This is a genomic window from Streptomyces sp. 2323.1, assembly GCF_900221035.1.
Lineage (GTDB): Bacteria > Actinomycetota > Actinomycetes > Streptomycetales > Streptomycetaceae > Streptomyces > Streptomyces sioyaensis.
The window spans coordinates 1-115,343 of record NZ_LT907981.1 but is presented as its reverse complement, the minus strand read 5'-3'; the positions used below and the strand labels follow the sequence as shown (position 1 = coordinate 115,343).

Here is a 115,343-nt window from a genome sequence, read left to right as displayed (position 1 = left end):
AACGGTAGATCGCCTCAAAGCTGGATGCGACGTGGCACAGCCGAATCAGCCGGTCGCCGGCTTCGGGAGCGAGGACCAGCGGCTGACCGTCGGGGCTTTCATACTGGCGCAGTTCCTCCAGCATGACCGCCCCTGCCGCCTGAACTGTGCGGATGATCTCGGTGCTGGGCCATCCATTGTCGTGGACGAAGGCCCGCAGCAGACCGTCCTTGATTGGCTGGCCTGTGGGCGCTCCCAGACTGATGCGAAGCCGATGGTCGATGGTCCGGCCCAGCGTCCGCCAATCCGGGGACACGCCTGCACTGGTGCGTGGCTCAATCGGCGCAGGGAAACGAGCCAACCGCTTTCGGAAGTCGTCCAACACGTCATCAGCAAAGGGGAGTTGCTCCGTGAGAAAGCAGGAGATCGCAGAGGTGGACTTCTGGAGTAACGAGGTGAGACTCATACGTGCATCGTTACGCACGGGTCTGGCAGAAAGCGCATTCCGTGCTGCCCGTTGACCCTCGTACTGACTGGTAGCGGGAAAAACGCGCCATCGGCTCCTTCGCCACACAATCGCACTCAAGTGCTACAGCGGGCTCATTGTCAGACCCTGCAGCTACAGTGCCTCGCCGCACCTGCCGCGAGGCGTCGTCGTGCACGCGCTACGCGGTGGCCCAAACTGCCCTGACCTGTGGGAAGGCAGGTCAGTAGCCGGCTCGGGCAGCCCAGCGCCCACAAGAGCAGCAACTAAAACTCACAAAACGGCGGCACCTGCTACGCGCGTCACCACGCGAGATGGCAGGGGAGCAGATATGACCGGAATGATCTTCCCGTTCTTCTGTGCGTCATAGGTTCGAGGTGTGTTCGACGCATACCCGCGTTCTGCACTTCTTTCACCTCGCACTCAAATGCTTTGCCCACCTGGGCGGTTGGGGCTAGGGCCAACGCGTGACCCGCGCTCAAAACGGCCTCTGCGCCGGGCGGCGGTCCTTCGCGGCTGGCTTCAGCACGCTGCAACGGTCCCGCCGGTCGTATCCGGCCCACCACACGACATCACGATCCTTCGGGAGAAGACCGCAAATGGGATTCGGACGGCTCGGAGCCCAGGGCGTCCCCGGAGCAGTGGCCCTCACCACCACGCTCGATGAAATCGCCCAGGTCACGGACCCTTACAAGACGCCGGAAGACTGCGTCAGGCGCAACCTGCTGTACCTGACACGATCCCGCGCCGGGTACGCCTACATGCAGGACTGCGGAATCCGCCTGGAACGACGCAAGATCACCGCTTGGCTCGTCGAGGACCGCACCCCAAGAGCTGAGCAACAGCTGCGCCTGGAAGCCGCCTTCCGGCTGCTGCGCCGCCGCAACATGGCGGCGAGCCTCACCCGCCGGCTCAACGCCGACGGCGGGACCCGCGTGGAGATTCATCCCGTCGACCAAAGCGGGGTGGATCCGAAACATCAACGCGTGGCCCGGTGGAGACGCAAGAACATCTACCGCTGGGACGGCATCGTCGACGCATGGTCCCGCAGTGACCTGCAAGACCTCACACACCGATGGCAGGACGTCATCAGTGACCTGGATTCCGACTGGCGCCACTACGAGTACGTCACCCACCTCGGTTTCTGGGCCTGATCCAGCACCTTCCCCTCAAGTGCCCACCTCTGCCTGCAGAAAGGAACAGTTCCCTGTGGCGCCCCCCAATCTCGATGAACCCTCTGACCCCGCATACACAGCCCGCGAACGGCGCGGACACGACGAGCTCCTGGCCCCCGCCGTCCGAGCCCTGCTACAGCTTGCCGAGCGGGGTGAGCTGACCACCGCCCACGTCCACCTATCTGCCCACACGCTCGGCGTCCATATCCGCACCGTGTGGCGCAACCTCGCCCGCGCCCGGCTCAATCAGCCCCTGCGCCGTACCCGGGACCGGTTCGAAGTCACCGACCACATTCGCGTCCTGCTGGCCTACTACCGCGGCAACATCAAACGCGTCCACGAAGAACTCGTGAAAGACGCCGAGAAGGCAGGCTGCGAGCCGGTGAGCCTGTCCACGCTGCACCGGGCCGTCAAGCGCGATCTGACGCCCGGGGACCTGGCCGGCCTGCGGGCCGGACTGCCGGCCTCCCGCGGCCACGACCCGCACCTGCGCCGCCCTCCCTCAAGCCGCAACGAGGAATGGGAGGGTGACCACAAGCAAGCACCCGTTTTGGTCTGGGCGGACGGGCGGCTGGTCAAGCCATGGGTGACCTGGTTCTGCGACTGCCACACCGGCATGATCATGGGCTGGGCCGTCACTGCGCATTACCCGCACCGCGGCTCCATCCTGGCCGCCCTGCGCTCCTGCATCCTGCACGAGGGCACCTGTGGTCCCGCTGGCGGTCTGCCGAACCTGGTCCGCATCGACCGCGGCAAGGACTTTCTCTCCCGTGCCGTCCAGGAAGCCCTTGGCGTTTTCGCCGTCCAGGTCGACGTCCTCCCGCCTTACACCCCGCACCTCAAAGGCAGCATCGAAAACCTCAACCGCGCCGCCACCAGCATGTTCTTCTCCACCCTTCCCCGCTACGTCCACGCCCAGAAACTCGACGCCCGCCGCCGAGTAGGGGAGAAGGACCCAGCGCTGACCTTCGAGGGCTTTGTCGAACAGTTCTCCCGCTGGGTCCAGGAACGCAACGCCCAGCACAAGGCGGCCGCCCACGATGATTCGACCGCTTTGGAACGCTGGAACAACGACCCCACCCCGATCCGCGATGTGCCTGCCAAAGATCTGCACGCCTTCCTGCTGGAAGGCGGCCGCTCCACCCGGATCATCCACGGCCACGGCATCCGATGGGAGGGACGCGACTACATGGCCGGCTGGATGACCGGCCGTTCCGGCACACGCGTCCACATCCGCTTCCAGCCCCACCACCCACAAGAGATCGAAATCTTCGACGCCGACAACATCCGACACCTGGGTACCGCCTACCTCGCCGACCAGGCCAGCCAGGAACAAGTCGAGGAGGTCTACCAGGCCCGGACCGAACGCGCCCGCCGCCTACGCCGAGACCTGCGCAAGGCCGAAGCCCTACGTCGACGCCGCTTCAAACCGGTGACAACCGCTGGCCCGGCCGTGCCCGAAGGCGCCATGACCCGCAAACAGGCCGCAAAGGAACTGCACAGCCTGCGCTCCCGCCGCCACGACGACGAGCTGCCCGCCAACTACATGCCCCGCCGGATCAACCCCTCCCGCAGCTGGGTCCTCCCCGACACCACCGCCCCCCTGCCCAAGGACACCATGTGACCACCGTGACCACAGCCTCCGCACCACCTCCACGCGGAACTACTTGGGTCATCCGAAGCCAGGCCATGTACTGGTGCGGCCGCCCCTACACCGCCACCTGGATGACTGCCCACGCCAACCGCACCGTCCGCATCGGCCCCTGCGGCCGGGACACCGTCGAGGTGTGCGACGCCTCAACCGGACAACTCCTGGGCACCGCGGATGCCCAGCAACCCCTTCACCCCAGCCCATCGGCACAACCGCAACCCCAAACCCCCGACCACGCACCCCAGCCCGAGAAGGACACCAACATGACCGACACCACCGCGGCATCGCCCAATCCGGAGGACGAGGAGACCGTCGGCGAGCCCGACTTCTACCTCAACCTCGCCGACGCCCGCATCGTCGCCACCGAAGCCCTCCTCGAAGCCAGCGAAAACATCGCCGACACCATCGAAGCCCGTGCGATGTCCTGCATCTACGGCGACGCCGGCCTCGGCAAAACCTTCTCCGTCCTGGCAGCCTTGAAGGAAGTAGCCGCCGACCGCGTCCTACTGCTGCAGTTCCGCTCCCGCCCCACCCCCCGAGACATCCGCCAAGAACTGTTCAACGAACTTCACCTCGAAGGCGAACCGCCTTCCCACCCCAGCGAGTTCGACCGCCTCCTCAAGCGGACCCTCACCCGCAAGTCCTACGTCTTGGTCTGCGACGAAGCCCAGCAATTCAGCCGCGAATGCTTTGAGTTCGTGCGCCACCTGTGGGACACCGGCAAGGGTAAGAACCGTCCCGCCGTCCTCTTCGTCGGAGGAGAGGAGGCCTACAAGACCCTCTTCAGCGAACCTGCCCTCGCCTCCCGGATCTACATCTGGCAGGAATTCGCTCCCATGGAGGCCGACGAGGTCCAGCGCACCATCCCCCACTTCCACCCCGTGTGGGCCAACGCCGACCCCGCACTTATCGACTACGTCTACGACGAAGGCGCCGGCGGCACCTTCCGCATGTGGTCCAAGCTCACCTACCACATCCTCGAAGGCATGAAGCGCCGCGGCCTGACCGAAGTCGACGAAACCGTCGCCCGCTGGGCCATCCGCCGCGCCCTGCCCCACCGCCGAAAGACCCGCCGCCCCGACCAGGACGCCGGATGACCCAGCCCCACGGCAGCGACTCCCTCGCAGGCCACTACCTCAACCTTCCCGGCGCCGGCACCGTGACCACCCTCGCGGTGCGGGCCGCCGCCCGCGCCCTCGACCAGACGCTAAGTATCCAGAGCATGATGTGCCTGACCGCCGACCCCGGCGTCGGCAAGACCTTCACCCTCCACACCCTGTGCGACCAGCGCCCCGCCCTGCCAGCGCTGAGGCTGCTGCCACGTCCCCAGGCTCGACCCGACGACCTACGCCACAGCCTCTACCGCGCCCTCAGCCTCCCCGACAACCCGCCCACCGACCCCGGCATCTGCGATGACTACCTCCGCCATGCCCTGGCGCAGCCCCACCTGCTCGCCATCGATGAAGCCCACCAGCTGTCGGCCTCCTGCATCGAATACCTGCGCTACCTCCACGACGACCCCATCCCGCAGGTCACCGTCGTACTCCTCGCCAGCCGACCCCGCCTCAAGGCCCTGCGCTCCCAGCCGGCACTGCTCAGCCGAATCACCACCTGGCACCACATGGAACCGCTCGATGCGGACGAAGTTCTCGACGTCCTGCCCGCCTTCCACTCGCTATGGCAAGACATCCCCCCTGCCACCCTCACCCACCTGGACAGCCTGTGGGCCCACGGCAACTTCCGCCGCTGGGCCGCCCTGACACACCAGCTCAACGCAACCCTGCGCCGACACCCCAACCGCCCGCCCGACCCAGCCACCCTCCTGAGCCGCCTCCAAACCAGACCGGTCCACAGCCCATGACCCCACACACCGAACCCGCGGACGCCATCCACAGGTGGACACCCCAGTGGTCACCCGACCACACCGACCCCCACCTGCCGCCGATCACCGTCATTACCGACCCACACGACCAACCCGTCTACACCACCAGAGCCCTTGCCGCCCACCAGCCCGCACAGGGCCGGATCGCCGTCCACCCCACCCCGCTGGGCACCACGCCCGCCTTCCTCGCCCACGACCTCATCCGTGCACTGGGCAAGCACCTGCCGCCGCCCAACACCGATCCACCATGGTGGATCGGAAACGCCGACGAATCCTGGCGGATAACAGCAGCCTGGACCCAGGCCCTCCACATCGACCACTACATCATCTGCCGCGCCCACCGCATCACCGGCCGCCACCTCGAGTACCTCATGGCCCTGCGCGAACACGCCCGCATCCACCTCACCCTCATCGTCAGCGGCCCACCACCCAAGGTCCTCAACCACGTCCTCAACGCAGTCGCCCACCACAGCCTTGACACCCCAGAAGCCGCCTACCAGCACCTCCACACCCCCCTCCCCGGTACGCCCTCAGCCCGCTACCCCTGGTGGCAGCCCGCCCTCTTCCCTGGTGCCGACGACGAGTCCTGGTATCAGCTGCCTCCACGCCCCCGGCACCCACGGGGGGAGCCAGAGGAGACCACGACCAGCTGCCGCGGTGTCCCCACCCGCCTCCCCTCGCACGACAACCCGCCCCCTGCCGTCACCCTCACCACTGCCCACCACGACGTCGTATCCCAGCGCATCCACGCCCGCATCGCCCACCCGCTCTACGCCGCAGCCGTCGCCGTCCGCGCGCTGACCGGCTACGGCACCGATCAACTGCCCCACCTGCTGCTTTCCACCCCTGCAGAGCCCTGCGCCGACCTGCCCGCCCAACTCCCTGCATGGGCAGCCCTCCTCCAGGAATCCGCCCGCATCTACGCCGACCTGCAGGGCTACATCCGCCCCGGTCTTCCCGCTCACCTATCCGGCGCCAACAGGCCCTTCCGGCTAACGAGCTGGGAACGCAACGACGTCGCCCACGCCACGGAAACCTGCCGCCTCATCGCGGCCCCCACCCCAGTAGCGCGCCCCAACTCGCCCAGAAAGTCCAAACGATGAACAGCTTCCTGGCCATCGACGCTCTCTTAGCCGCATACACCCCCCTACCACCACCCGCCGAACGCAGCCGGCTGCGGCGCCACCTCGGCCTGCCCGCCGACCGGGTCGCCCACGTGCTCGGCGTGGATACTGCCACTCTGCACACATGGGAGACTGGCCAGAGTGAGCCGGAAGGACAGTTCCACGCCGCTTACAGCTATTTCCTCACTAGTGTCCGCACTACGACCGAGGTCCACACCCAGCCCTCCGCGCAAGCCGCTTCCGACAGCGAGCCGCTCACCCAGCCCGCCCCCTGCTTCCTGTGCGGGAAGCCGGCCACCCATCAAGTCCTGGGATACGCACAGCACCTGAGCGCCTCCGACTGCGCGGCAGCAGCCCCCGCGCCGTCGCCCGAGCCGGTCTCACACCCCGTGAGTCGCGACGCGGCGACAGAGCGTCGCATCCCCACTCCCCGCTACGCCGCAGCGCGACACTCCGATTCCCTCCAGGACCCGATCCGCGACACCGTCGCCGCAGCGTTAGATGCTCATGACGGCGATCCCCACGCAGCCACGGCCGCGCTCACCGCCCGGGCGATCCCCGATGCCATGCGTCTGCTCAACGCAAGCCGAGTAGGCGGCCGGTACGACATCGTCTACTACCCTGCGCTTCCCGAGGCGCTCCGCAAGCCGTCCCCCCGAACGGCTGACCGCATTTGGGAAGCCCGCCTCAATTGGCAACGCCCACAAGCGCCAGGAGAGACCGATCCTGTGGCCGTACTCGACATCAACGGCGCATACTTGTCCGCCCTCAAGACCCACCTGCCCCTCGGTCACCTCCAACTCACCAATCCCCAACCTCACGACCGACGCCGCGCCGGCATTCACCTCGTCACACCCCCAGCCTGGGAACGCGACGCCTACCTGCCCAACCCCCTGGGTGCCCGAGACGAACCCGGCCCCGTATGGATCACCGAGGCCACCCTGCGGCTACTACTGCGCCTGTCAGGACGCAACTACGAACTGTGCGACCCGCCTCTCATCCACGAGTCCTACACGTCTGGATCCACCGAGAGCCTGCTTGAAAAGTTCCGGACCACGCTGCGGGACGCCAGGGCCCGTGCCATCGAGGAGGGCGACCCTGTAACTGTGGAGTACGTGAAAGCCCTGTACGCCAAGTTCATCTCGACTATGGGGGAATCGTCCTACAACAGGGAACTGCGCCGCCCCGACTGGATGCACATCATCCACTCACAGGCATTCGCCAACCTATGGTCCAAGGCATACCAGGCCCATACTAAGGGGCTCACCTTGGTGCGGGTGTGTGGCACCGATGAACTCCACGTGCGAGGAGACTGGCGGCGAGTGTTCCGGGAGGGCCGAGACCTTAGCCACGTGAAGCTGAAAAACATGTATGAAGCTGATGCGGTGAGCCGCGAGCCACACGTGGTGTGCAGCGATCCGAATATCGAAAAGCGGCGATATGAGTATGCGGGCGGGCGCTACGTAGGCTGCCGCACCTGTGGGGGAGATCTATGCACCAGGTGCTACACGGTCCACCTCACTCCGTCCGATCTTCTTCCCGAGCGCCACGACGACAATCTGTGCCCTGCATGCCAGTAGGCAGACGATCAGGATGACGACACTGGCCTCCAGAACGCGAAGCAAGAGGGCGGCCTCGACGTACAGGCCCGCCCTATCTCGGCTGGCGCGGCCGTGGCTCCCTGGCCATGGCTGCCTACAGCCGCCGAGACCTTGAGTGCGGGTGAATTGTGAGGGCTCAGGCGCAGCGCCGCGGCGCACTCGTCGCCAGCTGCCGGTTGCGTGCCCTTTGACCTGGACCGCTCACGCGACTAGTGTCATAGCCGAATCAGATATCTGAGTCTGCTTGTAGGGGTGCTGTGTGCTGCTGACAACAGGGCAGGCTGCGGAAGAACTCGGCTGCGCCGTCACCACGTTCCGTCGACTCGTGCGCGCCGGACTGCTTCCCGGCTTGTCGCACCGCGGTGTACGTGTCATGGCCCCCCTGGAGGTTGTTCAAGCCGTCGGTGCTCGGAACAGGGCTCCGCTGGAGCAGCTGGACGTCCGAGAGGTCGCTGTGCTGCGGGTGGATGCCGCTCAGCGAGTACAGGAGCCGGACCGTGACTGGATCGGATTCGCCGCCTCTCTCACCCCTGAAGAGCTTCTCAAGGCGCTGCGAGGCTGGTGGCGTTGCGACGCGGCGGGTGTCGCAGCTGGGGGAGTGCTGCCGGTGACCCTGGCCGGGTATGTTGTCGCGGTCCTAACAGGACTTTCCCGGTGGGAGAAGAACGAGTATGGCCGACATGCTTTTCCTGACGCTGTCCTGGCCGGCTACGTCACCGACCTCACCCGTCCCACGAAACACCTGACTGCTCCCGCAGCACGGGACCGCGCCGTCGCAGACTTGCTGCTGGGCACCCGCCTTGCCTCGCACTCTGGCGGGGCGATCGCCTACGTCCCCACAGGCAGCGCCGCCAACTAACCCACACCCAAGAGGGATTGCGATGGACAGCAAGGCCTACACCGCCGCTCTCGCCGAACTGCGCACCCTGCGTGACGAGATCAAGAAGAAGCAGGCTGAGGTGGCGAAGCTTGAGACGGAGCGGGCCCGCCGCGTCACCGCGCTGGCCGGGTATGAGAAAGCCAAGGCCGAGCGGATCGCGCCAGCGGCCGGCATGAGCCTCGCGGAAGTCGTCGCGATCGCCCCCATCCTGGCGCCGGACAGCCTCACCGCTCCCGAGCAGCCTGCGCCGGCTCCTCCCGCCCCTGACGTTCACGCGCAATCTGTTGAGGAGCCTCCCGCCGCGCAGACGCCTGAGCCGGCTCCGGGAGCAGCTGCTCCGTCCATGGCCCGCGGCCCCCGGACACCTGCGCCGGCCGACGCAGCACCATCCACGCCGGCCCGGGTCGAGGCCTCTCCTGCCACGGCCCACGCCGCCCCGGCCGCGAGTGCGCCCGCGGCCGCCCCACCGACACAAACTCCTCCGGCAAGCACGCCGTCCTCGCTGGCTGCTGCTGGCGTGCCGCGGTCCTTGCCGTCCTTGCCGGAGGGGCCTGAGGGTGACCGGTGGGTCGGCCACACCGCTAATCTGGCCTCCACCCGGCCGAACTTCACCCAGCAGGCTCGCTCCACCGCTTTCCTCGACACTGCTACCGGCATGCTGGTCTACCGAGACCAGACCGTCCGCCTCGATCTGGCCTCCGCTTCCGCTGGCGACATCCTGCAGGCCGTCTTCCACACAGTCCCCGAGGGCGTGGAGCGGATCTACATCACCGCTGGCGATCCCTGGCACCGTGAGGCCGGGCGTTACCCGTTCCTGCGTGATGCCGTCGCCGCCTGGCTCAATGCCCCGATCACGGACTGGCGCACCGACACCGGCCGCGGCAAGGACCGCATGGCCGGGCACTTCGTCCACGCCCGCCACCCCGTCGCCCGCTACCAGCGCGAAGGCGCAGACCAGCACGTCGAAATCCGGTCGGTGGGGGAGTGGTTCGACCCCGAAGGAGCCGACGCCACCACGATCCGCGACGCCTTCGTCCTGCTGTGGAAGGCCCTGCGCGCCCACTGGCCCGACGCCGTCATCATGGGCTCCCCCTCCCAGACCGGCCGCGACCTGTGGACCCGCACCATCCCCGCCCGAGGCCAGTTCTCCGAGGGCTACCCGGTCCTGTCCGAGGAACTGCGCGGCCTTCTGCACGCCACCGCGGGCCAGGGCCGCACCGAGCTCCTGACCCCACCCGCTGTCCCCGACCAGCTCCCAGCTCTCGTCGAGTACGACCGCACCTTCGCCTACGCCAAGCACACCTGGAAATCCCCCGTCGGCACCCCCCGCCGCATCACCGCCGCCACCTTCGCCTCCTGGAGCGAGAAAGAGCAGACCAAGGCCCTCTTCGGCTGCGGCCACTGGCAGGTGCGCGTGACTGTCCCCGACGGCTGGGACCACGTCGGCATCCTGCCCGCCCCCGCCCCCGGCGAACGCGCCTGGCACTACCCCCGAACCCCCGGCACCACCTTCACCACCTGGGCCGGCGGCCCCGAGGTCTACACCGCCCTGTCCAACCCCCTTGCGCCCTGGAAGGTCGAAATCCTCGACGGCCTGCTGTGGGAGGACGGCAAGCCCCTGGACGACTGGTCCAAGAAACTCAAGGAAGCCTGGGCCTCCCTCTCAGCCCAAGCCGACCTCCACGGCGACCCCACCCACCGCCAAGCCGCCCACCTCGCCTCCCGAGCCGTACGCTCCCTGCTCCTGTACGGCATCGGCTCTTTCGCCCAACGCCCCCGCACCGTCACCGGCACCACCCCCCGCACCGCCGAACGCGACATCCCCGCCGACGCCGAAATCATCGGCTTCGACGACGACCACGTCACCTGGCAACGCCCCACCGGCTTCTCCCGCGACCCCAACGCCCACCCCGAATGGGCCGCCACCATCTGGTCCGGCGCCCGCGCCGCCCTGCTGTCCATGCGCATGCGCGACGACAACACCCACGTCGGCGCCCTCCACGCACCCCCCGGCACCGTCGTCGCCTTCCGCACCGACGCCGTCTACCTCACCGCGCCCCAGAACTGGCCCTACCACGGCCAGCCCGGCGAATACCTCCACAAAGGCCACCTGACCGGACCCGTCCCCGCCCCCACCACCGAGGACGAACTGCTCGCCCTGCGCGATGCCGGACGCACCGCCCTCCACCGCACCCGCACCGGCGGTGACGCCTGATGCCACCCCAACACCGCAACACCGCAGCTGAGTTGAACGAAGCAGCCCAGCTCTCCGACCAACTCCGCGCCGCCGGCTACACCAAACGGGACATCGCCCACATCATCAACCGCGACGCCTCCCTCGTCTCCCAGTTCTACACACGCCACAAAGGCGCCGCCTTCGTCCCCGCACTCCGCCACGTCATCACCGCCGTCCACGCCGGCATCACCGACCCCACCGAACTCGCTTCTCTGGCAGCCCCCCACATCACCCGCCGCACCACCGCCGCCGGCACTCGCGCCCGTGTGCGCACCAAAGCCGTCCTCATCACCCCCACCGGCACTGGCACCGGCCGCGCCGGAGCCCAAGCCATCGCCTCCGGTGCTGCTCGCCTACGCCCCCTGATCGCCGAAGCAGCCCGCCAAAGGCTGCGCCTCGCGTTTACGGTGCGTATGCCGAAGAGCGGGTTCACCCTGGCCTCCGGCAGCCGCGCGGACTCACCCGGCATCCGCCGCGACGTCGTCCAACGTGCCGACCACACCGAAGAACGCTCCTACGGATCCGCCACCACCGGAGGCTTCGACGCCGCCGACTTCGCCCAGCGTGTAGATGCAGCAGGCGGAGATGTCACCGCTGCCGTCAGGCAATGGCTTGTGGAGACCGGCCGCATCCACCCTGAGGCTCACATCACCCACCTTGAGATCCGCACCTGGAGACCCCGCTAACACCCGCGCAAGCGCATGAGCACCTGGCGCCCGTACCGGTTGTCCGGTTCGGCCCTGCCAGCCGTGCGTTTTGGCTACGGTGCCAACCACGGCCTCGGAGAAGGCATCTGCGGCTGGAACAGGGGAGGCTCATGCTGAGTGAGACGGACATCCTGCAAGCGGTGCGACAGCACATCGTCGAGCGCGGGGAAGCACCCAAGATGGGCCTGCCGGTTTCAGGAGAGATCACCTGGCACTCGCTCCTCGAGGGAACGGTCGTGCGGTGTATTGAGGCCCGTACCGAGGACGAGCGGATTCACCGCGGCCGACTCGACCTCTCGGGCCGCCCGCAGTACGACAGGCTGGGGCGGCACCCCCTTGCCCCGCCGCAGGATCCCTCCGTCGCGACGACACTGAAGCTGGTGCAACGAGGATCGGTGAAAGAGGAGCCCTGCCCTTGCGGCAACGGGAGAGTAGCCTGCTCGCGCTGCCAGGGCCGAGGGGACCTGTCCTGTGCGGCGACCACTACCTGCAGCGTCTGCCGCGGCATCGACGCCTGCTTACGCTGCGACGGCACGGGCCATCGCACCCGGAAGGCTCCCGAAGAACACCGGCAGGCAGCGGACGAGCGCGTCACTTGCAAAAAGTGCGGGGCGTTCGAGGCTGCATGCGCACGTGCCGGGGCCAGGGACACGTCACCTGCTCGACCTGCCTGGGCATGGGAACACGCGAGTGCCCCAACTGTGATGGCGCGGGAACCGAGGCTCACGAGCGATGTGCAGGCACCGGCCACACCGTGACGTGGACCGAAGGCATCATCAGCCGGCAGCCACGGACCGAGGAAATCAAGTGGCCTGAGTCGGGCCTGCCGTACATGGCGCGGCAGCATGCACGCGAGTACGGCAACCGGCGCAACGCTTTCCTCACCCACAACGACTCCATGCCCGAAGACCTTGAGGGTGAGTTCAAAGCTCTCCTGAAGCCGCGGCTCAAGCCGCGTGACGGTGAGATCGCACGAGAGGCCAACCTGTGGTACCTGCCGCTGGCCCGGGTGGTCGTGCCCGAACACCGGCACCGGGTCTACTACGTCTACCCAGGCCAGACCTCACTCCAGGTCTTCATCCTGCCCTCGTCGCAAAGGACTTGGCAGATTGCCGTAACAGTCCTGGGGGCCTTGGCAGTGCTCTACCTGCTGTCGCGACTTCTGTCATAGAGCCACGCTCATGAAGCAACACACGCGGCCGCACCTGCGGGGCACCACACTCTGCCCTGGCTGCTCGGGTGTGTACTGCTGGCCTGAGCAGATTCGAACGCGGTTCTCTTTTCGCCATTTGATTCCCGTCCGCTCCACGACGGATGAGGCCCTGTTCTTGCAGCGGGATCAATGATGGCTGGCGCAATCCTGTCCTGATTCATCGCGGCATCGCAGAGCCGGTGGCGAGGCCTTGCACTGCACGCCTGAGGTGGCGGAATTCGAACAGAGGGGCCGGCCTCGGCGCTTGGTGGCTGGATCGGGGTTAGCCCACGCCGTATTCCTTGATCATCCGGCGGTCTTTGTCAGTGCCCGCTGCTACACCAATTCACAGGGGCATGACCGCAGTTGGCGGTCGCCTTAATGGGAGGGGAACGTATGCCGCCGGAGGGGTACCACGTCGTTAGCCGCCACATCCGACGCAACCCGCGTCCGCGGGGGAAGAAGATGAGCGGCTGGACGATCGCCGGCCTGATCGCAGGGGTCTGGCTGTGGGGGCAGGTCTTCGGCTTCGGAGGTGAGGAAGCAGCCGACCATCCGGTCTCGCCGCGGCCTGCGGCATCTACGCCGGCCACGCGGTGATGGCCAGGCGCCGACCGCGGCTGCGGAAGCCGCGCGGCACTGGCGAGCACATTGCGGCTGCCGTCATTGCCGTGGCGGCAGTGACCCTGGTGGCGCAGATGGCTTTCGCCGCGCGTCATGCAGTGGTCCGCGGATGGCCCCTATGGGCCGCCCTCACAGCTGGTGGCCTCGGGTATGGGCTATGGCGGACGCTGCGCTCCGCACGCACACAACGAATCCGCACCGCCATGCTTGCCCTGCTACGGATCACGCTCGCCGAAGTCGACGCCATGAACGACCAGGACTTCGAAATCGCGTTGCGCGATCTGCTCATCCGCGACGGCTGGTCGGCACGCAAGGTCGGCCGACAGGGAGACCAGGCCGCCGACGTCATCGGTCAGGACCGGCAGCGCGGTCGCATCGTGCTGCAGGCCAAACACACCAAGGTAGGCGGCAAAGTCGGATCAGGGGTGATGTACCAGGTGAAGGGCACCGCCGGCCCCGTCCACGGCGCCGACATCTCCGTCGTGGTGACCAACGGATCCTTCACCCGAGACGCCAAGGCATGGGGCGAACGCCATCAGATCCACTGGGTCGACCGGGACCGGCTGCGCACCTGGGCCGAGCACGGCACCCCACTCCACGACCTGCTGCGCCTGCCGCCCAGGCCCGCGCGGCGAGCTGTTCTTCGGCGCGCATCCCGAACCACCCCGATCGCAAACTAACCGGCGCACCAGGAAAGGAGGGTCGATGTACGACGACGGCTCATTCGAGCGGTGGTTGAAGTTCGTTCTCGGCGGCCTGTTCGCCGTGGCTGCCGCCAAAATGTTCTGGCACTGGCTCACACAGGACGTCTGGCACTGGATCACAGTGGGCGTATGGGGGTGGATCACCGAACATCCCTGGTGGTCAGCGCTCATCGCAGCACCCGTGGCACTGTTCGTTCTCGCATTCCTGGTTGGCCTGTTTCTCCCGGACGACGGTGTTGGCGTCTATGGGGGAGCGGAAGCGGAGGAGGAGCCGCTCGGTCTCACCTACAGCCTCGACCAGCTGGCTGCCATGAGCCCTGCCGGCTTTGAACAGGCATGCGCCGACCTCCTAGCCCGCGATGGCTTCCTGCGAGCCCGGCGCGTCGGCGGAGCCGGCGACCTCGGCGCTGACGTCGTAGCCTGGGATCCGTCCGGCAACAAGATTGTTCTGCAGTGCAAGCAGTATGCGCGACCAGTCGGATCCACAGAAACGCAGACGTTCAACGGCACAGCTCGGCCGGAACACGGAGCCGACACAGCAGTCATCGTCGGCCTCAACGGATTCACCACACCCGCGTCCCACTTCGCAGCCCGGCACGACATCACCCTCATCGGCCGTGAAGACCTGGAAAGCTGGGCCCAAGGCGAGCATCTGTACCTGGTGATCGCAGAGGAACACTCCGCCGCCTGACGACCAGGCGCCTGTCGGCTGGCCTGACACACTGGCCCAAAAGAACAACTGACCACCGGGCGGGGCCTTCTGGGTGTCAGTTGTCGATACCCCTCGGCCTGTGGATCCCCGACCTCACGGGCCCCAACGCACCGCGATCCTGGCCCGCCTGAAGGAGATCGCCGGCCAGCAGCAAGAGGGAAGCATCGATCAGCTCCGGCAACGACACATCGGCGACGCCCGCCAGTTGGTGGCCGTCCTGCAGCTCTGTATCGAAGAGAACGTCGGCCTCCACTTCAGCTGACCGCTGGCCGACGCTACCGGCCCCCGGTGGCCGGCAGTGACGGGACAGCCCTCAGGCGTGCACTGCGGTGATTGGTGCGCTGCCGGCGGTGTTGTCTGGTGGCGGGCAGGCGCGCCCACACGGTCTTGCCCGTGGTGCCTTGAGCCGTGTATCCCCAGCTGTCGCTGAGTGTGGTGACGATGAGCAGCCCGCGCCCGCTGGAGGCGAGGTGGTCTGCAGGAAGTGGGATGGGCGCATCTGGGGTCGGGTCCTGGACAGCGCATGTCACAGTGCCTGCTGCATACATCAGCCCCAGCCACCCGAAACCACAGGACGGATGCCGGGAAAGGCTGTGGCGGAGAGCGTTGGCCACAAGCTCGTTGACGATCGCAGTGGCGTCGCTGGCGCACGGAGACAGCTCCCACTGTTCCAGGGTCTGGCGGGTGTAGCGGCGGGCTCTTTGAAGTGCGGCCGGACAGGCGGTGAAGCGGCGTGTGGTGAAGCGAGGTACTCCCAGTCCCATCGCCAGTCCCCAGTCCATCAGCACGGGGGAGGGCGTGGGGTGCGAAGGAAGCTCGCTTTCAGTCAACTTCTCATCCTTTCCTTGACTCGGCTGAACTATTCCTCAGGCCAGCCCATTTGAGGGGTGATTCTCCTCAAAGGAACACCCTCCCGGGGGAGTTCGTCCGCATCATGACGAGGCTAATATCTTCAGCAGTCCGTCGCCCATGCAATTGCATATGAGATTGCATGCGGGGGAGAGGGGAGCGGCTGCTGTGCTTTGGGGTGGCCGGATTCTCATGCTCACGACAGGCGGATATTCGAACAGCACAGCGAAAAGAGGGCACGATGGAGCGCTTCGACAACGGAGTCCCGGCGAACTCGATCAGCAGCGCGCGCTGGGTGAAAAGCAGTATGAGCACCGCCCAGGGCAACTGTGTGGAAGTGGCTCAACTCCCGGGAGGGGACGTCGCGGTACGCAACTCCCGACACCCCGACGGGCCGGCGCTGGTCTACACCCAGGATGAAATGACAGCGTTCGTGACGGGCGCCAAGAGCGGCGAGTTCGATCACATCACAGCCTGAAATTAGCGCAAGCCAAACCTAGCTGCGGCGGACATGCGGACATCACCCTGCGATACTGGCCCGTGCGCTACCAGCATCGAAACAGGAGTTCGCATGTCCGCTGACCTCACGGCTCGGGTGTCATCGGTGTCTACTGCGGAGTCCCGTCCCTTGGACGAAGAGGACGACTATAAGCCATTCGTCGCCGGCAAAGTCCTCGGCGCACAGTTGCGGTACCTCCGGCGGAGCAAGGGGCTGTCGATCAAGGACGTGGCCCCGCAGATCCGTGCCTCCGTCTCCAAGATCAGCCGGATGGAGAGGGGGGAAAGCCCCCCGAGGGAACAGGACGTCCTGGACCTCGTCCGCCACTACGGAGTCGAGGCTCCCGAGCAGCTCGAGGAGATCCTTGAGCTCATCCAGCGAGCCAAGGCCCGGTCCTGGCTGCACCAGTACAGCGACATCACCCCGGGCTGGCTCAGACGGCTCATCGGCCTGGAAGACTCGGCTACCGAAATCCGTACCTACGAGACGCAACTGGTGCCTGGGCTCCTCCAGGTCCCGGACTACACACGGGCGATCATCAAGGCCGCGATGCCCAACGTCACCGAAGACGAAATGCAGCGCCGCGTTGAGCTGCGCAGGCTCAGGCAGCAGCTTCTCGACCGAGAAGGCAGGCCGCAGATGGTGGCCCTGCTTGACGAAGCAATCCTCCGGCGCCCTACCGGAGGGCCGAGGGTGATGTGCCAACAGCTTCGGCATCTGCGGCGCGCGGCCTCACTCGACGGGATCAACATCCGCATCGTCACCTTCGAAAAGGGTGCCAGCATCGGTCCGGGAGTGCCCGTCACTCACCTGGCCTTCGCGGCCAACGGCCCCTCAGAGATCATCTACCTTGAGCAGCTCAACAGCGCTCTCTACCTGAGCAAACGAGCAGACGTGGAGTCGTACCGGCTCGTACTCGACGAGCTGGCCTACGCAGCCGAAAGCAGGCGAGTCAGCATGAAGCTGCTCGACGAGGCCATCAAGAAGTACGCCTCCGTGGATACCTTCTGATCGGTCGGCTGCAGCACCGCCCCGTGATCTACCGGGTGCGGCCGACCCCGCCGTACTCGATCCACTCGGACGAGCGCTGACGTGGAGCGAGATCGGAGTCGGGCAGCCACTCCGAGACTTCCACCAGTCCTGGCTGGACCACGTCCATGTCGCGGAAAAAGGCGTCAACTTCGTGACGCTCTCTGACCCTTCCCCACCTACCGGTGATTTCCTGCATAAACGCTGTCGCCTCAGTCCTGAACTCGGCGTCGTCGCTGATGAGTTGGCAGATCACCAGGAAGCTGCCTGGCGCCAGACGCTGAGCGACGCGGCTAACGACGCCGGCCGGGTCTTCCTTGTCCGTCAGGCAGTGAAGTACGGAAACGAACAGAGCGGCCACCGGTTGGCCGAAGTCGATAAGCCTCCCAACGTCCTCATTCTCAAAGATTCGGTCGGTATCGGTCATGTCTGCCTGAATGACCGCCGTTCCGTCGTTCTCGTCTAAGAGGGTGCGGCCGTGAGCGAGAACCATGGGGTCGTTGTCGATGTAGACGACCCGCGCATTACGGCTCACGCGCTGCGCGACCTGGTGGACGTTGTCCTGAGTTGGCAAACCAGAGCCGTGATCAAGGAACTGCCTCACGCCGTACCGCTCCGCCAAGACCCGCACCACCCGCTTCAGAAAAAGCCTGTTCGTGAGAGCCAGATCCCGAGTGCTGGGTGCGAGCTTGAGCAACTGAGCGCACGCCCGTCGGTCGGAGGCGTAATTGTCCTTGCCGCCCAGGAGCCAGTCGTACATACGAGCCACACTGGGCTTGGTGACATCAATGGCGTGAGAAATGGGGTTTCTCTCCCTGGTCCGCCCGCCCCTCGCAGCCGCCGGGACGCTTCAGCCGATGGAACGCCCCATGCTAGAGAGCAGGTTGGACCAGGGCCAGTCCCCGAAGGAGGGACGGCAGCACTCCGGAGTGAATCAGCCGAACCGGGGAGAGAATCAGCGCACCGGCGCAGCAACTGCCTCCTCGGCTGCGCCGGAGCACATGGTCACCCTCCCGGGGACATTCCCAAGACGCTCGCGATGTGAGGCGGCACTTTGCGCTCGGCTATCCGCAAGAGAGCCGCCAAGGCAGAGACATGGATCCCCATGAGGTCTGCTGCCTCCCTTGGAGACATGCCCATACGGTGGTGGAGCAGCACAGCATCTGCCTGTTCCGCGGGCAGCACATCGTGCAGAACGACTGCGTCACCACCTGGTCCGGACGCAGCAGCCCGGCTGGCGGAGACGGCATGCTCCAGGACCCGCCAGGCCATCGCTGCCGGACACGAACTGCGCAGCACCTCACCCCAGATGGCCGACAACGCCCCCAACGCTGCCAACACCGCGCTCAAGCCGCATTGTCGGTCACCGAGGCGGATCTCTGCATACTCCAGATACCTGTCCTCATACAGAAGCCGAAACGCGGTATACCCCAGCGACGCGATAGCAGCCGCCTCGCCCCTGCCCTCGCCCCACGACAGCGCATCGCCTGCGCTCCCGCGCGGAGGGCGGATCATCGCTCTCCACCCGCTGACAGCACGGCCCACCGAATCACCCTGCCGATCACAGCGCCCCCGAACCGTCGCCGGACTCGGGCTCAGGCAGACCGGAGCGGGGCAGCCCACCACAGGGGAAAACGTCGTGCGAGGTCAGAAAGGCGTAGTGAACGTCCTCCCACAGAGGCCGAATATCGGCAGGGTGCCCACCGAGCCATGTGATGAGCGCACTGGTCGTAGGCCAATCGGGCACGACCTCCCCGCGCAAAGCTTCACCCGCTGCCTGCGCGGTCAGCCCCCGGCACCCCGCGCGTGCTAGTTCGGGGCACGAAGCCGCGAGATAGAGCCCCCGCAACGCATCCTGCAAGCGCTGCGCCGCGCTGTGCACATCCTGGCGGGCGGGGTAGGACATACCCTGAGCGCTCTCCCACAAGACGCGCAGTTCCGGCGCCCTCCCACCGAAAATCGTTGCCAGCATGTGCACCACCGGCCAGCTGGGCACCCGATCCCCGGCCAGGATTCGTGAGACGTACGACGGAGACAGGTCGGCCTGCTGCGCCGCGTCATGAATGGTCATCCCACTGTCGCGCTGCAAATGCGACAGCGCCGACGCCAGCTTCCCCGAGGCACGCCCACTCGATGCGCAACCCTCGTCCACGCCGGCAGGCGAAGAATCCGCGGCCTCGGCAGGGCGCAGTGCGCTGGTGCGCCCGGACAGGCACAGGCACTGCTGTCGGGCACGGCGGGCAAGAAGGCGCTTGACCCTGCGCTCCCCCCACCAGCCCCGGGCCGTCGCCACGCTGACCCCCGCGGCCGCGGCCACAGCTTCCCACCCGCTGCCAGCCACGCGGGCGTCGTGCACTGCCGCTGCCGTGTAGTAGCCAGCCTCTTTCGTGAGGTTGTCAGCATGCTCCAACAGCACCGGCAGGGGAGCCTGCTGATGCTCGGCTTCCACGAGCCGGGCAGCCAGAATATGGATGTCTTCCGAAATCGGCCGACCCCACGGACACCCACCTGCCGGCTGAGGCGTGGCCTGGCCGTCTCGCTCACGCTGCGCACGTCGACGGCACGCCTTATCGCAGTAATCCTTCCGCCGTCCCGGCCCTGTCCGCTGCAGGAACCGCCGACCGCAGTACACACAGCGGCTGTAGCCCGTCGGAACCTTCACCCTCTGTTTCTCCCTCCCCATCCGGCGTTCTCTGCACCGGCGCGGAGCACAAACGACAGACAGCGCGCCGCGCCGGTTCACTAGTTGGCCGGCTCTCGGCCCTGGGCCGCTTGCGCCCAGGCCCGAGAGCGCGACACCTCAGTTGAGGCGAATCCGCAGGTAACGGAGGGTAGTTCGCCCTGTCATGCCAACCAGCGGAAGCAGGAGCGCCCCATCCACGGGGCGCGGCACGGTATGGGTGGCGACCATCCACACCGAGATGACTGCCGCTACGACGGCACTCAGGCGCACCGTGACATCCCAGGCACGCAGCACCCGTGTTTGGGCATGCGGAAACAACGGAATGCTAGATTCACGCGTCATCGGGGGCGCGGGAAAAGCCCCTCGATGAAATCGGTCGATCATTGAACCCTCAGTGTCGATCGTAATGAGCCCCGGGAGTGGTAGCCGCCACCCCGGGGTTTCCCAATTCGGGATGCCAGGACGCTACATCTCCCTGTGGTCGTACGCCATGTCTGCGGATCTCCGTGCAACAAAGTTACTGGCGGGTAGAATAGGTTCTGACGGACTCCCGTGCCCCTCGGAGGTGAAGGGTTTCGAAGGGAATCGGTCGTGAATTGTCGCAACTTCCCGCGCGCCCGCTCAAGAGGCTGAAAAATTCAGAAGATTGCACGCATCTGGTTGCTGCGCAACCGCCGTTCTGATTAACGCTGCAATCGTCAAGAGAATGCATCCCGATTCACTCTTGAGGGGGACGTGAAATGGCCTCGGGTCCCGAGAGTGCACGTGCAGATGCAATTAATCTCGCGTCCGCCTGTCTAGTGGGGCGCCCAGCAAGGGGGTGCCCGGGTGTGCGTGTTGCGCCCTTCGCCCCGTATGCGCCTTGGTAATTGGATGCCGTTGTCTTTGGTGGGTTGTGCGTGACAGCTGTCCGGCCGGGGTGCCGTCAAGCCTCGTCATCTGCGCGGTGGCTGGGGTGTTCGCAGGGCGCCGAACCTGCCAGGGCCGTGCTGGCGCGTATCAGCCATGTGACGGGCCTCACGCTTGACGGTGAAACTTGGGGCGGGGTTAACTCGCGCAGCTGTGAAGTTTCTGTGAATGACATGAACTCAGGGTGGGGACTGTGAGTTTGGGGTGGGGGCACCGGATTCACGGTGCACGAAGAAGCACGACCCGACGCGGCATAGCCGGCGTCACAACCATGGCGCTACTGACAGCGCTCCCGGTGCTCACTCTCGCGCCACCGCAAGCCACCGCGGCCGGCAAGATCCCGGCTATGCCGCGTTCCGCACTGCAGCGAGCCGCGGCGACCGGCGAGTCAGTAGAGGTGACGTCAGAGCGCACCGCCTACTCGCAGACGGTCGCCAACCCTGACGGCACGTTCACGCTGACGCAGTCCACGACACCCCAGCGCGCCAAGGCACCTGACGGTTCGTGGCAGGAAATCGACACCACACTGGAGCGTCGCACCGACGGCACTGTAGGACCGAAGAGCGCCGTGGTGAACCTGGACTTCTCCGGCGGCGGCCCCGGGGCGGGCATGCTGCAGTTAGGCAAGGACGAGCAGTCCATGAAGTTCGGCTGGCCGGGCACGCTGCCCACCCCAGCGCTGAACGGAGCAACCGCCACGTATGCCAACGTCCTCAAGGGCGTCGACCTACAGCTCACGGCAACCGCCGAGGGATACCGCGAGGTTCTCGTCGTCAAGACAGCCGAAGCAGCGCACAGCCCCGAGCTGGAAAACATCAAACTCACCGCCTCCGCCCAGGGCCTGAGCGTCATCCCCGGAGCCGGCGGCGGGCTGCGCGCCGTCGATGCCGACGGCAACGCGGTCTTCACCGGACCAGCTGGCCAGATGTGGGACTCCGCAGGCGACACACTGCCTCCCGCATTCACGTCCAAAGCTGCCAAACAGCGAGGCACGAAAGCCTCACAGCCAACGGCCGCCGAGCAGCCAGGGAACGAAGGGGGCGACCCCACGCACCCGGGGGATGGGGCCGCCAGCGCCGAGCTGCCCGTCACCGTCACCGGGGGCGCTGTCTCCGTCGCACCGGATCTGGACCTGCTGCGTGGCAAGGACACCGTCTACCCCGTCTACATCGACCCGCCTGTCGGCCTCGGGGTGTCCGAGCGCACCAAGCTCTCCTCCGACGGCGACAAGTTCTGGCAGTTCGACAAGCCCATGGGCGTCGGCAGGTGCGGCAACGCCGACGGCTACTACTGCGGCTCCGGCTACACCGACCGCATGTACTTCGAGTTTGCCCCGACCAAGCTCAGCGGCAAGTACGTCATCGACGCCACCTTCCGGGCCCACGAGACCTGGTCGTTCAACTGCACCCCGTACTGGGTCGACCTCAAGCGCACCGACAACATCTCCGAAGGCACTCGCTGGCCCGGGCCCAAGACGCTCGACCACATGGGTGACCGCTACATCTCCGCCGGACGCGACAAGAACTGCTCGCCTGCGCAGCCGGACACCTGGGTGGAGTTCAACGACAATCCCCAGGAGAGCGACGAGAACCTCGCCTCCACGGTCCGCTCTTTCGCCGACGGCAAGATCCACCGCCTGACGCTGATGCTGCGCGCAACGGACGAGAGCGAACCGCGGGCGTGGAAGCGCTTCGACGACAACGCCGAGCTCAAGGTCAACTACGTGCCCCGGCCGGGCCTGCCGACCTCCGTCGGCGTCATCCCCGGAACGGGCACCACCGCCTACTGTCGCACCTCCTCCTCCGACCCGCTGACCGTCACCACCGCCGCCCCCACCGTCCAGGCACGCGTCCAAACGAAGGTGCAGCCCAAGGGCGGCGAAGAGAAGGGCTCGCTGCAGGCCGAGTTCTGGATGGAACGCAAGAACGGCAGCTCATGGGACAAGGTCTGGAGCGACTACAAGCCCGATAAGGGCTGGGACCCTGACGGCACCCTGGAAAAGGCCGTCACCGGACAGCGCGCTGACGGCGGCCTCTACCGCTTCAAGTCCCGTACCCAGTCCCACTGGTACTACGGATCCAAGTCCGGTGACCTGTTCTCCGCCTACTCCTCCTGGTGCTACCTGAAGATCGACACCAGCGCCCCCAAGGCGCCACAGATCACCAGCACCGGCCCGTATACCGAATGCACCACCAACCTGTGCGAACCCAAGGGCGGCCCCGGCATCGCCGGCGCCTTCACCTTCAAGCCCCACAGTGGCGAATCCGGCATCAAGGGCTACCGCTACCGCCTGCTGACCACGTCGAAGAAGGGCGCAAAGACCGTCAGCGGAGCCACCTCCGCCGTCAAGGATGTCACCCCGTCGCTGCCCGGCACCCAGGTCCTTTCCGTCGAAGCCACCGACCTCGATGCCGACGGCCGCGTCCGTTACGGACCGCCCAGCGAATACGTCTTCAAGGCCTCGCCCGCCGAAGGCAACACCGGCCGCTGGCACTTCGACGACGCCCATCCCGGCTCGACCACCACCACCGCAGCCGACAGAGCCACCGTAGGGGCCCGCCACCACGCGACCCTCTACACCACCGGTACCGGTTGGTCCACGCTCGCTCGACGAGGCGCCCACGACTACTCCCTGTGGATGGACAGCGCCGACCCGAACAAGCAACACGGCTACGCTGCCACCAGCACACCAGCCCTCAACACCGGCGACTCTTTCACCGTCTCCGCCTGGGTCTACCTCACCGACACCACAGCGAACCACGTGGCGCTCACCGAACCGGGCGAACACGCCTCGGCCTTCACGCTCTACTACTCCGCCACGACCCGCAAGTGGGTGTTCAACCGCACCGACCAGGACAGCAAGACCGCCTCCTACATCCGCTCCCTGGCCGACAGTCCCAACCCAACACCGCGAGTCTGGACCCACCTGGCCGGCGTCTTCGACACCCAGCACGACGCCGATCCGAAGAACGACACCATCCAGCTCTTCGTCAACGGACGGCCCCAGGGCCAGCCCATCACCGCAAGTACCGTCAGCACCTACAAGCCATGGACGGCCTCCGAAGGACTGCAGTTCGGCCGCAGCAAGGTCGCCGACACCTACGGAGAGAACTGGCGCGGCCGCATCGACGAAGTTGCCCTGTGGCAGCGCCCGCTGAATGCCGACGAACTGCACCAGGAAGCTGCCCTCGAGCAGGACGGCGTACCCGCCAATGAACTCGTTGGGCACTGGGACGCCGCCATCTCCCAGGGCACAAGCCTCCGCGAAAGCCCCGAAGACCCTGATGACCCCAGTAGCACCGGCTTCCCCTACAGCCGTGGCCCGCTGAAGCTCTCCGCAACGGGCGCATCCCTCAAGGACGAGGACGGTCAGGACCAGTCCCTGGTTCTCAATGGCTCTACCGGCTACGCATCCGCCACAGGGCCCGTCGTTGACGAGACAGGGTCCTTCACAGTCTCTACCCGCGTCCGCCTGGACTCAGCCGGCCTTGCCAAACAGCCCGTCGGCTACCGCGCCGCGGTCTTCTCCCAAGCCACACCGGCAGGCAAGGAATCCTCCTGGGCTCTGTGGGTGGAGAAGCCAGCAGCCGACACCTATCTGTGGAAGTTCGGCCGCACCGCCGTCGACGCCACCGGCAAGGTAACCGACACCGGCCTGGTCACCGCACAAGAGCCCATCAGCCCCAAGGAACTCAACAGCTGGGTGGACCTCACCGGAGTCTTCGACGCCGCCGAGACTTTCACCGACGACGACGGCCAACAGCAGCTGGGCATGACCCATCTGTACATCGGCCAGTTCCAACAGCAGCCCGAAGGCGAAGCGGGCTTTGCTACCCCCCAACAAGGCAGCGGAGACCTCACCGCAGGCAACGCCCCCCTGGCCGGGACCACCAGTCACTACCTCCCCGGGGCCTTGGCCGAACTGCGCGTATGGACTGGCGCAATGACCGCAGATCAGGTCCGCTCCCAGGTGCTGGCAGCCCCCGACGACGCCTGAGCGGAGCAACAGCAGTCGGTGGCGGCAGCCGCGCAGCCGTCACTGAGTGCCGCCGCAACACGCAGCTCTCTCCAACTACCTCACGCTGCCCCGGTTTGTACCACCGGGCTGATGACTGGCGCCCGCAACAGCGGGTGCAAGGAGAACCCACATGTACACCACCGACCTGCCACGTTCCGCGCCCTCCAGAGGTCGCCGCTGGACGCAGCGCATCGCCGTCACACTGAGCTTCACCCTCCTGCCAGGCCTGATCTCGCCCGTCGCCTTCGCCGCAGACCCTGACCCACTGGGCCGCCCCAAACTCACCGCACCACGCGCAGCCGACGTCAAACGCCTCACCACCAAAGCTGATCCCCGCACCGCCGCCCAGTTACGCAAGGCAGAGGCCGCCGACATCGCCGACCGACAGCGCGCTCACACCGACCAACAACGCACCACTACCTGGCCAACCACTGGAACGGCCCGCCTCACCACCACGGCCGCTCACGCCAAAGCCAAGCCCGGTGACCTTCCCATCACCCTGACCAAACCCACCGGACGCACCACCCGCGGCGCCACCACGATCGAGGTCGCAGTCCTGGGGCAGGACACCTCACGCACCCTGGGCCTCAAGGGCGTGGTTCTCACCGCCACGGGGCCAGCCCGCGGGGGAAGCACCGAGATCAACATCAACTACGCGGCCTTCGCCTCCGCCTACGGCGGTGACTACGCCGGCCGACTGCGCCTGATGAGCCTGCCGACCTGTGCACTGACCACGCCAGATAAGGCAGCATGCCGCCATCTGAGCCCGCAGCGCTTCACTAACCAGCGCGCCCGCCAGCAGATCACCGCCCCCCTGACATTCAAGCCAGGCACCGGCGGCCAGGAGATGGTGCTCGCTCTGGCCGCCGGTACCAAATCCGGGGCGGGCGACTACAAAGCCACCCCGCTCGCAGCCTCCTCCACCTGGGAAGCCGGCGGTTCCTCCGGCTCCTTCACCTGGTCCTATCCCCTGCGCACTCCACCGGCCGCAGCCGGACCAACTCCGGACCTGAACATTTCCTACGACTCCGGCAGTGTCGACGGCCGCACTGCCAGCACGAACAACCAGGGCACCACGATCGGGGAAGGCTTCGACCTCACTTCCTCCTACGTCGAGCGCAAATACGGCTCCTGCGACGACGACGGCCAGGACGAAAAGTTCGACCAGTGCTGGAAGTACGACAACGCCTCCCTCGTGTTGAACGGCAAGGCCACCGAACTCGTCAAAGACGACAGCACCGGCCACTGGCACCTGAAGAACGATGACGCCTCCCTCGTCACCCACCACACAGGCGCCGACAACGGTGACGACAACGGCGAATACTGGACAGTCACCACAGGAGACGGCACCACCTACACCTTCGGTCTGAACAAGCTCCCAGGAGCCGGAGCTGACGACCGCACCGACTCGGTATGGACCGCCCCCGTCTTCGGCGACGACAAGGACGAGCCCGGCTACGACAACGGCACCACGTTCGCCAAACGCGACAAGAAACAGGCCTGGCGCTGGAACCTGGACCTCGTCCAGGACACCCACAGCAACGCCATGACCTACTGGTACCAGGCCGAAACCAACAACTACGACAAGCTCGGCGACGACAACACCGGCACCCCCTACACCCGCGGCGGCTACCTTAAAGAAATCCGCTACGGCCAGCGCGCTGGCTCCCTGTTCTCCGCCACCCCCGCCGCCTCCAACAAGGTCATCCTTAACTACACCGAGCGCTGCACCGCCGCGGGAGACGGCTGTGACTCCCTGACCAAGGACACCCGCGACAACTGGCCCGACGTACCCTTCGACGCCGTCTGCAAAGACGACGACAAATGCACCGGCAACGTCGCCCCCACCTTCTTCACCCGCAAGCGCCTCACCAGCCTCACCACTTATGCCTGGGACACCACCGCCACCACGCCCGCCTACGCGCCGATCGACGCCTGGAACCTCAAACAGCAATACCTCGATCCCGGCGACACCGGCGACTCCTCCGATCAGTCCCTATGGCTGGACGAGATCAAGCACACTGGCAAGCGCGGCACCGACATCGCCCTCGCCCCAGTCCGGTTCGACCACGAATTCAGGCCCAACCGCGTTGACGGCGCCAGCGACAACATCCTCTCCCTCGAAAAGCCGCGCCTGAAAACCGTCACGTCCGAAGCCGGCGCACAGACCATCGTCAGCTACGCCGAAGCCGACTGCGTCGCCGGCCAGACCATGCCCAAGGTCGACCAGAACACCCGACGCTGCTACCCCGTCTACTGGAAACCCAACGGAGGCTCCGCCGACCCTCAACTGGACTGGTTCCAGAAGTACCCCGTCACCGCCGTCTCCACCACCGACCCCCATGGCGGGTCCGTCGCCGTCCAGCACACCTACACCTACTCAGGCGGCGGTGCCTGGCACTACAACGACGACCCCCTCACCCCCGCCAAAGAACGCACCTGGTCCCTCTGGCGCGGCTACGAAAAGGTCACCCACCTCACCGGCGACCCCTCCGGCACCCAGTCCAAGACCACCACCGTCTACATGCGTGGCATGAACGGCGACCGCCTCCTTGCCACCGACGGCAAGACCCTCGACCCCGACAAGCGCCGCACCGCTACCGTCACCGGCATCAAAGCCACCGACATCACCGACAGTGAGCAATACGCTGGCTTCACCCGTGAAACAGCGACTTACAACAACGCCGCCTACACATCCGGCACCGTCAACGACCCCTGGTCCAAGCGCACCGCCACCCAACACAAGTCCTACGCCGACACCGAGGCCTACTTCACCCGCACTGGCGCCACCCACGCCCGCACCGCGATCACCAGTGGCATCACCCCCACCGACCGGATCCGCACCACCATCACCACCTACGACGACCTGGGCATGCCCCAGACCGTCGAAGACCGCGGCGACGACGCCGAAAACGGTGACGAAACCTGTACCCGCACCTGGTACGCGCGCAACGATGACGGCCTAACCTCCCTGGTCTCCCGCACGCGCACCACCTCTAAGCCCTGCACCACACCAGACACAGACCTCGACCTGCCCGCAGACAGCAGCAGACCAGGCGACGTCATATCCGACACCGCCACCGCCTACGACACCACCACCTGGTCCGCCAACCAGAAACCCACCAAGGGTGACGCCCAGTGGACCGGCCGCGCCAAGGGCTACGACACCGCCAACGTCCCCACCTGGCAGAAGACCGCCACCACGGACCACGACGCCCTCGGCCGCCCTACCCTCGTCAAGGACGCCCGGGACCACACCAAGACCACCACGACCTACACACCAGCGACCAACGGACCTCTACTGTCCCAAGTCACCGGCGATGCCAAGGGATACGAGACCACCACCACGCTTGACCCGGCCACTGGCTCTCCACTCAAAGCGACCGATCCCAACGGCCGGATCACCGAAACCGAATACGACTCTCTCGGCCGTGTCACCAAGGTCTGGCTCCCCAACCGCTCCCGCCTCGCGCAGAAGACCCCCAACTACGTCTACGTCTACCACCTCGCCAGCAACGACCTGCCCTGGGTCTCCACCGGAACTCTGCGTGGCGACGGAAACGGCTACAACACCACCTACGAGATCTACGACTCCCTCCTGCGCATCCGCCAAGTCCAAACCCCGTCACCGACCGGCGGACGTCTCATCGCACTCACCCTGTACGACTCCCGCGGATTCGCCTCCAGCTCACAGTCGGACATCTGGGACGAGAAGAATGACCCGTCTGGAACCGCGGTCCAGACCGAGGGCAGCCAGGCACCCACCCAGACCGACACCACGTACGACGGCGCCGAACGCCCGATCAAGGCCGTCACCCGCAACTTCGGCACAGCCCGCTGGACCACGCAAACCAACTACACCGGCGACACCACCTCGACCACTGCGCCCACCGGCGGCCAAGCCGTCACCACCGTCACTGACGCCCGCGGGCAGACCACCCAACGCCTGGACTACGGCGGGCCCACGCCCACCGGCACCGACTACGTCGCTACCAACTACACCTACACCCTGGGCGGACAGCCCAGAACAGTCACCGGCCCCATCGCAGAGACCGACACCGCTAAGCCGACCTGGTCTCACACCTACGACCTGTTTGGTCGTCAAACCACCACATCCGACCCGGACAAGGGCACGACCAGCACGACATACGACGACCTTGACCAGGTGACCACCGTTACCGACGCCGAGAATAGAACCCTGGTCCACGCCTACGACGAACTCGGCCGAAAGACCGGCACATGGCAAGGCTCCAAGACCGACGCCAATAAGCTCACCGCTTGGACGTTCGACACCCTCGCCAAGGGCCAGCCTGACGCGTCCATCCGCTACGAGGGCGGCGCTGGCGGGAAGGCGTACACCCAAAAAGTCACCCACTATGACAGCCTCTACCAACCCACCGAGCAACAGCTCTCCCTACCGGAGGGCGATCCACTCGTAAAGGCAGGACTCCCCAAGAACCTGTCCACCACCACCGGTTACCGCCTCGACGGAACAATCAGCCAGGCATCCCAGCCTGCAATAGCTGGCCTGCCTGCCGAAACCGTCTCCTACACCTACAACGCCACAGGTCAGCAACTCACAGCCAAGGGCACCACCGGCTACCTGCAAGGTGCAGACTATGCACCCGCAGGCGACCTACGTCGCCTCACCCTGGGCACCAACGCCGGCACCTCAGCCAAGAACGCCTACATCGGCTACGACTATGAACCGGGCACCCGCCGACTGATCCGCTCCTACGTCACCGACGACACACACCCATACAGGCTCCAGGACCTGGCTTTCCGCCAGGACGACGCCGGCAACGTCACGTCCATCTCCGACGCCACAAACCTCGGAGGCACGGGGAAGAACGACAACCAGTGCTTCGCCTACGACGGATACCGCCGCCTCAGCGAGGCCTGGACCCCGAAAGCCGACGACTGCAGCGCTGGCGGACGCACGAGCACCAACCTCACTGGTGCCGCACCGTACTGGACCAGCTACACCTACAACTCCGCAGGTCAACGTAAGCAACAGGTGCAGCACACCACGTCAGGAGACACCACCACCACCTACACATACGGCACACCCAACAAGCAGCCCCACCCCCTGGCAAGCACCGAAACCAACGGCAAAACCCAGACGTACGCGTACGACAAAACTGGTAACACCATCCAGCGCCCCGGCACCAAGGCCAATCAAACCCTTCAGTGGAACAGCGAAGGCAAGCTCTCAACCACAACGGAACCTGCCGCCACAGGCACCCCCTCCACCACCGACTACCTATACGACGCCAACGGAGAACTCCTCATCCGCCGAGCCGCCACAGACGGCGTGAGCATCCTCTACTTCGGTGACACCGAAATACGTCTTACAACCAGGGGCACGCTCTCAGGCCTCCGCTACTACACCGCAGCTGGCCGGAACATCGCGGTGCGCACTGCCTCCAGTGGAGCGAGCACAAAGCTGACTTTCCTTGCCGCTGATCACCACGGCACTTCAATCCTGGCCATCGACGCCGGCACCTACAGCTACACCAAGCGCTACACCACCCCGTTTGGAGCACCCCGCGGGACCGCACCCACGGCCTGGCCCGATGACAAGAGTTTCCTCGGGGCGCCTTCCGACGCCAGTACAGGCCTCACCCACATCGGAGCCCGTGAGTACGACCCCGACACCGGTGCCTTCCTCAGCGTTGACCCCCTACTTGAGGCCGAAAAGCCTCAAACCCTCAACGGATACAGCTACAGTTCGAACAATCCGACCACTAACTCCGACCCAACGGGACTCGGTAACGCAGACTGCATGACCGGTGTCATGCAGCACTGCACTAACGGAGTTCCGGGTAGCGGATCTGTTTATCATCCCGAGCGGGAAAGGCACTCCGGCTGCTCTGTCGGGTGCTATAGCGGAGGCTCATCCGGTACGGCATACACCAGTAGCAGTGGACGTGTCACCAGCGGGCACTGGGGTTCCGCTTGCAATCGGTTCAGCTGCAACAAGAGATGGATCTCTGGCCCCCGTGGGGATGACAAGGACTGGTTGGGCGGAATCCTCACCGGAATCGTCGACACGGCCACAGTCGGCTGTCAAGTATTTCAGATCTTTGGCTCTGTCGACTGTGCGGGCGATGCCATGCGCCAGGAAATGGAAGAAAGCGGTGTCGGTCTTGACACGTCAGCCTTCTCCGACGGCGTAGGGCTGGGGGCCACGTTTACGCCGGTGCCCGGTGCTGGTTTCTTCAGGACTGGTGAGCTTGCTGTTGGCGGGATGCTGGCCAGGAGGGGGAAGAACATTGGGCCGTTTCAAGAACTGCCGATACCCATGCAAAAGCGCGCGGTTAAGAAAGTCGCACAGCAAGCAGGTGTTGGCCTTGACGGGGTGAAGGTTAAAATCAACCGTGACGCGGAGCTTGTAGGAAAGATGCTCTACGGGCACACTGCACCGAATCGAACCATCACTCTTTACCCAGACGCCTTCTCGTCAGCCGAGAACCTCACCAAGACGATTGGGCACGAGCGGCAGCACGTCATGCAAATCGACACCTATGGGCCTGCCACGTCACTTGCGCAGGAGGCCGCCTGGGAGAGAGCAGCTTACGCTTCAGAGGGGCAGTTCTGGAACTACTACAACGGGAGGCTCGGGTAGTGCAGAAAAGAGACAATTGGATTTCTCTCATCCCCAGCGTTACCGCCGCCGAGTGGGAACCTGTTCCATGTCCCCACTGCAGCAAGGTGCAACTGGATTATAGGTACATCATCGACCCAAAGACGCGTCTCGGATACTTTCTGCTCTGGTGCAACGCATGCCTGCACGGCATCACCGTGTCGCGAGTAAAGGCCCCGTCCGGCGTCAAGGCGAGATCCATGGATGATCCGAGAGCGCTGACGGATGTACCCGAATTCACCCGCTGTACGTAAATTAGGTCCCCCACGCACGGTGTGTGGAGTCGGCGGGCGCGTGGAGTGATCCATGATGCGGCACGTTCGCAGAGTCGATGAGGCTCTTGCGCCCTGCGCGTTCTACGGTCTGGGCAGGGTATTCCGATGAGGTGCAGGACCTCACAGACTGGAGTGCATCTCTGCCTTGAGATCCGTATCAGGCAGAGCCGAAAAGTGGGTAGAAGTAAGCGCCAGTGCTCATGGGCTCGGCTATGAAGAGTGGGATTTCGCCAGCGCAATCCCGGCTGGTCATTCTGACCGGCTATCCGTCCATACCCGTCGCGTGTGCCAGTGAGTGCTCTCCAGCGCCTAGCGCTGGAGACGAGTGGGTGCAGCTTGCCTTGGTAATCCTGTCGGCCAGGGCAAGGCGTAGCGTCCAGGTGATGTCTTCAGTGCGCATATCGTACGACCAGGACGTCGCTGCTCCCGTAGTGACCAGGCGGTCGAGCGTGCTGGCCAGGAAGCTGGGGGGCAGCGCGCATACGCGCCCCAGCCGGTCCGCCTCGATGACCCCATTGGTGCTGCCGGGGGCGAGGTTCACGACCAACGCCAACGCTGCCAATTGCCCAGGGGGCGGTAGGCCGCGAAGCGCCTGGTGGGACGTCACGCGCATAGCCCCGTCGGCGGCTTGGGCACGATCAAGCCGTCCGGGAGCCTGTGCAAGGACAGCAGCGTCGAGGAGTTGCGCCAAGACGCCGCAGCGCATCGCCGATGGTGAGTCCACAGGCAGGCGAATGAGCCAGCCGACCTGTTCCAACTCCTCCCACGGGTGTGGATTCTGATTTATGCGCATGCCTCGCAGGAGGCCTGCCGGTATCCAGAGTCGACCTGAGGCAGTGGAACGCAGTGCGCACTGGGTGGCTAGCAGCCGGGCAGCAGCGTCGACTTCTTGTGGAAGGGCAGCTGCGAGGTAGCTGAGCATCTCACGGACCCGGACTGGCGCCTCCGTGCCCATGGCCCGCCGCCTCGGCTGCCGACGGGAGAGCTTGGGGGGTGTCGCGACCGTGTTCTCGGGCACGGTGGCGCTGTGTGCGGTGGCCCGCGCGCATGCCGTGCAGGTATCAGCAAGCCGCCAAAGACGGCCGCCGCGCTCGCAGGTCAGTACCAGTGCGATCGGGCCCGAGCAGCCGCGGTGGCGCGGATGCCACTGGCAGCCGCGCTCGTGGCACTGACAGGTGCGCAGATGCGCCGGCAGGGTGTCGTGGAGGGCATGGCTGGCCAGATGGCTCACCACGGCGGGCCGCACCCCCGCTGTTCCCAGCGGCCGTGGCCTGCTGGCCGGAGGGCAGTGTGGGCAGACCAGCACAGGGCCACCGTGTTGCGGGCGTAGCTCGACTGTCCAGGTGCGCTGCACTGGCCGTCCGGTTGCGCACAGCTTCATGGTCGTAAGCCTTTCTTCCTCTCCGCGTCGAGGTCCTTGGTTATGCGCCGTGGTGGGGGAGAGGCGGGCGGAACGGTAGTGCAGACCTCTGCCCTCCCTCGGGTGGCCGCCACCTGCAGAAATAGGGCAGAGGTCTGCACTGACAGGGCAGGGGTCTGCCCCTTCGGATGGGAAAGTGACGATCTTCCCGCCCGACCCGAACCTCACCGCCCTGCGCCTGGAGCTGGGACGGCTACGGGGCGAGCGCGGATGGACCTACGACGAACTCGCCAGCCGCAGTGGCCTGGCCAGACGCACCCTCATCGAGATCGAGCAGGGCCGCACCATCGGCACCCTCAAGACGTGGCACGCCCTCGCCCACGCCCTCGGCGTCCCCGTCGACCACCTCTTCAGCACTCTCTGCGAGGGGCACCAGCCCCCGGCCGGCGCCGCCGAATAACCTGCCGCGGCCGCCCTCCGGCAGATCACCCGATCCGGCCACCGAATGCGTACGTGCTTACGCAAACCGAACGGTCATTCTCAGCGATTGGCCCAGATGCGGGACAGTGACGGCACGGACGCCGAGCTCCCGGCGCGTCACCTGTCACCTTCACGGCCATGTGCTCCACCACTGCCTCATCCGGCCGCCGATGGGACGGCACCCCTGCCCGCCCGCACCACCGTCCGCGCGCTCTGCGCGTGGCCGCGGACAGCCCCAGCCGACTCCTTCGCACCGCTCAGCCCAGCCGTTGCCGTGATTGCGGCAACCGCATCGACTGGTACACCCGCACCACCCAGCACCCCATCAGCCTCCATCCGCACGAGGTGACCACAGCAGCAGTCCCCACCTCGTCCCGCTGGCACGTCAGCTCCGGCATCGCCCACCCCGCACACGACGGCACACCCTGGTGCCGCATCCCCCACACCACCCTCTGCCCCGCACACCCCACCAACGAGCCCGCCACCCCGCAGCTCGCTGAACTGCGCCGCCACCTCGCCCTCCGCACTCGACGCCTGCTCGACACCGGCGCCTTCACCCCACAACCCACCGACCCGGCACCTACCCAACCCCCTGCCTTGTGCCGACCCGCTCGACCTGTGGTGCAACTTCTGTACTGCCGCTATCTCGCGCAGCGCCCCCTCGACGAGATCCGCTGCGTCGCACAGACCCGCCTACGCCACCGCTGTACCCACCCTCTCCTCACCCCGGACACGCCAGCGGGTACCTGGACACTCATGTCCACCACGCCCCGCTACGGACAACTCGCTCTACCGGCATCCGAGATGGCCGTCTACGACCTCAACCAACTGTCCTATGCAGAGCAGCTGCGCTGGCGCGCTCAGCGCTGCCCCCTTCACGCGGCCGCCCCGCACGTCGCCGACCTGGCGCTGGCCGAGTGGGAGGTCTTCGACCCACTGCTCCACCCCTCCCACATGTATCCCCGTCTGCCCACCGCCATTCGGCACCGGGGACGCCACATGTGACGTGCGGAGGAGCAGCCCGCATCGACGTTCCGGGCCCTGCACCTTCCTCGTGCCCCGCGCCGTGCTCGGCTACCTGATCGCGCCGCACCGGATCAGCAGCAGCCATGCTCACGCCCATCCCCGACCCGTACACAGGGAACCCAGGTGCTGAACCCCACCGACGAACAAACCGCCGCCGCAGACCACTTCCACGCCGGCGACCACCTCGCCCTCCAAGCCGGCGCCGGCACCGGCAAGACCACCACCCTCGCCCTGCTCGCCCACGGCACCAAACGCAGAGGCCGCTACATCGCCTACAACCGCGCCATCGCCCGCGACGCCGCCACCCGCTTCCCTGCCACCGTCACCTGCAAGACCGCCCACGCCCTCGCATACGCCGCCATCGGTCACCGCTACACCCGCCGCCTCAACGCCCCGCGCCGCCCTGCCTGGCAGACCGCACAACACCTGGGCCTCACCAAACCCGTACGCATCGGCGAACGCGAGGTCTCGCAACCCACTCTGGCCAACACCGTCCTGCGCACCGTCACTCGCTTCTGCCACTCCGCCGACCCCACAATCACCCACCACCACGTCCCCCACCTCCGCGGCCTGGAAGACCAGACCCTGCACCGACAACTCACTGAACTCGTCACGCCCTTCGCCCACAAAGCCTGGAGTGACCTTCAGCGCCTCGATGACGGCAAGGTCCGCTTCGACCACGACCACTACCTCAAGATCTGGTCCCTCTCGGGCCCGAAAATCGACGCGGACTTCCTCCTCCTCGACGAAGCACAGGACACCAACCCCGTCGTCGAGCAGATCTTCAATAACCAGCGCAACCACGCCCAGCTGGTAATGGTCGGCGACTCCGCCCAGGCCATCTACCAATGGCGCGGCGCCAAAGACGTCATGACCGGCTTCAACGGCACCGCCCTGGCCCTGTCGAAATCCTTCCGCTTCGGGCCCCGCCTCGCCCAGGAAGCCAACCGCTGGCTCGCAATCGCCGACGCACCCATCCGCCTGCAAGGCAACGAAGCCGTCCCCACCGAACTCGGCCTCGTCGACCGACCGGACGCCGTACTGTGCCGCACCAACGTCGGAGCCATCACCGAACTCCTCCAACTCCTGGCCACCGGATACCGCGTCGCCCTCGTCGGCGGGGGCGAAAGCCTGCGCACCCTCGCCCTGGCCGCCCGCGACCTCAAAGAAGGCCGACGAACCAGCCACCCCGAACTCGTGCTGTTCACCTCCTGGGGCGAACTGCAGGACTACACCAGCCACGACCCGGCAGGGCGCGACCTGCAGCCACTGGTCGATCTCGTCGACCAGCACGGCACAGACGCCATCCTCACCGCAGTCAACCAGCTCACCGACGAACGCCAGGCCCAGGTAATCGTCTCGACCGCGCACAGAGCCAAAGGCCGCGAATGGCCAAGTGTGAGGATCGCCGGGGACTTTCCTCCACCTCGCGACAGCGACGAGGTGGACGACGCCGGCCGTCCCATTCCTCGCCCCATCGATGACGCCGAAGCCCGCCTCGCCTACGTCGCTGTGACCCGAACCCGGACCCGCCTCGACATAAGAGGCCTCGCCTGGGTCGACCAACATCCTGATGGAAACTCCCGCCCCAGCCCACCCTCCACAGGTCCGTGACGCCTAGCTCTACACCGTCGGCAAGCCGCCCTCAAGGGGGTTCTGTGTCCCGTCATGTCTCACGTATCGCTGTTGCCGTCGGCGGTGCTGCGGCGCTCGCCGCCACTGTGGCGCTGCCCGCCGTTGCGGCCGGCCACGGCCGTCACGCTCCGGCCCCGCCCCACACCAGTCGCTTCGCCGTGGTCCTGGGGGCGATCCAGTACGACAGCCCTGGGCGGATAACCGTTCCCACCGGAGCCTGAACGCGGAGTGGGTCACGGTGAAGAACACCGGCCGTCTCCCTGTCAACATCAAGGGCTGGACCCTGTCCGACAAGTCCGGCCACAGCTACCGCTTCGGCAACCTCCGCCTCAACGGCCATAGCCAGATCCGCGTCCACACCGGCATCGGCCACGACAACCGCCGCGACGTCTACCAGGGCCGCCGCGCCTACGTTTGGGACAACACCGCCACCCTGCGCAACGACCACCGCCGCGTCGTTGATGCCGAAAGCTGGGGGCGCCACGGTCACTGACCGGCTCGGTGCCGGCCGGTGAGCTGTGCCGCTCACCGGCCACCACGGTCCGTCGCGGGCCCGTGCCTGCGGCGTACCGCTACGTCCCCTTGAGGGGAAGCATCACGAACGCGTCCTCTGTCCATGCTGCTGGTTTCTTGATTCCGCTTCGGGGCCACAGGCACCGGGATGAATCCCCAGCAGGGCATGTTGGCTACGCCCGCTCGAACTCCACGTCAGTCTCCTCGCAGTCGACGGCGAGCTGCAGAAGCGTGTTGCGCTCGACGCGATCGGTGGTGCGAGACCAGCGGAGCTTGGTGCTCACCAGTCGGCGAGCACTACACCCCCACACCCCCGCAGCCGTGTGTGATGTCGCCCGGCACCAGGTGCTGGTCGACGGCTACGCAGGAACGCCTACCCGAGGCCGAAGGCCTCGCTCGCAAGCTGCGCGGAGCAGGAGTCGATGCGTTCAGCGCCCTTCCCTGATGAAGCTGTTGACGAAGGGCAGTTCAGTAGATGGTGGGGTCGGGAGTTCGCCGTAGGCATGGAAGCCCCCCGGTCGTGGGAGAGCGAGCCCCACGGAGCTGTTCGACTGGGAGCAGGCTGGTACCCGTCTTGAGGAACCGTCAGAGTGAATGAGAGCCTCTCTTGTTGACGAAGTTGATCAACGGGGGGCGTGGTTCGCATGGGTGTAGTGCTGCCGGGGTGGGCGGATGAGATCCTCGACATCATCGGTATCTCGTGGCCGAACGTGGACGAAGATGACTACCGCGACATGGCTGACGCCATGCGGGAGTTCGCAGACGACTTCGATGGCGGAGCGAACGAAGCACATCAGGCCATCCAGGGCTTGGTGGCCTCAGCGGGCGGCTCCTTGGCCGTCGAGGCGCTGAACGCGCACTGGGGCAAGATCAACGGAACCCACCTGAAAAACCTGGGGGAGTGCGGCCGGCTGGCAGCATCGGCCCTGGACGGTGTTGCCATTCTCATCGAGGGCGCCAAGATCGGCGCGATCGTCCAGCTCGGCATCCTCGCGGCAGAAGTGATCGCCGCCCAGGCGGCGGCCCCCTTTACGTTCGGCCTGTCCGAGCTGGGCGCGCTGGCCGGGACCCAGGCGACTCGCCTAGCGGTGCGTCGGATCTTCAAGGAGGTCTGCCAGCAGGTAGCCGAACAGGTCATCAGCATTGCACTGACCCCCATTGAGGAAGCCCTGGGAGCAATGGTCGGCGACCTGGTCGTCCAGCTCGGAGCCAACGCCCTCGGCGTCCAGGACGGCATCGACGTCGGTCACGCCGCCCAGGCGGGCAAGGAAGGCTTCAGCCAGGGCGTGCAGGGTGCCAAGGACTCCGCAAAGTCAGCCGCCGCCAACCCGATGCAGCTCCTCAGTGCCGGTGGCAGCAGTGGGGGAGCAGGCGGCGGAGCCGGTGGCAGTGGCGGGTTCAAGTTCGACGAAGGTGAGCACGACCGGGTGGTGACCGGCCTGGACAGCGCCGCTGGCACGTTCCGCAACAAGGCCGGCAGCAAGATAGGCCGAGCCAAGAGCCATCATGGCCGCACCCGAGGCAAGGACGCCATCGCCGACGCGGCGAACGCGATGCTCGACAAGGTCATCGACGGCATCGAGGAAGGCGTCAAGAAAACCGCCAAGCACCTCGGTGACAATATGACCCGCGGCGTCAAGCAGATGGCCAAGAACCACCGAGACAACGACAACGGGCTGGCCGACCACTTCAAGGGCCTTGGCAAGAACGGCAACAAGGACCCCAAAGCTCCACACACGAACGGCTTGAGCAGCCCTTGGAGGGGCAACGATCGCGGGGCGGATAGCAAGGCTCGGCAGCAGCTCGACAAGGAGCACCCGAACAACAACTCACGGGTGGACCTCACCAAGAAGGGCTGCGGTGACCCGGTCGACGTGGCCACTGGACGGGTCTACCTGCGCGAGGTAGACATCGCGCTTCCCGGCAGCATGCCCCTGATCTTCAGCCGCAAATTTGAATCCTCCTGCAGCGTCGGCCGGACTATTGGGCCTTCCTGGACGTCGACGGTCGACCAGCGCCTGGAGTTCGACGAACAAGGCGTCATCTTCGTGACCGAAGACGGGATGCTTCTTCCCTACTCGCTTCCCAGCGCCGGCCAGCAGGTGCTCCCACTTCGCGGCCCGCGGTGGCCGCTGGCGGTGACCGAGCAGGGCGACTGGTCCATCCATGACCCTGGCAGCGGCTACACCCGCTATTTCACACCGGTTTCGCACACGAGCGGCCTAGCCCTTCTCGACGAGATCACAGACCGCAACGGCAACCACATCACCTTCGACTACGACAACGAGACCGGTGCACCGCTGGCCATCCGCCACTCAGCTGGATACCACCTCAAGTTCACCACTGACGAACGCGGTCTGCTCACCACACTGCAACTGGCCGCGGCAGGCGAGGACAGCACCGACCTCGTCCTAACGGCCTACGAACACGACGAGTCTGGCAACCTCACCGCAGTCTCCAACTCCAGCGGCCTGCCCAACGGCTACGAATACGACGACCAACACCGCATGACCGCCTGGATCGATACCAACGGCAGTCGCTACGAGTACACCTACGACCCACACGGGCGCTGCGTGGCACAGGGAGGCAGCGAAGGACACCTGCGCTACCGCTACGCCTACGAACCCGTCGATCCGGAAACCGGCCACCGTGTCGTCGCGGTGACCGACTCGATGGACCACGTCACGCGCTACAAGATCAACGAGCGCCTCCAAGTCGTGGCTGAGACCAACCCGCTGGGCCACACGACCTCAACCCGCTACGACAACTACGACCGGGTACTCAGTGTGACCGACGCACTCGGCCACACCACTCGATACGAAAGGGACCAACACGGCCACCTTACGACCGCGCATCTCCCGGACGGGACACAGACCCACGCCACCTACAACGATCTCGGGCTGCCGACCCAGATCACCGAAGCCGACGGCCAGACATGGCGCTACACCTACGACGAACGCGGCAACCGGCTCACGCAAACTGACCCCACCGGCGCAACCATTCACTGCACCTACAACTCTGCCGGCCACCTGATAGCCGTCACCGACCCCCGCGGGGAAGCCACCCGCCTCGTCAGCAATGCCGCCGGCCTCGTCATCGCGGTCACCGATCCAAGCGGCACCAACACCTCCTGCGTCCGAGACGAATTCGGCCGCATCGTGCAGGCCACCGACGCTGCCGGCGCCGTGGTGCACCAAGGCTGGAACATCGAAGGACAGCCCACCTGGCGCCAGCTGGCCGACGGTACACACGAGAGCTGGGAGTGGGACGCAGAAGGAAATCTCACCAGCTACACCGACCGGATCGGACGCACCACTACCTTCGCCGTTGATGCCTTCGACCAGCTCTCATCCACAGCCGCCCCGGGTAACAGCCAATACCACTTCGGCCACGACGCTGAACTGCGCCTGACCACGATCACCGGCCCCGACGGCCGCAGCTGGCAGTACCACTACGACCCCGCCGGACGTCTGGCAGCAGAAACCGACTTCGACGGCCACGTCATGACCTACCAGCACGACGCAGCCGGACGCATCACCGCGCAGACCAACCGCGCCGGCCAAACCCTGCACTACGAGCGAGACGTTCTCGGCCGTGTCGTACGCCTCACCAGCGATGACGGCACGACGGACTCACTCTTCCAATACGGTCCCTCGGGGGTGATGACCCAAGCCAGCAACGCTGACGCACAGATCACCGTGACGCACAGCCCGGCTGGCCAACCCGTACAGGAAACCGTCAACGGCCAGCGCTTGACACGCGAGTTCGACGCCATGGGGCGGCTCACCGGACGTCACACGCCGCTAGGCTCAGTAAGCCGCTGGGCCTTTGACACAGCCGACGACGTCTCCTCCTACCAGGTCGCCGACCACCACCTGCGCTTCACACACGACCTTTTCGGCTGCGAGATCCGCCGAATCCTCGACGACGTACTCAGCGTTGATCACGCCTGGGATGTCAACGGCCACGTCACTCACCAGGTAGTGCGCACTCCGGGCGCAACGCACGAGCGCCGCTACAGCTACGGCCGTGACGGAAGCCCCCTCTCGCTGCGTGACCACGTGACGGGCCAGCGGGCCATCAGCCGCGACGGCGCCGGCCGCATCGTCGCGGTTCAAGCCGACCGTGGTGGCGAGCGGTACGAATACACCGCGACCGGCGACCAGTCCTCAGCGACTTGGCCGTCCTACTTGCCAGGACAAGCCGCTGTAGGCGAACGGGTGTACCGCGGCTCCCTCATCAGCCGCGCAGGGAGGACCCACTACCAGCACGACGAGCAAGGCCGACTACTCACCCGACAGCGCACCAGCCTCAGCGGCAAGACAAATACCTGGCGCTACACCTGGAATGCCGAAGACCGGCTGACTGCTGTCACTACACCGAAGGGGCTTACCTGGCGGTACCGCTATGACCCGCTGGGCCGCCGCATAGCCAAGCAGTGCTACGACAGCCACGGCCGCATGACCGAGGAAACGGCCTTCACCTGGGACGGCCACCTCCTAGTCGAGGAGACCCTCCGCCGCCCGGACAACCCCACGCTTCAGGTCACCACCTGGGACTATCTCGGCGACCGACCCATCGCCCAGACAGAGCGCACGGTCGACGCACGCGACGGACGCGAAACCGCCCGCCGGTTCTTCCTCGTCATCACCAGCCCGAACGGCACCCCGACCGAACTGATCGATGAAAGCGGCGGCATAGCCTGGAAGGCCGACAGCACACTGTGGGGTCTCACCGCATGGGACCGAAGCAGCACTGCATACACGCCTCTTCGATTTCCCGGCCAGTACTTCGACCGCGAGACCGGCCTGCACTACAACTTCAACCGGTACTACGACCCGGAGACCGGCCGATACCTCTCACCCGACCCCCTTGGGCTGGTCCCGGCTCCGAACCCGTACACGTACGTCGAGGACCCCCTCGCACACACAGACCCCCTGGGCCTGGCCAAGAAGTGCCGTGACGACATCACCTGGGGTGGTCGTGTCGAGTGGGGCCGCGACCGGCACGGGCGTCTTGAGACGATGCGGGCAAGAGTCGAAAGGGACATGATCGGAGAAGGCACCAGTGCCAGATCAGACCTGCACCCGCCCGGTTTTACAGGCCAGTCGGCCGGGCAAGCCCGAGGTCATATGCTCGCTGCCATGCTGGGAGGTACCGGTGACAAGCTCACCAACCTCTTCACCATCACCCACAGGCCGGTAAACACACCAGATATGCGTGCATATGAATTCGCGGTCAGACGAGCGGTAAGGGAAGAAGGATCCATCCACTACAACGTCCGCCTCGAATACGACAATGACGCCGCCAAGATCCCCAGATACATCCATCTTGAAGCGAGGGGACGCGGCGGGCCGATATTTCAGAATGTGAAGTTGGAAAACCCCGCCTGGCTACAGGAGCCCTGATGAACGACCTCAACCGCCTCCAGCAGCTCTGCCCCCCACCGGAGCCGAGTCACTCACCCATCGAGTGGACCGCCGTCGAACGTGCGCTGGGCACTCAACTGCCCAGCGACTACAAAAAACTCGTCGAACGTTATGGAACCGGCAGTTTCAAGGGATTCCTAAGCATCCTCCAGCCAAACGCCGCCCACGAAGCGCTCGACATCGTGAAGGTGACACCAAGTGCACGCAACGCGGTAGAGAAGATGAGTGAATGGGTCGAACCGCCCTGCCCGCCGTGTCAGCTCCAGCCCGTCGCTGTCACGAGCAATGGCGATGACATCTTCTGGCTGATGGACCCTCCCGAGAACCCTGACAGCTGGAAGGTCACTGTGAATGACCTGGACAGCGAGGAGTGGTTCATCTTCGATGGCCACCTCACTGCGTTCCTTCTCGGCTTCTGCACTAACGACGTCGTCGTCCCCAGCTTCCCCGACGATCTCCTCGAAAAGCCAGCGTCCTTCACCCCCACCCCCTAACGACAGAAAGACTCGGGAAACAATCGCACTGGGCCCATCCGAACAGAGGGGGAGTTCATCCGGTGCTGAGGCCAAGCCTCAGCCTGCCCGACGACGATCGACCCGACTCTGATGTGCTCGCACCCGGCCAGTGGAGGTTGCAAGCGCCCACCGCTCCTCACGATCGAAGGCATGAGTAACCGCCGTGGGCGTCAGACGGCACAGCATCGTGCAGCTCGCGCACGCCGCTGGTACACGGGTGCCGCTCGACCAGCTCGTCGACGATGCCGCAGATCAAAGGCCGGCCCCGGACCTCTCCGGGGCTGGCCCGGTACACACCCAGCAGAGAAGAGACGTGCGGGCCGAAGGCTGGTGCTACACCGGCTCGTACTCGACGTCGGTGCTCTCACAGCTGGCAGCGAGCTGGCGCAGGGTGTCGCGTTCGCGCCGGTCGACGGTCAGGGACCAGCGGAGCTTGGTGCCCACCCAGTCGGCCAGATACGTACACCGGGCCGTGGCCGCTGGCGGCATCCACTCGGCTGGGTCCTGATCGGCCTTGGACCGGTTGGTCTTCGCGGTGACAGCGACCAGGGAACGTTCGGCGCCGAGGTCGTTGGCGTAGGCCTGGCGCCGCGCGGCCGTCCACTGCGAGGCACCGCTGTCCCAGGCTTCGGCCAGCGGCACCATGTGATCGATATCCAGGCCCGACGGCCCGGCCACGGTCGCCTCGTCGTAGTAGGAGGGCCACGTGCCGCCGGTGATCTTGCAGCCCGCGCCGACCGTGGGCTCGGTGACGACTTCGGCCAGGAGGACTTCAGCCCGGGTGTTGCAGCCGTCCTTGTCCTCGTCGATCCAGTGGCGGAACTTGGTGCGCTCGTAGCCATCGCGCACTTCGGCGGCCTGAGGGAGCGCTTCGATGCCGGCGTGGAGGCTGAGCGTCTCGGCAGCCTGTGCGGGGGTGACTGTGGTGAGGGATAGCAGGGCGAGGGCCGCGGCCGCAAAGGCGCGAGCAGTCGTCTTGTCCATGATCCGTTGATAGCGCCGGCACGGAGACCGCCGGGCGACATAGCGGTGCCGGTCACTCGGGAGAGTGGCAAGTCGTACTGGAGCGAGGAATCACGAGCTGGTGCTTCACGACCGGAGGTCGTCCGCGTGGCGTCGGATGGTCAGGCTGCGCCGGGGTCGAAGCTGCCGCCGGTCAGCGGTGCGCGACGTAGGTCAGCGTATGCACGGATAGTGACGCCGGGCTGGCCAGGGGTGCGCCAGGGGGCGGAGGGGCCGCTGGAGAGCCACAGCCCGCCGAGCGCGGCCGCCGCCTGGCGGGCGGTTTCTTCGTCGGCAGCGGTGACGTCGATGACGACCAGGCCCGGCTCGCGTAGGTGCTCTTGGGAGATCTTCATGGTCTGCCAGACGCATGTCGCCGAACAGAGGGTTCGCTGTCCGTGCCCCACATTCACCCGGATGGGGGCCTGCGTGAGGCGGCGACGTCCGCAGGTGCCTCCGGCGTCGTGCGGGGCCGTCGGTTGACGTGCCCCGGCACGGTGGGTAGACCTCACGCTGATACCACTTCACCTGACCTGGGGGTCCTATGCATTCCGCGCGTCGTCTGGCGATTCTGGCCTGCCCCGCGCTGCTCTTCGCCGCGGCTGCGTGCACCCCCAGCACCCACCAAGACGCGAAGCCAACCTCATCCTCGAGCCCGTCCGCCAGCAGCAACGGCGAGGGTCTGCCGCTCGCCCAGGCGGTGGGCCGGCTGAAGGGGGCGGCCGAGTCCCGTTCCGGGTACGACCGGGACAAGTTCCGCCTGTGGACTGACGCTGACCACGACGGTTGCGACACCCGCAAGGAAGTCCTCCTTGCCGAGGCGGTGAAGAAGCCCCGCGAGGGCAAGAACTGCCGTCTGACCGGCGGCACGTGGCGCTCCTACTACGACGACAAGACCGTCTCTAACGCCCGCAAGCTCGACATCGACCACGTCGTTCCGCTGGCCGAGGCCTGGGATTCCGGCGCTTCGAAATGGACTGCCGAGCGCCGCGAGCAGTACGCCAACGACCTGGGAGCCGACCGCAGTCTGGTCGCCGTCAGCCTGGGCCCCAACCGCATCAAGGGCGACAAGGACCCTGCCGAGTGGATGCCGCCGGCCAAGGACGCCACCTGCACGTACGTCACCGACTGGGTCACGGTGAAGCTCCGCTGGAAGCTGACCGCCGACCGCGCTGAGACCGCGGCCCTGCAGAAGATCGCGGCTGGCTGCAAGGGCGCGACGGTGAAGGTCACGCCGGCACCGTAGAGGCGGACGCGGGGTGCTTTTGCGTCACATGCGTGGGCGCATGTGCATCACGCCGCTCAGTTCTCCTCCCAGTCCGCCCGCGAGCCAAGCCCCGTATCCGTGCACTGCCGACAGCCGTTCACTGTGCGTCTGGGCGCAAAGAACTGGCTTGCACCTTACGTAAAGTGATGTCCGAAAATCAGCTCTCCACGCATCACAGCATCCCCATAGGGTGCCGACATCGCGAGCGCCTGCCGGCCTTCGTGAATGACCCATCAGGCGTCAACGGGGGCGGGGGATGGGTCACGTGTGGGCGCGTTTCTGCGCGAGCTGGGTGCCAACTGCCCCCGATCAACGAATCAGGGGGAGAACTTGTACACCTTGCCAAAGCGTCGCTTGGCAGTAGTCGGCCTGACCGCACTGGCGACCGTGGGCGCCACCGTGTCCGTGACCGCCGCAGCCCCGGCCGAATCAGACCCACCCCGGGTGACGGTGGCCATGGAGACCGCCCCGGCGCATCCGGCGCTGGCCACCGCGAAACAGGCCGCCGCCGCGCCGTCATGGTGCAGGCCCGGCCAGAACGAGTACAACCGCTTCCAGGCGTGCACCGTCTCCAACGGCACTTTCACGGTGACGCACAACCGGCAGGTTGTGGGGCGACTGAACTTCACCGTGACACAACACATCGGGCTTAACGCGAAGAGCCCGAAGTTCACCGAGCAGTTCAGCTTGAAGTTCACCTCGGGCGCCGGCACCGTCGACGGCTTTGCCACGAACCTCGCCGCCTCGTGCGGTGGGAGCTGCAAGGCAACCTCGCATGTGCCTCACACACCCACACGGGTCGGCGAGACCATCAACGGCACCATCTCCTACAGCGACACCACCAGCACGAAGAACTCCACACACACCTCCTACGGCCTCACCTTCACCAGGCCCGGCTACCTGTCCACGCCGGCGAAGTGGTCGTCCCTGACCTACCGGTGCGACAAGGGCAACAAGGCCGGCAGGACAGGGAACTACGGGACCGGGTGCGTCTTCACCGGCTACGCCCCCTTCGAGACCCAGCAAGCGGCACTTCCGGGCATCTCGAAGAACATCGCCCGCATCCAGAAGGCCGGCCCGCACCACTACGGTGCCTACGGGCTCCACGGCTCGCCCCTGCACCGCACGGCCGATGCCACGGTGATGAAGAACAACCGCAGGATCGCCTGCCCCGACGGGCGCCCACGTCCGACGGGAAAGTCCTGCGACGAGTACCCCTTCGCCTCCACTCAGGAGGGCGCCGCCAACAAGAAGGCCAAGCCGGGCGACTGGGGCTGGGCCTGGGTGCCGGTCGGTGAGCAGAACAAGCAGCGGAACATTCTCAACGACTTCTACCGCCACAACCGGATCCTGAACGGCGACCGCTTCTGGGTCGCGGTCCAATAGCCCCATGGCCACCTACACCTCGATCATCTACGTCACCCACGCCGGCTACTGGGTCAGCGAGCCCACCTGCAACGTCAGCGACAACCAGGGCACAGAAGGCAACGGCCTCGTCGGGCCGGGGCAGGGCTCAGCCACCATCCAAACCGGGCTCGAAGACGGCCCCGTCAAGGTCACCGTCGACATCCGGGAGACTGAGCCCCCCGTCCAAACGGACGGCTGGGACGAGATCATCGAGGTCAGCATCCCCTTCGAGAGCGAAGACGCCGATATCGACAGCCTGGGCGGAACCATCGGCGGCTGGTCCGAAGAAATCCCGATTACGGCGGCCGGCCCCGGCTGGTACCGGATCCGCGTCCACGCCCGAGGCCGGGACCAAGGAGCACAGATCCGCGACCTCGACCTCGACGACGAGCCCGTGGAAGAACATCTGATCCAAACCTGGCCCGCTCCACGCGCGCCCGAGATCCGCCACAAGCTCACCGACACCTACGGAGCCGAGGCCCGCGCCCGAGGCTGACCACAGGCCACACGGCCGAACGGGAACAGGCCCGCGAACCGTTGCTGATCACTGCCGGCAACGGCTCGCGGGCCCACCCATGCCGCCCGGTGCCCCTGACCGATCGTGCGCTTGCCCCCACGGCCAGCGCCGATCCGCAATTGGCCCTGCCGGTTCTCCGGTTCAGCGGTAATGCCTTGCGCAGACCAGGGGTTGGCTAAGAGCGGACCACCCGCGGGTCAGAAAACGGCATGGATACCAGTTGTTCACCACCAGCCTCTACCCGCATAGACGTGGTGCTGGTGACATGGCGTCAAGTCCCGGGATCCCGCCGGGCCCGAACACGGAGAACCCCCCATGCGACCGACACAACGACTCGCCTCCGCGACCACCGCCATCGCACTCACCGCCGCAGGACTCATCCTCACCACCGGCAGCGCCCACGCCGCCACCTGCTCCCACTCCCACCTGCCGCTCCCCGACGCCACATGCCAGCCCGGCGCCTACAACCCCACCGTCACCCAGTCCACCATCAAGAAGACGATCTGCGTGCCCGGCTGGACCAGGACCGTCCGTCCCCCGGTCTCCTACACCACCCCGCTGAGAATCAAGCAGATCGGCGAGTACGGCTACTCCAACACCAAAACCGCCGACTACGAGGAAGATCACCTCGTCCCCCTCGAACTGGGCGGTGCCCCGCGAGACCCCAAGAACCTGTGGCCCGAGCCCCGCTACGGCAACAAGCCGTCCGCCAGCAAGGACTCCGTGGAGAACAAGCTGAAGGTCGCGGTGTGCAACGGCACCGTCAAACTCGCTGCCGCGCGCAGCGCCATCGCCACCAACTGGACCACCGCCCTGTCAAAGGTCGGAATCAGCTGACCAGCTCAGCGCGGCTCAGACTGCAGTCCGGCGCTGACGGCACCCCCCCGGCTGCCGTCAGCGCCTCGCCAGCCGCGCGCAGCGGTCTGGTGCGGCAAGCCGCTCCGTACCCATGGCGACTGCCAGCTAATTAGGTGCTGTCCTGCCGATCACCCCGTAGGGCGCCTCGATGGTACTTTGCCCGGAAATCGCGGGAGGGGTGGACAAGCAGGTGGACAGTGACCTGCGGCATGCAGCTGTCGTGGTGCTCGGCAAGCTCGGGCGCAGTCAGGACTACCGTGATCGGGCGATGCCGGTCACGGCCTGGCAGGGTTCGCCGAGATGCAAGAGGCCCTCGGGCCGCTGCTGGAGCTCGTGCTCGACCCAGCTGACACCCTCGTCACCCGGCGGACCGTGGAAGCCTTGCTCCGGCGAAAGGACAGGGACGGGCTGACGACAGTCGCGTCCGCACTGGCAGTCGCCGACTCGAATCACAGCGATTGGATCCACACCGCAATCGTCGATGTATTCAGCATCTTCTCCGACGAGCGGGACGACGCGATACGACTGTGCGAGGAGATGTTGCGGGACACCGACGACCGCGTTGCCCTGGGGACTCGTCAGCTGCACGAAATCCTGGCAGAGATCGATCCCGTTCTTCGCCCGGCATAGCGCGGGGCGAACGCTGTCGTGAAAGCGCAGGTGCTGACGGCAGAGGACAGAACCTCATCGCAGCCTCGTCAGCGGCCCGTCGGGCGCCTCACCGGCGCCACCTCGACAGCCCTTCAGGGCCGCCAACGGCAGTGAGGAGTGCATCGCCTGCTCGTGCCCCGACGATCAGCTGAATCGTTGATAGGGCTATGGAGTACAGGGGGATCTGACCAATGCGCAGTGGGAGCGGCTGCGAGGCTACGGACCCTCCGGTCGGTTAGGTGCGTGTCCGGCCCGTCGTGTGACCGCGTTGCAGCCTCCCGCGCTCCGCCGACGGCTGTGATGTCGCCTTCGCCAGTGCCGTCTGCTTCCTCGGCAGGATTCAGCAGGGCAAAGACGCCAGGCAGGACGAAAAGAGCTGCCGACATCCAGAACGGCAGGGCGTCAACGACCGCCGCACCGGCCGGCGCGGCCATTGCTGCAAGCAGTCGGGTCGCATTCCGCCTCGCCCGCGAGCCGACAGAAGTCGCCCTTTCCCACGTGGTCACCTCTGACACGTTCCACTGCACGAACCCCATGGCACTCACCCGTTCCTGATGCATCGTTCTCGAACTCTCCCGACACCAGGAGAGCAAGGGCGGCGCGGGAGCACAGGGCTCACGGCTGGGGCTCACGAATCGCGGTCCGAACACATACGAACTCCCCTGCCATACACTGGACTTGGGTAAGTCAAGCCGACCCGGACGATGAGCGAGGGTGAGGGTGATGGTGGCGGGAACGGACACCGGGCACAAGGCGAACACCCAGCTGGAGGCGCTGATCTCCGAATCGGGGATCAGTCACAAAAGACTGGCCCACCGGCTGAATCAGATCTGCTTATCGCAAGGGCTGTCCACCGAGTACACCCACACCTCCGTGGCGAATTGGTGTCGCAGGGGAATGATGCCGAAGTGGCCGATTCCACGACACATCTGCACGGTACTCACGGAAAGCCTGGGCCGTGCAGTCGATCTCGCCGACATCAGAATGGAGTCGGCGAACACCGACCGTAGTGTCGGGCTGAGCTACCCGAGGGACCAGCAGCAGGCATTGTCCGAAGCGGCTTCGTATTGGAGCGCCTTGAACCGACGAGATTTCCTGACGACAGCGCCGTTCGTCGCCGCCGCGTTCTCCGAACCGGTGGCCCGATGGCTGATCAGCCCGACCGAGCCCGTGGCGCGGCCGACCGGCCGCACCACGGTGGAGCGCGGGCACATCGAGGAACTGCGCGAGGCAGCCGCGGCGGCACGGGCCTGGGACTCGCGGTTCGGCGCAGCCGCGTGGAAATCGCAGTCCCTGACCGAGTACCTGTACGAGAGGGTCACTCCGCTGCTGAGGGCCCGGTACACGGAGCGCGACGGGCGCGACCTGTTCTCGGTGACCGCCGAGATGGCCAGACTCGCCGGCTGGACGGCCTTCGACGCGGGGCATCACCAGACCGCCCAACGGCACTACATCCAGGCGCTCAGGATGGCCAAGGCCGCCGGCGACATCCACCTCGGGTCCTACGTCCTCACCACCATGGCGATGCAGTCGCTGATGCGGGGCTTCCCCTCTCAGGCGATCGACATGGCCCAAGGGGCCTACGAGCGGGTGCCCGGTGCCGATCCCCGGGTTTTGGGGTTCGCCAAGCTGATCGAGGCACGAGCCCACGCCCGGGCCGGGGACGGCCGGTCGGCATGCGCTTGTTTGTCCGCCGCCGAGCGACTTGAGGAACAGGGGATGACGGAAGGGCGCGGAGAGCGCACCTGGATCGAATTCTTCAACCGGCAGCGGATCATCTCGGACGCCGCCGAAATCTTCCGCGACCTCGGCCGCCCGAAGTCGACCTTCGCGTGGCACGCGTTGGGAGCGATGCCCGGCGACGCGTTCGCGAGGTCGCGCGGCATCCGGCTGTCGGTTCTGGCCACCGCGCACGCGCAGCAGGGAGACTGGGAAGCCGGCCTGCGGCTCGGGCGTGAGTCCCTGCAGCTCTTCACCAGGCTCCAGACCGTACGGGGCGGGGACTACATCAAGATCTTCACCAAGTCGCTCCACCAGTGGCGCCACGAAAAGCCCGTGGCGGCCTACCTCGCCGAGGCGCAGACGATGACCTCCCGCCGGCCGTAAACACCACCCGCCCGCCTGGAGTCGCCTCCAGTGGCCCGCTGGTACGAGCGCAGCGCGGCGAGCTTGGTCTCCCATGTCTCTTCGCCGGGTTCCCACACCATGCCGACCTCCGGGGCGTCGAGCCGCCGGTCGCCGCCTTTGACACCCCTGGGCACTTCGCGGTGCCGGGGCTTCGCCGTCGTGATGACCGGCACCGAGACCGGCGACGTCCGCGTCAGCGTCGACATCCGCGCGCCCCCCAGGAGGCCGACCTCGATTCCTGGGACGAGGTCGTCGAGGTCAGCCTCTCCCTGCCCGGTCGCAGACGCGGTGGGATGACGTTCAATGTCGATGATTTCGACTTGCCCGACTTTCCCGGGCCCGGCCCCTACCGGGTCAGTGTCCATGCCCGCGGCCGCGACCAGGGCCAGGATCTGCTGATGGTCGAGGACGATCCCATCGAGGACACCTCCTCCTCGTCTGGCCAGCCCCGCCCGCGCCGGAAACGGTGCACAAAGTCACCGACGCCTACGGAGCCATGATTCGCGCCTCATGAACCGCACTGGCTGAGGGGCGGCTCAGCTGGCCGGGAGTTTGGCGACTGCGGCCTCGATGTGCCCGTCGACCAGGGCGGGCGCGCCCACGAGCATCACCAGCAGGTTGCCGCGGCGGACGGCGGCTGTCTTGAGCACGGAGGTTCCTCCTGGCCCGTTGAGCGTGGTCGTGTACGCGTAGGCGTCGGGACCTGGCCTGGGGGCGGAATCTTTGTGCACCGTGACGGTGAGTGGAGTACTGCCGGAGGTCATGGTGTATGTGGGACAGGACGTCTGGGCGTGCATGAGCCTGCGTAGCCCTGCGGACAGCTTGGACGGCGTATCGCTGTGGAGCTCCTCGCCCAGCTCGGAGTCCGCGCCGAACGTGAAGCCGGCGGAGGTCTTCGTCGCGAACTGCACTTCGTCGCTGTGCTTGCTCAGCTCTTCCAGCGCAGGGCAGCCGCTCATTCCTACGTTGTCGTACCGGTGAGGGTCGGCGGCCTTCTCATCGTCGGGAGTCTCGGTCTGCGTGTACCCCGGCCCTAGGTCATCGGTGGTCAGCAGGTAATGACGCAGCCGTTGGCCCTGGACAGGCTTGAGGTCGGTGGGGGAGAGCCCCGGGGAGGCCGCAGAACCTGGATCTGCAGCCCGGGAGGCTGTTGGCTCGGTGTCGTGCTTGCCAGCGGCAGGCGTACTGCTGCATCCGGTCGCCAGCACCAGGACCCCACAGGCAGCCGCTGCCGCCGCCCCACTGATTCGACGCTGCTTAGTTTGCACTGGCCAACCCCCGTTATCGACAACGGACATGACCATATCGACGCCTGATCTTCCGAGGGCGCGAAGCCCGTGGGATGGCCTGATCATTTGCTCGATCTGGCGAGAGTAATGCGTGGCGTGAGGTCTCACAGCTGTAATGAACGCCGAGAGAATCCGGGCTCCGCTTCGCCACCGCGCGCGACGACTAGGCCGGATCCGTCTACGAGGACGCCCACCGCTACGTCTTCCCCGATAGGGATTGCAAAGTTGTCAGCCACAGCTTCCCGGAGCTCAACGCACGGCATCTGATCCTCTTCTTCGACTGTACTCCTCCAGAACCACGTGAAGGAGTACATGGCAGGTCGGCCGCGCCCCCTGTCTCGCTGTGCGCAGAGCGAGGGCCGCTCGTTTCAGCCTGCGGAACGCGATTGCCTGCGCGAGGCCGAAGCCTGCCTCCCGATGCGGAGCCGACTTTGGTGGCGCTGACAGTGCATCGCTCCCCGCGCCATGACTCCTGCTTCAGGGCCGGTAGACGAACTCCGCAAGCGTCGCGTGCTTCTTCCAGCCCAGCGTCTCGTACAGCGCGCGCCCGGCGTAGGTCGCGCCGAGAACGCCGAGGACCGCGCCTGTTTCCAGGGCGCGGTCGGCAAGCGTACGCGTCACGAAGTTGCCCAGCCCGCGCCGCCGATGGGCCTCCTCGGTCATCACCCGGTCCACGACCACGGCTTCCCCGAGGGATGCCATCTGCCCCTGGGCCGCCTGCTCGCCCGCCGCATCCAGCACCCGAGCGTAGGTGACGGCTCCAATGGTCTCCACGACCGCGGTGTACCCCGCGGGCGCGACCGGGTCCGTGGCCGTCAGGTCAACGGCCATCAGATGGCCGGTCTCCTCCATCACCCACCCCTGGGACAGCCAGGACTCGATCTCCTCCGGCTCCCCGGGCATCTTCATCCAAGTCCGCGCCACGGAAACCGAGGCCGCGGCGCTGCGAACCAAAGACTCCTCGGCCTCGGGCAGGACATGGCGTCCCACTTCTTCGGTGTTTCCGGCCACCTCGATATAGAACCCCCAGGGCTTCTCGACAGGCGGGGGCGTCCGCCGGGACACGGCCCAGCCCGCCACCCAAGTCCTGACTAAGTCCGCAACCATCCAGTCCTCCCGAAGCTGTGGTCGTATCAACGGCCAGGTAATAGACAGCAACCGGCTTCACACATTACGTCGACGTGCAGTCTGCGGCATCTGTTTTACCGGGGTGCAGCTCCTGAAGGGCACTCGTGAAAGATCACAAACAGCACTGCAAAGGAACCGCCACCAGCCGGCAACCATTACGGGGACACCGCCGCCCTACTCACCGGCAGCACCGCAGGCGCCCTGGACTGCGTCTGCAGCCTCTACCCCACCGACCCCAACGTCTGCCCCGGCACCGCGCACGCGACAGACTCAGGAGTCAACTCCCGAAGGACTTCCGAGGCCGAACACTTAGCGTCGAAGGTGAGGTACCAGGCAAGTGCTCAGCCTGGAATGAGTGCATCCCACTGATCGCGAGTCGGTCCGTCGTGCGTTGGTGAGAAGTCTGGGTGGTCGGCCAGCCAGTCGGTAACGGCTCGGTCCACTTCGTCGGTGCCGTAGGCGTCGTCGGCCGGTTGCAGGAGATGGCGTACCTGGGCACGGGCTCGCATGACGACGGGATCGTCAAAAGCGCAAGCGGCCAGGGCAGCTGCCCGCCGATCCGAGGATGGTGAGCTCTCGGTGAGGCGTTGCTCGTTGCCGCGGTCGGCCGTCACCTGCGCGTCGAACCACGGGCGGAGGGCCTGTGCCGTCCAGGTGTGGTAGCTGGTGGGGTCCGCGGCGACCTGGTCGACATGGGTGGCGAGGTGCTGGGCTGCACGCAGGCCGAGGGCCACGCCATGTCCGAGGGTGGGGTTGGTGTGGACGAGGCTGTCCCCGGCGTTGACCAGGCCCGTGACGACAGGTCCGTCATCGTCGGCGAGGGAAGTCCAGCGGTTGTCCAGGCCGGCCATCGCCAGGACGTCAGTCTGTGCTTCGGGGGCCAGGTCGAGCCAGGCGGCGGTGGCGGGGAAGCGGCGGGCGACGGCCTCGAACACGGCAGGGTCGGTGAGCGCGCCGCGGGTCGGATCGCCCGTGGAGAGCACCAGGCTGACCGCGAAGGTGTCGTTGTCGGAAGGGAAGACGCCGGCGAGCGCGAACGGTGCGGCCGAGCCGGTCTTCACCCGTCCGGGATCACGCGGGCCGTCGGCACGCAGGCGGTACCAGCGGCACAGATAAGCGATTCCGGTGCGGTGGCTGTCGACCACGGGCGGACGGCAGCCGGCCGCGGTTAGCCAGTCGGGGACAGGCGAGCGGCGACCGGACGCGTCGATGACGAGGTCAGCCTGGTGCATTTCCGCGCCCACCTGAACACCGGTGACCCGGGCAGGGCGGCCCTCCCTGAAGGTGAGGGCGCGCACCCGGCAGCCTCGCCGCACTTCAACGGTGGGTTCCCGCCGCACGGCCGCGGTCAGGGCGGCCTCCAACACGATGCGGCGGGTGCGCAGCGTCACCAAGTCCTCATCGCCGGCCCGATGCGGCGGATGCTCACCGAACCAGTCGAAGTCGTGGTATTCCCGGGCTCCGCGTGCCAGCAGATCCGTGTAGACATCAGGGGTCTCGGTGCGCAACACGGTGCGGACGGGCGCGAGAAACGAGTGGGGATGGTTGGCCTGCGGGACTCGGGGCCTGTCCCAGTGGAAGAAGTCCCGGTTCAGGTCCTCTCCGGCCTGCCGTGCGTCCTGCTCGAACAACGTGACCGTGTGGCCCCGTCGGCCAAGCATGAGCGCCGTCCCCAGCCCGCTGATACCCCCACCGATCACCGCAACCCGCGCCACCGATCTCCCCTTCGCGTCGTGTTGCGGAATGAGCCTACCGCTAGACGATCTTCAGTTCGAAGTCAGCGTCGCCGTCGCGGTGCGGGGGCGGGGCACGGCGGGGCCGGTGCCAGGTCGATCCGCTTGTCCATGTCCAGGCGGAAGGTGCCGTACGGGTTGACGTTGGATCAGGACACCGCCGCTTTGTTCGCCGCTGCCCTTCGCCGCGGTTGTTCTCGCCCTGCACCCAGTCGCGGTGTCGACGGCAGCGGCACCCGGTCGGCCCGGCGGTGCCGGCGCTTCGTAAGCTCGCAGTACGGGGAACCGGAAGTTGACCACCTTCGGAGGCGAACGAGCATGTCGGAACAGCGTGTTGTCCTGGTGACGGGCGGGGGAACGGGGATCGGGGCCGCCACCGCCCGGCTGCTGCGCACCGCCGGGCACCAGGTCGTGATCTCCGGGCGGCGACCCGAGCCGCTGCGCCGGGTGGCTGAGGAGACCGGAGCGCTGGCCCACCCTTCCGACGTCGCCGACCCCGAGGCCGTGTGCGAGCTCGTCGAGACGACGGTGACGGCCTACGGGAGACTCGACGGTGTGGTGCTCAACGCCGGAATCGGGCGGGGCGGCGCGGTCGGCGACACCGACGTCGAGGACTGGGAAGAGCTGATACGGACCAACCTCACCGGCCCGTTCCTGCTGCTGCGTGCCGCGCTGCCGCATTTGCTGGCGGCCCGCGGCGCGGTGGTCGCGGTCGCCTCGGTCGCCGCGCTCCGCAACAGCGTCGGCAACGCCGCCTATGCGACGTCCAAGGCGGGTCTGCTCCACCTCTGCCGTTCCCTGGCCGTCGACTACGGGCCGCAGGGGTTGCGGGCCAACGTGGTGTGCCCGGGCTGGGTGCGTACGGAGATGGCCGACCAGCGGATGGCGCGGTTTGCGGCGGAGGCGGGGCTGGCGGGCGGTGCCGAGGCGGCGTACGAGGAGGCGAACCGGCTGACTCCCTCCAGGCGGCCGGGTGATCCGGAGGAGGTCGCCGAGGCGATCGACTGGTTGCTGTCGCCCGCCTCGTCCTACGTCAACGGGGCCGCCCTCACCGTGGACGGCGGGGTGACCCAGGTCGGCGTCGGCGGTGCCGCCTTCGACTACCGGATCGAGGCGCGCACCCCGCGCCTGTAGCGGACCACCCGGACAGGCCCGTTCGGCAGGGCCGGTTGCGGGGCTGGAACCCATGGCGGACCAGGGCCCCAGAAGGAGGCTGGGCCTGGCCGGCGCCCCAGCGGCAGCCGAGCTCGTCGCTGGGGACTTCGATGCCGGCCGCTCGGGCGAGGCGGTGGCCGCCATCAGCCCACTCCGGTCCGGTCAGGGCACCGGTCGTTGGGATGGAGCAGGATGTCGATGTGGGGGATGGCGCGTCGATCGCCCTGGGGACTCGCGATGAAGGGGTGCTCCAACAGGAAGTCGTCGAGGGGGCTTTAGAGAGAACGACTTTGTCGGACATTTGGCGGTAACGGAGCGTCTCCGACATGGTACGTTTTGGGTCTCCGCAGGCGCTCTGATCTGGTGATTCACCAGTCAGCCTACGGACGTTCGGGGTGAGCGGCCCCTGCTCGAAGGCATCCGACAGCAGGGCTGGCACCGCCCTCCTTGGATGTCACTCGAATCCATTGGCCTGCAGAGTTGTCACATCGCCAGCTTCACGGGCATGAAATGACGCCCCGATACCACCGGATGTGCGACACAGCCGTTAGATTGACTGGCCTGCTGGAAACTTGAGTTCGTCGTCGGCGGGCAACTGAGCCCCCGGTTCACGGACCATCGTAGACAGGGCTCGTATACCTTGATGCGCCCGCGGCAGGGCTGGCTGTGCACCGAGTGACCAGGGGTGCGCTCGACCGGCTGCATACCCTCCCGAGCCCCGCCTGAGCAGTGCCAACGAGTATCGGCCCCTCACGAATGATCGAGGTTGGTGTGCCATACAGTTTTCATGGCTGTGTTTGCGCTACCGCCCGACGTATGGAGGAGCATGCTTGTGAATGCACACGATGAGGTGTTCATCGGAGGGCACTGGCGACCTGCGTCAGGGACAGACGCCATTGAGGTCATCAACCCGTCGGACGAGCGAGTCATCGGAGCTGTCCCAGCCGGTTCTGCAGCCGATGTTGATGCTGCAGTCAACGCGGCTCGTTCGGCGCTGCCGGGGTGGGCGGCCACCGCGCCCACTCGCCGTGCCGAGTTACTGGCTGCGTTGTCTGACGAACTCGCTGCCTGTCAGGAGCAGATGGCTTCACTCATCACAGCTGAGGTGGGTACCACGATCGGGTTCTCCCGCAGGGTTCAAGCCGGTCTGCCGGTCACCGTGACTCGCTTGCATGCTGAGCTTGCGGCCGACTTCGCCTTCGAGGAGCGCGTTGGCAACTCGCTTGTCCTGCTTGAGCCCGTCGGAGTCGTGGGCGCCATCACACCGTGGAATTACCCGGTGCACCAAATCGTCTGCAAGGTTGTTCCTGCACTCGCCGCCGGCTGCACGGTGGTCCTCAAGCCTGCGGAGTTGACGCCTCTTTCGGCCCAGATGTTCACCGAGTGCGTGGCAGCCGCAGGCTTCCCTGCGGGGGTCTTCAACCTGGTCACCGGCAGGGGAACGGAGGCTGGGGAAGCGCTGGTACGCCACCCTGGGGTCGACATGATCTCGTTCACGGGTTCCACGACCGTCGGCAAGCACATCGGGTCTGTTGCCGGCGCTCATGTTAAGCGTGTAGCCCTGGAACTTGGCGGCAAGTCCGCCAATGTCATCCTCCCCGGAGCAGACCTCGCCCGGGCTGTTCGTGCCAATGTCGCTGACGTGATGCGCAATGCAGGACAGTCCTGCAACGCCTTGACGCGCACGTTGGTGCATGCCGATGACTATGAAGAGGCGCTTCGGATCGCCGTCGAGGAGATTGCTTCCTATGTTCCCGGCGACCCGGCCGATCCCGACTGCCGCCTGGGCCCGGTGGTGAGTAGCGCCCAGCGAGAGAAAGTCTGCGACTATATCCGTCGTGGTGTGGCAGAGGGTGCCCGTCTTGTCGCGGGTGGCCCTGAGGCCCCTGAAGGACGGGACAAGGGTCACTACATCCGCCCTACTGTCTTCGCTGACGTCACTGCCGAGATGAGCATTGCTCGCGGGGAGATCTTCGGCCCTGTGCTCTCGTTCATGAGGTACGAGGACGAAATGGACGCTCTGCGCATTGCCAATGATTCCGACTTCGGCTTGGCGGGGGCCGTCTGGGCGGCCGAGGAGGATCAGGCAATCGCCTTTGCGCGCTCGATGGAGTGCGGCCAAGTGACGGTTAACGGCGGGGCATATAACCCGCTCGCTCCCTTCGGCGGCCATAAGCAATCAGGCGTCGGGCGAGAACTCGGCAAGCACGGACTCATGGAATTTCTGCGGACAAAGTCGCTACAACTCTGACAGTGACGATGTACCTGGTGACGCCGCTGACGGGTCTGCCCCGAACTCTGACTGAACCCTCTTCACCCTATTACGGAAGGGTGAAAGGAGCAGGGCAGGTGGGGTGACGTGGAAGCCCCTTGTCGTTGGTGCGGTGATTCCACTCAGTACACAGCCTCCAAGGGGCGTCGTTCGTTCCTTGCCCTGCCACGCTCGATGTCCCGTAGGAGCTGGTTGAGCACATCTCCTGGCTCGCCTACGCAAAATGGCGTGAACCCGGTTCGCGCTGGAGGAGGTTGGGCTGCTTCGAGCAGGCCCTTCTCGCCTGGCCCACCTGTGCAAGAACGAGAGACCCTCACCGACGTCGCTGCTGGCGTCGGTGAGTCCATCACCACCTTGTCTCGTGCGACCAGCACGAGGTCACCCCACCTCTGCCCGCGGACCGTCGGGCGGAGGCGGCACCATGCCCGCGGTCGCTCCGGTGATGACGATGGTGGTCATCAATACTCACTTCCTGTCGGATGTGTTCGGATGGATCGCGAAGTTCCGGGCTGGGGCTGAGGCGTAAGCTCGCGCCATGTCGAGGAGGAATGCTTTCTCGCTTGCGAGGTCGCCTTTGTCGAAGTTGCCGAGACCGCCGGCGGACGGCTGGTGAGGCAGGCCGGCGAGCTTGGCGCTGCGTGCCCCTGTCATCACACACGCGAGCACCGTTGCATCGACTTTGGCGTGAGCGACACCTACAGCGGCCACATGGCGGCGCGCGCGAGCCCATGTACCGGCGGCCACATAGTTGTTGAGGACAAGGATGGCGTCCCGGGTCTCAATGATTTTGCGGTAGGCCAGCAGCCGCCAAGGTGCCTGCGGCCACACGATCTCGAGCAGTCGGTGGCGGGGTGTGATGAACGCGACGTTCGGCACGGCCTGTACCAGGTCGCGCCACAGCGGCCACAGGTGCCAGATGGTGCAGATCTCCGCCACGGCAACCTGCACGGCCCACAGCGAGGGCACCAGGAGGGCGATCGCGCGTAGCAGCCCGTGTAAGTCCATGACGTACGGGAGATACGGCAGCAGCCGATCGGTGTGGAACAGCAGGCTGATGAGCTGGCAGAACCAGAATAAGAAGGAGAGCGCGGTGCCGATTCCGAACATCCGTAAGCTCGCCTTCAGGACAGGGTTGGCCGTGCGTCTGCTGTACTGGCGGCACAGCCAGGTGCAGGCGATGTCCGCGGCGAGATGGTCCGCAACCAAGACGAGCCAAAAGGCAATGGAGGGAGTCGGTGCACCGTGGCCTGTTACGGCGTGTTCCTGGTGCGGTGGAGCCAGGGAATCCAGGATCAGTAGGGACACCATGGCCAGGCTCGTCACATAGCACACGCCCAGACGTAATCGGCGGTCGCCGGCGGCTTCCGAGACGAAGTACAGGACTGCGCCCGACGAGAGGACTCCGCTCATGTTCCGTGCCAGGGCGATGGTGTGGACCCCTCCAGCAGCTTGGAGGGCGAGTTGGGTCGCGGCGGGGAGCATGAGCGTCATCGCCACCGCAGCGGTGGCCACAGCCAACCACAGTCCGCGCTGCTCAGGGGTGCGCAGTGCGGCGGAGGCACGCAGCGCCAGAGCCAGCCATAGGCAGCCCACGCAGATGTAGTCGAACCAGCACAGCACGTTGGAGGGTTCAGAGTTCATCCGCGGCACGCGCCCCCAGAGCGGCTTCGAGCCGGCCCAGCACGCCGTGTGGAGCTCTGGCGGCGGACTGTGATGCGCGGATGCGCAGCAGACTGGCAAGCATCTCCGCCTCCTGTTCCTGACGGTTGGTGTAACTGGCACGGCCGAGCAGCCGTTGCACCAACTGCGGGTTCAGATCGGGGAGAAGGGCCTGAGATGCCTCGCTGTGGCCCAGGTCCGTGCCGCAGTGGTCAAACAGCATGTGCCCGATCTCATGCAGCAGGATGTGCTCTTGATGCACTCGGCTGGTGCGCTGCTCGAAAAAGATGTGGTCGTCGGTCTCGGTGGCGAGCCACATGCCGCAGATGTTGTTCCGGGCGGCCTGTTGCGGCAGCGGATGCAGATGCAACGGACGTCTCCGCTGGGCGGACAGCTCCTGGCACAAAGCATCGATGGTGAAGGGATTTGGCACACTGAGTTGGTCCAGGATCGACTGGCAACGCTGATGTAATTGAGCGTACTTTTTCGGCATGCGTCTCCCAATAGCCTGCTGTGGGGAAGACCGGTCGCTTTCGGGCACGTGCGATCCGGAATACCAGTGGCATAACAACGGACCCAGCCCACCCGGGTATCCCGAGGGGAACGCTGCCTCAGTCACGGGGATCCGGTCGCGGGGGACCTGGGTGGTTCATCGCCGAGAGGTTTTGCAGTTTGCGAGCCTCGTCGACCATAGCGAGTAGGGCATCCAGGCTGGCAGGTGAAAGTCCTTCGGCGCGCAGCGCCAGACTGCGGATCTTGGTATCGCGCAGTGCGGTGGCCAGCGTTAGCTGGGCATTGACCCGTTCTGACACCTCGTCGTTGAGGAAATATTCGGGTGGTACTCCGAAGAACTGCGCGAGAATGTCCAGCTGTTCAAGCGTGAGGTTGCGTTTCTTTCCGGTGGCCAGTTCCCAGAGATAGGTGGCAGAGATGGCCCCTCCGGTCGTCTCGCGGATCTCCTTGGCGAGCCGCGCGTAACCGGGACGGGTGCGTTCGTCGGGATAGAGCGTCTCGATCAGCTTGTTGAGACGCTGCTCGAGTTGCAGGAGCAGCGGACGGTCGTCCTCGCCGCGTGCCGATCCGGTACTGCGCATCTCTCGCCCTTCCCAACAGAGGCAGGAGCCAACCGTCTGCCAAAGGGAGAAAGTCTAGCCCGGCCAACGACGTTGCCCCAGGGAAACCAGCCTGGCGCATTGGTCACCTCCCGGAGGGGATGTGCGGCCGCCGTGGCAGTGCGGCGGGTGACGTCAGAGCCGGCAGGCAGCAGGCTGACAGGACGGCCAGGACCGCCTGGTAGAGCGCCACCGGCCACAGCGAGCCGCGCCCCACCGTGACCAGGATCTGGGCCATAGCCGGCGCCGTGCCCCCGAACACCACACCGGCCAACTGCTGGGCCAAGGAGATCGCGGTGTAGCGCACCCGGGCTGGGAAGGCATCGACGAGCAGGGCGGCGACCACCGCGTAGACGATGGCGCTGGCCGACTCCAACGCGCACACCCCCAGCGCGATCCGGACCAGCGAACCGCTTTTCAAGGCTAGGACAGTGAGCGGAACCGCGAGCAAGTACAGAGCTAGCCCCAGGGCGCAGATCCGTGCAGCCCCCAAACGCTGGGCGGCTATCGCAGCGACGGGCTGGATCAGGAACCGGGTGACAGCCGCGCATAGCACCACGCCCAGCACCTTCTCCCGGGGAAAGCCGATGTGCGCGGTCGCCCAGGACAGCACGAAGGTGCCGGCCAGATACGTCCCGGCAACCGGAACGGCACAGGCCCCGACGCACACCGCCATCTTCGGAAAGTGCCGCTGCAAGGTGTCGCGCACCGGGCTGGGCGCCAGCCGCCCCTGCGCCGACAGTTCCTCGAACTCCGGGGATTCGGGCACCTTCAGCCGTATAACCAGGCCGACGGTCATGAGGACTGTGGAGAGCAGGAAGGGGACCCGCCAGCCCCAGGCCAGGAGTTCGCCGTCACCCAGTTGCGAGAACGGGAGGAAGACCGCGCTGGTCAGGATGGAGGCCAGCGGGGCCCCTTGCTGCACCATGGCCGTCAGGGTCACTCGGCGTCGCTGCGGTGCGTTCTCACCGGCCAGCAGGACCGCGCCGCCCCACTCGCCGCCCACTGCGATCCCTTGGACGAACCGCAGGGCGCACAGCAGCACCGGAGCGGTGACCCCCGCCTCGTCGTATTGAGGCAGCAGTCCGATGCCCGCGGTAGCCGCCCCCATCAGCAGAAGTGTCGCCACCAGACTGCGTTTTCGTCCGAGCCGGTCCCCGAAATGACCGAATAGCGCGGCACCGACAGGGCGGCCCAGAAAGCCGACCCAGAACGTCGCGAACGATGCCAGCAGACCGGTGGCCTGCTGGGCTCCGGGAAAGAACAACTCCGGGAAGACCAGGCTGGATGCGGTGGAGAAGACGAAGAAGTCGTACCACTCGACCGTGGTGCCCACCAGGCCGGCGAGTCCCGCCTTGCGGGCGGGGGACAGCCAGGATCGTCCAGTAGGTGTGCGCGGGGTCCGGCGCATCATGCTCCAAGAGATCGCTGTGAGGAATGAGGAACGGGCTGTTCGTAACGGAAGCAATGCTCTGATCAGCAGCAGGCGGACGTGGCTACCAGCGCAACAGGGCAGCTGTGACACCTGGCGCGATCCGTACTGTCCTTTTCAGCGGATGCCTTGACGGTCTGTCGTCCGCTATGTAGCGTCCGGGGCGATCTTGGGTCGCGCGACCGTGTGTTGAGCTCCTTGCCGCACTTTGCGCGAGCCGTGGGGGAGTGCCGATGCGGCAGCACATGGTGCACAAGACGGCACGAAGCACTGTCGATTGGTTCGTCTGGCTGAGGGGGCTGGGGTGGCCAAACTGCGCTGCGGCTTGTCGAGCACCTTGCGCTGAACGCATCGATCGTGTCGAACTGCCGTGCACTAGCGGTGAGTTCTTCTTGCTCGGTACCACATCTGCGCCTGGTGTCACCCGGCGCTCGGCGTACGGAGAGGGGTGCCACTCATACCCGATGTGTTGGTCGGCGCAGCAGAGGAGCACTGTGCGGGTGGCAGTCAAGGAGAGCCCTGCCGCACGAAGCTGGTGCCCGTCAACTCCCGTCTGCCCCCACTTCCCGTGCCTGCAGTGGGAGAACCTGCGGAGCATCTGGCCCTGGCCGAGGTGCAGACTGCGCTGTCGCCCACCGTGGTGCACTGCCCCAGGGTGGGGGTCGTCGACGTTGTGCACCTGCTGCGCGCTACCGCGCTGTGCGGCGACGAGTACGGGTCGACAACCACCTCCGCCAGGAGCATTGCTCTTTCCGTAAAAGGACTTGAACGTCACTCCGAGAATGGGGACGATAATGAGTAACAGGAGCTCCGCATGCGACGCGCCGATCACCGTGGGCGAAGGGGCCGGAGATGTTGTGGCCGTGCCTGTGGATCTGCTCATCGCCGCAGACACGCCGCGACTGAATGGCGTGGATTTGAGCCACGTTCACTTATTGGCGCAGTTAGGCGAGTTTCGGCCTTTGCTGGTGCACCGTCAGTCGATGTGCGTGATTGACGGTATGCACCGGCTGGCCGCCGCGAAGCTGCTGGGCTGGGCCACCATCGATGTGCGCTTCTTCGCAGGCAGCGTGGAGGATGCGTTTGTCGAGGCGGTGCGGGCCAACAGTGCACACGGGCTACCGCTGACGCTGGCTGACCGCAAGGCTGCCGCCACCCGGATCCTTCGGGCCCATCCGGCCTGGTCGGACCGGATGATTGCCGGGTTGGTTGGTCTGTCGCCGAAGACCGTCGGGGTGGTGCGGCAGCGGCTGACTGAGGACGTTCCTCAGTCAGCGGCTCGGGTCGGGCGCGATGGCCGTGTGCGGCGGATGCCTGCCCACACCCTTCCGTGCGAGGCAGCTCGGGGACCGGGTGGCGAGATGGGGCAACACTGTGTTCCGGCTGCCGTTGCGGCCGAGTCGGATCGGTCTGCGCCGGCCGCTCCGGCGAAGCGCCCCCATGCCGCGAGTTCGATACCTGATCTCCGTCAGGAGGTCGACCGCGAACGAAGTCAGACGACCTTGGCGGCGCTGATTCAGGACCCCTCCCTGCGTATGACGGAGACGGGGCGTTTTCTGTTGCGTCTGCTCGAACTGCATCTCGGGCGAACGCAAGAATGGGAGCAAGCCCTGGCCAATGTGCCGCCGCATCGTGCGGGCTCGGTGGCTGACCTGGCCGGAGAATGCGCGAAGGCATGGCTCGATTTCCAGGAGAGGGTCGTCAGGCAGAGCGAGATGTCGGGCGTAGGGTGAATTGCTTGCTGCCTTCCGTTTGTCACCCGGCGCGAATTAGCCAGGACTCCTCGATCGGTTGATGCCTCCTGAGGGAGACATACCAAGGGCGAGGACTGGGAACCCCGGGTATGACACGCGAGTTGAGGGATGAACCGGGAGGGGGTGTTCAACGGGCTGCAGTCGGCCCTGAGCGCCCTCGGGACGTCGACTAAGGATCTCCAGTGGATCATCGCTGTCTACATGCTGGCAGCTCCGGCGTTGATCGTCGTCACCGGCATCGTTGCTGACCGCTTCGGGTGAAGACTTCTGTTGTTATCGGGGTTGGCGGTGTGGCTGTACTGGGCCAGACCGCGCATCCCCACCGCCCTGCGTTTCCTGCGCGCCTGCGGCTACCTCTCGCTGGACGCCGACGACGGCATGATCCGTCTCGGGCGCATGGTCGCGCTGTGGTCCGAGCGCGATGTCACCGAACTCGGCAGCGGCTACGACGTCCTCCCCGCCGTGAGGAAGCGTGCCCTGTGCCGGCACCGGATGCCCTGTCCCACAATCGGCGAGCAGATGTCCGAGCCGCGGTCTGCGCCGTGGAGATCGCCATGCTCCGTGTTCGGCCGGCCCACTACCGTGCTCTGGCGGAGGCCCGCTGTGGGTTGTGATGGAACAGGTCTTGGCCTCATCCGGTCGTACCCTGCTCGTTGTCGGCGGCGGCTGCCTCTCCGGCTACACCGACGAGATCAGACCACGTTTGGCGCACGAAGGAATCGGGGTCCTGCCGGCGAGGGCCGTGCCATCCTCACCTTGATCCTGCTGTTCAGTGTCGCCACCCCCTGAGCGTCCGACACTACCCTGCCCGACCAACGGTGGACTCGGGGCGGCCAGGTGTGCCGAACCCGACCTCGCCCGAATCCGGCAAGCTCGTCTGCCGGTCTGCCGGTCTGCCGTCTGCCGGTCTGCGGGCCGGGACGTCGCGCAGTGGGTTCCGGTCCGGTTCCCGGCGGCGGGGGTCCGCCGGGAACCGGGCCGAAGACCACTGTGCGTCGTCCCGGCCGCGACGTCCTTTACGCAGGTGTCCCTTGAGTTTCCTCCTGCGCCTGGTGCGTGCCTGTTTTCTCGGATCGGAGGTTCGCACTATCGAGGGGCAGTCGCCTGTTAGTCGCCCAGATGACCAGCGCGCAGGCCGCGAATCCGGTCCCGAGGAGACTGGAGCCCGCCCAGCCGTGGGTGGTGAAGATGGCGGTGGTTGCGGCTGCGCCGAGGGCGGAGCCGAGCGAGTAGAAGGCCATGTAGCCGCCGATGACGCTGCTGGTGCGATCCGGATGCGCGGCGGTGAGCAGGTGCTGGTTGCTCACATGCACGGCCTGGACCGCGAAGTCGAGAGCCACGATTCCGACGATGAGGAGCCACAGCGTCCACGGCAACTGCGCGATCGCTGCCCACGAGAGGATGAGCAGGGTGAGCGCGAAACCGGTGACCGGGATAGCCCGTCCTGCATCCGCCCACCGTCCCGCGCGTGCTGCGCCGAGTGCGCCGGCGAGTCCGGCGATGCCGAACACTCCGATCTGGCTCTCGCTCAGGTGCCACGGTGCGTCCGCCAGGGGCAGGGACAGTCCGCTCCACAGGGTTCCGAACGATGCGAACAAGAAGAATGCGATGAGCCCGCGCGTCAAGAAGAGGCGCTGCCCGAACAGTCCGCCGAGTGAAACAACGGCCTGCTTGTACCCCGCAGGCCGGTTGGGGCGCTCCTCTGGCGGCAGTACGAAGAGGACGAGGGCCGCGAGCCCGAATGACAGCACCGCGAGCACGGCATAGATGCTCCGCCAGCCCCACACGTCGGCGAGCGTGCCAGTGACGACCCGCGCACCCAGGATGCCGACCACAACGCCCGAGGTCACGACACCGATGTTCCGTCCGCGTTCGGCAGGCAACGAGACCGAAGCGGCGTAGGCCACCGTGGTCTGCACCACAACCGCGAACAACCCAGCCGCCGCGAGCCCCGCGAACGCCATCCATGCGGCTGACGCCGAGGCCGTAAGGATCATGCCCACTGCGGAGACTGCCAGGTGCCCGGCGATCAGTCGGCGCCTGCTGGCGACCACATCGCCAAGCGGCACCAGCAGCAGCAGTCCTACCAGGTAGCCGAACTGGCCGGTCGCGACGATCCACCCAGTGAGTTCTGCCGGCACACCGAGATCGCGTCCCATCACCTCCAGGACCGGCTGCGCGGCATAGACGCTCGCCACAGCGACACCACATACCACCGCGAGCAGCAACCGCCGCCACACGTTCATCGGATCCCCAATCGGTAGCAATTTGAAACCGATTTGACCGTACGACATAGCGGTAGCAGATTGCAACCGATTAGCTCGTGCGACATGATGGTTTCAATCCGCAACCCACCGGGAGGTGTCATGTCGCGCACCACCATGCGCGCCGCAAACCCCGACTGGACCGACCCCGACTGCCCCGTCGCCCGCACGCTCGACCTCGTCGGCGACAGGTGGAGCCTTCTCGTCATCCGTGATGCGATGGACGGGGCACGATCATTCACCGAGTTCCAGCGACGCACCGGCATCGCCCGCAACATCCTCACTGACCGCCTCCGCAAGCTCACCGCTCACGGGCTCCTGGTCCAGCGCACCGCACCAACGGGCCGCCGCCAGGAATACGTTCTCACCGGCGCCGGCCGCGACCTCTTCCCCGTCATTCTCACTCTGCGACAGTGGGGAGAAGGTCATGCCTTCGCCCCCGGCGAGACTCACTCCACCCTGGTCGACCATCACGGCAACCCTGTGCCGCAAATCGCGCCGACCAGCGCCGACGGCACCTCCCTCGACATCGACACCACCCACGTGCAGAAGACCCGGCAGTAAGACGTCGTTTCTGATGGAGTGATGGTTCGTTGAGCCGTGCATGACGGACCTGCTGGAACGGTTGGTCCCGGAGGAGCTGTGGGCTCTGTTCCGGCGGGTGGTCCCGCCGACGGAAGTCATACGCCCGCAGGGCGGCGGACGTTGCCGAGCCGGGACCGTCAATGCCTGGCAGCGATCATCTTCGTGGCTGCCCTGGGGTGTACTCGGCGGCAGCTGCCGCCGGTGTTCGGGCTGGCCTGGCCGACCGTCTACTGGCGCTTCGCCCGGCGGAGCCGGGAGTCGGGTCTGGGCCAGGCTCCACAGGGTCGCCCTAGACGATCTCGGTGCCCGAGGAGAATGGGACTGGTCGCGGTGCGCGATCGGCTCTGTCAGCGTCCGGGCGGCAAAAGGGGGCCACTGACGGGACCGAATCCGACCGACGGTGGCAAGCTGGGATCGAAAATCCACCTGGTCACGGACCGGAACGGTCTACCGCTGTCGCTGGGTATCTCCGGCGCCCGCATGTACGACAGTCTCGGCTTGGAACCCCTCGTGCGCGGGATCCCGCCCATCCGCTCCCGCCGCGGACCGCGCCGCCGTCGCCCGTCCAAGCTCCATGCCGACAAGGGCTACGACTACGACCACCTGCGCCGATGGTTGAGTAGGAGAGGCATCCGCCACCGCATCGTCCGCAAGGGCATCGAGTCCTCGACACGGCTGGGACGGCACACCTGGGTCGTTGAGAGGACGGTTTCCTGGCTCGCCGGCTGACACCGCCTGCTCCGCCGCTACGAACGCAAGCCCGAACACTTCCTCGCCTTCGTCGCCATAGCAGCCACCCTCATCAGCTACCGCCGACTCGCCAAATGAGACGACGTCTAAGCAGACCTCGACTCCCTTAGACCTTGCAGCCACCTCGCCCCCACGCGCCGATAAAGGAGGCACCCGCGGCGGCACGTCTGCGCACCGTGGGCCGGTTCGCATGGCGCCGAGCCAGGCGCGACCACTAGACCGCACGCCATCACAGCGAGACGATGCGGGACCTTCTCCGGGACGAGTGGGGAACTCTCCCGGTCTGGCCCGGTCCGTCCTCGTGTGCTCACATGGCTGAAGACCGTCGTGGTCAGCGACGTGGAAAGGCGCATGGATGTGCCAGGCGGGGACCGGGGAGACAGTGCGCAGTCCCGTGTGGGAGCTGTCGAGGTGTCACGACGCATACAGTGCCGACGTGGACTCCATCCACCTGCCAGCGCGCATGGGCGGGGCTGCGCCAGGCCGTCCGTCACGGCCCTCGAACCTGCGCTGCGTGCAGGCGCCCGAGGTGGTGGGCGGAGCCAGCCGAACTCCTCACTGAGCGCGCCGCCGCGCGGCAGACGGCTGCTGCCACCAGGACGGTGGCGGCAGCCGCACTGGGCCAGGCAACTTCGAGTTCCAAAGCGGCGTCGGTTGCGTACGCGCGGTAGGGGCTGGTGCCCGCGGCCCGCGACGCTGTTTCCGGGGCTGCAGGCCCGGCCGACGGGTTCTCCTGCCGCACTCGGATCGCGGCCGGCACGGACACGTCCCCGCTGCACCTGGCCGAACTGCTCGACGCGCTGCCCGCCTAGCGGGTCAGTTCGGCGCGCAGCAGGTCCAAACCCATCGGTCCCAGGTCCAAGGCGCGGTGGTGGAACTGCTTGAGGTCGAACGCGGCACCGTCGCGACGGCGGGCCACGTCCCGCGCCTCCAGCCACACCTTTTCCCCCAGCTTGTAGGCAATCGCCTGCCCGGGGCGCCCCAGATACCGGTCGATTTCCCACTCGACGAATCCCGGCGGGCCCAGGCCGCAGTGCTTGGTGAGGAACTCGCGGGCCAGCCGCGGAGTCCACCGCTCGCCCTCACGGAACCCGGTGCCTGCGGGGATCGGGAGCTGCAGGTGCAGCCCGATGTCCAGCACGATCCGCGCGGCGCGCATCTGCTGCCCGCCGGCCAGCATCCCCAGCCGGTGCGCCGGGTCGGCGAGATACCCCAGCTCGTCCATCAGCCGCTCGGCGTACAGGCCCCACCCTTCGACGTGCCCCGGGTGCAGTTCGCTCGACAGCCGCTGGAACCGGTTGAGGGTGGCGGTGTTGAGGGTCGTCACGCCCAGCTGCAGGTGATGGCCTGGGACACCTTCGTGGAACATCGTGCTCGGCACCATCCACGTCGGGATCGGCGCGTTCGGGTCGGTCAGCGGCCACCAGACCGTGCCGGGACGCGACAGGTCCTCGCTGGGCGCCAGGTAGACAGCGACCCCGTCGCTGGGGGCGATTCGGCAGTCGATCCGCCGCAGCGGCTCGGGGATCGCGAAGTGGGTCCCGTCGAGGTCGGCGATGGCGCCGTCAGCGAGCTCCTGGATCCAGTCGCGGAACGCCGCCGCACCCGTCACCTGGTACCGCGGGTCGCTGTCGAGCGCCGCCAGCACCTCCGGTACCGGCTCGCCGGGCGCGATCTGCGACGCCGCCTCAGTCATTTCCCGCTGCACCCGGGCCAGTTCGTCCCAGCCCCAGGCGTAGGTCTCCTCCAGATCCAGCCGGGTGCCGAGGAACTCCTGCACGCCCAGCTGGTAGCGGTCTCCGCCCAGCGCGTCCAGCTCCGGCGCATCCGCCGCAAGCTCCTCCGACAGGTACGCTGCGAACCCTGTCATGGCCTCGTTCGCAGTCGCTGCAGCCTCATCCAGAGCGCCCCGCAACACGCCATCGCCATGCCCGGCGGGTAACCCCGCCAGGTACTGCCGCATGTCCCGGCACTCCCGAGCGTTACGGGCCACCTGACGGTAGGGAGCGACGCGGCCTCCGCGCCGCGCGGTCTCCAGGCTCTCGCGCAGCCCCGCCAGTGTTCCCGGGACGGCCCGCAGCCGCGCCAGCAACGTGTCCCATGCGGTGTCGCCGCCCTGGTCCAGCAGTCCCACTGCCTGCCGCACCCGCTGGACCGGCCCGTCAAGGGTCTCCAGCTGCGTGCCGTAGGCGTCGGCTTCAGCCAACGCCACCTCTGTGGTGAGCCGCTCACGGAGCACCGCAGCCGCGACGCGTTCCGCGTCTCCGGCGACCGCCGTGTCGTCGACCGCCTTCAGCGTGCGACGCGCCAACTCGGCCCGTGCTTGCGTCGCCTGTGGGCCGAAGTCGGTCAGCCGCTCCTCCTGCCCGGCGATACCCATCGCTGCGGCCAAGCACGGGTCCAGCACGGCCAACTCGTCCATGTATCGGTCCGCGAGATCATTCAGCGCGGTCATGAGCGGCTCACCGACTGGAGCTGGATGGTGGTGCCGGACGAGGCCAGCCGTTTGCCGTACAGGCCGATGACGAGGCCGGCGACGATCAGTGCGCCGGCCACTAGCTTGAGCGCGGGCAAAGGCTCATTGAAAATCAGTACCGAGCCCAGCACGCCGAAGATCGGAACGAGCAGGGAGAGCGGCGCGACGGTCGAAACCGGGTACTCGCGCAGCAGCCAGTTCCACACGGCGTACCCCAGCACGGTGTTCGGGTACGCCTGGAAGAGGATGGACGCGACCGCCGCCCACCCGATCTGGTGCGGCAACTCGACAAAGCCCTTGGTGCCGTTCACGACCAGGTCCAGTAGAAACAGCGGGATCGGCGAGAACAGGCTCGACCACACCAGGAACGCCAGCATCTCCTTGGGCGCGGCCTTCTTGAGGATCACGTTGGCGACGCTCCACGAGACCGCGCCGAACAACACCAGCGCGACACCGACGAGCGTGACTGTCCCGTCGGTGACGAACGTGATCGAGAACAAGCCGACCAGTGCGACCGCGATCCCCAGATACTGGAACCGCGACAGCGACTCGCGGAACACCACCGCCCCGAGCAGGATCGTCAGGAACGCGCTGAACTGCAGCACCAGGGACGCGATCCCCGATGACAACCCGGCCTTAATGCCTAAGTTCACCACGCCCCACAGCCCGACGCCGAACACCAGTCCGTAGCTGATGATGTACCGCCACGGCACCTGCGGCCGCTTCAGGAAGAACACCGCCGGCAGCGCGCAGAGCGTGAACCTGATGCCGGCCAAGATGAGCGGGTCGACGCTCTCGAGCCCGATCTTGATGACCGAGAAGTTCAGACCCCAGATCGCGGCGACGGCCACCGCGAGCAGAATGTGCTGTTTCTTCATGCAAAGACCTGTTCCGAAGTCGTGGGGGCGGCCGGGCCGGTACGAACCGAGAGGGAGTCGAACAAGCCGACGATATATTCCCGGGTGTCCTCGGGGGTGTCGCTCGCGACGATCCCGGCGAGGACCGTCTCCCCGGACTGGTATGTGATGTGGTCGGGCAAGGGAGCGCCCGACGGCAGCTCGTTCCAGGCGACCACACGCGGACTGGACCGGAACACCACGGCCCCCTCAAGACCCCGGAACACCCGCCTGGCTAGATGGTGGCCGGGGTGGACGAACCAGCCGTACCAGCGCCGGTCGGCCGGCGGCTCGGGGAGCTTCCCGGCGATGGGCTCGCCGAGCAGAACGCGCAGCTCGTACGACGGCAGGTGGACACCGGTGGCCAGCTCAACGGTCGCCACCACGTCGGCTCCTCCGACCCGGTTGCCGACCTCAAGGAAGACCAGCTCCCCCTCGTGGACGATCGCCTCAAGATGGAAGCTGCCGTCCTCGATCCGCACGGCGGCCAGGGCACGCGACACCCAGGCGCGCGTCTCCTGTGAGAACCCGATCTGGAACGATCCCATTGGCAGGCCCTGCGCGTACTGCAGACAGGTGCCCACGTACTCGCTCGCGCTGAGGATCAGGACCTCGCCGCCCTGCACCAGGCCGTCGAAGTGCCTGATCGGCCCGGATACAAACTCCTCGACCTCAAAGTCCTCCAGGTCGCTCCCGGCGTCGAGCGGTGCGACGCCGCTCCGGCCTTCGGTGATCGCCACAGCAGCCTGCCCAGGGGTGTCGAACACGAGCACATCCTCGCTGGACGCGCCGCGATGCGGCTTGAGGACGGTCCGGCCGTACCAGGGCACCCGGCCGTCCTGCTCGAGGAAGCGTGGCAACGGGAGGAAGTGCGGCACCCGGAGGTCGGCCTCCTTGACCGCCTGCTTCATCAGGACCTTGTCGCGGGCGAGCGCGACCTGGTCCACCGGCGCGCCCGGGACCCCCAGGTGCTCGCGCAGCCGGGCGGCGTCGAGCAGCTCGTACTCCGACAGCGAGATTACCCGGTCGAAGTCGCGGGGTTGCTCCGTCAGCCAGTCCCGGGCCTCTTCGAAGGCCGAGCGCGTGCCCGGACGACTTACCCTCTCGCAACGCAGGTCCGGCGGCAGGGTGGCCAGTGCGCGGTCGGTTCCGAAATAGGTGACCTCGTGCCGGTCATGGGAGATCCCTCGATGGTATTCGATCTTGAAGTAGGGCACGCGGTGCAGGATGAGGATCTTCATCGGGCCTTCCTAACGGGAGCGGGGAGGGCGAGGGCGCGGTCCAGCGTGTCCAACCAGGCCTCGCGCAGCGCATGGACGACAGTGCGGATGTCGGCGCGGTCCCCGCGCAGGACGATGCCGCCCTGCGCCGCGAAGTCCGCGTTGTCGCGGGCGACGGCATGCAGTTCGCGGCGCTCGGGCGAGAGCCAGGAGAACTCCGTGACGGCCAGATCTCCATCGGCCAAGCCGAACTGTTCGGCGGTGGCTTGGACGGCGTCCGCGAACGGGTCCGTGCCGGACGCGAGATCGTCTGGGGCGAATGAGCGGTCGCTGCCGATGCCGAGCATCACCGTTGCCGCCGAGCAGCCGGGTACGAGCCACCCCGCGCCGGCAGCCGTGCCGAAGGCCGTGTCGATCCAGCGGTGGTGCAGGTCGATCCCGTAGACCCATCGGGCCAGCGACCAGATCTTCATCCCGCCCGGTCGCCGGTTGGGCTCCACGATCGCGGCGCTCAGTCCGTCGTCGCTCAGCTTGATCTCGTTGTGGAACGGCCCGTCGCACTGGCCGACCAGCCAGTTCGCCTGCCGTCCCGCCCGCTCCAGTGTCGCGCGCTCGTGCTCGGCCACTCCGGCGGGCAGCACCTGCGCGATCTCGACGGGATACCTGCCGCGCGCGCTGATCTTCTCGGTGAGAAACGCCAGCGAACCCAGCCCGTCGAAGGAGTACTCGCGCCGGTACGGGATGAGCTCCTCACAGATGACCCCGCCCTCCAGATAGGGGAGGACCTCGGCGAACGCCGCCGTCAGGTCGTCGCCGGGACGGACCACGACGACGCCCCGGTTGTTGCCTTCCGCCGCGGGCTTGACGACGAAGCCATCGGAATGGGCACGCGCGAAGTCCCTCAACTGCTCGAGCGATGCGATCTCAGCGAAGTCGGGCACCATTATTCGTTGTGCCGTCAGCAGGTCGGCCGTACGCGACTCGTCGAGCCGGTAGCGGTACTTGGAGAACGCGCCCTCGGCCAGTTGCGGCGAGTCGATCGGGACACCCAACCGCTCTAGCAACTCGGCCCCGCTGCGCACGGCATTGTCGGAGAAGACGATGCCCGCCCTGATCCGCTCGCGCCGGTGGCCGAGCAGCTTCTCGCCCATCTCGGCGAAGCCGTCGCGCAGAGGATCGAGATCGATCACCTCGTCGGCAATGGCGTGGTCGGCCTCGGTGGGATCGGCGCGGATCAGAACGACCGTCGCGCCGTGACGGTGCCGCGCGTGATCCCGCAGGTGGCGAACCTCGTCGATCCGGCTCAGGTTGTAGTCGACGATGAGGAGGATCGGCCTGGTCATGCGCGCTCCGTCTCGTACACGATCTCGATCGCGCGCTCGGACGCGGGCAACAGCGCGGGAAGAATCGCATCCCGGTCGGCTCGGTCCATGCGCCACAGCACCTGGCCGAGGAACACCTCGCGTGAGGACGACTCCACGACATCGCCGGCCTTGAGAAGAACGTGCGACGCCTCCGGCTGGAGCGGGAGGTCATCGTTCAGTCTCACCTCACGGATCGTGCCGGCGGCGGCGAAGAAGACACGGAAGAACGTCGCGTTCCCGCTCTGCGTGGTGCCGTCCACCGCGAACGACAGGCCCTTCAGCAACTTCAGGAATCCGGCCGGACCGCGGGCGGTGAGCAGGGATTCCAGCCACAGGCCGAGCAGACCGGGACCACCTGTCAACGCCGCCACGCTGGGCGAGATCAGGCTGCCGCCGACGCGCGGGTTGACCTCGATCAGATCCCAGCCGGACGGTGTGTGCCGCGCCTCGACATGGAAACAACCCCAGGCAAGCCCCAGGACGTCCAGCACGCTCGCCACCCAGCCGATTCCGGCAGCGATTTCTTCCTGTGACAGGCTCGTGGGCGGACTGACGCAGGCATTCTCCAGCACGGTGTCCGCCGTCTCCGTCACCTCGCACTTCTCGTGCACGGCCACCACATGCGGCTCATCGTCAACGACGATCACCTCAAAGCTGAACTCGCGCCCAGGCACGTAGTCCTCGACGAGAAACTCCACCCCGAAGCCCGCGCCATGACCCGCGCTCACATCCGCATGCGCGCTGCTAGCCGCAGTTGTCTCTGAGCGCGGGCACGAACCCACGGGATTGCTGGGACCCGGGTTGGTAGTGAAGGCGCTGGCGTAGACCGTGTCGGCGTGGGCCTCGGCGGCGATGCGTTCCAGGTCGGCCCAGGTCGTATCGGGGGTGAGCGGGAACGTTCCGAACGAGGCGATGCCGCTGACCGGTTTCACGAAGTAGCGGCCGCCCTCGCGTTGGCGTTTGGCGAGTGTCTCAGCGGTGAGCACAGACGCCCGACCCCGGCTGAGGCCGGCGTCGGCGAGGCGGTTCCGCAGCGTCAGCTTGTCGCGCAGTTCCAGGACCTGCTTCTCGTCTAGGTCCGGCACCCCAAGACTGGCGTTGGCCAGCGCCATCAGATGCCGGTAGCTCTCCCAGACAGTGAGGCAGCACAGCACCGAGGCGCCTGTGGCCTCCAAATGGTCGAGGTAGTTCTCCACGTCGCGTGGGGTCAGCACGTGCTCGGCGGTCACCCGAACGTCGTCGGCGAGATCCGCCAGAGCCCCCGGCCTGGACTCCTGGTGCTGCGGCTCCGGCAGCGAGCTGAGCACGTAGACCTTTAGCCCCCGCGCCGTGACTGTGCCGACGAGATCCTCCATGAACGAGAACCCGACATGGCTGAGCAGCAGCACTCCTCTGGCATTTTCCATGCTCAATCCGGCCTCCTCACCGGCGGGCGGGGGCGCGGCGCGACCGCGCCGCGCCCCCGCTGAGGACAAGGCTCAGGCCGGCTGCTTCTCGGCCTTGGCGATGGTGTCCAGGTAGAGCTCCTCGAAGTACTGCGCCAGGAGCGCCTGGTGCTCACGGAGATACTGCTTGAACGCCACGACGTCCTCCTCGCTGCGCAGCAGGTGCCGAACGGCCGCCCACACCTCGCCAGGGTGGTCGTCGTTGATGTCGGTGTGCGAGTGGTTGATTTGGCCGCCGATGTTGCCCTCGCCGACTGACCCCTTCAGCGCCTCCAGCTTCTTGGGCTCCAGCTTCACGTTCACGTACTCGACCAGGTAGGAGTACGCCACCACGCCAAGGGGGCCCTCATGATCCAGGAGGTAGGAGAAATAGCCGGTCAGCAGCTTGGTCGACAGGTAGGGCTCAGTGGCCAGGAACTGCTCACGTGACACTCCCACCTTCTCCAGATCGGTGATGAACAGTTCGTCGTGGAGCATCTCCTCCTGCTCATAGTTGGCCCATACCTGCGCTGCCTCCGGGCTGCGCTTGGCGATCTCCACCAGTGCCTTGGCCTCGGCCACACGCAGCAGCCGGATGCGCCAGGCGGTCTCGATCAGGTTCCGCTTGTAGTACTCGGAGTCGACGTTCTTGCCCTCAAGGTGCGCGGCCTCGGGGACGTTGGCGTACCACTCGAGGACCTGCTGGTCGAGCTGCTCGTCGATCTCGGCGCGCAGCTTCGCAGAGGCGGCCGCGTTGAGGAATGCGGTGCGGTCCCCATAGCCGACATTGGTCACGCGGTTCAACATGGTGAAGCCCTTCTCGTGGACGTTCGGTGCGATCGGTTCAGCTTTCTTCGGCGACGCGGACGGTCGCGTCGTCCCGCAGCCGGCACTGGCAGGCCAAGCGGTGATTGCCGCCGGTCCGGCCGAGGTCTTCTAGGAAGTCGAGCTCGTCGTGGTCGGGTTCACCGAGGGAGGTGAAGCCCTCCAACACCTCGATGACGCACGCGCCGCACGATCCGGAACGGCATCCGAACGGGATGAGCCGTTGCGGGGTCTCGTACTCGACTTCGGTGAGGGGCGACCCCGCGGGCAGCAGGATCTCGATCCCCGTCGGTAGGATGGTCAGTTTCTTGATGGTCATGACAGCTGCGCGGCGTCGCGGTCAGTGGAGTGCTCAGGCGCGAGACGGGAGCCGGGACGCAACCCGACCGCCGCGTGGTTCGCTGCGGTTGCCGCCTCGCCGAAGCCCACTGAGATCAGCGGGACACGACCCTCGTAGGTACAGATGTCGCCGACCGCGTACACCCCCGGCAGATTCGTCCGCATCGCCCTGTCGACCACGACCTGGCGATTCTCCACCTGAAGTCCCCAGTTGGCGATCGGACCCAGGTTGGTCATAAATCCCAGTGCCGCGACAAGGGCCTGTGCAGGCAGCGCCCATTCTTCTTCGCCGACCCGAACGCGCACTTCCTCCAAGCCTTGCACGCCATTACAGGCCACCACTTGTGCATCGGTCAGCACGCGAATTCCGGATGCGTACATCTGCTTGACGCTGTGCTCGTGGGCGCGGAAAGTCGTGCGCCGGTGGACGATCGTGACGGACCGGGCGATCGACGCAAGGGCAAGAGCCCAATCGACCGCGCTGTCGCCGCCACCCACGACCACCAGGTCACGGTCCCGGTGCTCGTCGAGCCACGGCACATGGTGCGCGACGCCACGCCCCTCGTAGGGCCGCAGGCAGGGCAGCGTGCGCGGGATCGAACGGCCGAGCCCGGCCGCGATCACGACTGCTCCGGCACGCACCCGCCCGCCGTCCTCCAGCTCGATCGCCCAACCCGCCCCCTTGTCTGGCGCCAGGGAAGCCGCCGTCCGGCCCAGCAGGTAGCACGGCTGGAACGGCGAGACCTGGGCGACCAGGTTGTCAATCAGTTCTCGCCCTCGCACGGCCACGTGGCCAGCAACGTCATATACCTTCTTTTCCGGGTACAGGGATGCGATCTGGCCGCCCGGCTCCGGCAGCGCATCGACTATCACGCTGGAAAGCCCTCGGAACCCCGCGCAGTAGGCGGCGTACAGGCCGGCCGGACCCGCTCCGACGACGGCCACGTCCGCGCTCGTCTCCAATCGAGCCCCCGCTTGATTCATCCTGAACGCTTGATTCATCCTGAACTCCAGGCCCTTTTAACGTTCGGTCGAAACAGCTCGGCTACCTCAATATCGTGGCCGGCCAGCCGATTTCTATTCATATCGTTCGGCGTTTTCGTGCTGAAACAGAGCCCGTAGCAGGGGCCATGCTTGGTCAATTACACATTTCCCCGAACGCGATTCATCATTCAGGGTTCTGATCATGCCGTCAAGAAAAGAAGTCGAAACTCCAGCCGTCCATATACCTGGGTGGAATTAGGAGGCCGCTTCCGAATCTGAGCCAGACCTGGGCGGGCCCTACCGTCACGAGGGCAGACCCCACCGGCGTCCTGAACGTTCCGGTCCTCTCCTACGCGACCGCGTCACCGACGGCCTGGTCCAAGGCGCTGGCGAACCGCTGCCAGTGCCGAGCGCAGGTGTTGGCCAGGCCCGCGACCGCGACGGCACCGAGGCGATCAGCTGTCACCTTGCCTCACGATCTGGCGCGCGCTCGTTCAACCAGCGCAGCAGCGTGCGGACTCGGTGAACCTGAGCGATCGATCCCCTCGCACGGTCTCGATTCGCAGCACCTGACCGCACTCTGCCCGCTGGTTGCCCGCCGGCGCCCCGGCACCGCCCGCCCGGCTCCGGTCCCGAGCCTCGCGTGTGACCCTAGGCGCAGCGGCAGAGGATCCTGCTCATCACGCCGCATCCGCTGCCAGATGTCGCACGCGGTGCTGATCGCCCCCTGCACTGGCGACGATCGCGTCGAGCGTGGCGCCGGGGCGCCCGGCAAGGAATGCGCGTGCAGCCCCCCTGCCCCGCGCCGCATCGAGAGGGTGGGAGCAGCCGTCTACCCCGACCCGGACCTTCGACTGAGGAAATTCCTCAGTCGAGGCGCGACGGACGGCGCTCACGGTCTTGGATGAAAGCCGGGCGATGCGCGCGATCGCGCGGTCCGGCAGCTCTGGGTCCGAGGCGAGATCCGCCCGGCAGCGGTCTTCCTGTCCTTGAGTGTCAGTGGCAGACCATGGGTGACGTTGGCCGCCACGGAGTGAGTGAAGATCTCGCTGGCCGGCCTGTCGGACCGGAATCACCTTCTCCCCCGGAGCCTGGCGGCCTGGAGCGATGCCCGTCGACCACGCGCTGGATGCCCCAATGCACCAGGACCGGCTCGACATCAGGCTGCGCAAGTACCTCGATATGCACCGGCTCAAACCGTCCTGACGGGGCGAGCCGACAGCTACCAGGGAGCCGACCGGCACCATATGGACACCGGCGCACTCGCCGTCTGTCGTGGCCTCAAGATGCCGAGCTGCGGTCTTTGATAAGTATGCCAACGCCTCCCACCACTCCCCGTACTTTCACGCTACAGCTAGGCGAGAAATGGTTAGCGATCACCGTCGCGACCGTCAAGTCCCACTGCCCATTCATCGCCAGCCTGGAAGTGCCGGCCAGTGATGGCCGATTTGTTCATGACGCCGTAATATTTCGCTTGCTGTGCTTTCGGGAAACATCCTTGATGGTCGCTTTCGGGTAGCGTTTCTTGACAGGTCGCAACGGATTCTGCTATTCAGTGATCCTCACCAAAAACGACTGCGACAGACTACTGCTGTCTTCATCCGGCGACACAAAGGCCACCCAACTTAATGGAGGAGTATTCGTGTCTCTTTCGCGTCGTAAAATTCTGCTCGGCTCCGGTGTCGCGGCATCCTCGCTGGCCTTAGGGCCGCTGGGGAACGCTGCCGCACAAGAGGCTGCGCCCCAACCCTTCGTGCCGCACGACTGGAAATCTGTCCGTGCGCAGTTTCGGCTCAGGCCCGATCTTGCACATCTGTCGAATTTCTTTTTCGCCTCGAACCCGACCCCCGTTCGCGACGCGATCACAAAATATCGGAAGGCGTTCGACGAAAACCCGTACAACTTTCTTGAAGACAACATGTTCCAGCGCGATGAGGACATGATATGGCGTAAAGTGTGCGCCGCCGCTGCCGAATATGTTGGTGGGAAGCCCAACGAGATTGCCCTTACCAGCAGCACCACAATGGGACTTGCCCTCATCTACAACGGCCTGCGCCTGAAGCCAGATCAAGAGGTTCTGACTACCACGCACGAATTTTACCCGCACCATGAATCAATACGTCTAGCCGTCAACAGGTGGGGCGCGAGCATGCGCAAGATCCCACTCTACGAATCATCGCTGAACTTCTCCGCGGACGAGGCCATAGCGCGGATACGTGCCGCCGTGCGCCCCAACACTCGGGTCGTCGGTGTCACCTGGGTACACTCCGGCACAGGCGTGCGGCTACCGATAGCCAAGATCGCGGATGCCATCGCGGACTTGAATCGCAATCGCGGTGAAGCGGATCGCATCCTGCTGGTGGTGGACGGGGTCCATGGTTTTGGCATAGTGGACGAAGACGTCGCGAAGATGGGCTGCGATTTCTTTTCTGCCGGCACACACAAGTGGATCCTCGGACCGCACGGGACCGGTATCGTCTGGGCAAAGGAGAAGAATTGGGCGCTTCTTCAGCCGACGATTCCCAGCATTATGACTAAAGAACCGCAAGATGCCTGGCGGGAAGATCGCCCACCAGTCGGCCCGACCGAAGCATCATGGGTCAGTCCGGGTGGCTTTTTCGCATACGAGCACCAGTGGGCCACTATCGAAGCGTTCCGCTTTCACCGGCAGATTGGGCGCAAACGGGTCCAGGATCGGATTCTCGAGTTGAACAGTCAGATCAAGGAAGGTCTGGCTCGCATGAAGCACGTCACGCTACATACGCCGCTTGACCCTGAACTGTCCGCAGGCTTCGTCTGTTTCGACGTGCGGGGCTACAACCCCAAGGACGTGGTGCAGATCCTCCGCGACAAGCGAGTCATCGCCAGCAGCACGCCGTACGCAGTTCCACATGTGCGCTTTTCGGCCGGAATCGTCAACTTCCCGAAGGATGTCGACATGGCCCTGAAGGTTATCCGTTCGCTGGCTTGACAATTCGCGATCACTCCCGCGGCGCTTGAGGTGCGATAGAGCTTCTCCAGCATGCAGCAGGTGTACGCGTGCCGGTTCACCACCCCGTCCTCGTGGGCGGGGTGGCCGAACACCAGACGCTTCCACGAGCCATTCGCCGCCACTGCATCGATTAGCCAACCAGGAGCCAGCGGTGCGGGGCCGGAATCTCCGGCAGTGCCTCCATCGCTGCCAGGGCTGCGGTGTTCGCGGCATTCGCATTAAAACTGATCACCTTCGGATGCAGCCATCGCCGAACAGCGCAAAGCTCAACGTCGCTGCGAGGAAACAGCGATGCGACGCCCGGCCCGCGCCCTGTCTACCGTCTGGGCACATCCGCACCCGGTACGCCGTGGCCACCAAGGCCGAGCAGCCCTGGCTCGGTACTTTGACCGCTGCTGAGGTCGCCGAGGAGGCGGCCACAACACAGCTAAGCGACGCGGTCGATTGGGCGCCGACGTAGAAGAGGAACATCAATGGATGTCATGACGGCTGTGCTGACCCGCCGCAGCGAACACCATCTAGTCGAACCCGCTCCAAATGATCAGGAGTTCGCATATCTACTGCGTGCAGCTGCCACAGCACCCGATCACGGTAGGCTCCGACCATGGCGATGGGTTCTGGTACGCGAAGAAGGACGCGTCGCCCTGGGGCGCTGCTTCGCTGACGAATGTGTAGGGCCCGAGTCCCGACGGGGACAGATGGAGGCCAAGGCTCAGAGAGCACCACTCCTCGCCACGTTGGTGTTCTCGCCCGTACCGAACGAAACCGGCTGTGGCAGCCCCATCCCCGAGTGGGAACAACTCGCCGCCACCAGTGCAATGGCTGGCTCCTTGATATTGCTGCTGCACGCCCGTGGTTTCGGAAGTATCTGGCGCACAGGTAGATTCACCGAGTCTGAACGGATTCGCCGTGTACTGGGCTTGCATCAGGAGGAACGCCTGCTGGGTTGGCTATACATTGGTACCCCAGAGAGGCTCACGCCGACGAAGCGGCGGGCGACCGAGGATGTCACCGACCGGATTTCGGTCTTCGCCCCCTAACTGATGACCCTGTGAGCCTGTGACAGCCCTTGGCTAAGGGCTGTCCCGTAACTGCTGGTCACGGGTGAGATCATCTTCCTGTGCGCGATGTGATCACGACTTCGGAGCCGTCCTGGATAGCCCCGCTCAGCGGGCTGAGCTCGCGTCAGTTCGGCAAGCTGATCACCGCTCTGCAGAGCGAGGCCGCGGACCCTGTCCGCGAGGGCCGCCCCTGGAGCCTGCCGCTGGAGGAGCGGGTTCTGCTGATCGCCGCGTACTGGCGCGCCAACCTCACCTTGCGACAGCTCGCCCCGCTGTTCGACATCTCGAAGTCGGCCGCCGACCGCATCGTCGACCACCTCGGCCGTCGCTCGCGCTCCAGCCACGCAAGCCGTTCCGTATGGACACCGTACTCATTGTGGACGGCACATTCGTCCCGATCCGCGATCACGCGGTGGCCGAGCAGTCGAAGAACTACCGGTGCTCCACCAACCACCAGGTCGTCATCGACGCCGGCACAAGGCTCGTCGTCGCCGTCGGCCGGCCACTGCCAGGCAACCGCAATCACTGCAAGGCGTGGGAACTGTTCGGCGCCATGGCCACTCGGCAACACCACGTTCATTGCCGACGGCGGCTACCGGGGCACCTGCCTTGCCATCCCGCACAGCGGCGAACGCGGCCAGGTCGAACTCCCGCGCTGGAAGCTGACCATGGGCTCGCCGCATCATGGGCAAGACGTGCCCGACACCATGCGAACGCGTCTAGGACGGAGGCATCTTCGGCCAGATGGTGTTCATTGCGGTGCGCAACAACGTTGTGCCACGGGTAGAAGCCACGTTCCGAGTCCGGGACCTGCAGAGGCGGCCGGTGGCCCAGTCAGATTGGCGGGTCCTCGGTTGGGTGTTGATCTGCTCTCCGCTTGGTTGCACGCCCGATGCGCGACATACCGGGCGCTCAAGGCCTGCATGGCGAGGACGGGAAGGTGCGCATCTGCGTCAGGCAAACCACTGGGGGCTGTCCACCGTGCTACCGAGCGGAGATTCGTCGGCTAGGACAGAGGCAAGGCGCCGCACCGCCTCATCGAGTGTCTCTGCCGGGAGCGTATAGGGAATGCGCAGGCGATGGTCATGGGTGCCCGGGTCGGCGCTGAACCGTGCTCCCCCCTCGATGCGCACGCCCTTGGCGCGGACGCGGTCCGCCAGAGCCGAGGCAATCGGCTTGCCCAGGTCGACCCACAGAGAAAGACCGCCGGGTGGGATGTGTGTACGCCACTGCGGAAGGTGGCAAGCTACGGCATGCAGCAGCGAAGTGCGTTGGGTCCGGACCTGTTCGAGACGGAGCTTCAGGACCGCATCGGTGCGGAGGATCAGTGAGGTGGCCAGCAACTGATCCATGACCGAGCCGGCTATATCCATACTGACCCGCAGCTCCGCGAGCTTGGTGATCAATCGTGGTGTTGCCCGTACCCAGCCGATGCGGAGTCCGCCCCAGTGGCTCTTACTCATGGAGCCTACAGTGATCACGTGATCTTTATCGCCGGTCGCCGCTTGTGCCACGAAGGGCGCCGGCGCGGGTACATCCAAGGCGATATCGGTGAGCGTTTCATCGATTACGAGCCAGGTTCCCGTCCGGCTGGTTGCCTGCAATATTGCGCTGCGTTGCTCGTCAGGCATCAGGCAGCCCACCGGATTGTGGAAGTCAGGGATGAGATACGCCAGGCGCGGCAGTGTTTGGCGGAGCGTAGCTTGCATGATCTCTTCATCCCAGCCGGACTCCGTGACCGGCACAGGAGTAGGACGCAGCCGAGCGTGCCGGATGGCGTCCAGCGCGTTTGGATACGTAGGGTTCTCCACCATTACCCGATCACCAGGTGACGTGAGCAGCCCCAGGGCGAGTGTCAGCCCCTGCTGGGCACCGGAGGTCACCAGGATCTGTTCCTTCAGAGTCGGAAGACCGCGGCGCGTGTAGCGTTCAGCAACAGCGGACCGCAGCCCGGTCAATCCGAACGGGTGATAGCCAGGAGTATGCGCGCGCTGAGTTAACAGTGGGCCGCTATAGGCAAGCGCCTCGGTCAACATGCTCTCGGGGAGTCCAAGAGTTGCTGCCGCCAGGTCGATGCTCTCGTCCGCCGGTGCCAGCGGCTGCTGGGTCACAGCAGGCTGCTTGCCGTCCGGCAGCATCGTCCACGTTCCCGCCCCTCGGCGGCTGCGGGCGTAGCCGCTCTCACGCAGTAGGTCATAGGCCGCTTTGATGGTCGGTCGGCTGACGACCAGCACTGCGGCTAGTTCCCGCTCAGCAGGAAGCCGGACGTGGAGGAGCAGGCGTCCCTCGAGGATCAAGGTACGGATTGACTGAGCGAGATACCGGTAGGCAGGTTTTCTCGCGGAGAGGTCCGGTAATAACGCGGCAAGCCGCTCCGAGCTGATGGACCTGCTCGCAGAGTCGGCCATGGAGGTGTTAAGCACGCCACCTTCCCTCAGTTGGGGCCTAGTCATTCAGACAGCCTAACCACATGGCTGGCCGCTTTTCCTGCGGCTCCCGCATCGTTGTCTGGCAAGTGCACATTCAGCCAAGAGCGGCGATGTCAGTGTGTCATCAGCATCAAGGTAAGCAGTGCTACTGCTAACTGATTTGACATCAGGTGACAGTGCCCGAGAGGTACTGTCAGCGGCAGCACCATGACGACCACCATGCGGGTGCACATGGCCAGGGAAATCTCTTCCTCGGCCATCGGCATGACCCGCGCCGGGCGTTCGTGATGAACAGCGGGCACGGTCTCCGCCTTCGTGCAATCCCTGAGCCACCACCGACAGCGGAGAATGCCTCCACTGGCTGGTCCACCCTGGGCAAGCGGCGGACCAGTGGACCATCATGGTGAACGAATCAAGCGGCGACCGCTGGGAGCACTTCCCCGTCACTTGCACGCAATTCCTGGCATCCGCTCTTACCGGAGACCTGAAGTCCACCATCCTCTCGTCCCGATTCCCCCTGGCCGTCCACGAGTTCCGGCAACTCAAAGCGGTGTAGAGACTTCCCCGGTCGCATGCGAGCCGGTGCCGGAAGGCACCGGCGTCCCCCTCGTTCAAGTATTTGGGCCCAGGCCGGTGGCGTCCAAGGCGCGAAGGCAGGTGCAATGCCTGTCACTCGCCCACGTACGGGCTGTCGATGCCCAAGGACCGCGGGAGGAGCGGGGCTACTACCGCGCGATGGACATGACGAGGGCGCGCAGGGGTTCGGCGAGTTCGGGGTGGTCGCCGCGGGATGCCGACTGGAGCAGGTCGGCTGCGACGACCAGGAGCGCGGTGTGGCCGGCAGGGCTGTCCAGGATCGGGAATTCGGCGCGGATGCGGGCGGCGGTCTGCGGGGCGAGGAGGGAGTAGGCATACAGCAAAGCGGGGTCGTAGCCGACCGGCGCCAGCCCGAACCCTTCGAAGTCAAGCAACGTCGGTCCGCTGGTGGTGAGGTTGGCGAAGTGGCAGTCGCCATGGGCGGTGGCCCAGTCGATATCAACCGGCGGGGGGACGCCTGCGTGTTGGGGGAGTGCGCGGTCGATCCACTGCTGGCGCACCGCGACCCGGTCGGTGGGTGTGGCGGCGATGGTCTCCAGGTCGGTGTGCAGGGATTTCCACCACGTCTCCGGCAGCTCCAGCTCACCGGTCAGTACGGGCTCCGGTGCGCAGGCGGGGGAGTCGATGAACGCGGTGAGCTCGGTGCGGTAGGCGGTGCCGTCGCGTTCGGTGCCGTCGTGGATGCCGTACAGGGCCGGCTTGCGCACCCCAGCGAAGGCGGCCGCCGCGTCCTTGGTGCCCTCCCACAGCTTTCCCTTCGCCTGCTCGGTCGGCGCGGAGATCAGCCGCAGCCAGCAGGCACCGTGGTCGGGATGGTGCGCCTTCTGCCCGAGGGTGCGTCCCTGGTAGCCCCACAGCCGCCGCCCCTCGACGGCGACGCCGAGCGCGGCGCTCGCCTCCTGCTGCGCGGCGAGTGCGCGGTGTTCGTCAGCCGGGGTGGTGGGGGGCGAGTACATCGCACACCTTCCGCAGGGTCCGGGGCGGGATGGCCGCTTGGTCGAGGGCGGCGCGAGCAGCCTCCCAGTGTGCCGGAGTCGACGCCGACAGCAGAACCTTCGTCACCCCTGGGCATGAGGCGGCCGCCAGGAGGCACGCCTGCGCGACGGACAGCCCCGGCCGCAACAACGCGGCAAGATCGTCGGTCGCTGCCCGCACGAGTTCACCGCCGTGCAGGGGGGCGGAGGCGAAGACCTGCCAGCCACGTTCTGCTGCCTCACGGATCGGCCCCCGGCCGTCGAGGGCCAGCTCGAGCGCGTCGGCCTCGATCAGGCTGACCGGCAGCTGCACAGCCCGCAGCTGGTGGTCGGGCGAGCCGGCGGCCTCGGCGGCCAATCGGTCCAGTTCCTCGACGGTAATCAGCCCCTCGGTGAAGCCGGACCAGGTGGCGATCCCGTACGTGCTCAGGTGCCCGGCTGCTGCCGCTTCCTCCAGGACGGCGAAAGCCTCGCGCAGCACGATCGGCAGCACAGCGGGATCGCCGGTGCGCTCGGGGTTGTGCAGGAAGACGGTGTCCAGACAGCTGCGGCCGAGAGCGGCACGGTTGCGCTCCACCTGCCAGCGCACATACCCGGCCGCCAGACTGTGCCCACGCTCGGCAGCCTCAGGGGGCAGGGCGCCGGCGGCCACAGCGGCGGCCGCGCCAGGAGCGGGGAAGCCGACCTTCGTCGACACCCGCAGCCCTGGATGGTCGGCGAGGACGGGAGCGAGCAGGCGGTGGGCACGGCCGGCCAGGTAGTTGGGAGCGGTATCCACCCACGCGGTACCGGGGCAGGCGGCCGCCCGCCGGGCCGCGGCGGCCACCTCCCGCAGCCGGTACGTGCCCAGCGCCAACGACGCGATCACCAAAGGCCTCCCCTCACAGTGGCAGCCTGAGCGTCCACCAGCTCCCCGGCAACCGCAGCGGCGTCAGCGACCGTCAGCTCCGCGGCTGCTGCCAGGTCGGCCAGCGATACCCAGCCCCCGCTCAGCAGGCGTCGTAGCAGCGGTTCGACGGCTGGGGCGAAGTCCATCTCCTGGCCCGCCGCAGCGAAACGGACCACCACAACACCCTCACCCTCGACCGCAGACGTCAGGCGCGCCCGCCCCGTCGTCAGCCGCACACGCACCTCCGGGTCGGCGGGCACACCGTCGAGGTGGGGGAGAGACGGGCGGAGCCGGCCGAGATCCTCAGCGTCCCGGAACGCGACGAACCGCTCCAGCAGCCCAGGCTCCTCCAAGGCGGCCACCAGATGCTCACGCAGCGACTCCATGTAGGCGGCCTGGGCGTGGGGACCTGCGTGCAGGGGCAGGTCGGCACGCACCTGCTCCGTGGTCCGGAGCATTTCGGAGAGCCAGCCGATCAGGTCGGCGCCCGTGTGCGGGGTCAGCCCGCACGTCAGGTGAAGGGAGCGGACGCCTTGGTCGGCGGCGACCGCGTGCTACCAGCCACGCGGCAGATACAACACATCTCCCGGCTCCAGAACCAGGTCGGCTATCGGCTGCTCAGGCGGGGGGTCGGGCTGGGCTGTGTCGCGGTGCATCGGGGCAATCCGGGTCGGCCCGTAAAGCCGCCAGTGCTTGGAGCCCTCGACCTGCACCACGATCACGTCGTGGTCGTCCCAACGAGTGCCGAAGCCCTTGCGGGCACACCAGGAGGCGTAGGCGTTGACCTGGACATGTGTACGCAGCCAGCTCTCCAGGCGCTGGGCGAGGTCGGCGACCGGCTCATGGAGTTCGTCGATCGCATCGATCACCAACGAGGCCCCCTCAGCCAGGCGCTGGTGCAGCTCGCGGCGGTGCAATGCCGTGCTCGACCAGTCGATCGCACAGCCCGACGCTCAGCTGATCCACGCGCGACAGTCAAGTACATGCGAGCTCTTGAAGGCACTGATCATCACCTGCCACCCGAACGAGTGAACGGTGTACCGCTATCCGGAATCGTGCGACAGACTGCCTATCCGATCTTCAACACGCCTGATAGCGCCTACTTCTAACATGGCATCAGGTGCGGAGCAGTGAGTTTCGGGGAGGGGACGCACAGGATGAAGGTGCTCAGGCCAGCACAGCCGACGAGCGAGCAGCTCACGGTGATCAACAATTACAAACCGGGGGTGTTCGTCGTGCGGGGCGCCGCCGGCAGCGGCAAGACCACCACGGCCCTGTACCGGCTGAAGTTCACCGTCGGCTTCTGGCAACGGCGCCGCCGCGATGGCTTCATTGACGGCCCCGTCCGCGTCCTCGTTCTTACCTACAACCGCACACTGCGCGGCTATATCGAGACGCTGACCGAGGAACAGATCACCGGCAACGACGTCCAGCTGACCATCTCGACCTTCGCTAAGTGGGCCACCGACCGTGTGAACTACGAGCGGATCCTCCAAGAGCACGAGCGCAATCGGAAGCTCGACGCTCTGACGGCGTCCCTGCCCCTGCCCGATGACTTCGTGCATGGCGAAGTGGACTACGTCCTAGGCCGCTTCATGCCGGACCACCTGTCCGAATACATAGAGTGCGAACGTCAGGGTCGTGGCCGATCCCCGCGGATGCCGGCGCCCCTCCGCCGTCGGCTTCTGGAGGAGGTGATCATTCCCTTCCAGGAGTGGAAGAAGGAGCAGCAGGCCTGGGACTGGTCCGACCTGGCGAACGCAATGGCCGCCAAGCGCGCCGACGACCCGTACCACGTCGTGGTCGTAGACGAGGCCCAGGACTTCTCTGCCAACCAGGTCCGAGCCGTCCTCAACCACGTCACCGACGAGCACACACTCACCTTCGTCCTCGACGCTGCCCAGCGCATCTACCCGCAACGCTTCACCTGGGCCGAAGCCGGACTGAGCGTCGGGCCGCACAACAGCAAGCTGCTGTCGAAGAACTTCCGCAACACTCGGCAGATCGCCGCCTTCGCCGCCCCGCTGCTCACCGACGTGGAAAAGACGGACGACGCCGCAATCCCCGACCTCTCCTCCTGCCAGGAGGAGGGCGACAAGCCGTTGCTGGTCCAGGGCACCTTCACCCAGCAGATGGACCACGTCGTGCAGTTCCTTAACGATCTCGGATCCGACAACGACGAGTCCGTTGCCATCCTCCACGCCAAGGGCTGGTTCAGTGAGGTCAAGAAGCGGCTGAACGCTGCTGGCCTGGCCTATGTCGAACTGACCCGTAACGCCGAGTGGCCGACAGGGCCAGTAAACGTGGCGCTGTCGACCATGCACTCCGCCAAGGGCCTGGAGTTCGACCACGTGATCATCGTCGGCCTCAACAGCGAGGTCATGCCTCACGCCACCGAGCCCGGAGACAGCGAACGAGACGCCCACCTACGCTTGTTGGCCATGTCCGCCGGACGCGCTCGCCAGACGCTGACCATCACCTACAAGCCGTCCGACGCCAGCGACCTCATCGCCTGCATGGACCCGGACACCTACGAGGTGAAGTCCGTATGACAACGACAGAGCCCCGCCCGGCCATACCGGACGGCGAAGGACACGCTGACGGAATCAACGCGCTCATCCAGGAGCGAAAGATCACCGAAGTGGTGCACTTCACCACCAATCGAGGGCTTCTGGGGATCCTCGTGCAGCGGCTGTGCAAGGCCCGGGCACTCCTTGCTAAGGACGAGTACCTTGAGAGCATCTACCACGAGAACAGTAAGTTCCGCCGTGAGGCCCCCAAGTACTGGTCGTATGTCAACCTCAGCATCAGCGAGCCCAACCACAGCTTCTTACGGACCAGCAGCGACAAATGGTGGGCGAACGAAGACCTCTTCTGGGCGGTCCTCAGCTTCGATCCCGTTCTCATGACGCACCCAGGTGTGCTGTTCTCCCCGAGCAACATGGGATATGACGGCATCACACCCGTGGAGGGAAAGCACGGAGCCGAGGCGCTCTTCGCCGACCGCGTCCCCTACGGCTTCGGCAAGTCCACGCCGTTCCGGGGCAACCGCGAGCCCCACCTCCCCACCAATCCCCAGGCCGAAGTCCTCTACCCTAAGGCCCTCTCCACCCGGCACTTACAGCGCATCTACGTCCTCACCGACGAGGACGCAGCCAAGGCTGAGGCCATCGTCAGTGTCAGCGGACATGATGAGGTCGACATCGTCGTCGACACGATCACGTTCGGCAGGTAAGGAATACGGTGAGTGCCATGCAATGGGAGGCAGTACGCGGCTCAGCCCAATGGGCGGCCTACGGAGACGCACTTGGCTTCATCACCGAACTCACCCACGCCGCCGGCGTGCGGCGACGAACGGGAGACGACGAAGTCACCACTACCGTCCCATGGAAACGACGCATCGGCGGACGCTACGGGCCCGACATGCTGCTACCAGCAGGCGCCTATTCCGACGACACCCAGCTGCGCCTTGCCACCTCCCGCGCCATTCGGGGAGACGGCGAATTCGACGCCGAAGCCTTCGCGAAGATCGAAGTCGTAGCATGGCAGGCATACGCCCTCGGCGCCGGCCGCGGCACAAAAGCGGCAGCCACCGGCCTGATGCGGGTGGAGGCCAAGTGGTCGCAGAACATCTTCGCCACCAAAGCCGCCCGCTACGTCGACATCGGCGGCAACGGCGCCGCCATGCGCATCCAGCCCCACGTCTGGTCAGCCCGCGACCTCACCAACTGGGAAGCCCTCACCCGCGACGTGGTGCGCAACGCCGTCAGCACCCACGGCCACCTCCGAGGCATCCTGGGCGCTGTCCTACACGCCGTCCTGCTGGCTCATGCTCTGGACACGAACGAGGTCCCAGGGCCCAAGCAATGGCGCCCCGCCGTCGACTGGCTCGACCAAGTACCAGACATCATCGCCAAAGACGACGAACTCGCCTACCTCTGGCTACCCGCATGGACCGATGCTGCAGGCACTGACTTCCGCTCAACCGTCGCCACCGTCGCCAACGAATGCCGCACGGCACTCGAAGCCTTCGACCCGATCTCACGCCTGACAACGGAAACCTACAAAGCCCTGGTAGAGCGACTGGGCGGCTTCAACGACGACACTCGAGGATCAGGCACCGTCACCACCCTCCTCGCCGCGATGCTGGCACACGCCTGCGCCGACTCTCCAGAAGCCGCGCTCATCCTCGCGGCCAACACCCTTGGCTCGGACACCGACACCATCGCCACCATGGCAGGCGCACTACTAGGCGCCGTCACCGCAGGACCTCCACCCGGCACTGTGCAAGATGCCCAGGTAATCGATGCCGAAGCACGTCGCATGTGGGACATCTCCCAAGGACGCGAAGCCACCACGTTCGCCTACCCTGACCTGCTGCGCTGGAGCCCCCCCAAGGCCACGCTCGACCTTGTAGGCCGCACCCCGACAGGGCCCGCCCTGGCTGGCCTGGGCGCCCTTACGCCCACAGCCACGCCAACGGCAGGCAACCAGGCCACATACGTTTGGAGCACACTGCCGTTCGGCCAAAGCGTCTTGGTTCGCGCTAGGGCTGATCTCAGGCCCCTGGACGAGCACCTGCTGCCACGACACATGCAACTACGTAACCGACGGGCTGGAGACGCTCCCAGAGACCAGCAAGCCCTCTTCGAGCCTCCTGCCACCGCCAGGCAGCCTCTTCCCCCTCACGGCCCCCCGCCCGGAATCGTGAACGAGCGGCCGACCAGGCACGCACCACCACCCATTGAGGAAATCGTTCAGGACCTCGCCAAGCAGGGCTTCACTCCAGAAGAGGTAGGCCGCGCACTGCTCCACCAAATCCGAGGCGGCCGATACAGCGTGGAGCGAGCCGCTGCATTCGCTGGCCTGCTGGCTCGCGCCTACCACCAAAGCGAGCAATAGCGCTCGCCCCGGAGCGGGCGTGGTACGGCCGAAGGCAGCCATCGGAGATCTTCTTCACGCAGAACGGTGCCGGGGTCGGACCTCAGGGCAAATTCAGGAGGGGCCCGTGAAGGATAGCGTCCAACGACCCCGCAGCTCGCGAGCACATCGGCGTGGGTGAGCCGCTGCTACACCCCCGATGCGCCACCGCCGCGACGGCACACCCCTCACGGCTGGTTGAACGCGATGCTGTTCAATCGGGCGAGGGCATCGATCCTGATCGTGCGGTAACCCGTGGAGACGACTCCCGCCTCGTTGTGGGTTGGCGGCGGCCTTGGCAGTGTCGGCCAGGGCGGGCAGCAGGACGGCGGGCGCGGTCACCGCGGCCCGAGTGGGGTGGGAGGCGGCGCGGGCCTCGCGTCAGTCGCCACCGGACAGTCGCGCTTCCTCTCGCATCCACATCGCCCGCCGGTGGCCGGCCAGCGCCGCCACAAGCTCGGTCACGCCGTCCACCGCGTCCCGGCGGTGCGCCGCGGCTTCGGCGGCGGCGCGCTCGGCTCGCTGCCCGCGCTGCTGAAAGCAGGCGGACACCGCCGCCCCGGCCTCTCCGGCGGCGCCGGACCGGAGCAGGGGGAACGTCGTCGCGAATCTGCTGTACACCAGAACCATGCAGACCGACGAAGCATTCTGCGTGCGATGTGGGAGCGCAGACACTCGAGTTACCCGCCTCGATCAGGACAGTGCGGACGGCGACTGCCTGCGCTGCGACCAGCCCTTCCATGCCACCCCGTGCCACAACTGCGGCGGCTTCCGCATCGATGGCTCCTTCGGCGTCCCCGGCGCCCGATTTGAGAACCTCCCCAAGACCGTGAAGTGCTGGGACTGCGGCCACCGCAACCCGCTGCGCGACCCCGGTCCGGAATAGGAACGCTCTCCGCATCACAGTGCGTACGCTGCGAGCGTTCGGCCACCTTTCGAGGAAGAGTTCACCGGATGACTGACAACCCGTCCGTGCCCGGACCGCGCCGGGACATGGCGATGCACAACGACTGGTGGGCATCGGGCTGGGACCATGTCCTACCCCGCCAGGGCTTCCCGCTGACGATGCTGATCGGGACCGCGAGTCAGCCTGATTTCACCGGCTCCCTGGACGACCTCTTGCAGGAGATCTTCCAAGGACACTGGGACATGATCGGCGGCGACCTCGACGGCGCCCTCACCTTCTCGTGGCCCGATGAGGAATGGGACTACACCGAGGCGCCGGAGGGACGCGAAGCATGCGAGGCGAATCGCTGGGAGACGTTCGGCGCCATGCTCACAGCCGCCGGCTTCCCGGTGCCCACGACCGTGCGGGACCTGTCCGAGCTCTACCTGACGTGGGGCCTGGCGCGCCGCGAGGAGACACCACGGCACCCGATGGTCCATGCCCGCCGCGCTGCCGCTGCCTGGTGACCTGCTGCCTCTGGGCGCCGACCTCACCAAACGACTCGACCAGATCCGCTGGACGATGAAGACCGGCCCGCTCGTCAACGGGCTCATCAAGTACCTGGTCGATGATCTGGGCGAGCCGCAGGAGGTACTCACCTCCCTGGACCGCCTGGCGGCTGCCACCGGCCGCGATGCCGACGATGTCCGCATCGCCCTCGCGGAACTCGTCGAGGCCGGTGACGCCCAGGTGCATCGAGGACAGGACCAGGCCGACGCGGAACGGCTGGAGACGCATCAGCGCTTCCGCCTGGTCATGAACTGGGATCACTTCCACGAGACCCGGATGCGGCTGAGCGCAGGGCCGACGCCGAGCGACTGAGACAGTCCTCCGTACTCCGCAGCCCAGTGAGAGCAGGCCATGTCAGAGGCCGCCGCTATCGTGCCGGGCATGGTGGGAACCGAGGACACACACCTCATCGTGATCCGCGGCAACAGCGCCTCGGGGAAGTCGTCCGTCGCGACCGGTCTGCGCGAGAAGTTCGGCCGCAACCTCGCGATCGTCGGCCAGGACAACCTGCGCCGGATCGTCCTGCGCGAACGCGACCGGCCCGGGGCTGTGAACTTCGGCCTGATCGATCTCACCGCTCGCTACGCCCTGGACAACGGCTTCCACGTCGTCGTGGAGGGCATCCTGTACGCCGACCGCTACGGCACGATGCTCCAGGACCTGGTGCGCGCCCACCGTGGCGTCTCGCGCTGCTACTACCTCAACGTGCCCTACACACAGACGCTGCTCCGACACGCGACGAAACCCGATGCCGAGTACCTCAAGCACGTCACCGAGGACCACCTGCGCGACTGGTACCGGGAGAAGGACCTGCTGCCCAACACCCTGGAGACCGTCATCGACGCCGCCAGCACCCTGGACGACACCATCCAGCAGATCCTGCGCGACAGCGGCCTGGACAGGGTGCTCCCGATCGACCGCTGAGCGAGGTGTCACCCTTCGCTTACGCCGCCCAATCCCAGCTCGTCCCGCACGGAACGCCCGGCGCTGCTCGCTGACCCACGCCCCCAGCACGTAACTGCCGCCGTCGCCGACGCCGTCGTTCTCGGTCGTCCACAGCGGCACGACGGTGTCCATGGGCACCTGCGCGTGCCCTTCGGCTTCGACCCATTTGCGCAGGGCGTTGAGCCCGGACAGCCACACCTCACTGTCCGGCCGCAGCACCCGGGTGCGCAGGAGGAGGCGATGACGTCGGCAATCGTCATCTGGCTCCGAGGCACCGTCCAAGAGCCGTCAGAAACGCCCTAAGCGCTCTTGTGGGTGAGTCGTTGTTGAGACATCTTCAGTCCGGCGTGCGCACGGGCACGCTCTGCCCGACGGTGGGGGGCCGTGGTCTGCTCACGTGGTCGTTGACGCCGGGGCTCTTCGGTGTGCGGGGTTTCGCCGACCGGAGAGTTCGTGAGTCGTGCCAGGTGGACGCGGTTCACCGTCACATCCAACGACACGAACGCCATTGAGGCGTGCAAATCGCTCACCATGCTCATGTGTCACTATCACGTTTAGCGATCTTGCTTTCTCGGTCAGTGATCACGCCCAGCAGTGTGGCCGAAACCCCGGACAGGAAATCCTGGACCGTCGTATGTGGGTGCCGCCCCCCCCGAGCGTCATGCTTGTATGCCGCCAACTCGGCGCGAATACACGCCAGTTGCTGGCTACGTATCGCGCCACCGTTCGTCAACTCAGGGGGAATGTGTTGCGAAAACAGATCGCCAGAACTCTCACCGTCTCGGCCTTGGCGGCCGGGCTACTTGCCCCGTCCGCTGTGTCCTCACAGGCGGCCGTGTCGCAGCCGGCCGGCCCGGCGGTGATCCAGGCCGACATCGCGCCGACGGCCGTGCAGACCGCTCCACCGGCCACCACCGCCGGGGCGGCGGCGCGGAAGGCGAACGCCACCTGCAAGATCAACCAGATTTCGATCAACCGGTTCAGCGAGTGCGAGTGGGCCACCGTCCGCGTCAAGGTCATCCGCGTAATCCGCGGTGTCCCTCGACAGGTCGGCACGGCCACGTTCACCGCCCGTCACTCGATGACGCTGCACTCGAAGTCGGTGAACTGGGGGGAGAAGTTCCAGCTCTCCAAGGCCCGCACCACCGGCGAAGGCAAGGGCATCACCGTCACCGTCGCCGCCACGGCCGGGAACGGCACCAGCGCGAAGACGCACTACGGGCCGCACCTGCTCGACACGGCCTCCAAAGGCAGCGTCAGCTACACGACCGGGCCCATCCGCCAGCGCCGCATCAACAAGAAGACCCAGACCAGGTACACGTTCCGCTTCACCAAACCGGGCTACGTCCCCGGCTCGACCGGCTACAAGTCGGAGACCTGGAGGTGCGATAACTACTACGGCACCTCCGGCTGCGCCATGACCGACGCACCCACCGCGGTGTCGATGGTGGGCATCCCGTGGATCGATGACGGGATCCGCAAGCTCCGGGCCCGCGGCGGCCACTACGGCGATCCGCACGGCGGCAAGCCCCTGCGCTGGATGATCAACACCAAGAAGAAGAATGCCAACCGGGGGGCAGTCTGCGGGGGCCGTAAAGCGCCGCCGGACATGCGGGTGGTGGGGCGCACGTACTGTGACGAGTATCCGTTCGCCTCAACCTACGAGGGCGGCGAGAAGCTGCCCGCCTCGCAGCGTGAGACGACGTGGGTGAGCCCGAACGAGAACAACACTCAGGGCGCCCGGATCACGAACTGGCGTCGGCCGATGCACGTCATGGACCACGACCCTTTCTACGTCATCGCCTGACGGTCTGACAGGCTGGGCCGTACGGCAACACAGGGCACCCCCGCGAGCCGGGGGTGCCCCTCTGCGTGAGGACTACCACCTTGATCATCGCTGAGACCACCCTGACGCCGGAGACCGGCGAGTACGGCTATCTCCTCGCGCTCGGCGAGGGCTACGAATGGCCGCCTGAGTGGCCGTACGGATGGCGGTGCGGGCCCATCGGGAGTGACACGGCGCACATCCTCACTGACACCGATACCGGCACCATCACCATCACTGTCCAGACCCACGACGAGCAGCCTCCACCCGAGACCGACCCAGCCTGGGGGCCTGCGGAAGAGATGAGCCTGCACGCAACCGAGGACACCCCCGTCATCTACATCCTCGGCACCGGTGACTTCGAAGAAGCCGAACCCGAAGGCAACCCGCTCGCGCTGCCCACCGACCAGGTGCCGGTGTGGGTCCGGATGCGCCTGTACCGCCACACCGCAGACCCCGAGCCCGGCGCCGGCGACCGCGGCGAACGCCACCTGATCCAACTGTGGGCCGCCCCGCAGGAGCCGCCGGTGCACCCGGAACTGACCGAATCCGACCTCACGCAGCGCCGCGCCTACAAGGAGGATTTCGACCAGAGCGCCGCCGCCTGGCGGCAGTAGCGCGCGTCGACCTGGTTTGTTGGCTTCCTCGTCCTCACCGTCGGTGGGCCGCCGGCCGCCGCCGGCCGCCGCCGGCAGCGACCGCGGCCTCGGCCGCCTCGTCCTGCTCCTCCTCCTCCCCGGTCTCGTCGCCGGCGGACGGCTGCTCCTCCTCGCCTTCCTCGTCCTCGTCGCGCAGCCCCTGCAGCAACATGGGTGCGGCTCCAGCCGTTCGCAGATCACCAGGCTCTCCGGCTGGCCGACCAGCGCAAACCGCCTGCACCTCAGCGGGTGACGGTGACCGAGGTCCTGGTGGGAATGATCGCGAACGCGGGCAACCTCGATAGTCGCGCCGATGTAGGTGCGGGAAGCTGTCAGCCGAGGACGGACTATCAGCGGGCCCGGTTACAGACTGATCGAACAGGGCACACGGCTACGGCTCTGTGGTCCATGCTCGACGCCATGCCCACCCCCTTACATCGTCAGCAGCCACAGGGACGCCACACACCGAACCTGTGGTCCGTATGGTTCGTCGCTCCCGTGGTCTTCATCATCGTGGGAGCTCTTGCCTACGGCCTCTACCGAGGAGCGGAAGCGCTGCTCACGGCGGAGAACAGGACGGGGAAGCCGGTCGACGTCAACGACGTCATCAAGACCACCGTCACCCTCATCACTCTCATCGGCGCCGTCCTCGCCGGCATCTACGCCTACCGCAAGCAACTCCTTGCGGAGGGCGACTCGCACCGGGCGGATGCGAGCCAGCTCGCCGAGCGGTACTCGACCGCCTCGGAGCAGTTGGGGCATGAGCAGGCTGCCGTTCGGCTCGCCGGTGTGTACGCGATGGCGCGGCTCGCAGATGACTGGCCCGAGCAGCGCCAGGTGTGCATCGATGTGCTGTGTGCGTACCTGCGCATGCCCTACGAGACCGATCCCACCCCGACTGGGTTCAAGGCAGGTGAACGGGAAGTCCGGCTCACCATCATCCGGATCATCCGTAACCACCTCCAAGACCCAATAGCACCGACGACATGGTGTGGGGCAGACCTGGACTTCACGGGGGCCACCTTCGATGGCGGAGACTTCTACCGGGCGCAGTTCACTGGCGGCTCGGTCGACTTCGAAGGCGTGCAGTTCACCGACGGCGCGTTCTTCTACTGCGCACAGTTCACCGGCAGCAGGGTCGTCTTCGACTGCGCGCGGTTCATCAACGGCCTGGTCACCTTCAACGATGCGCAGTTCACCGACGGTCTGATCACCTTCGTGAACGCTGAATTCGCCAGCCCTAGGGTCACCTTCGAACGGGCGCAGTTCGCCGGCGGCGAGGTCAGCTTCCTCTTCGCGCGGTTCACCCGCGCTGAGGTGACCTTCCGCCAGGCGCAGGTTACCGACGGCACAGTCACCTTCGAGGGCGTGCGGGTCGAGAGTGCGGCCGACATCGATTGGGGTCCGTTTCCCATGATTCCGCCACGAGACTAAGGCTGGGCGCACCACCACACGATCCGCCCGCGACACGTCAACGGCGGGCCTCCGGCGCGTGCGGCCCGGAGGGTCTGGACAACTGAGGGGATCGAGCAGATGCAGATTCAGGCGCGTAAGTGGGTTGTTCCCAGCCGGATCATGTTCGGGCTCGGGGCGGTGTTTGTGCCCCTCGGGTTGTTCCAGGCGGGGGTGTCGGTCTCGTACCTGGCGGATGCAGAGCGTGCCCGGGGCACCGTCGTGGCGCTGGAGTGGCGGGCCCGCGACAGCGATCCCGAGGTGGCGTACCCGGTAGTCAAGTTCACGTCGGCGGACGGCACGACAAGGAGGTTCGAGAGCTCGTCTGGTTCCAATCCGCCCACGAGTGAGAAGGGCGAGTCGGTCGAGGTGCTGTACCGCGCAGATTCCCCCGAGGACGCGCGGATCAACGAGTTTGGCTCGCTGTGGCTGGGGCCACTGCTCTTTGGTGGGTTGGGGCTCGCGATGCTGGGGATCGGGACGGCCCTTGGCATGGCGAGGCGGCGGCATTCCTAGGCTAGGCGGTTTCATCTGGACTACCCGGCAGACCAGAGGAACGCGGGATCAACGCCGTCGCCACCGCAAGTAGAACCTCGACTCTGAAACGCATTAGGCCCGTCAACGAGCTGACGGGCCCTAACGCAATCGAGGTTTCTTACTTCTCAGCCATCTCTAGACACATGCCGGCAACCCATGAACGGGTTCCCGCCAGGTGAGCCCATCGGTTATCGCCACCGCATTCGTCGTACCGCCCGCCTCGTTCAAGTTTGTCGATGCACGCACGCGTTCCCTTCTTCATCCAGCCCATGAAGGAATATGTCCTCCCACGCCCACTCCGCTTGGCCAGCGTGATCCTCGCCCTGTGGTAGTAACACCTCTTGGCCTGAATTGCCGGAGCACCGGACTTCAGAGCCACCGGGGATGGAGGGGGTAAAGCCGGAGCATGAATGGCTTCAGCGGTAGGTGCACTGGCAAACAAGAGCAGAGAGATGCCTGCCGCCACGCCTACCGCACGAGCAGAGAACTTCTGTCGCATGGGATTCCTCCGAATGTCGCTCTGGTGGCCCACGTGGATCCGGGCCGATTCACGGTAGGTACTTCCCAGCGTCCGCCACTGCAACCTGTACTTTCGGGTCGGTTTTCCGGGTCGGCTCGCCGCGGAACGCTGAAAGTGACTCAGCAATACGGAAGTTGATGGAGTGAACCGGTATACGGAAGTTGATGCGGCGACCTGGAAAGCTCATTCTGGCGGGTGGTGTCAGCTTCTGTGCGCATCCCGTCAGCATCGTTGTGGTGGGGTGCAAAATGGCGCAATTTCAGCGGGCGTCATTGTGGCGTCAGCCGACGGGTGATGGGGTCGGAAGACCGGACAACCTGGCGCGCTCAGAGATCTTGCCAGGACTCACCCAAGGGGGAACCGCATGCGTAGAGTCAGTAGAGGTCTAACCGCTGCTATGTCAACGATGGCAGTCATGACGCTGGCCGTCCCCGCAACGGCTGCGACAGAAACGTCCGCGAACGAACCCTGGTCATGTCACCAAGGAAATCTCTGCGTCTACTCGAAGCCGGGAGGTAAGGGAAAGAAGTGCGAGTGGGGCGCAGCTGACCCCGACTGGCTGAGGGGATCCGTGAAGTGCTCCTTCGGGCTCCCCCAATCGATCTACAACGACTCGATCAGCAGGCGCTTCAAAGGCGTCAGGTTCTACAACGCGGCCAACTACAAGCAGCCTCTGTACCTGATCAAGCAAGGCGTGGGGAAGAACGTGAACCCCCACGGCGAAGGATTCGTCCTTCGTTCTCACCGCTGGGTGAAGTGACGCCGCACCGGATCGCGGGCGACCTACCCGGGCGGAAGCTGTAGCCCCGGATGGATCGGGTAGGCGGTGCACAGCAAAGGAGGCAGTCCGCCAGCTCACGCCGGACTGCCTCCCGCGTTCGCAACCAACGCCGCCACCAGCGCGGTCACGCTGTCCACCGCGTCCCTGCGCCGCGGCCTTTGCGGCGCCGCGCTCCAGGGGCTCGTAGCCCAGCCCGTTGCTGTATGTCTGCTCCCTCGTTGAGGGAGTGTTCAAGTCCCCCGCGAACGCGGTGTGCGGCCCCGACCGGCAAAGCCGGATCGGGGCCGTGCTGTTGGGTGATGGCTGGGTTTCGTGGCGGCGAGGAGTCTGCTGGCGGTGGTGCTGGATTCTCGGGGCAGGGCCCGGCAAGGTTCGCGGATTTCCCAGCTGCGCGCCGGCCGCCGTGGCCCGACCCACCACTGATCAGGTTGAGTGTGTGCGGCGGGCGCGGCAGCGACAGCGCCCGGGCACCGGACCGATCCGGCTGCCGACCGTAGGGGCGCCGACTGGCCATCAGGTCCGCGAATGCGAGTGCGCCACCACCACCTGACTGCCTGGTGTCAGGAGAACTCCGGCTGCCAACTATTGCCCTCCGCAGCGAGACGCTGGCGGTTCGAAGGGGGCATAACTTAGGAAACGCTACCCATTCGCCTGAAATTGGCCATTCTTATGGCGCAATGCTGAACCATCGCATCGGGCAGGCAAAAGCCGGGAATTGGTGCTGGCGTAGCAATGACCGTCAGGCGGCAGCTGTCACATTGTGGATCACGGCGCGCAGGTTGGTGGTCATTTCCCACAAGGAAGAGCGGGGGAGTCGATGTTACGGAGCGTACGAAGCGTGGCTGTGGGCGCATGCTTGGCAGTCACAGCCAGTGTCCTTTCGCTATCGTTTGCTACTCAGGCAAATGCTGATCAGATGGACTGCATCACCTACCTAAAGAGGCACGGTTACACCAGTACCGGGGCCGGAGTTCGGCACGCCTGCTCATACGGTGACAGCTGGGCTGGCGAACCCCTGTGCTGGGCGGAGCTCACCAGTCTGCGCGTTGACGGGGCCGTTGCAAGTGAAGCGTGCCGAAGAGCCCGGTGGTGATCAGCGGCGGACTCTGGAGCCGGCGGTGACATCCAGCGGTGACCGATGCCGCAGCGAGTGTTGGTCAACAGCCCCCTCGCTCCAGCCACTGTTCACCGCTCGCCTTGGCGAAGAGGGACAAGCCCAGAGCTGACGGCCGGGGGCTCGGATACCAGGGCCAGCAATCGCACCGGCGAAGGCGACGGCGGGATGACGCGCTGGGGCTGCGCCATCCCGTCGCCGCCGACCGGCCGGAGCGCATAGCGGCCCGTAGTGTGAGCCGGGCCCTGCTCCCCATAATGCGGCGCAGCGACAGCCCAAGCCGGCCTAAACGCACCGCTCGATCAACCCAGGCTCAGGCCGTAGCCCAGGACGAGCGTGGCAGTGGCAAGGGCGACAAGAAATGCCGTCACGCCCATTCCAGTCCCATGCTGGCGAGTTTTTGGAGCGTCTGCGGTGAGTTTGTCGCGGCGGGTTTTGGTGTTCGATAGGAATACGCCGAGTTTCACCGCGTGCTCCTGGTCGTCGACCATCACGGTCTCTACGTGGGCTCATGAGACCTTCACATGGCCCTCGCGGGCCTTGTACTGGGCCAGCGCCGCAGCGCCCCGCTCGAAGGCCGCCGAGCTGCCTTTGTCGCCCTTGGCCGGGGCCGCCGTCGCAGCGGGGCCCTGTTGGTGTACCGCACACGGCCACACAAACCGTCGGCTGTCCGCGCCGTGAAACCGAGTCCCCGACGCCGACTTCCGCGAGCACCGTGCCCACGGCATGAGGTTCATACAACCCCTGTGCACTGCCCTGGTGCGTCGAGGGCAATGACTCCTCCGCTGCTGCCCCTACCTGCTCAAGAACCTTCGCACGAATGGCCCAAGGCGGACCCTCGCGGCGTCTACCAGGATCAAGCCGAGGCCGCGACCCGGCGAGCCGGCTCCTTTGCCCTAACGTGCTGTGGTAGCCCGATCTCTACGGCTGGATGGCGTTGTGGTCAGCTGTGGTGCTGTGCCACAAGGTCGATGTCAGTGGTGTGGGGAAGAATCAGCAGTGGTGAAAGGAGGCAGGAATGTCCACGATGGACGATGGCTCTGACCTGCACATACCTGCCCCGAGTGGCTGCAGGTGGTGCGGGGTGGATGAGCGTGAGCACATGCAGCGGTGGAAGCCCCCGGTGGGATGGCACACGTGGGAGCCACCGACGCAGGAGCAACGCAAGGAGCGGATGAAGGCGCGCCGGCGCCGCCCCGGCCAAGCGTGGTTTGGGGCAGCGTCGATGCTCCAGGTCCCTCTTACGCTCCTAGCCTCCTGAGCTCGCGGAACACCATGCGCAGCTGTTCCGGCACATCACTGGGGTCGTCGAGTGTCATGGCGAGCTCATACATCATCTCGGGCTTGCCGCCAGGGCCGGCAGGACTGCTTTCCTGCAGGAGCTCTTGGACGCGGGCGCTGAACTTGCCTCTCCCACGTAGTGCAGTGAAGTCATCTGGGGCCCATGCGGCCCCCGGACGCGGCCAGATCTTGTTCGCGGTCTTCGCCCAGAGGGCGTCGGTGAAGATCTCCTCGAGTTCGTTGAATTGCTCGGCCCCCGGCTGGCCGGGCTCAGGCTCCCCGATGAATTTCACGAACTCGGGCGCCGTGGCTCCGAAGAACTCGGTCAGTTTGGCGGGTTTGAAGATGCTCTTGCGGACATTGCGGCTGTCCGCGTCGACGACCAACATCAACGTCCGTCCGTGCTGGGCGAGATAGCGGGCCAGGTGCAGCGCGCCTTCGTTGTTGAAGCAAGCCCATAGAGCGATCCCTGCGGCCTGCAGTGACAACCCCTCGCACAGACGAAAAAGCAGCGGGAAGGCACGCTGCTCGGTTTCGCCCTCCACCGCCAGGAAGCAGCGTTCATGCAGCAGCACGGAGTTGCGAAGGCCCACGGCCGCGGCGATCAGGCCCAGATGACGGTCGATGTCGTCCCCGACTACTCCGGCACCCAACCGTTCCATCACGGTGCGGTGCTCTTCGAGCTTGAGATGCACCACGTCACTGATGTCGACGCCGTCAATGAGGTTCATCGAGTGGGTAGCGACCATGACATTCACATGTGGCAGCGCGCTCTGCTCCCGGATGAGCTGCATGATCTTGCGCTGGTGGTGGTAGTCGAGGTGGGTGTCGGGCTCGTCGTACACGACGATGCTCTGCACCGGGGGTGGTTCGGGGCTGTCCTCGTCGGTGAGACCGGGGGAGGGGGCGCTGTTCTCTTCGTCGGCCAGCAGCTCGCTGGTCCACTCCCAGATGGCCAGCGACACGCGACGGTTGCGTCCCAAACCGGCGCGTTCCAGCCCCATCACTTCCCCGGCAGTACGGGAAAGACGCAACGGTGCCGATCGGAACCCCTGTCCGAAGGAGATCTCCGGCTCTACGAACACCTCTTCCAGGTCAGGGCACCGGGTGCGGATGTGATCGCAGAGCGATTTGGCATCGATACGCAACCTGTCTTTGACGTCGTCTTCCAACTCGTGTAAACGGCCTGTGAGTTCAGGATCAGCCATGTGAGCCTGGAAACGACCGGTGAGCGCGGTCTTAACCGCGTCATCAGGGCGGGCGCTTTTGCCGTCGAACGGAAGCAGCCGCGGCATGCGCTTGTCCAGTCCGGCAGGCGCAGAGTGCCATCCTTGGGCGCTGGAATGCTCGACGGCATACGTACGCAGGGCAGCTTCCAGGTCTGCCCGCCGCTGGCTGGCTGGCTTCAACCCGAGCTCAGCAACGAGGTCCTTGAGGCCGGGGACCAGATAGACCGACAAGTCCCGCAGCCGCTCATCGTCTGCCAGCGGTCCGAACAACTCCAGCCTGGCGACAAGATCCTCTCCAGCCATCCGGCGCAGCTTTATCTGCGCAGGCAGGTCGAAGGTCGTCTGCTCCCAGATGTCCAGCGTGAAGGTGCCGGAGACCGCCGTTGTCACACAACGCTGCCCGAACGAAGACGCATTGGCCGTATCGGGCTGCTGCACATACGTGCGATCGTCGTGCTCCAGCTTGCGGGCACCCACCAGGAAGGCGAGCGCGTCCAGTACCGCGCTCTTCCCACCGTCGTTGTGGCCAGCCAGAATCGTCGGCTTGCTCACCGGAATGTCTGCGATATCCGTCAAGGAACGGAACCCGCTCACCGCGAAGCTGATCAGATGCACTGCCTACCCGCTCCGTACCCTCGCACCATCACCAGCAGCCCGATGAACCGTCAACAAGCCTGCCGGCACGTCACTTCCATCTCGAACGCCCCATGGTAGGACTCGCGGACACGCAGCCACACCCGCGGTGCTCCATCATGGACCAGGTCCCGGATCCCTGTCGCCGCAATCCAGCACAACTTCCAGCAACCCCCTTGCATTTCGCTCCGCTCTCTCCGGCGTGATCCTCCCTGCATACGCACCTCTGCGCCAAAAGAAAGCTGATATCCGCCCGTCACAGCCGCCTACCGGTTACGGTCTGAGCGCATGAGGTTCCTGCACACCTCGGACTGGCATCTCGGCCGCCGGTTCCACGGGGAAGACCTGATCGAAACCCAACGCACGGTGGTTGACCACATCTGCGCCACAGCCCGCAGCGAAGGAGTCGATGCGCTGCTGATCGCAGGCGACATATACGACCGAGCTATCCCGAGCTTGGATGCGGTGCGGCTGTTCAACCACACCCTGCACCGTCTCGCCGATCTCAAGATCCCCACCATCATGATCAGCGGAAACCACGACTCCGCCCACCGCCTGGGCGTCGGAGCCGGACTGCTCTCGAAGGCCGGGGTGCATCTGATCACCGACCCGGCCCAGACTGCCACCCCAGTACTGCTGCAAGATGAGCACGGTCCGGTCGCCGTCTACGGAGTGCCCTACCTTGAGCCCGCCCTGGCCCGCACCCAGCTTGAGACGGAGGCCGCCTCCCACCAGGCGGTACTGGCCTCGGCACTCGACCGCATCCGCGACGACATGGCCACACGCCCCGCCACCACCCGTTCCGTGGTGCTCGCCCACGCCTTCATCACCGGCTCATCCGGCTGCGACAGCGAACGCGACATCAGCGTCGGCGGCATCGCCCACGCCGGCGCGGAGATCTTCAACGGCATCGACTACGTCGCGCTAGGCCATCTACACGGCGCCCAACAGGTCAACAACCGCATCCACTACAGCGGCTCCCCGTTGGCCTACTCCTTCTCCGAAACCGGCCACAGCAAATCCCTTACCCTCGTCGACCTGCCAGCTGCGCACGCCGAACCCACGGTCACCCGTACGACCTTCCCTACGACAACGCAGCTGCCGCTGGCCCGACTGACAGGCCGCCTAGAAGACCTGCTGACCGACCCCACCCACGAGCCGCTGACTACAGCCTGGCTGCACGTCACGCTGACAGATACCGCCCGCCCCTACGAGCCCATGGCCCGCCTCAGGCAGCGCTTCGCAAAAACACTGCAGCTCGAGCACATCCCCACCACCATCCCTGGGCAATCCACCAGCAGCCCCACCTACACCGAGCGGCTCCGCGGCCGCGGCGACCTCGACATCACCCGCGACTTCATCACCGCCGTCCGCGGCACCGAACCCACCAAGGCAGAACAGAGCCTGCTGCAGGAGGCCCTCGACCACGCGCGCACCCACGCCGCGGAGAAGGAGACCCTCTGATGCGCCTGCACACCCTGCACCTGCAGGCCTTCGGCCCCTTCGCCGGCCGCCACACCGTCGACTTCGATGCCCTGTCCACCGACGGGCTCTTCCTCCTGCACGGTGACACCGGCGCCGGCAAAAGCACCCTCTTCGCCGCCATCTGCTTCGCCCTCTACGGCAAGCCCCCCGGCGACCGCAACCTCCTGCTGCGCAGCGACCACGCATCCGCCGACCTCCTCACCCAGGTCACCCTCGAGATCACCCTCGCCGGGAAACGCCTGCGCATCATCCGCACCCCCGCCCAGCAAAGGCCCAAAAAAACCGGCGACGGCACCACGCTGCAGAAGGCCGAGACCCTGCTGAGCGAATACGTAGTGAACAACCACGGGACAGGCCGCTGGGAGCCATCCACCAGGTCCCACCAAGAAGCCGCAGCCGAGATCATCGAACTGCTCGGCATGAGCCGGGAACAGTTCTGCCAAGTCGTCCTCCTCCCGCAGAACGAGTTCACCCAGTTCCTGCGAGCGGACGCCGCCGACCGCAAAACTCTCCTCGGCAAGCTCTTCCACACCCACCGCTTCACAGCGATCGAAGAATGGCTGACCCGACGCAAGAACAGCGTCGAAAGGACCCGCGACGAAGCACGCTCCCAGGTCCTACGCCTGGCTGAACGCATCCAGCAGGCCGCCGGCGACGAACTCGAACCCGCCCAGGGCGTCCCGACAGCCGCAGACCCCACCACCCTGACCGATCACGCCCGCACATGGGCCACCGCCCTCCACACCGCGGCACAGGCCCGCCAGCAGCAGACCGCCCAGAACCTCACCGCCGCCGAACTGGAACGCACCGCGTTCAGGGATAAAGAACTCGCCGTACGCGATCTCGCCACCCGCCAGGACGCGCACCGCACCGCCGAACAGCAACTGGCCCAGCTCCAGGAGCAAAAGGACCAGCAAGAACAGCTGCAACAGCAGCGGGAACGAGCCCTGCGCGCCCAGAAACTGGCACCCGTGCTGCACGCGGCAGACACCGCCCACTCCCAGCACACCCGCGCCCAGGAAGACGAGGACACGGCCCGAACGCTCCTGGCCCCCGAGCACAGCAACCTCGATGCCCCGCAGCTCACCCATGCCGGGCGGCGCCTGCGCGCCGACCTCGGCGCGCTGCGCGCGCTCCTGCCCGACGAGGCAACCATCCGGCAACTCACCGGCGAACTCGCAAAGCTTGACGAAGAACGTACCCTGCGGGCCGAGGACCTCAACGACGCCAACGCCTGGCTCGAGCAGGCCCCACAACGGCGGACCGAACTCACCACACGCCTGGAACAAGCCCGCCGAGCCGAAACCGACGATCGAGAACTCGCCACCACACTGACCACCCTTGCCACGCGCTTGGACGCAGCCCACCGCCGCGACGCCTCCTTGCGACAGGTCACCGACGCCGAGCAAAAGCTGGATACAGCCAAAGCCACCACCCAGGAAGCTGCGCGAACGCACATCGACATCCGCCGCCAGCGCACCGACGGCATGGCCGCTGAACTCGCCACCCAGCTCACCGACGGCGAAGCCTGCCCCGTGTGCGGCTCACCGACCCACCCCGCTCCCGCAGCCCCTCACCCAGACCAGCCCACCGCCGCCGACGAGCAGGCCGCCGAAAAACACCACGCCCAAGCGCAGCAAACCCAGCAAGACCTGCAGCACACGCTGCAAGAACTCCTCACCCAGGCCGCCACAGCCCGAGGCGAAGCCGGCGGCGACGCCTCCACTTCCGACCTCGAGACCGAGCACGACACACTGACACAACGCCGCAAAGAGACGCTGGCACGCGCCGCCGACGCTGGACCTGCGTCCGAACAACTCGACGCCCTGGACCGCGAGCACGAAGAGAAGACCCGCATCCGCGACGAGGCCAGCACATACCTGGCCGGCGCCAACGCCAACTACGACCGTCTCGACACCCAACGCCAAGAACTTGATCAGCGGCTCGCAGCAGCCCGCGCCGACGCGCCCACACTCACCGACCGCATCACACAGCTGACTCGCACTGCCGATCACCTAGACGCCGCCGGCGAAAAAGCCGCGGCCACCCTCCGCACCGCCCAAGAACACCAGCACACCACCGACACGGCCACCCAGGCAGCCCACGCAGCCGGATTCGACTCCCTCCACGAAGCACAAGACGCCCTACTGACCGACGACGAACTCACAGCACTCGAAGACACCATCAACCAGTGGCGCGAACAACGCGCCGCACTCACCGCGCGCCTGACCGACCCCGAACTCCAAGCCGCCGCCGCCGAACCACCCGCAGACCTCGACACAGCCACCGAAGAACACCAAGCCGCCACCACCCGGCACACCCGCGCCGCCACCACCGCAGACCAAGCAGCCAGCCGCACCACCACCCTCGCCGACCTCATCACACAGCTCGACGCCCACATCCAGCGCCTCAAGCCACTCGAGAACGACTACCAGACCGTCCACCATCTCCACGGCCTGATCAACGGCATGTCACCCAGCAACAAGCTGCGCATGCAGCTGGAAGCCTACGTACTCGCCGCCCGCCTCGAGCAAGTCGTCGAAGCTGCCAACACCCGACTGGTTCGCATGTCCGACCACCGCTACACCCTCGCCCACTCCGACGACCGCGCCGCCCGCGGCGCCCGATCAGGCCTCGGCCTGAAAGTCACCGACGCCTGGACCGGCCGCGCCCGCGACACCGACACGCTCTCCGGAGGCGAATCCTTCTTCGCCTCCCTCTCCCTCGCCCTAGGACTAGCCGACGTCGTCACCGCTGAATCCGGCGGACAAGCCCTGGACACCCTCTTCATCGACGAAGGATTCGGCACACTGGACGAGGACACCCTCCACCACGTCCTCGACGTCCTGGACTCGCTGCGCGCCCACGACCGCACCGTCGGCGTCATCAGCCACGTCCCCGAACTACGCCGCCGAATCACCCACCGGCTCCACGTCCGCAAAGACACCACCGGCTCCACCCTCACCCAGCTGACCCAAGCCGCAGAATGACCGGCCAACACAATGCCACAATGATCCCAGCAGCCCGCTGACCACCCGAAAGCCCCAGCCGCCATGGCCCCCGACAACCTCCAGCTGCGCCCGCACCAAAAGGAAGCCGTCACCGCGGCCGTGAAGGCCCTGCGCAGCCACGACCGAGCCAGCGTGGTGGCCGCCTGCGGCACCGGGAAAACGCTCATCGCCGCGCGCACCGCCTTCCGGCTGGCTGCCCGCGGCCGCGTCCTGGTCCTGGTTCCAACCCTGGACCTGCTGTCCCAGACGGTGCGGTCCTGGCACGCTGCCGGCCGCAAAGGCCGTGCCGCGGCCGTCTGTTCAGCACGCCAGGCAGTCGAGCACCCCTCGGCCGGCGACATCCCGATGACCACCGACCCCACCGAACTCGCAGCCCTCACCCCAGCCGAGGACGGGCCAGTCACGGTCTACGCCACCTACGCCTCCCTGCCCACCCTGCTCACCGCCCACCACACCCACCACCTACCCACCTGGGACCTCGCCGTCGTAGACGAAGCCCACCGCACCGCCGGCCGCCTCGGCAAAGCCTGGGCAGCCATCCACCACAACGACCAGATCCCTGCCCACCGCCGCCTCTACCTCACGGCCACCCCTCGGATCTGGGACCCCGACAGCGACCGCGCCGACGACCCCGTCGCCTCCATGGACGACGAAACCCTCTACGGGCCCGTCGCCTACCGCCTGACCCTCTCCGACGCCATCGACCTCGGCCTACTCGCCGACTACCAGATCCTCGTCCCCGTCGTCGACAACACCGACCTGCGCGACTGGCTCGCCACCGGACCCGGCGCCGGCGCCGACGGCCTGCGCCTAGCCGGCCGGCAAGTCGCCGTCCTCAGGGCCATCCACGACCACAAACTGCGCCGCGTGCTCACCTTCCACCACCGCGTCGCCGACGCCCGCGCCTTCGCCAACACCCTCCCCGACACCGCAGCAGCCCTCCCCACTGACCTGCAACCCGACGGCCTCTGGGCAAACTGGATCAGCGGCACCCACCCACCCCGCATCCGCCGCCGCCTCCTGCTCGAATTCGCTGCCCACACCAACCCCCACACCCCCGCCGTTCTCGCCAACGCCCGCGTCCTGGGCGAAGGCATCGACGTCCCCTCCATCGACGCCGTCGTCTTCGCCGACCCCAAAAACAGCCCCGTCGACACCGTCCAGGCCGTCGGCCGAGCCCTGCGCCAACCACCCGGCGCCGGCAAAAAAGCCACCCTGATCGTCCCCGTCTACCTCACCCCCGACGAAGACCCCGACGACCTTCTCGGCGCCGACGCCTACACCCCCCTATGGCGCACCGTCCAAGCCCTGCGCGCCCACGACGAACGCCTCACCGCCCGCCTCGCAGACCCCCGCACCCACCGCCCCACCCTCCCCAGCGACGACCCCGGCGCCTGGCTCCGCTTCGACCGACCCACGCAGGAAGAAGAAGTCGCCCTCGCCCTCACCCTGCGCGTCCTGAACCCCAAGAGCGCCGAATGGCGCCGCGGCCTGGCCGCTGCCCGCCGCTACCACCGAACCCACCACCACCTCGACGTCCCCCAGGCCTACGAGGACGACACCAACTACCCACTTGGACGATGGCTGACCTGGCAGCGCCACCTGCACAGAACCGACGCCCTGGACACCGCTCGCACCGCAGCCCTGGAACGCTTGAACATCGTATGGAGCCCCCGCCAGCAGGCATTCGACCGCGGACTCGCCCACGCGGCCGCCTACGCCGCAACCCACGGACATCTCTCCGTGCCCGTCGACCAACGCCAGGACGGCTTCGCCCTCGGCCGCTGGCTCGCCACCCAACGCAAACGCGCCGACCAGCTCACCCCCGCACGCACACAGGCACTGCTAGACCTGGATCCCCACTGGAACCCAGCCTGGCCACTGACCTGGCAGCGCGCCTACCACGCCGCCCGCCAACACAGCGACGCCGGTCATTCACTAACCGACCTGCCCCGGGACTACCTCACCGACGACGGCCTGCGCCTGGGGGAGTGGCTCCATACCCAACGCAACCGACCCCCAGCAAACCCCCAACAACAGCAACTCCTCACCCACCTGGGCCTGAACAGCGGCAGCCTGCCAAAACGGCAGTCGGCTCTCGACAGGCGCTCAGCCCGCGATCGCGCCTTCCACCGCGGACTTGCGGCGGCGCGTGCATTCCGCGCACGTGAGGGCCACCTCGACGTTCCGCAGCGCCATGTCGAAGATCTGGGTGCAGAGCCGATGCGCCTGGGCCAATGGATCAGCAACATCCGACGTCGTTGGCACAGCCTCACCCCCGACCGCCGACAGGCCCTCCAGGCCGTTGGCCTGAGGCCCCCTGCTCACGACCCGACAGACGTCATGACCAAGAGCTGATGGGTCCCACTGCTCCATTTCCGTTGTTGCGGTCCACGTCTGGTGCCACGAACGAGCACCTCCAGGCATGCCTCAAGCCAGTGCAAGACCGATCCGAGCCTCTCCTGCAGTTACCGAGCCCGGTCGAGTAGATGCCGACCGGGCTCGCTGCTTGCGTGGCCCAAGTCGCGTCCGACGGGTTCGGTGTGGGGTATCAGCCCCACAGGGCGTTGATGACTGTCACCAGTAAGCGCGCCGCACCCAGGACGGTTTGGACCTCAGGCGCTGGGCGTCCGGGAACGAGTCCCTCGCGCCCAGCCCAAAGGGAGGATCCGGGTAAGCAGGCACCACTCTAGCGAGACCGCCGACACCCATTCCCCCGCCTACAACAGCCGCCGTTCAGAGGGCTTTCGCCCTGTGGATCAGATGCGAGAGACGAGCCACAGAACGCGATTTCAGAGGGCCCCTCGACGGGACAGGGAGCAGGCTGTGTCCGCCGGGCACCGTCAGCGGCCGGCCTGCTGCCGCAGGAAGCGCCGCTCCTTGTATCGGCGCAGCAGTTGCCACCGCTTCGTGGCGTACGACAGGTCCTCCCGGCAGACGTCGAGGAATGCGCCCTGGGCTGCGACGACCGCCTCAGCCTGCTGCTGGAAGCGGTCGCCGTCCTTCTCGTTCAGCTCCAGGTCGCTGGTCGCGGCGACCAGGTCCTCCGCCGCGGCAATGATCGGCACGGTGCCGCACAGCCGTACGCCGTGCAGCGCGCCGATGAGTTCGCCGCTGACCTCCCACGCCTGGGGGAGCTGGCCCAGCAGCAGCTTGTGCGCCGCCCGGCCCGCCTCGCGTTGCAGGTGGGAGAACTGAAACGCCCAGTTGAACGAGCGGGTGGAGGCGTCCAGCAGCCGCCGGTACGCCTCCGCCCGGTCTTCCTTGCTGCCCAGCCGGGGCACGCCCGAGGGCCGGTAGCGCCCGATCAGCGCGGAGCTGACGCTGCCCGTCGCCTTGATGCCGGCAGCGGCGACGCCCGCCGTTACGAAGGTCATGCCCGGTTCTACCACCTGGCGGACGCGGCGCCGGCCGGAACGGCGCAGCAGCTGCGCCAGGCCGGTCACCGCGGAGATGGCACGGCCAGTTCTCCCAGCAGCGCCGGGGCGCCGCCGTCGGGGACGGCGCGGGCCGCCTGGTCGAGCAGGGCGTGGAGCAGGTCGAGGAACACAGCATCGGCGAAGCGTCTTTCGCCCCTTGCCGATCCCGGGGCCGCGAGGACAGCAGCGGCACCCGACGTGTTCCGAGTGATTCGGGGCGTCTCGTCTTCCAGCGTGCGCCGCGACCCGCCCGGGGTGTTAATCCCGCCCCTGCCCGGCCCCGCCTTCCGTCCCCGAGAACCTCAGCACCGCCCCGGGTGCGCCGAAGGGGCCGGACGAATCGTCCGGCCCCTGGGGTACGCCGCGATGTCGCGGCAGGCAGCCCTACAGCTCCCCGGCGTGCTGCAGGCTGACGCCCCGCCCCAGCGAGCAGGCGCTCAGCAGGGCGATGCCGGCCCCTTCGTGCCCGGTCAGGGAGAGGACCACGCCGGTCGCGCCGAACGCGGCGCTCCGTGAGGCCGGTTTCCATAAACGGCCAACACGGCTGCTCCACAAGAACCATGATGCTTGTTTATGCCTAAGAAAAAGGATCCGGAGGAGGCCGCCGCCGAGATGCGCGCCCGCGGCTTCACCCCGTCCGTCACCTATCCCGGCGCCACCGCCCCATGGCCCGGCACCTGCGACAAGTGCGGACACCCTTGCTCACCTCGCTATGCCAACGTCGTCACGAGCGGGCAGGGTCCGTGCCGCCGCTGCTCTGGCTGTGAGAAGCGCACTGAGGGCGAAGCTCGCGCGATCATGGCCGAGCGCGGACTCACCCCCCAAGGCCCCTACCCGGGCAACGGCACCCCCTGGATGTCTGTGTGCGGCACGTGCAACGGCATCACCGCGCCCACGCTCACCAGCGTCCGTAAGGCCCTCCGCCAGGAACAAGGCAGGGGCTGCGACCTCTGCCGCCGCAACGGCGCCATTGCACCCGAAGAGGCCGCCGACCTCATGCGCGTTGCCGGCGCCGAACCCCTGGTGCAGTTCCCCGGCGTCAAGAAACCGTGGCAAGCCCGATGCCTTAACGAGGAGTGCGGGCGCGAGGTCGCTCCGGTCTTCGACAGCATCAAGCATGCCAAGACTGGCGCATGCAGGTACTGCGGTGGCTACGGCATCCGCGCTGACGACCCAGCGTTCGTGTACCTCGCGACGCACGACGGCCTCGCCGCGGTAAAGGTCGGGATCGGCAAGCACGGCAGCGACCGGCTAGAGGAACACAAGCGGGAGGGCTGGCATGAGCTGATCAGCGCCTCCATGCTCGGCCACCAGGCACGTGCCGTGGAGGCCGCCGTCCTCGGCGTCTGGCGGAACGTCTTCCACCTCCCCTACGGCGTCCAGCGGGGCGCCATGCGCCAGGCCGGTTACACCGAGACGATTCGCATGGCGGACCGCTCGGCGGAAAAGGCGAAGGCCGACCTGGCAGCGGCCGTATCCCGCGAACTCGACCCCGAGCTGGCCCGGTGACCGGCCCCTTGGATCTGCGCGCTCTTGTCCTGTTGCTGCTAGGCACCGTCGCGGCATACATCGCGTACATGCACCCCGCTGTCGGCGTCGCGGTACTCGTCGGGGTCGGGGTGGTGACTCTCGCCTACCTCCTGATGAACACGGGCGGAAGCGGCGGGCCACCAACACAGTGACGCTCCGAGCGGTGTTGCCCCGCGGGGCGATACCGCTGACCTGCGCGAATTCCAGCGCTCGGACTGGTGAACTAGAACGCGCGCAGGCAGCCGGCCTCGCCTGGGCTCGTTGCCCGCATGCGCGCGTAGGGGGCGTACCACCGACAACGTTCCGGAGTAGGCACGCTCCGCAGGGTCGACGGCCAGATACGGTGGCCTCACCCGTCGTTCAGAATCGCCTCGAAGTGGATGTGCGCGATTCGGCCTGCTCTGAGCGATACCTCGTGGGCGAGGTCGTCCCTCCAGGTCCGCTGATCGAGCCAGGGCATCGTCTGGAGGAGCTCAAACGCCCTCACGTCTTGGCACAGGAGGAATGCTGCACCATCGGTCTCGCTTTCCTGCGTGTAAACCAGCTCGGTGCGGGCGATGGCCTCCTGGACGGTCGGGGGCAGGCTCAGCGGGTGGTGGCTATCCCGGTCGCCCAGTTCGGCCCACAGGTCGGTGAGAGCCTGTTCCACAGGGTCGGGCCGGCCGGGATGGTCGGCTTGCTCTGCGGCCTCCCACATGCTGCGCACCGTGCGGTCGATGTCGTCCAGTTCGGCGCACGACATGCCGCCCTGCGCCCGGTAGGCCAGGTGCAGGGCGACGCGCACCGCGAGGTCCTGACTGGTGCGTTGGCCGTTGAAGACCTTCGTGACGGTGGTGGGAGACAGGCGGTGTTCGGTGGCGATAGCCCGGGCGCTGATCTGGCCAGGTACGCGGGCGTCGAGGTCATGGATGTAGCGAGTCAGGTCCCGGCGGGGTCCGGGGGACAGGTCGGGCATCCGGCGGCGGGACATGGTCAACTGCTCCAGGGCGTGTTGGATGCGGATAGCTAAGACGCTGCGCAGGCGGCTGTAGGCGGCGCGGGCAGCCCACAGCACGGCAGCGACCAGAATGCCCGCGACGACGTTCAGTGCGAGTTCGGTCACGGACAAACGCTGGCACCAGCCGGGTGCCGAATGGACGGAAGTGGACAGCTGGCGGTTTCTGAGTGGCGGTCGGTGTCACAGTTATCCCGATAACCGTGACTCTGAGAGGCACTGCCACGGCCGCGGGTTGCGTGTGTTCTTGAGGCTGAGCGACGATTCGAACTCCTGGTTGGCGCGAGCAGCCTGCAAGTCATCCCGACTGGCGAGGAGCTCCCGATCGACAGCCCGGACTGAGAGTGCCGTGGACCATGCCCTTGCCGCCTCGGGCTCCGGATAGGCATGCCGCGTCTCCGGAGTCCGAGGGTGTCGGTAAAACCCTCTGGTTCCCGGTAAGTCCCGGCTTACCGGGAACCAGGTGGCCGATCTCCCGCCCTCGCTGCGGGCGGGCGTTCGGGCCCAGGCCAGACCTGAGCGGGTCGTTGAACAGCTGATCATCCTCAAGATGCGTTGGTCCGAGTGCAGCGCGAAGCTGGAAGGGAGGGGGACAACGCGGAGGCAGCTGATGACAGCTGATGACAGCTCTGATCGAACGCAACGCAAAGACGCCTCCCAAGAGGAGACCCCAAATCAAGACGCCTCCCAAGAGCAGGACGAAGGCGCTGGCCGGGGTGATGGGGGAGACGACGTACAGGAATTCAGTGCAGCAGCTTGGGGGAATCGGCGAGCGCAGACCTGGAAAGTTCCCATCCACTTCGGCTACCCGAAGTCAGTTCTTATGGCCAGCTCTGTAGGATCGCCGTTCCTCGCTGGCTTCTCACTAACCGCTGCGATCGTCTTGGTTACTGTGAGGAAGACGGAAGCGCCGCCTCTGGTGGGCTTGTCGGTAGCGGCCTTCGTCGCTGCAGCAGGCATGTTCATATTCGCCGTGCACGCCACCTACTGGGCTCGGGTCTACATCACGACTCCGAAAGAGATGCTGGATTGGTGGCCCGAAGGGTTGCACCGAAACTATCTTCCCCGTCTGGTTGAAGAGCAGCGAGCCCACTGGGAGGGGTTTGATAAGTGGCACGGTCACGCAAAATGGGCGTATACCTTTGGCGTCCTTGCCCTATTCGCCGGATTGGCATTGGCTGTGTTTCCTGGGTGGGGTGCTAACTGGGCGTGGTGGCTGGCTTTCGGCCTAGCTTGCTTTGCCTTCGTGTTCGAATTTTTTTGGCAAATATTCATCACTGAGCATTGCCTGGATTGGGAGAAGCGGGGGCGGGCAGGTGGAGAT

General features: G+C 66.3%; 90 protein-coding genes and 2 pseudogenes (1 of these 92 running past the window's edge). 55 read left to right on the top strand and 37 right to left on the bottom strand.

Annotated features, from left to right (window positions below; all coding sequences use genetic code 11):
• On the bottom strand, positions 1–445 hold the beginning of the coding sequence (locus CPH93_RS00455; RefSeq protein WP_096211563.1) for a hypothetical protein. Its footprint begins 590 nt before the window's first position; the window shows 445 of its 1,035 coding nt (coding positions 1–445); its start codon is at positions 443–445; its stop codon lies beyond the left edge, outside the window.
• Positions 446–1,104: 659 nt separating this feature from the next.
• Here CPH93_RS00455 and CPH93_RS00450 point away from each other — a divergent pair.
• From CPH93_RS00450 to CPH93_RS35635, 13 genes are all read left to right on the top strand, one after another.
• Positions 1,105–1,617 carry a transcriptional regulator gene (locus CPH93_RS00450; RefSeq protein ID WP_159394932.1) on the top strand — a complete coding sequence of 171 codons (513 nt, stop codon included), beginning with the start codon at positions 1,105–1,107 and terminating at the stop codon, positions 1,615–1,617.
• Positions 1,618–1,672: 55 nt separating this feature from the next.
• Positions 1,673–3,262 carry a Mu transposase C-terminal domain-containing protein gene (locus CPH93_RS00445; protein ID WP_107470855.1) on the top strand — a complete coding sequence of 530 codons (1,590 nt, stop codon included), beginning with the start codon at positions 1,673–1,675 and terminating at the stop codon, positions 3,260–3,262.
• Between the two features lie 101 nt (positions 3,263–3,363).
• Positions 3,364–4,386 (top strand): ATP-binding protein, encoded by a 1,023-nt coding sequence (locus CPH93_RS00440; protein WP_231977113.1) that lies wholly within the window; start codon positions 3,364–3,366, stop codon positions 4,384–4,386.
• Positions 4,383–5,150: an ATP-binding protein gene (locus tag CPH93_RS00435; RefSeq protein WP_096211560.1), complete on the top strand. Its 768-nt coding sequence runs from the start codon at positions 4,383–4,385 to the stop codon at positions 5,148–5,150. The genes CPH93_RS00440 and CPH93_RS00435 overlap by 4 nt, the downstream gene beginning before the upstream one ends.
• The gene (locus tag CPH93_RS00430; RefSeq protein WP_096211559.1) at positions 5,147–6,274 is read left to right on the top strand and encodes a hypothetical protein; all 1,128 of its coding nucleotides are present in this window, start codon (positions 5,147–5,149) and stop codon (positions 6,272–6,274) included. Before CPH93_RS00435 ends, CPH93_RS00430 begins: the two co-directional genes overlap by 4 nt.
• Complete coding sequence (locus tag CPH93_RS00425; RefSeq protein ID WP_231977112.1) at positions 6,271–7,875, top strand: helix-turn-helix domain-containing protein; 1,605 nt, start codon at positions 6,271–6,273, stop codon at positions 7,873–7,875. The genes CPH93_RS00430 and CPH93_RS00425 overlap by 4 nt, the downstream gene beginning before the upstream one ends.
• Positions 7,876–8,155: 280 nt before the next feature.
• Complete coding sequence (locus CPH93_RS00420; RefSeq protein WP_096211558.1) at positions 8,156–8,755, top strand: helix-turn-helix domain-containing protein; 600 nt, start codon at positions 8,156–8,158, stop codon at positions 8,753–8,755.
• Positions 8,756–8,777: 22 nt separating this feature from the next.
• Positions 8,778–10,991: a hypothetical protein gene (locus CPH93_RS00415; RefSeq protein ID WP_096211557.1), complete on the top strand. Its 2,214-nt coding sequence runs from the start codon at positions 8,778–8,780 to the stop codon at positions 10,989–10,991.
• Positions 10,991–11,698 (top strand): helix-turn-helix domain containing protein, encoded by a 708-nt coding sequence (locus CPH93_RS00410; protein WP_096211556.1) that lies wholly within the window; start codon positions 10,991–10,993, stop codon positions 11,696–11,698. Before CPH93_RS00415 ends, CPH93_RS00410 begins: the two co-directional genes overlap by 1 nt.
• A gap of 775 nt (positions 11,699–12,473) precedes the next feature.
• The gene (locus CPH93_RS00405; RefSeq protein ID WP_096211555.1) at positions 12,474–12,890 is read left to right on the top strand and encodes a hypothetical protein; all 417 of its coding nucleotides are present in this window, start codon (positions 12,474–12,476) and stop codon (positions 12,888–12,890) included.
• 620 nt (positions 12,891–13,510) lie between these two features.
• Positions 13,511–14,215, top strand: coding sequence for a restriction endonuclease (locus CPH93_RS00395; protein ID WP_096211553.1), 705 nt, complete (start codon positions 13,511–13,513; stop codon positions 14,213–14,215).
• A gap of 25 nt (positions 14,216–14,240) precedes the next feature.
• The gene (locus tag CPH93_RS00390; RefSeq protein WP_096211552.1) at positions 14,241–14,930 is read left to right on the top strand and encodes a restriction endonuclease; all 690 of its coding nucleotides are present in this window, start codon (positions 14,241–14,243) and stop codon (positions 14,928–14,930) included.
• Positions 14,931–15,030: 100 nt separating this feature from the next.
• Complete coding sequence (locus CPH93_RS35635) at positions 15,031–15,213, top strand: hypothetical protein (RefSeq protein ID WP_159394931.1); 183 nt, start codon at positions 15,031–15,033, stop codon at positions 15,211–15,213.
• 13 nt (positions 15,214–15,226) lie between these two features.
• On the opposite strand, the gene CPH93_RS37515 is transcribed toward CPH93_RS35635, so the two are convergent.
• The gene (locus tag CPH93_RS37515) at positions 15,227–15,715 is read right to left on the bottom strand and encodes an ATP-binding protein (RefSeq protein WP_443031479.1); all 489 of its coding nucleotides are present in this window, start codon (positions 15,713–15,715) and stop codon (positions 15,227–15,229) included.
• A gap of 326 nt (positions 15,716–16,041) precedes the next feature.
• Here CPH93_RS37515 and CPH93_RS00375 point away from each other — a divergent pair, with 326 nt between their 5' ends.
• Together CPH93_RS00375 and CPH93_RS00370 are read left to right on the top strand one after the other, a co-directional pair.
• Complete coding sequence (locus CPH93_RS00375) at positions 16,042–16,278, top strand: DUF397 domain-containing protein (protein WP_096211549.1); 237 nt, start codon at positions 16,042–16,044, stop codon at positions 16,276–16,278.
• A gap of 93 nt (positions 16,279–16,371) precedes the next feature.
• Entirely contained in the window at positions 16,372–17,310 is a 939-nt protein-coding gene (locus tag CPH93_RS00370) for a helix-turn-helix domain-containing protein (protein ID WP_096211548.1), read from the top strand.
• 28 nt (positions 17,311–17,338) lie between these two features.
• On the opposite strand, the gene CPH93_RS00365 is transcribed toward CPH93_RS00370, so the two are convergent.
• The 3 genes from CPH93_RS00365 to CPH93_RS00355 all read right to left on the bottom strand — a co-directional run bounded on the left by CPH93_RS00365 (position 17,339) and on the right by CPH93_RS00355 (position 19,777).
• Complete coding sequence (locus tag CPH93_RS00365) at positions 17,339–18,130, bottom strand: SAM-dependent methyltransferase (protein ID WP_269460169.1); 792 nt, start codon at positions 18,128–18,130, stop codon at positions 17,339–17,341.
• A gap of 203 nt (positions 18,131–18,333) precedes the next feature.
• Positions 18,334–18,600: a sigma factor-like helix-turn-helix DNA-binding protein gene (locus CPH93_RS37510; protein WP_443031478.1), complete on the bottom strand. Its 267-nt coding sequence runs from the start codon at positions 18,598–18,600 to the stop codon at positions 18,334–18,336.
• Between the two features lie 289 nt (positions 18,601–18,889).
• The gene (locus tag CPH93_RS00355; RefSeq protein WP_159394929.1) at positions 18,890–19,777 is read right to left on the bottom strand and encodes a helix-turn-helix domain-containing protein; all 888 of its coding nucleotides are present in this window, start codon (positions 19,775–19,777) and stop codon (positions 18,890–18,892) included.
• Between the two features lie 1,489 nt (positions 19,778–21,266).
• Here CPH93_RS00355 and CPH93_RS00350 point away from each other — a divergent pair.
• From CPH93_RS00350 to CPH93_RS00315, 8 genes are all read left to right on the top strand, one after another.
• Positions 21,267–24,917, top strand: coding sequence for a LamG domain-containing protein (locus tag CPH93_RS00350; protein ID WP_096211544.1), 3,651 nt, complete (start codon positions 21,267–21,269; stop codon positions 24,915–24,917).
• Between the two features lie 151 nt (positions 24,918–25,068).
• Positions 25,069–31,566 carry an RHS repeat-associated core domain-containing protein gene (locus CPH93_RS00345; RefSeq protein ID WP_096211543.1) on the top strand — a complete coding sequence of 2,166 codons (6,498 nt, stop codon included), beginning with the start codon at positions 25,069–25,071 and terminating at the stop codon, positions 31,564–31,566.
• A 1,849-nt stretch (positions 31,567–33,415) separates the two neighbouring features.
• Positions 33,416–33,679: a helix-turn-helix transcriptional regulator gene (locus tag CPH93_RS00340; protein WP_096211542.1), complete on the top strand. Its 264-nt coding sequence runs from the start codon at positions 33,416–33,418 to the stop codon at positions 33,677–33,679.
• Positions 33,680–33,837: 158 nt separating this feature from the next.
• Positions 33,838–34,704 (top strand): DUF6083 domain-containing protein, encoded by an 867-nt coding sequence (locus tag CPH93_RS00335; protein ID WP_096211541.1) that lies wholly within the window; start codon positions 33,838–33,840, stop codon positions 34,702–34,704.
• A 147-nt stretch (positions 34,705–34,851) separates the two neighbouring features.
• Complete coding sequence (locus CPH93_RS00330; protein WP_096215220.1) at positions 34,852–36,339, top strand: UvrD-helicase domain-containing protein; 1,488 nt, start codon at positions 34,852–34,854, stop codon at positions 36,337–36,339.
• Positions 36,340–36,598: 259 nt separating this feature from the next.
• On the top strand, positions 36,599–36,853 hold the full coding sequence (locus CPH93_RS37505) for a lamin tail domain-containing protein (protein WP_443031421.1): 255 nt from the start codon (positions 36,599–36,601) through the stop codon (positions 36,851–36,853).
• A gap of 664 nt (positions 36,854–37,517) precedes the next feature.
• Positions 37,518–42,281, top strand: a complete 4,764-nt coding sequence (locus CPH93_RS00320) for an RHS repeat-associated core domain-containing protein (RefSeq protein WP_096211540.1) — start codon at positions 37,518–37,520, stop codon at positions 42,279–42,281.
• Positions 42,281–42,796 (top strand): SMI1/KNR4 family protein, encoded by a 516-nt coding sequence (locus tag CPH93_RS00315; protein WP_096211539.1) that lies wholly within the window; start codon positions 42,281–42,283, stop codon positions 42,794–42,796. Before CPH93_RS00320 ends, CPH93_RS00315 begins: the two co-directional genes overlap by 1 nt.
• A gap of 354 nt (positions 42,797–43,150) precedes the next feature.
• Here the strand turns inward: CPH93_RS00315 and CPH93_RS00310 are convergent, their stop codons facing one another.
• Positions 43,151–43,801 carry an HNH endonuclease family protein gene (locus CPH93_RS00310; protein ID WP_096211538.1) on the bottom strand — a complete coding sequence of 217 codons (651 nt, stop codon included), beginning with the start codon at positions 43,799–43,801 and terminating at the stop codon, positions 43,151–43,153.
• A gap of 140 nt (positions 43,802–43,941) precedes the next feature.
• Positions 43,942–44,175 carry a DUF6207 family protein gene (locus CPH93_RS00305; protein ID WP_231977111.1) on the bottom strand — a complete coding sequence of 78 codons (234 nt, stop codon included), beginning with the start codon at positions 44,173–44,175 and terminating at the stop codon, positions 43,942–43,944.
• A 188-nt stretch (positions 44,176–44,363) separates the two neighbouring features.
• Between CPH93_RS00305 and CPH93_RS00300 the strand changes: the two genes are divergently transcribed.
• The 6 genes from CPH93_RS00300 to CPH93_RS00275 all read left to right on the top strand — a co-directional run bounded on the left by CPH93_RS00300 (position 44,364) and on the right by CPH93_RS00275 (position 50,625).
• The gene (locus CPH93_RS00300; RefSeq protein WP_096211537.1) at positions 44,364–45,065 is read left to right on the top strand and encodes an HNH endonuclease family protein; all 702 of its coding nucleotides are present in this window, start codon (positions 44,364–44,366) and stop codon (positions 45,063–45,065) included.
• Positions 45,066–45,440: 375 nt separating this feature from the next.
• Positions 45,441–46,472: a NucA/NucB deoxyribonuclease domain-containing protein gene (locus tag CPH93_RS00295; RefSeq protein ID WP_159394928.1), complete on the top strand. Its 1,032-nt coding sequence runs from the start codon at positions 45,441–45,443 to the stop codon at positions 46,470–46,472.
• A 4-nt stretch (positions 46,473–46,476) separates the two neighbouring features.
• Positions 46,477–46,989 carry a hypothetical protein gene (locus tag CPH93_RS00290; RefSeq protein ID WP_096211535.1) on the top strand — a complete coding sequence of 171 codons (513 nt, stop codon included), beginning with the start codon at positions 46,477–46,479 and terminating at the stop codon, positions 46,987–46,989.
• A 336-nt stretch (positions 46,990–47,325) separates the two neighbouring features.
• Positions 47,326–47,847 carry a hypothetical protein gene (locus CPH93_RS00285; protein ID WP_096211534.1) on the top strand — a complete coding sequence of 174 codons (522 nt, stop codon included), beginning with the start codon at positions 47,326–47,328 and terminating at the stop codon, positions 47,845–47,847.
• 321 nt (positions 47,848–48,168) lie between these two features.
• Positions 48,169–48,498, top strand: a complete 330-nt coding sequence (locus tag CPH93_RS00280; RefSeq protein WP_197708727.1) for a hypothetical protein — start codon at positions 48,169–48,171, stop codon at positions 48,496–48,498.
• 744 nt (positions 48,499–49,242) lie between these two features.
• A complete protein-coding gene (locus tag CPH93_RS00275; protein WP_096215218.1) occupies positions 49,243–50,625 on the top strand; it encodes a sporulation protein in 1,383 nt (460 codons plus the stop codon).
• Here CPH93_RS00275 and CPH93_RS37500 read toward each other — a convergent pair.
• The 4 genes from CPH93_RS37500 to CPH93_RS00255 all read right to left on the bottom strand — a co-directional run bounded on the left by CPH93_RS37500 (position 50,583) and on the right by CPH93_RS00255 (position 54,778).
• Complete coding sequence (locus CPH93_RS37500; RefSeq protein ID WP_443031420.1) at positions 50,583–50,852, bottom strand: hypothetical protein; 270 nt, start codon at positions 50,850–50,852, stop codon at positions 50,583–50,585. The two genes, CPH93_RS00275 and CPH93_RS37500, sit on opposite strands and share 43 nt — an antisense overlap.
• A 330-nt stretch (positions 50,853–51,182) precedes the next feature.
• Positions 51,183–51,605 carry a hypothetical protein gene (locus tag CPH93_RS00265; protein ID WP_096211533.1) on the bottom strand — a complete coding sequence of 141 codons (423 nt, stop codon included), beginning with the start codon at positions 51,603–51,605 and terminating at the stop codon, positions 51,183–51,185.
• An 807-nt stretch (positions 51,606–52,412) separates the two neighbouring features.
• Positions 52,413–53,042, bottom strand: coding sequence for a GNAT family N-acetyltransferase (locus tag CPH93_RS00260; RefSeq protein ID WP_096211532.1), 630 nt, complete (start codon positions 53,040–53,042; stop codon positions 52,413–52,415).
• Positions 53,043–53,404: 362 nt separating this feature from the next.
• Positions 53,405–54,778 (bottom strand): FAD-dependent oxidoreductase, encoded by a 1,374-nt coding sequence (locus CPH93_RS00255; RefSeq protein WP_096211531.1) that lies wholly within the window; start codon positions 54,776–54,778, stop codon positions 53,405–53,407.
• 336 nt (positions 54,779–55,114) lie between these two features.
• Between CPH93_RS00255 and CPH93_RS00250 the strand changes: the two genes are divergently transcribed.
• Entirely contained in the window at positions 55,115–55,930 is an 816-nt protein-coding gene (locus CPH93_RS00250; protein WP_096211530.1) for an SDR family NAD(P)-dependent oxidoreductase, read from the top strand.
• 853 nt (positions 55,931–56,783) lie between these two features.
• A complete protein-coding gene (locus CPH93_RS00245) occupies positions 56,784–58,202 on the top strand; it encodes an aldehyde dehydrogenase family protein (protein WP_096215217.1) in 1,419 nt (472 codons plus the stop codon).
• 486 nt (positions 58,203–58,688) lie between these two features.
• Here CPH93_RS00245 and CPH93_RS00240 read toward each other — a convergent pair whose 3' ends face one another.
• The 4 genes from CPH93_RS00240 to CPH93_RS00225 form a co-directional block, all read right to left on the bottom strand.
• On the bottom strand, positions 58,689–59,864 hold the full coding sequence (locus CPH93_RS00240) for an MAB_1171c family putative transporter (RefSeq protein ID WP_159394927.1): 1,176 nt from the start codon (positions 59,862–59,864) through the stop codon (positions 58,689–58,691).
• On the bottom strand, positions 59,854–60,375 hold the full coding sequence (locus tag CPH93_RS00235) for a hypothetical protein (RefSeq protein ID WP_096211528.1): 522 nt from the start codon (positions 60,373–60,375) through the stop codon (positions 59,854–59,856). Before CPH93_RS00235 ends, CPH93_RS00240 begins: the two co-directional genes overlap by 11 nt.
• A 118-nt stretch (positions 60,376–60,493) precedes the next feature.
• Entirely contained in the window at positions 60,494–60,976 is a 483-nt protein-coding gene (locus tag CPH93_RS00230; RefSeq protein WP_173909689.1) for a hypothetical protein, read from the bottom strand.
• Positions 60,977–61,079: 103 nt separating this feature from the next.
• A complete protein-coding gene (locus tag CPH93_RS00225) occupies positions 61,080–62,408 on the bottom strand; it encodes an MFS transporter (protein ID WP_096211527.1) in 1,329 nt (442 codons plus the stop codon).
• An 881-nt stretch (positions 62,409–63,289) separates the two neighbouring features.
• Here CPH93_RS00225 and CPH93_RS00220 point away from each other — a divergent pair.
• Positions 63,290–64,159, top strand: a complete 870-nt coding sequence (locus CPH93_RS00220; protein ID WP_159394926.1) for a ParB/RepB/Spo0J family partition protein — start codon at positions 63,290–63,292, stop codon at positions 64,157–64,159.
• A gap of 129 nt (positions 64,160–64,288) precedes the next feature.
• Positions 64,289–64,441 carry a hypothetical protein gene (locus CPH93_RS35630; protein ID WP_159394925.1) on the top strand — a complete coding sequence of 51 codons (153 nt, stop codon included), beginning with the start codon at positions 64,289–64,291 and terminating at the stop codon, positions 64,439–64,441.
• 755 nt (positions 64,442–65,196) lie between these two features.
• Here CPH93_RS35630 and CPH93_RS00215 read toward each other — a convergent pair.
• The gene (locus CPH93_RS00215; RefSeq protein ID WP_096215215.1) at positions 65,197–66,426 is read right to left on the bottom strand and encodes an MFS transporter; all 1,230 of its coding nucleotides are present in this window, start codon (positions 66,424–66,426) and stop codon (positions 65,197–65,199) included.
• Positions 66,427–66,546: 120 nt separating this feature from the next.
• Between CPH93_RS00215 and CPH93_RS00210 the strand changes: the two genes are divergently transcribed.
• Together CPH93_RS00210 and CPH93_RS00205 are read left to right on the top strand one after the other, a co-directional pair.
• Positions 66,547–67,008, top strand: coding sequence for a winged helix-turn-helix transcriptional regulator (locus CPH93_RS00210; RefSeq protein ID WP_096211525.1), 462 nt, complete (start codon positions 66,547–66,549; stop codon positions 67,006–67,008).
• A gap of 36 nt (positions 67,009–67,044) precedes the next feature.
• Positions 67,045–67,758 carry an IS5 family transposase gene (locus CPH93_RS00205; RefSeq protein WP_331716970.1) on the top strand — a complete coding sequence of 238 codons (714 nt, stop codon included), beginning with the start codon at positions 67,045–67,047 and terminating at the stop codon, positions 67,756–67,758.
• A gap of 829 nt (positions 67,759–68,587) precedes the next feature.
• Here CPH93_RS00205 and CPH93_RS00200 read toward each other — a convergent pair.
• The 8 genes from CPH93_RS00200 to CPH93_RS00165 all read right to left on the bottom strand — a co-directional run bounded on the left by CPH93_RS00200 (position 68,588) and on the right by CPH93_RS00165 (position 77,268).
• On the bottom strand, positions 68,588–70,234 hold the full coding sequence (locus CPH93_RS00200) for a DUF885 domain-containing protein (protein WP_096211524.1): 1,647 nt from the start codon (positions 70,232–70,234) through the stop codon (positions 68,588–68,590).
• Entirely contained in the window at positions 70,231–71,133 is a 903-nt protein-coding gene (locus CPH93_RS00195) for an EamA family transporter (RefSeq protein ID WP_096211523.1), read from the bottom strand. The genes CPH93_RS00200 and CPH93_RS00195 overlap by 4 nt, the downstream gene beginning before the upstream one ends.
• Positions 71,130–72,392 (bottom strand): ATP-grasp domain-containing protein, encoded by a 1,263-nt coding sequence (locus tag CPH93_RS00190; protein WP_096211522.1) that lies wholly within the window; start codon positions 72,390–72,392, stop codon positions 71,130–71,132. Before CPH93_RS00190 ends, CPH93_RS00195 begins: the two co-directional genes overlap by 4 nt.
• The gene (locus tag CPH93_RS00185) at positions 72,389–73,714 is read right to left on the bottom strand and encodes an ATP-grasp domain-containing protein (protein ID WP_096211521.1); all 1,326 of its coding nucleotides are present in this window, start codon (positions 73,712–73,714) and stop codon (positions 72,389–72,391) included. The genes CPH93_RS00190 and CPH93_RS00185 overlap by 4 nt, the downstream gene beginning before the upstream one ends.
• Positions 73,711–75,141: an ATP-grasp domain-containing protein gene (locus CPH93_RS00180; RefSeq protein ID WP_231977512.1), complete on the bottom strand. Its 1,431-nt coding sequence runs from the start codon at positions 75,139–75,141 to the stop codon at positions 73,711–73,713. The genes CPH93_RS00185 and CPH93_RS00180 overlap by 4 nt, the downstream gene beginning before the upstream one ends.
• A 72-nt stretch (positions 75,142–75,213) precedes the next feature.
• On the bottom strand, positions 75,214–75,966 hold the full coding sequence (locus CPH93_RS00175) for a hypothetical protein (RefSeq protein WP_096211519.1): 753 nt from the start codon (positions 75,964–75,966) through the stop codon (positions 75,214–75,216).
• A 37-nt stretch (positions 75,967–76,003) separates the two neighbouring features.
• Positions 76,004–76,303: a 2Fe-2S iron-sulfur cluster-binding protein gene (locus CPH93_RS00170; protein WP_096211518.1), complete on the bottom strand. Its 300-nt coding sequence runs from the start codon at positions 76,301–76,303 to the stop codon at positions 76,004–76,006.
• A complete protein-coding gene (locus tag CPH93_RS00165) occupies positions 76,300–77,268 on the bottom strand; it encodes an NAD(P)/FAD-dependent oxidoreductase (protein WP_231977109.1) in 969 nt (322 codons plus the stop codon). Before CPH93_RS00165 ends, CPH93_RS00170 begins: the two co-directional genes overlap by 4 nt.
• A gap of 1,681 nt (positions 77,269–78,949) precedes the next feature.
• On the opposite strand from CPH93_RS00165, the gene CPH93_RS00155 reads away from it, so the two are divergent.
• The 3 genes and pseudogenes from CPH93_RS00155 to CPH93_RS00140 form a co-directional block, all read left to right on the top strand.
• Positions 78,950–80,278: an aminotransferase class V-fold PLP-dependent enzyme gene (locus tag CPH93_RS00155; RefSeq protein ID WP_231977108.1), complete on the top strand. Its 1,329-nt coding sequence runs from the start codon at positions 78,950–78,952 to the stop codon at positions 80,276–80,278.
• Positions 80,279–80,772: 494 nt separating this feature from the next.
• On the top strand, positions 80,773–81,339 hold the full coding sequence (locus CPH93_RS00145) for a nitroreductase family protein (RefSeq protein WP_096211515.1): 567 nt from the start codon (positions 80,773–80,775) through the stop codon (positions 81,337–81,339).
• A gap of 80 nt (positions 81,340–81,419) precedes the next feature.
• Positions 81,420–82,043 (top strand): annotated as a pseudogene (locus CPH93_RS00140) (transposase family protein); the annotation flags it as partial.
• Between the two features lie 270 nt (positions 82,044–82,313).
• Here CPH93_RS00140 and yczR read toward each other — a convergent pair.
• The 6 genes from yczR to CPH93_RS36520 all read right to left on the bottom strand — a co-directional run bounded on the left by yczR (position 82,314) and on the right by CPH93_RS36520 (position 87,118).
• Positions 82,314–83,783, bottom strand: coding sequence for a MocR-like transcription factor YczR (yczR, locus tag CPH93_RS00135; protein ID WP_331716969.1), 1,470 nt, complete (start codon positions 83,781–83,783; stop codon positions 82,314–82,316).
• 119 nt (positions 83,784–83,902) lie between these two features.
• Positions 83,903–84,091 carry a hypothetical protein gene (locus tag CPH93_RS35625; RefSeq protein WP_159394924.1) on the bottom strand — a complete coding sequence of 63 codons (189 nt, stop codon included), beginning with the start codon at positions 84,089–84,091 and terminating at the stop codon, positions 83,903–83,905.
• A 423-nt stretch (positions 84,092–84,514) separates the two neighbouring features.
• A complete protein-coding gene (locus tag CPH93_RS00125; protein ID WP_197708726.1) occupies positions 84,515–85,342 on the bottom strand; it encodes a phosphotransferase in 828 nt (275 codons plus the stop codon).
• The gene (locus tag CPH93_RS00120; RefSeq protein WP_096211514.1) at positions 85,314–86,228 is read right to left on the bottom strand and encodes an aldo/keto reductase; all 915 of its coding nucleotides are present in this window, start codon (positions 86,226–86,228) and stop codon (positions 85,314–85,316) included. The genes CPH93_RS00125 and CPH93_RS00120 overlap by 29 nt, the downstream gene beginning before the upstream one ends.
• Complete coding sequence (locus CPH93_RS36525; RefSeq protein WP_231977107.1) at positions 86,225–86,635, bottom strand: hypothetical protein; 411 nt, start codon at positions 86,633–86,635, stop codon at positions 86,225–86,227. The genes CPH93_RS00120 and CPH93_RS36525 overlap by 4 nt, the downstream gene beginning before the upstream one ends.
• 168 nt (positions 86,636–86,803) lie before the next feature.
• Positions 86,804–87,118 carry a cupin domain-containing protein gene (locus CPH93_RS36520; RefSeq protein WP_231977106.1) on the bottom strand — a complete coding sequence of 105 codons (315 nt, stop codon included), beginning with the start codon at positions 87,116–87,118 and terminating at the stop codon, positions 86,804–86,806.
• 288 nt (positions 87,119–87,406) lie between these two features.
• Here CPH93_RS36520 and CPH93_RS00110 point away from each other — a divergent pair, with 288 nt between their 5' ends.
• The 3 genes from CPH93_RS00110 to CPH93_RS00100 are packed head-to-tail and all read left to right on the top strand — an operon-like array spanning position 87,407 to position 91,151.
• A complete protein-coding gene (locus CPH93_RS00110; protein ID WP_096211513.1) occupies positions 87,407–88,801 on the top strand; it encodes a 3'-5' exonuclease in 1,395 nt (464 codons plus the stop codon).
• Positions 88,798–89,484, top strand: coding sequence for a DarT ssDNA thymidine ADP-ribosyltransferase family protein (locus CPH93_RS00105; protein ID WP_096211512.1), 687 nt, complete (start codon positions 88,798–88,800; stop codon positions 89,482–89,484). Before CPH93_RS00110 ends, CPH93_RS00105 begins: the two co-directional genes overlap by 4 nt.
• A 17-nt stretch (positions 89,485–89,501) precedes the next feature.
• Positions 89,502–91,151, top strand: coding sequence for an ADP-ribosylglycohydrolase family protein (locus tag CPH93_RS00100; RefSeq protein WP_231977105.1), 1,650 nt, complete (start codon positions 89,502–89,504; stop codon positions 91,149–91,151).
• Positions 91,152–91,550: 399 nt separating this feature from the next.
• Here CPH93_RS00100 and CPH93_RS37160 read toward each other — a convergent pair whose 3' ends face one another.
• Positions 91,551–91,790 carry a hypothetical protein gene (locus tag CPH93_RS37160; RefSeq protein ID WP_159394923.1) on the bottom strand — a complete coding sequence of 80 codons (240 nt, stop codon included), beginning with the start codon at positions 91,788–91,790 and terminating at the stop codon, positions 91,551–91,553.
• A 7-nt stretch (positions 91,791–91,797) separates the two neighbouring features.
• On the opposite strand from CPH93_RS37160, the gene CPH93_RS00090 reads away from it, so the two are divergent.
• The 4 genes from CPH93_RS00090 (at position 91,798) to CPH93_RS00080 (ending at position 93,549) form a co-directional block, all read left to right on the top strand.
• Complete coding sequence (locus CPH93_RS00090; protein ID WP_231977104.1) at positions 91,798–92,055, top strand: hypothetical protein; 258 nt, start codon at positions 91,798–91,800, stop codon at positions 92,053–92,055.
• A gap of 68 nt (positions 92,056–92,123) precedes the next feature.
• Positions 92,124–92,582, top strand: coding sequence for a DUF6042 family protein (locus CPH93_RS36510; RefSeq protein ID WP_231977103.1), 459 nt, complete (start codon positions 92,124–92,126; stop codon positions 92,580–92,582).
• Positions 92,554–92,937, top strand: coding sequence for a DUF6042 family protein (locus CPH93_RS36505; protein WP_231977102.1), 384 nt, complete (start codon positions 92,554–92,556; stop codon positions 92,935–92,937). The genes CPH93_RS36510 and CPH93_RS36505 overlap by 29 nt, the downstream gene beginning before the upstream one ends.
• A 39-nt stretch (positions 92,938–92,976) precedes the next feature.
• Positions 92,977–93,549, top strand: coding sequence for an AAA family ATPase (locus CPH93_RS00080; RefSeq protein WP_096211509.1), 573 nt, complete (start codon positions 92,977–92,979; stop codon positions 93,547–93,549).
• A 51-nt stretch (positions 93,550–93,600) separates the two neighbouring features.
• Here the strand turns inward: CPH93_RS00080 and CPH93_RS36500 are convergent.
• A pseudogene (locus tag CPH93_RS36500) lies at positions 93,601–93,768 on the bottom strand (helicase associated domain-containing protein); the annotation flags it as partial.
• Between the two features lie 436 nt (positions 93,769–94,204).
• Here CPH93_RS36500 and CPH93_RS00070 point away from each other — a divergent pair.
• Complete coding sequence (locus CPH93_RS00070; RefSeq protein ID WP_231977101.1) at positions 94,205–95,377, top strand: NucA/NucB deoxyribonuclease domain-containing protein; 1,173 nt, start codon at positions 94,205–94,207, stop codon at positions 95,375–95,377.
• An 80-nt stretch (positions 95,378–95,457) separates the two neighbouring features.
• Positions 95,458–96,012: a hypothetical protein gene (locus CPH93_RS00065; RefSeq protein WP_197708725.1), complete on the top strand. Its 555-nt coding sequence runs from the start codon at positions 95,458–95,460 to the stop codon at positions 96,010–96,012.
• Positions 96,013–96,046: 34 nt separating this feature from the next.
• Here the strand turns inward: CPH93_RS00065 and CPH93_RS35620 are convergent, their stop codons facing one another.
• The gene (locus CPH93_RS35620) at positions 96,047–96,205 is read right to left on the bottom strand and encodes a hypothetical protein (protein ID WP_159394922.1); all 159 of its coding nucleotides are present in this window, start codon (positions 96,203–96,205) and stop codon (positions 96,047–96,049) included.
• Positions 96,206–96,441: 236 nt separating this feature from the next.
• Between CPH93_RS35620 and CPH93_RS00060 the strand changes: the two genes are divergently transcribed.
• The 3 genes from CPH93_RS00060 to CPH93_RS00050 all read left to right on the top strand — a co-directional run bounded on the left by CPH93_RS00060 (position 96,442) and on the right by CPH93_RS00050 (position 99,302).
• The gene (locus CPH93_RS00060; protein WP_159394921.1) at positions 96,442–97,467 is read left to right on the top strand and encodes a pentapeptide repeat-containing protein; all 1,026 of its coding nucleotides are present in this window, start codon (positions 96,442–96,444) and stop codon (positions 97,465–97,467) included.
• Positions 97,468–97,566: 99 nt separating this feature from the next.
• Positions 97,567–98,001 carry a DUF3592 domain-containing protein gene (locus tag CPH93_RS00055; protein ID WP_096211507.1) on the top strand — a complete coding sequence of 145 codons (435 nt, stop codon included), beginning with the start codon at positions 97,567–97,569 and terminating at the stop codon, positions 97,999–98,001.
• A gap of 956 nt (positions 98,002–98,957) precedes the next feature.
• The gene (locus CPH93_RS00050; protein ID WP_159394920.1) at positions 98,958–99,302 is read left to right on the top strand and encodes a peptidase inhibitor family I36 protein; all 345 of its coding nucleotides are present in this window, start codon (positions 98,958–98,960) and stop codon (positions 99,300–99,302) included.
• A gap of 1,437 nt (positions 99,303–100,739) precedes the next feature.
• Here the strand turns inward: CPH93_RS00050 and CPH93_RS37390 are convergent.
• Together CPH93_RS37390 and CPH93_RS00035 are read right to left on the bottom strand one after the other, a co-directional pair.
• Positions 100,740–100,928, bottom strand: a complete 189-nt coding sequence (locus CPH93_RS37390; protein ID WP_096211505.1) for a hypothetical protein — start codon at positions 100,926–100,928, stop codon at positions 100,740–100,742.
• A gap of 750 nt (positions 100,929–101,678) precedes the next feature.
• Positions 101,679–103,562: an ATP-dependent nuclease gene (locus CPH93_RS00035; RefSeq protein ID WP_096211503.1), complete on the bottom strand. Its 1,884-nt coding sequence runs from the start codon at positions 103,560–103,562 to the stop codon at positions 101,679–101,681.
• A 306-nt stretch (positions 103,563–103,868) separates the two neighbouring features.
• On the opposite strand from CPH93_RS00035, the gene CPH93_RS00030 reads away from it, so the two are divergent.
• From CPH93_RS00030 to CPH93_RS00020, 3 genes are all read left to right on the top strand, one after another.
• Entirely contained in the window at positions 103,869–105,044 is a 1,176-nt protein-coding gene (locus tag CPH93_RS00030) for an exonuclease SbcCD subunit D (protein WP_096211502.1), read from the top strand.
• Complete coding sequence (locus tag CPH93_RS00025; protein WP_096211501.1) at positions 105,044–108,055, top strand: AAA family ATPase; 3,012 nt, start codon at positions 105,044–105,046, stop codon at positions 108,053–108,055. Before CPH93_RS00030 ends, CPH93_RS00025 begins: the two co-directional genes overlap by 1 nt.
• A 63-nt stretch (positions 108,056–108,118) precedes the next feature.
• Positions 108,119–110,434, top strand: a complete 2,316-nt coding sequence (locus CPH93_RS00020) for a DEAD/DEAH box helicase (RefSeq protein ID WP_096211500.1) — start codon at positions 108,119–108,121, stop codon at positions 110,432–110,434.
• Positions 110,435–110,919: 485 nt separating this feature from the next.
• On the opposite strand, the gene CPH93_RS00015 is transcribed toward CPH93_RS00020, so the two are convergent.
• Entirely contained in the window at positions 110,920–111,453 is a 534-nt protein-coding gene (locus CPH93_RS00015; protein ID WP_231977100.1) for a hypothetical protein, read from the bottom strand.
• A gap of 840 nt (positions 111,454–112,293) precedes the next feature.
• On the opposite strand from CPH93_RS00015, the gene CPH93_RS00010 reads away from it, so the two are divergent.
• Positions 112,294–113,004, top strand: a complete 711-nt coding sequence (locus CPH93_RS00010) for a hypothetical protein (RefSeq protein ID WP_096211499.1) — start codon at positions 112,294–112,296, stop codon at positions 113,002–113,004.
• Between the two features lie 370 nt (positions 113,005–113,374).
• Here the strand turns inward: CPH93_RS00010 and CPH93_RS00005 are convergent, their stop codons facing one another.
• A complete protein-coding gene (locus CPH93_RS00005) occupies positions 113,375–114,127 on the bottom strand; it encodes a hypothetical protein (protein WP_159394919.1) in 753 nt (250 codons plus the stop codon).
• A gap of 355 nt (positions 114,128–114,482) precedes the next feature.
• On the opposite strand from CPH93_RS00005, the gene CPH93_RS35615 reads away from it, so the two are divergent.
• The coding region (locus CPH93_RS35615) for a hypothetical protein (protein ID WP_159394918.1) at positions 114,483–115,343 on the top strand (861 nt) is incomplete at its 3' end.

What these genes read in the sequence shown, in the direction of transcription:
- CPH93_RS00440 (WP_231977113.1), top strand. Translation starts at nt 3,364, where the DNA reads ATGACTGCCCACGCCAACCGCACCGTCCGCATCGGCCCCTGCGGCCGG.
- CPH93_RS00435 (WP_096211560.1), top strand. Translation starts at nt 4,383, where the DNA reads ATGACCCAGCCCCACGGCAGCGACTCCCTCGCAGGCCACTACCTCAAC.
- CPH93_RS00430 (WP_096211559.1), top strand. Translation starts at nt 5,147, where the DNA reads ATGACCCCACACACCGAACCCGCGGACGCCATCCACAGGTGGACACCC.
- CPH93_RS00425 (WP_231977112.1), top strand. Translation starts at nt 6,271, where the DNA reads ATGAACAGCTTCCTGGCCATCGACGCTCTCTTAGCCGCATACACCCCC.
- CPH93_RS00415 (WP_096211557.1), top strand. Translation starts at nt 8,778, where the DNA reads ATGGACAGCAAGGCCTACACCGCCGCTCTCGCCGAACTGCGCACCCTG.
- CPH93_RS00410 (WP_096211556.1), top strand. Translation starts at nt 10,991, where the DNA reads ATGCCACCCCAACACCGCAACACCGCAGCTGAGTTGAACGAAGCAGCC.
- CPH93_RS00395 (WP_096211553.1), top strand. Translation starts at nt 13,511, where the DNA reads ATGGCCAGGCGCCGACCGCGGCTGCGGAAGCCGCGCGGCACTGGCGAG.
- CPH93_RS00390 (WP_096211552.1), top strand. Translation starts at nt 14,241, where the DNA reads ATGTACGACGACGGCTCATTCGAGCGGTGGTTGAAGTTCGTTCTCGGC.
- CPH93_RS37515 (WP_443031479.1), bottom strand. Translation starts at nt 15,715, where the DNA reads ATGGGACTGGGAGTACCTCGCTTCACCACACGCCGCTTCACCGCCTGT.
- CPH93_RS00375 (WP_096211549.1), top strand. Translation starts at nt 16,042, where the DNA reads ATGGAGCGCTTCGACAACGGAGTCCCGGCGAACTCGATCAGCAGCGCG.
- CPH93_RS00370 (WP_096211548.1), top strand. Translation starts at nt 16,372, where the DNA reads ATGTCCGCTGACCTCACGGCTCGGGTGTCATCGGTGTCTACTGCGGAG.
- CPH93_RS37510 (WP_443031478.1), bottom strand. Translation starts at nt 18,600, where the DNA reads ATGGCCTGGCGGGTCCTGGAGCATGCCGTCTCCGCCAGCCGGGCTGCT.
- CPH93_RS00350 (WP_096211544.1), top strand. Translation starts at nt 21,267, where the DNA reads ATGCCGCGTTCCGCACTGCAGCGAGCCGCGGCGACCGGCGAGTCAGTA.
- CPH93_RS00345 (WP_096211543.1), top strand. Translation starts at nt 25,069, where the DNA reads ATGTACACCACCGACCTGCCACGTTCCGCGCCCTCCAGAGGTCGCCGC.
- CPH93_RS00335 (WP_096211541.1), top strand. Translation starts at nt 33,838, where the DNA reads ATGTGCTCCACCACTGCCTCATCCGGCCGCCGATGGGACGGCACCCCT.
- CPH93_RS00320 (WP_096211540.1), top strand. Translation starts at nt 37,518, where the DNA reads ATGGGTGTAGTGCTGCCGGGGTGGGCGGATGAGATCCTCGACATCATC.
- CPH93_RS00315 (WP_096211539.1), top strand. Translation starts at nt 42,281, where the DNA reads ATGAACGACCTCAACCGCCTCCAGCAGCTCTGCCCCCCACCGGAGCCG.
- CPH93_RS00310 (WP_096211538.1), bottom strand. Translation starts at nt 43,801, where the DNA reads ATGGACAAGACGACTGCTCGCGCCTTTGCGGCCGCGGCCCTCGCCCTG.
- CPH93_RS00305 (WP_231977111.1), bottom strand. Translation starts at nt 44,175, where the DNA reads ATGAAGATCTCCCAAGAGCACCTACGCGAGCCGGGCCTGGTCGTCATC.
- CPH93_RS00300 (WP_096211537.1), top strand. Translation starts at nt 44,364, where the DNA reads ATGCATTCCGCGCGTCGTCTGGCGATTCTGGCCTGCCCCGCGCTGCTC.
- CPH93_RS00290 (WP_096211535.1), top strand. Translation starts at nt 46,477, where the DNA reads ATGGCCACCTACACCTCGATCATCTACGTCACCCACGCCGGCTACTGG.
- CPH93_RS00285 (WP_096211534.1), top strand. Translation starts at nt 47,326, where the DNA reads ATGCGACCGACACAACGACTCGCCTCCGCGACCACCGCCATCGCACTC.
- CPH93_RS00280 (WP_197708727.1), top strand. Translation starts at nt 48,169, where the DNA reads ATGCAAGAGGCCCTCGGGCCGCTGCTGGAGCTCGTGCTCGACCCAGCT.
- CPH93_RS00275 (WP_096215218.1), top strand. Translation starts at nt 49,243, where the DNA reads ATGGTGGCGGGAACGGACACCGGGCACAAGGCGAACACCCAGCTGGAG.
- CPH93_RS37500 (WP_443031420.1), bottom strand. Translation starts at nt 50,852, where the DNA reads ATGTCGACGCTGACGCGGACGTCGCCGGTCTCGGTGCCGGTCATCACG.
- CPH93_RS00265 (WP_096211533.1), bottom strand. Translation starts at nt 51,605, where the DNA reads ATGAGCGGCTGCCCTGCGCTGGAAGAGCTGAGCAAGCACAGCGACGAA.
- CPH93_RS00260 (WP_096211532.1), bottom strand. Translation starts at nt 53,042, where the DNA reads ATGGTTGCGGACTTAGTCAGGACTTGGGTGGCGGGCTGGGCCGTGTCC.
- CPH93_RS00250 (WP_096211530.1), top strand. Translation starts at nt 55,115, where the DNA reads ATGTCGGAACAGCGTGTTGTCCTGGTGACGGGCGGGGGAACGGGGATC.
- CPH93_RS00240 (WP_159394927.1), bottom strand. Translation starts at nt 59,864, where the DNA reads ATGAACTCTGAACCCTCCAACGTGCTGTGCTGGTTCGACTACATCTGC.
- CPH93_RS00235 (WP_096211528.1), bottom strand. Translation starts at nt 60,375, where the DNA reads ATGCCGAAAAAGTACGCTCAATTACATCAGCGTTGCCAGTCGATCCTG.
- CPH93_RS00230 (WP_173909689.1), bottom strand. Translation starts at nt 60,976, where the DNA reads ATGCGCAGTACCGGATCGGCACGCGGCGAGGACGACCGTCCGCTGCTC.
- CPH93_RS00225 (WP_096211527.1), bottom strand. Translation starts at nt 62,408, where the DNA reads ATGATGCGCCGGACCCCGCGCACACCTACTGGACGATCCTGGCTGTCC.
- CPH93_RS35630 (WP_159394925.1), top strand. Translation starts at nt 64,289, where the DNA reads ATGAACCGGGAGGGGGTGTTCAACGGGCTGCAGTCGGCCCTGAGCGCC.
- CPH93_RS00215 (WP_096215215.1), bottom strand. Translation starts at nt 66,426, where the DNA reads ATGAACGTGTGGCGGCGGTTGCTGCTCGCGGTGGTATGTGGTGTCGCT.
- CPH93_RS00210 (WP_096211525.1), top strand. Translation starts at nt 66,547, where the DNA reads ATGTCGCGCACCACCATGCGCGCCGCAAACCCCGACTGGACCGACCCC.
- CPH93_RS00200 (WP_096211524.1), bottom strand. Translation starts at nt 70,234, where the DNA reads ATGACCGCGCTGAATGATCTCGCGGACCGATACATGGACGAGTTGGCC.
- CPH93_RS00195 (WP_096211523.1), bottom strand. Translation starts at nt 71,133, where the DNA reads ATGAAGAAACAGCACATTCTGCTCGCGGTGGCCGTCGCCGCGATCTGG.
- CPH93_RS00190 (WP_096211522.1), bottom strand. Translation starts at nt 72,392, where the DNA reads ATGAAGATCCTCATCCTGCACCGCGTGCCCTACTTCAAGATCGAATAC.
- CPH93_RS00185 (WP_096211521.1), bottom strand. Translation starts at nt 73,714, where the DNA reads ATGACCAGGCCGATCCTCCTCATCGTCGACTACAACCTGAGCCGGATC.
- CPH93_RS00180 (WP_231977512.1), bottom strand. Translation starts at nt 75,141, where the DNA reads ATGGAAAATGCCAGAGGAGTGCTGCTGCTCAGCCATGTCGGGTTCTCG.
- CPH93_RS00175 (WP_096211519.1), bottom strand. Translation starts at nt 75,966, where the DNA reads ATGTTGAACCGCGTGACCAATGTCGGCTATGGGGACCGCACCGCATTC.
- CPH93_RS00170 (WP_096211518.1), bottom strand. Translation starts at nt 76,303, where the DNA reads ATGACCATCAAGAAACTGACCATCCTACCGACGGGGATCGAGATCCTG.
- CPH93_RS00145 (WP_096211515.1), top strand. Translation starts at nt 80,773, where the DNA reads ATGGATGTCATGACGGCTGTGCTGACCCGCCGCAGCGAACACCATCTA.
- CPH93_RS00125 (WP_197708726.1), bottom strand. Translation starts at nt 85,342, where the DNA reads ATGTACTCGCCCCCCACCACCCCGGCTGACGAACACCGCGCACTCGCC.
- CPH93_RS36525 (WP_231977107.1), bottom strand. Translation starts at nt 86,635, where the DNA reads ATGGAGTCGCTGCGTGAGCATCTGGTGGCCGCCTTGGAGGAGCCTGGG.
- CPH93_RS00110 (WP_096211513.1), top strand. Translation starts at nt 87,407, where the DNA reads ATGAAGGTGCTCAGGCCAGCACAGCCGACGAGCGAGCAGCTCACGGTG.
- CPH93_RS00105 (WP_096211512.1), top strand. Translation starts at nt 88,798, where the DNA reads ATGACAACGACAGAGCCCCGCCCGGCCATACCGGACGGCGAAGGACAC.
- CPH93_RS00100 (WP_231977105.1), top strand. Translation starts at nt 89,502, where the DNA reads ATGCAATGGGAGGCAGTACGCGGCTCAGCCCAATGGGCGGCCTACGGA.
- CPH93_RS00090 (WP_231977104.1), top strand. Translation starts at nt 91,798, where the DNA reads ATGCAGACCGACGAAGCATTCTGCGTGCGATGTGGGAGCGCAGACACT.
- CPH93_RS36510 (WP_231977103.1), top strand. Translation starts at nt 92,124, where the DNA reads ATGACTGACAACCCGTCCGTGCCCGGACCGCGCCGGGACATGGCGATG.
- CPH93_RS36505 (WP_231977102.1), top strand. Translation starts at nt 92,554, where the DNA reads ATGCCCGCCGCGCTGCCGCTGCCTGGTGACCTGCTGCCTCTGGGCGCC.
- CPH93_RS00080 (WP_096211509.1), top strand. Translation starts at nt 92,977, where the DNA reads ATGTCAGAGGCCGCCGCTATCGTGCCGGGCATGGTGGGAACCGAGGAC.
- CPH93_RS00070 (WP_231977101.1), top strand. Translation starts at nt 94,205, where the DNA reads ATGTGGGTGCCGCCCCCCCCGAGCGTCATGCTTGTATGCCGCCAACTC.
- CPH93_RS35620 (WP_159394922.1), bottom strand. Translation starts at nt 96,205, where the DNA reads ATGTTGCTGCAGGGGCTGCGCGACGAGGACGAGGAAGGCGAGGAGGAG.
- CPH93_RS00060 (WP_159394921.1), top strand. Translation starts at nt 96,442, where the DNA reads ATGCTCGACGCCATGCCCACCCCCTTACATCGTCAGCAGCCACAGGGA.
- CPH93_RS00055 (WP_096211507.1), top strand. Translation starts at nt 97,567, where the DNA reads ATGCAGATTCAGGCGCGTAAGTGGGTTGTTCCCAGCCGGATCATGTTC.
- CPH93_RS00050 (WP_159394920.1), top strand. Translation starts at nt 98,958, where the DNA reads ATGACGCTGGCCGTCCCCGCAACGGCTGCGACAGAAACGTCCGCGAAC.
- CPH93_RS37390 (WP_096211505.1), bottom strand. Translation starts at nt 100,928, where the DNA reads ATGGTCGACGACCAGGAGCACGCGGTGAAACTCGGCGTATTCCTATCG.
- CPH93_RS00030 (WP_096211502.1), top strand. Translation starts at nt 103,869, where the DNA reads ATGAGGTTCCTGCACACCTCGGACTGGCATCTCGGCCGCCGGTTCCAC.
- CPH93_RS00025 (WP_096211501.1), top strand. Translation starts at nt 105,044, where the DNA reads ATGCGCCTGCACACCCTGCACCTGCAGGCCTTCGGCCCCTTCGCCGGC.
- CPH93_RS00020 (WP_096211500.1), top strand. Translation starts at nt 108,119, where the DNA reads ATGGCCCCCGACAACCTCCAGCTGCGCCCGCACCAAAAGGAAGCCGTC.
- CPH93_RS00015 (WP_231977100.1), bottom strand. Translation starts at nt 111,453, where the DNA reads ATGACCTTCGTAACGGCGGGCGTCGCCGCTGCCGGCATCAAGGCGACG.
- CPH93_RS00010 (WP_096211499.1), top strand. Translation starts at nt 112,294, where the DNA reads ATGGCCGAGCGCGGACTCACCCCCCAAGGCCCCTACCCGGGCAACGGC.